This window comes from Paracoccus sp. (in: a-proteobacteria) (assembly GCF_030538495.1).
Classification (GTDB): Bacteria; Pseudomonadota; Alphaproteobacteria; order Rhodobacterales; family Rhodobacteraceae; genus Paracoccus.
The window spans coordinates 1-115,343 of sequence record NZ_JAUNTW010000005.1 but is presented as its reverse complement, the minus strand read 5'-3'; the positions used below and the strand labels follow the sequence as shown (position 1 = coordinate 115,343).

Annotated in this window: 100 protein-coding genes, 2 pseudogenes and 1 riboswitch (1 of these 103 running past the window's edge); of the genes and pseudogenes, 59 read left to right on the top strand and 43 right to left on the bottom strand. The window is 62.3% G+C overall.

What is annotated here, in order from left to right; genetic code table 11:
- Positions 1–565, top strand: the 3' portion of a protein-coding gene (locus tag Q4G20_RS06235) for a DEAD/DEAH box helicase family protein (RefSeq protein WP_303342550.1). It extends 2,822 nt beyond the left edge of the window; the window shows 565 of its 3,387 coding nt (coding positions 2,823–3,387); its start codon lies beyond the left edge, outside the window; its stop codon occupies positions 563–565.
- Here the strand turns inward: Q4G20_RS06235 and Q4G20_RS06230 are convergent.
- A complete protein-coding gene (locus Q4G20_RS06230) occupies positions 562–1,473 on the bottom strand; it encodes a LysR family transcriptional regulator (RefSeq protein WP_303342549.1) in 912 nt (303 codons plus the stop codon). The two genes, Q4G20_RS06235 and Q4G20_RS06230, sit on opposite strands and share 4 nt — an antisense overlap.
- A gap of 138 nt (positions 1,474–1,611) precedes the next feature.
- On the opposite strand from Q4G20_RS06230, the gene Q4G20_RS06225 reads away from it, so the two are divergent.
- From Q4G20_RS06225 to Q4G20_RS06180, 10 genes are all read left to right on the top strand, one after another.
- Positions 1,612–2,778, top strand: a complete 1,167-nt coding sequence (locus tag Q4G20_RS06225) for a muconate/chloromuconate family cycloisomerase (RefSeq protein WP_303342548.1) — start codon at positions 1,612–1,614, stop codon at positions 2,776–2,778.
- Positions 2,779–2,781: 3 nt separating this feature from the next.
- Positions 2,782–3,072 carry a muconolactone Delta-isomerase gene (catC, locus tag Q4G20_RS06220; RefSeq protein WP_303342547.1) on the top strand — a complete coding sequence of 97 codons (291 nt, stop codon included), beginning with the start codon at positions 2,782–2,784 and terminating at the stop codon, positions 3,070–3,072.
- Between the two features lie 60 nt (positions 3,073–3,132).
- Complete coding sequence (catA, locus tag Q4G20_RS06215; RefSeq protein ID WP_303342545.1) at positions 3,133–4,068, top strand: catechol 1,2-dioxygenase; 936 nt, start codon at positions 3,133–3,135, stop codon at positions 4,066–4,068.
- An 80-nt stretch (positions 4,069–4,148) separates the two neighbouring features.
- Positions 4,149–5,513 (top strand): Rieske 2Fe-2S domain-containing protein, encoded by a 1,365-nt coding sequence (locus tag Q4G20_RS06210; RefSeq protein WP_303342544.1) that lies wholly within the window; start codon positions 4,149–4,151, stop codon positions 5,511–5,513.
- Positions 5,510–5,998 carry a benzoate 1,2-dioxygenase small subunit gene (gene benB / locus Q4G20_RS06205; RefSeq protein ID WP_303342542.1) on the top strand — a complete coding sequence of 163 codons (489 nt, stop codon included), beginning with the start codon at positions 5,510–5,512 and terminating at the stop codon, positions 5,996–5,998. Before Q4G20_RS06210 ends, benB begins: the two co-directional genes overlap by 4 nt.
- Before the next feature lie 27 nt (positions 5,999–6,025).
- Entirely contained in the window at positions 6,026–7,048 is a 1,023-nt protein-coding gene (benC, locus tag Q4G20_RS06200; RefSeq protein ID WP_303342541.1) for a benzoate 1,2-dioxygenase electron transfer component BenC, read from the top strand.
- Positions 7,045–7,824 carry a benzoate diol dehydrogenase BenD gene (gene benD, locus Q4G20_RS06195; protein WP_303342540.1) on the top strand — a complete coding sequence of 260 codons (780 nt, stop codon included), beginning with the start codon at positions 7,045–7,047 and terminating at the stop codon, positions 7,822–7,824. The genes benC and benD overlap by 4 nt, the downstream gene beginning before the upstream one ends.
- A 39-nt stretch (positions 7,825–7,863) precedes the next feature.
- Complete coding sequence (locus Q4G20_RS06190) at positions 7,864–9,189, top strand: MFS transporter (RefSeq protein WP_303342538.1); 1,326 nt, start codon at positions 7,864–7,866, stop codon at positions 9,187–9,189.
- A 57-nt stretch (positions 9,190–9,246) separates the two neighbouring features.
- Positions 9,247–10,035, top strand: a complete 789-nt coding sequence (gene pcaD, locus Q4G20_RS06185; RefSeq protein ID WP_303342537.1) for a 3-oxoadipate enol-lactonase — start codon at positions 9,247–9,249, stop codon at positions 10,033–10,035.
- Positions 10,028–10,864 (top strand): 3-keto-5-aminohexanoate cleavage protein, encoded by an 837-nt coding sequence (locus Q4G20_RS06180; protein WP_303342536.1) that lies wholly within the window; start codon positions 10,028–10,030, stop codon positions 10,862–10,864. Before pcaD ends, Q4G20_RS06180 begins: the two co-directional genes overlap by 8 nt.
- Positions 10,865–10,893: 29 nt before the next feature.
- Here Q4G20_RS06180 and Q4G20_RS06175 read toward each other — a convergent pair whose 3' ends face one another.
- The 7 genes from Q4G20_RS06175 to Q4G20_RS06145 all read right to left on the bottom strand — a co-directional run bounded on the left by Q4G20_RS06175 (position 10,894) and on the right by Q4G20_RS06145 (position 18,124).
- Positions 10,894–11,781, bottom strand: coding sequence for a ParB/RepB/Spo0J family partition protein (locus Q4G20_RS06175; protein ID WP_303342535.1), 888 nt, complete (start codon positions 11,779–11,781; stop codon positions 10,894–10,896).
- Positions 11,781–12,566 (bottom strand): ParA family protein, encoded by a 786-nt coding sequence (locus Q4G20_RS06170; RefSeq protein ID WP_303342534.1) that lies wholly within the window; start codon positions 12,564–12,566, stop codon positions 11,781–11,783. The genes Q4G20_RS06175 and Q4G20_RS06170 overlap by 1 nt, the downstream gene beginning before the upstream one ends.
- Entirely contained in the window at positions 12,559–13,149 is a 591-nt protein-coding gene (rsmG, locus tag Q4G20_RS06165; protein ID WP_303342533.1) for a 16S rRNA (guanine(527)-N(7))-methyltransferase RsmG, read from the bottom strand. Before rsmG ends, Q4G20_RS06170 begins: the two co-directional genes overlap by 8 nt.
- Positions 13,149–15,011, bottom strand: coding sequence for a tRNA uridine-5-carboxymethylaminomethyl(34) synthesis enzyme MnmG (gene mnmG, locus Q4G20_RS06160; RefSeq protein WP_303342532.1), 1,863 nt, complete (start codon positions 15,009–15,011; stop codon positions 13,149–13,151). Before mnmG ends, rsmG begins: the two co-directional genes overlap by 1 nt.
- A gap of 12 nt (positions 15,012–15,023) precedes the next feature.
- Entirely contained in the window at positions 15,024–16,283 is a 1,260-nt protein-coding gene (mnmE, locus tag Q4G20_RS06155; protein WP_303342531.1) for a tRNA uridine-5-carboxymethylaminomethyl(34) synthesis GTPase MnmE, read from the bottom strand.
- Between the two features lie 11 nt (positions 16,284–16,294).
- Complete coding sequence (rho, locus tag Q4G20_RS06150) at positions 16,295–17,566, bottom strand: transcription termination factor Rho (protein WP_303342528.1); 1,272 nt, start codon at positions 17,564–17,566, stop codon at positions 16,295–16,297.
- Positions 17,567–17,680: 114 nt separating this feature from the next.
- Positions 17,681–18,124, bottom strand: a complete 444-nt coding sequence (locus tag Q4G20_RS06145) for a CopD family protein (protein ID WP_303342527.1) — start codon at positions 18,122–18,124, stop codon at positions 17,681–17,683.
- A 478-nt stretch (positions 18,125–18,602) separates the two neighbouring features.
- On the opposite strand from Q4G20_RS06145, the gene Q4G20_RS06140 reads away from it, so the two are divergent.
- The 4 genes from Q4G20_RS06140 to Q4G20_RS06125 are packed head-to-tail and all read left to right on the top strand — an operon-like array spanning position 18,603 to position 21,628.
- Positions 18,603–19,457: a shikimate dehydrogenase gene (locus tag Q4G20_RS06140; protein ID WP_303342671.1), complete on the top strand. Its 855-nt coding sequence runs from the start codon at positions 18,603–18,605 to the stop codon at positions 19,455–19,457.
- Positions 19,454–20,038, top strand: a complete 585-nt coding sequence (coaE, locus tag Q4G20_RS06135; RefSeq protein WP_303342526.1) for a dephospho-CoA kinase — start codon at positions 19,454–19,456, stop codon at positions 20,036–20,038. The genes Q4G20_RS06140 and coaE overlap by 4 nt, the downstream gene beginning before the upstream one ends.
- On the top strand, positions 20,031–20,729 hold the full coding sequence (gene dnaQ / locus Q4G20_RS06130; RefSeq protein ID WP_303342525.1) for a DNA polymerase III subunit epsilon: 699 nt from the start codon (positions 20,031–20,033) through the stop codon (positions 20,727–20,729). Before coaE ends, dnaQ begins: the two co-directional genes overlap by 8 nt.
- Positions 20,726–21,628 (top strand): YihY/virulence factor BrkB family protein, encoded by a 903-nt coding sequence (locus tag Q4G20_RS06125; RefSeq protein ID WP_303342524.1) that lies wholly within the window; start codon positions 20,726–20,728, stop codon positions 21,626–21,628. The genes dnaQ and Q4G20_RS06125 overlap by 4 nt, the downstream gene beginning before the upstream one ends.
- 16 nt (positions 21,629–21,644) lie before the next feature.
- Here Q4G20_RS06125 and Q4G20_RS06120 read toward each other — a convergent pair whose 3' ends face one another.
- On the bottom strand, positions 21,645–22,445 hold the full coding sequence (locus tag Q4G20_RS06120) for a response regulator (protein WP_303342522.1): 801 nt from the start codon (positions 22,443–22,445) through the stop codon (positions 21,645–21,647).
- A gap of 128 nt (positions 22,446–22,573) precedes the next feature.
- On the opposite strand from Q4G20_RS06120, the gene Q4G20_RS06115 reads away from it, so the two are divergent.
- The 8 genes from Q4G20_RS06115 to Q4G20_RS06080 are packed head-to-tail and all read left to right on the top strand — an operon-like array spanning position 22,574 to position 30,025.
- Positions 22,574–22,684: a NepR family anti-sigma factor gene (locus Q4G20_RS06115; protein WP_368660784.1), complete on the top strand. Its 111-nt coding sequence runs from the start codon at positions 22,574–22,576 to the stop codon at positions 22,682–22,684.
- Between the two features lie 51 nt (positions 22,685–22,735).
- Positions 22,736–23,299 (top strand): RNA polymerase sigma factor, encoded by a 564-nt coding sequence (locus Q4G20_RS06110; RefSeq protein WP_303342519.1) that lies wholly within the window; start codon positions 22,736–22,738, stop codon positions 23,297–23,299.
- 4 nt (positions 23,300–23,303) lie between these two features.
- On the top strand, positions 23,304–25,085 hold the full coding sequence (locus Q4G20_RS06105; protein WP_303342516.1) for a sensor histidine kinase: 1,782 nt from the start codon (positions 23,304–23,306) through the stop codon (positions 25,083–25,085).
- Positions 25,086–25,113: 28 nt separating this feature from the next.
- The gene (locus tag Q4G20_RS06100) at positions 25,114–25,776 is read left to right on the top strand and encodes a paraquat-inducible protein A (RefSeq protein WP_303342515.1); all 663 of its coding nucleotides are present in this window, start codon (positions 25,114–25,116) and stop codon (positions 25,774–25,776) included.
- Entirely contained in the window at positions 25,773–26,432 is a 660-nt protein-coding gene (locus Q4G20_RS06095; RefSeq protein ID WP_303342513.1) for a paraquat-inducible protein A, read from the top strand. The genes Q4G20_RS06100 and Q4G20_RS06095 overlap by 4 nt, the downstream gene beginning before the upstream one ends.
- A gap of 32 nt (positions 26,433–26,464) precedes the next feature.
- Entirely contained in the window at positions 26,465–28,522 is a 2,058-nt protein-coding gene (locus Q4G20_RS06090) for an intermembrane transport protein PqiB (protein WP_303342511.1), read from the top strand.
- Position 28,523: 1 nt separating this feature from the next.
- A complete protein-coding gene (locus tag Q4G20_RS06085) occupies positions 28,524–29,150 on the top strand; it encodes a membrane integrity-associated transporter subunit PqiC (RefSeq protein ID WP_303342509.1) in 627 nt (208 codons plus the stop codon).
- Between the two features lie 11 nt (positions 29,151–29,161).
- Entirely contained in the window at positions 29,162–30,025 is an 864-nt protein-coding gene (locus Q4G20_RS06080) for a hypothetical protein (RefSeq protein ID WP_303342508.1), read from the top strand.
- On the opposite strand, the gene Q4G20_RS06075 is transcribed toward Q4G20_RS06080, so the two are convergent.
- Both Q4G20_RS06075 and Q4G20_RS06070 read right to left on the bottom strand, forming a co-directional pair.
- Positions 29,991–32,186 carry a glycosyltransferase family 2 protein gene (locus Q4G20_RS06075; protein ID WP_303342507.1) on the bottom strand — a complete coding sequence of 732 codons (2,196 nt, stop codon included), beginning with the start codon at positions 32,184–32,186 and terminating at the stop codon, positions 29,991–29,993. The genes Q4G20_RS06080 and Q4G20_RS06075 overlap by 35 nt on opposite strands.
- Positions 32,187–32,199: 13 nt before the next feature.
- Positions 32,200–33,966, bottom strand: coding sequence for an FkbM family methyltransferase (locus Q4G20_RS06070; RefSeq protein ID WP_303342506.1), 1,767 nt, complete (start codon positions 33,964–33,966; stop codon positions 32,200–32,202).
- A 169-nt stretch (positions 33,967–34,135) separates the two neighbouring features.
- Here Q4G20_RS06070 and Q4G20_RS06065 point away from each other — a divergent pair, with 169 nt between their 5' ends.
- The 4 genes from Q4G20_RS06065 (at position 34,136) to Q4G20_RS06050 (ending at position 40,098) form a co-directional block, all read left to right on the top strand.
- On the top strand, positions 34,136–36,043 hold the full coding sequence (locus Q4G20_RS06065) for a nidogen-like domain-containing protein (protein WP_303342505.1): 1,908 nt from the start codon (positions 34,136–34,138) through the stop codon (positions 36,041–36,043).
- 89 nt (positions 36,044–36,132) lie between these two features.
- The gene (locus Q4G20_RS06060) at positions 36,133–38,307 is read left to right on the top strand and encodes a rhamnan synthesis F family protein (RefSeq protein ID WP_303342503.1); all 2,175 of its coding nucleotides are present in this window, start codon (positions 36,133–36,135) and stop codon (positions 38,305–38,307) included.
- Entirely contained in the window at positions 38,288–39,394 is a 1,107-nt protein-coding gene (locus Q4G20_RS06055) for a DegT/DnrJ/EryC1/StrS aminotransferase family protein (protein WP_303342501.1), read from the top strand. The genes Q4G20_RS06060 and Q4G20_RS06055 overlap by 20 nt, the downstream gene beginning before the upstream one ends.
- A complete protein-coding gene (locus tag Q4G20_RS06050) occupies positions 39,394–40,098 on the top strand; it encodes an acetyltransferase (protein ID WP_303342500.1) in 705 nt (234 codons plus the stop codon). Before Q4G20_RS06055 ends, Q4G20_RS06050 begins: the two co-directional genes overlap by 1 nt.
- Here Q4G20_RS06050 and Q4G20_RS06045 read toward each other — a convergent pair.
- Positions 40,061–41,590, bottom strand: coding sequence for a glycosyltransferase (locus Q4G20_RS06045; RefSeq protein WP_303342498.1), 1,530 nt, complete (start codon positions 41,588–41,590; stop codon positions 40,061–40,063). The genes Q4G20_RS06050 and Q4G20_RS06045 overlap by 38 nt on opposite strands.
- 189 nt (positions 41,591–41,779) lie before the next feature.
- Between Q4G20_RS06045 and Q4G20_RS06040 the strand changes: the two genes are divergently transcribed.
- Both Q4G20_RS06040 and Q4G20_RS06035 read left to right on the top strand, forming a co-directional pair.
- Entirely contained in the window at positions 41,780–47,071 is a 5,292-nt protein-coding gene (locus tag Q4G20_RS06040; RefSeq protein ID WP_303342497.1) for an ExeM/NucH family extracellular endonuclease, read from the top strand.
- 24 nt (positions 47,072–47,095) lie between these two features.
- A complete protein-coding gene (locus tag Q4G20_RS06035) occupies positions 47,096–47,671 on the top strand; it encodes a hypothetical protein (RefSeq protein ID WP_303342496.1) in 576 nt (191 codons plus the stop codon).
- A gap of 127 nt (positions 47,672–47,798) precedes the next feature.
- Here the strand turns inward: Q4G20_RS06035 and Q4G20_RS06030 are convergent, their stop codons facing one another.
- Both Q4G20_RS06030 and Q4G20_RS06025 read right to left on the bottom strand, forming a co-directional pair.
- On the bottom strand, positions 47,799–48,872 hold the full coding sequence (locus tag Q4G20_RS06030; protein ID WP_303342495.1) for a glycine betaine/L-proline ABC transporter ATP-binding protein: 1,074 nt from the start codon (positions 48,870–48,872) through the stop codon (positions 47,799–47,801).
- On the bottom strand, positions 48,865–49,725 hold the full coding sequence (locus tag Q4G20_RS06025; protein WP_303342670.1) for a proline/glycine betaine ABC transporter permease: 861 nt from the start codon (positions 49,723–49,725) through the stop codon (positions 48,865–48,867). Before Q4G20_RS06025 ends, Q4G20_RS06030 begins: the two co-directional genes overlap by 8 nt.
- Before the next feature lie 168 nt (positions 49,726–49,893).
- Here Q4G20_RS06025 and Q4G20_RS06020 point away from each other — a divergent pair.
- Positions 49,894–49,992 (top strand): annotated as a pseudogene (locus tag Q4G20_RS06020) (methionyl-tRNA formyltransferase); the annotation flags it as partial.
- Positions 49,993–50,003: 11 nt separating this feature from the next.
- On the opposite strand, the gene Q4G20_RS06015 reads toward Q4G20_RS06020, so the two are convergent.
- A complete protein-coding gene (locus tag Q4G20_RS06015; RefSeq protein ID WP_303342494.1) occupies positions 50,004–51,017 on the bottom strand; it encodes an ABC transporter substrate-binding protein in 1,014 nt (337 codons plus the stop codon).
- Positions 51,018–51,213: 196 nt separating this feature from the next.
- Between Q4G20_RS06015 and Q4G20_RS06010 the strand changes: the two genes are divergently transcribed.
- The 3 genes from Q4G20_RS06010 to Q4G20_RS06000 all read left to right on the top strand — a co-directional run bounded on the left by Q4G20_RS06010 (position 51,214) and on the right by Q4G20_RS06000 (position 54,260).
- Complete coding sequence (locus Q4G20_RS06010; RefSeq protein WP_303342492.1) at positions 51,214–52,224, top strand: TRAP transporter substrate-binding protein; 1,011 nt, start codon at positions 51,214–51,216, stop codon at positions 52,222–52,224.
- A gap of 87 nt (positions 52,225–52,311) precedes the next feature.
- Positions 52,312–52,938, top strand: coding sequence for a TRAP transporter small permease (locus tag Q4G20_RS06005; RefSeq protein ID WP_303342491.1), 627 nt, complete (start codon positions 52,312–52,314; stop codon positions 52,936–52,938).
- Positions 52,935–54,260: a TRAP transporter large permease gene (locus Q4G20_RS06000; RefSeq protein ID WP_303342490.1), complete on the top strand. Its 1,326-nt coding sequence runs from the start codon at positions 52,935–52,937 to the stop codon at positions 54,258–54,260. The genes Q4G20_RS06005 and Q4G20_RS06000 overlap by 4 nt, the downstream gene beginning before the upstream one ends.
- Before the next feature lie 244 nt (positions 54,261–54,504).
- Here the strand turns inward: Q4G20_RS06000 and mmsB are convergent, their stop codons facing one another.
- Genes mmsB through chvE form a run of 3 tightly spaced genes read right to left on the bottom strand, consistent with a single transcriptional unit; the run spans position 54,505 to position 58,352 of the window.
- Entirely contained in the window at positions 54,505–55,707 is a 1,203-nt protein-coding gene (gene mmsB / locus Q4G20_RS05995; RefSeq protein ID WP_303342489.1) for a multiple monosaccharide ABC transporter permease, read from the bottom strand.
- Positions 55,708–55,719: 12 nt separating this feature from the next.
- The gene (gene mmsA, locus Q4G20_RS05990; RefSeq protein WP_303342488.1) at positions 55,720–57,249 is read right to left on the bottom strand and encodes a multiple monosaccharide ABC transporter ATP-binding protein; all 1,530 of its coding nucleotides are present in this window, start codon (positions 57,247–57,249) and stop codon (positions 55,720–55,722) included.
- A 47-nt stretch (positions 57,250–57,296) separates the two neighbouring features.
- Positions 57,297–58,352 (bottom strand): multiple monosaccharide ABC transporter substrate-binding protein, encoded by a 1,056-nt coding sequence (gene chvE, locus Q4G20_RS05985; RefSeq protein ID WP_303342487.1) that lies wholly within the window; start codon positions 58,350–58,352, stop codon positions 57,297–57,299.
- Between the two features lie 105 nt (positions 58,353–58,457).
- Here chvE and Q4G20_RS05980 point away from each other — a divergent pair, with 105 nt between their 5' ends.
- A complete protein-coding gene (locus tag Q4G20_RS05980) occupies positions 58,458–59,402 on the top strand; it encodes a LysR family transcriptional regulator (protein ID WP_303342486.1) in 945 nt (314 codons plus the stop codon).
- Here Q4G20_RS05980 and Q4G20_RS05975 read toward each other — a convergent pair.
- Positions 59,395–61,449: a Hint domain-containing protein gene (locus Q4G20_RS05975; protein WP_303342485.1), complete on the bottom strand. Its 2,055-nt coding sequence runs from the start codon at positions 61,447–61,449 to the stop codon at positions 59,395–59,397. The two genes, Q4G20_RS05980 and Q4G20_RS05975, sit on opposite strands and share 8 nt — an antisense overlap.
- Before the next feature lie 321 nt (positions 61,450–61,770).
- On the opposite strand from Q4G20_RS05975, the gene Q4G20_RS05970 reads away from it, so the two are divergent.
- The 8 genes and pseudogenes from Q4G20_RS05970 to Q4G20_RS05935 form a co-directional block, all read left to right on the top strand.
- On the top strand, positions 61,771–63,222 hold the full coding sequence (locus Q4G20_RS05970; RefSeq protein WP_303342484.1) for a UbiA family prenyltransferase: 1,452 nt from the start codon (positions 61,771–61,773) through the stop codon (positions 63,220–63,222).
- Positions 63,219–64,427 (top strand): glycosyltransferase family 39 protein, encoded by a 1,209-nt coding sequence (locus tag Q4G20_RS05965; RefSeq protein ID WP_303342483.1) that lies wholly within the window; start codon positions 63,219–63,221, stop codon positions 64,425–64,427. The genes Q4G20_RS05970 and Q4G20_RS05965 overlap by 4 nt, the downstream gene beginning before the upstream one ends.
- Positions 64,424–64,777, top strand: a complete 354-nt coding sequence (locus Q4G20_RS05960) for a hypothetical protein (RefSeq protein ID WP_303342482.1) — start codon at positions 64,424–64,426, stop codon at positions 64,775–64,777. The genes Q4G20_RS05965 and Q4G20_RS05960 overlap by 4 nt, the downstream gene beginning before the upstream one ends.
- Before the next feature lie 199 nt (positions 64,778–64,976).
- Entirely contained in the window at positions 64,977–66,125 is a 1,149-nt protein-coding gene (locus Q4G20_RS05955) for a phosphoserine transaminase (protein WP_303342481.1), read from the top strand.
- 86 nt (positions 66,126–66,211) lie between these two features.
- Positions 66,212–67,801: a phosphoglycerate dehydrogenase gene (gene serA, locus Q4G20_RS05950; RefSeq protein WP_303342480.1), complete on the top strand. Its 1,590-nt coding sequence runs from the start codon at positions 66,212–66,214 to the stop codon at positions 67,799–67,801.
- A gap of 51 nt (positions 67,802–67,852) precedes the next feature.
- The gene (locus Q4G20_RS05945) at positions 67,853–68,593 is read left to right on the top strand and encodes a metallophosphoesterase (RefSeq protein WP_303342479.1); all 741 of its coding nucleotides are present in this window, start codon (positions 67,853–67,855) and stop codon (positions 68,591–68,593) included.
- 55 nt (positions 68,594–68,648) lie between these two features.
- Complete coding sequence (gene hspQ / locus Q4G20_RS05940; RefSeq protein ID WP_303342478.1) at positions 68,649–68,981, top strand: heat shock protein HspQ; 333 nt, start codon at positions 68,649–68,651, stop codon at positions 68,979–68,981.
- A gap of 171 nt (positions 68,982–69,152) precedes the next feature.
- Positions 69,153–69,278 (top strand): annotated as a pseudogene (locus tag Q4G20_RS05935) (DNA-binding protein); the annotation flags it as partial.
- 119 nt (positions 69,279–69,397) lie between these two features.
- Here the strand turns inward: Q4G20_RS05935 and Q4G20_RS05930 are convergent.
- The 3 genes from Q4G20_RS05930 to Q4G20_RS05920 all read right to left on the bottom strand — a co-directional run bounded on the left by Q4G20_RS05930 (position 69,398) and on the right by Q4G20_RS05920 (position 70,736).
- A complete protein-coding gene (locus Q4G20_RS05930) occupies positions 69,398–69,673 on the bottom strand; it encodes a hypothetical protein (protein ID WP_303342477.1) in 276 nt (91 codons plus the stop codon).
- A gap of 236 nt (positions 69,674–69,909) precedes the next feature.
- Entirely contained in the window at positions 69,910–70,413 is a 504-nt protein-coding gene (locus Q4G20_RS05925) for an ATP-binding protein (RefSeq protein ID WP_303342476.1), read from the bottom strand.
- The gene (locus tag Q4G20_RS05920; RefSeq protein WP_303342475.1) at positions 70,410–70,736 is read right to left on the bottom strand and encodes an STAS domain-containing protein; all 327 of its coding nucleotides are present in this window, start codon (positions 70,734–70,736) and stop codon (positions 70,410–70,412) included. The genes Q4G20_RS05925 and Q4G20_RS05920 overlap by 4 nt, the downstream gene beginning before the upstream one ends.
- An 84-nt stretch (positions 70,737–70,820) precedes the next feature.
- Here Q4G20_RS05920 and Q4G20_RS05915 point away from each other — a divergent pair, with 84 nt between their 5' ends.
- The 6 genes from Q4G20_RS05915 to Q4G20_RS05890 all read left to right on the top strand — a co-directional run bounded on the left by Q4G20_RS05915 (position 70,821) and on the right by Q4G20_RS05890 (position 76,630).
- Entirely contained in the window at positions 70,821–71,981 is a 1,161-nt protein-coding gene (locus Q4G20_RS05915) for an acetyl-CoA C-acyltransferase (RefSeq protein WP_303342474.1), read from the top strand.
- A gap of 155 nt (positions 71,982–72,136) precedes the next feature.
- Complete coding sequence (locus Q4G20_RS05910) at positions 72,137–73,528, top strand: circularly permuted type 2 ATP-grasp protein (protein WP_303342669.1); 1,392 nt, start codon at positions 72,137–72,139, stop codon at positions 73,526–73,528.
- 12 nt (positions 73,529–73,540) lie between these two features.
- On the top strand, positions 73,541–74,497 hold the full coding sequence (locus Q4G20_RS05905) for an alpha-E domain-containing protein (protein WP_303342473.1): 957 nt from the start codon (positions 73,541–73,543) through the stop codon (positions 74,495–74,497).
- Positions 74,498–74,499: 2 nt separating this feature from the next.
- A complete protein-coding gene (locus Q4G20_RS05900) occupies positions 74,500–75,303 on the top strand; it encodes a transglutaminase family protein (RefSeq protein ID WP_303342472.1) in 804 nt (267 codons plus the stop codon).
- Between the two features lie 113 nt (positions 75,304–75,416).
- Complete coding sequence (locus Q4G20_RS05895; protein WP_303342471.1) at positions 75,417–75,872, top strand: RidA family protein; 456 nt, start codon at positions 75,417–75,419, stop codon at positions 75,870–75,872.
- On the top strand, positions 75,872–76,630 hold the full coding sequence (locus Q4G20_RS05890) for a glycerophosphodiester phosphodiesterase family protein (RefSeq protein WP_303342469.1): 759 nt from the start codon (positions 75,872–75,874) through the stop codon (positions 76,628–76,630). Before Q4G20_RS05895 ends, Q4G20_RS05890 begins: the two co-directional genes overlap by 1 nt.
- Before the next feature lie 386 nt (positions 76,631–77,016).
- Here the strand turns inward: Q4G20_RS05890 and Q4G20_RS05885 are convergent, their stop codons facing one another.
- Positions 77,017–77,640, bottom strand: coding sequence for a histidine phosphotransferase family protein (locus Q4G20_RS05885; RefSeq protein WP_303342468.1), 624 nt, complete (start codon positions 77,638–77,640; stop codon positions 77,017–77,019).
- A 38-nt stretch (positions 77,641–77,678) separates the two neighbouring features.
- Here Q4G20_RS05885 and Q4G20_RS05880 point away from each other — a divergent pair, with 38 nt between their 5' ends.
- The 4 genes from Q4G20_RS05880 to Q4G20_RS05865 all read left to right on the top strand — a co-directional run bounded on the left by Q4G20_RS05880 (position 77,679) and on the right by Q4G20_RS05865 (position 81,957).
- Complete coding sequence (locus Q4G20_RS05880) at positions 77,679–77,858, top strand: DUF3553 domain-containing protein (RefSeq protein WP_303342467.1); 180 nt, start codon at positions 77,679–77,681, stop codon at positions 77,856–77,858.
- Between the two features lie 149 nt (positions 77,859–78,007).
- The gene (locus Q4G20_RS05875) at positions 78,008–78,787 is read left to right on the top strand and encodes a GNAT family N-acetyltransferase (protein ID WP_303342466.1); all 780 of its coding nucleotides are present in this window, start codon (positions 78,008–78,010) and stop codon (positions 78,785–78,787) included.
- A complete protein-coding gene (locus Q4G20_RS05870) occupies positions 78,784–79,626 on the top strand; it encodes a 1-acyl-sn-glycerol-3-phosphate acyltransferase (RefSeq protein WP_303342465.1) in 843 nt (280 codons plus the stop codon). Before Q4G20_RS05875 ends, Q4G20_RS05870 begins: the two co-directional genes overlap by 4 nt.
- Before the next feature lie 66 nt (positions 79,627–79,692).
- On the top strand, positions 79,693–81,957 hold the full coding sequence (locus Q4G20_RS05865; protein ID WP_303342464.1) for an adenosylcobalamin-dependent ribonucleoside-diphosphate reductase: 2,265 nt from the start codon (positions 79,693–79,695) through the stop codon (positions 81,955–81,957).
- 17 nt (positions 81,958–81,974) lie between these two features.
- On the opposite strand, the gene Q4G20_RS05860 is transcribed toward Q4G20_RS05865, so the two are convergent.
- From Q4G20_RS05860 to Q4G20_RS05775, 18 genes are all read right to left on the bottom strand, one after another.
- Positions 81,975–83,939 (bottom strand): 3'-5' exonuclease, encoded by a 1,965-nt coding sequence (locus tag Q4G20_RS05860; protein WP_303342463.1) that lies wholly within the window; start codon positions 83,937–83,939, stop codon positions 81,975–81,977.
- Positions 83,933–84,307, bottom strand: coding sequence for a response regulator transcription factor (locus Q4G20_RS05855; protein ID WP_303342462.1), 375 nt, complete (start codon positions 84,305–84,307; stop codon positions 83,933–83,935). The genes Q4G20_RS05860 and Q4G20_RS05855 overlap by 7 nt, the downstream gene beginning before the upstream one ends.
- Positions 84,279–84,806, bottom strand: a complete 528-nt coding sequence (locus Q4G20_RS05850) for a hypothetical protein (protein WP_303342461.1) — start codon at positions 84,804–84,806, stop codon at positions 84,279–84,281. Before Q4G20_RS05850 ends, Q4G20_RS05855 begins: the two co-directional genes overlap by 29 nt.
- On the bottom strand, positions 84,803–86,617 hold the full coding sequence (locus Q4G20_RS05845) for a DUF294 nucleotidyltransferase-like domain-containing protein (RefSeq protein ID WP_303342460.1): 1,815 nt from the start codon (positions 86,615–86,617) through the stop codon (positions 84,803–84,805). The genes Q4G20_RS05850 and Q4G20_RS05845 overlap by 4 nt, the downstream gene beginning before the upstream one ends.
- A 53-nt stretch (positions 86,618–86,670) precedes the next feature.
- On the bottom strand, positions 86,671–88,482 hold the full coding sequence (locus Q4G20_RS05840; protein WP_303342458.1) for a sodium:solute symporter family protein: 1,812 nt from the start codon (positions 88,480–88,482) through the stop codon (positions 86,671–86,673).
- Between the two features lie 2 nt (positions 88,483–88,484).
- On the bottom strand, positions 88,485–88,742 hold the full coding sequence (locus Q4G20_RS05835) for a DUF4212 domain-containing protein (RefSeq protein WP_303342457.1): 258 nt from the start codon (positions 88,740–88,742) through the stop codon (positions 88,485–88,487).
- 109 nt (positions 88,743–88,851) lie between these two features.
- A complete protein-coding gene (acs, locus tag Q4G20_RS05830) occupies positions 88,852–90,807 on the bottom strand; it encodes an acetate--CoA ligase (RefSeq protein WP_303342456.1) in 1,956 nt (651 codons plus the stop codon).
- A gap of 170 nt (positions 90,808–90,977) precedes the next feature.
- A complete protein-coding gene (locus Q4G20_RS05825; RefSeq protein WP_303342455.1) occupies positions 90,978–92,534 on the bottom strand; it encodes a SulP family inorganic anion transporter in 1,557 nt (518 codons plus the stop codon).
- Positions 92,535–92,592: 58 nt separating this feature from the next.
- Positions 92,593–94,887 carry a glycosyl hydrolase family 28-related protein gene (locus tag Q4G20_RS05820; RefSeq protein ID WP_303342454.1) on the bottom strand — a complete coding sequence of 765 codons (2,295 nt, stop codon included), beginning with the start codon at positions 94,885–94,887 and terminating at the stop codon, positions 92,593–92,595.
- 87 nt (positions 94,888–94,974) lie between these two features.
- Positions 94,975–95,409 (bottom strand): thioredoxin TrxC, encoded by a 435-nt coding sequence (trxC, locus tag Q4G20_RS05815; protein ID WP_303342452.1) that lies wholly within the window; start codon positions 95,407–95,409, stop codon positions 94,975–94,977.
- Positions 95,410–95,467: 58 nt separating this feature from the next.
- Positions 95,468–98,296: an aminomethyl-transferring glycine dehydrogenase gene (gene gcvP, locus Q4G20_RS05810; RefSeq protein ID WP_303342450.1), complete on the bottom strand. Its 2,829-nt coding sequence runs from the start codon at positions 98,294–98,296 to the stop codon at positions 95,468–95,470.
- Between the two features lie 174 nt (positions 98,297–98,470).
- On the bottom strand, positions 98,471–98,830 hold the full coding sequence (gcvH, locus tag Q4G20_RS05805; RefSeq protein WP_303342449.1) for a glycine cleavage system protein GcvH: 360 nt from the start codon (positions 98,828–98,830) through the stop codon (positions 98,471–98,473).
- Between the two features lie 10 nt (positions 98,831–98,840).
- Positions 98,841–99,965, bottom strand: a complete 1,125-nt coding sequence (gcvT, locus tag Q4G20_RS05800) for a glycine cleavage system aminomethyltransferase GcvT (protein WP_303342448.1) — start codon at positions 99,963–99,965, stop codon at positions 98,841–98,843.
- Positions 99,966–100,108: 143 nt separating this feature from the next.
- Positions 100,109–100,195, bottom strand: a riboswitch (glycine riboswitch).
- A gap of 150 nt (positions 100,196–100,345) precedes the next feature.
- Positions 100,346–101,425, bottom strand: coding sequence for an ABC transporter ATP-binding protein (locus tag Q4G20_RS05795; protein ID WP_303342447.1), 1,080 nt, complete (start codon positions 101,423–101,425; stop codon positions 100,346–100,348).
- 61 nt (positions 101,426–101,486) lie between these two features.
- Complete coding sequence (locus Q4G20_RS05790; RefSeq protein ID WP_303342446.1) at positions 101,487–102,266, bottom strand: SDR family oxidoreductase; 780 nt, start codon at positions 102,264–102,266, stop codon at positions 101,487–101,489.
- 2 nt (positions 102,267–102,268) lie between these two features.
- Complete coding sequence (gene rpe / locus Q4G20_RS05785; RefSeq protein WP_303342445.1) at positions 102,269–102,955, bottom strand: ribulose-phosphate 3-epimerase; 687 nt, start codon at positions 102,953–102,955, stop codon at positions 102,269–102,271.
- 51 nt (positions 102,956–103,006) lie between these two features.
- The gene (locus Q4G20_RS05780; protein ID WP_303342444.1) at positions 103,007–103,651 is read right to left on the bottom strand and encodes a flagellar hook capping FlgD N-terminal domain-containing protein; all 645 of its coding nucleotides are present in this window, start codon (positions 103,649–103,651) and stop codon (positions 103,007–103,009) included.
- Between the two features lie 12 nt (positions 103,652–103,663).
- Positions 103,664–105,445 (bottom strand): flagellar hook-length control protein FliK, encoded by a 1,782-nt coding sequence (locus Q4G20_RS05775; RefSeq protein ID WP_303342442.1) that lies wholly within the window; start codon positions 105,443–105,445, stop codon positions 103,664–103,666.
- Positions 105,446–105,550: 105 nt separating this feature from the next.
- Here Q4G20_RS05775 and Q4G20_RS05770 point away from each other — a divergent pair, with 105 nt between their 5' ends.
- The 7 genes from Q4G20_RS05770 to carB all read left to right on the top strand — a co-directional run bounded on the left by Q4G20_RS05770 (position 105,551) and on the right by carB (position 112,129).
- Positions 105,551–105,790 (top strand): chemotaxis protein chel, encoded by a 240-nt coding sequence (locus Q4G20_RS05770; protein WP_303342441.1) that lies wholly within the window; start codon positions 105,551–105,553, stop codon positions 105,788–105,790.
- Positions 105,791–105,795: 5 nt separating this feature from the next.
- A complete protein-coding gene (locus tag Q4G20_RS05765) occupies positions 105,796–106,101 on the top strand; it encodes a hypothetical protein (RefSeq protein ID WP_303342440.1) in 306 nt (101 codons plus the stop codon).
- Between the two features lie 167 nt (positions 106,102–106,268).
- A complete protein-coding gene (locus tag Q4G20_RS05760) occupies positions 106,269–107,102 on the top strand; it encodes a flagellin (RefSeq protein ID WP_303342439.1) in 834 nt (277 codons plus the stop codon).
- Between the two features lie 64 nt (positions 107,103–107,166).
- Positions 107,167–107,520, top strand: coding sequence for a flagellar biosynthesis regulator FlaF (flaF, locus tag Q4G20_RS05755; RefSeq protein ID WP_303342438.1), 354 nt, complete (start codon positions 107,167–107,169; stop codon positions 107,518–107,520).
- Complete coding sequence (flbT, locus tag Q4G20_RS05750) at positions 107,517–107,921, top strand: flagellar biosynthesis repressor FlbT (RefSeq protein ID WP_303342436.1); 405 nt, start codon at positions 107,517–107,519, stop codon at positions 107,919–107,921. Before flaF ends, flbT begins: the two co-directional genes overlap by 4 nt.
- A gap of 11 nt (positions 107,922–107,932) precedes the next feature.
- The gene (locus Q4G20_RS05745; protein WP_303342435.1) at positions 107,933–108,709 is read left to right on the top strand and encodes a DUF1217 domain-containing protein; all 777 of its coding nucleotides are present in this window, start codon (positions 107,933–107,935) and stop codon (positions 108,707–108,709) included.
- Positions 108,710–108,793: 84 nt separating this feature from the next.
- Entirely contained in the window at positions 108,794–112,129 is a 3,336-nt protein-coding gene (gene carB / locus Q4G20_RS05740; protein ID WP_303342434.1) for a carbamoyl-phosphate synthase large subunit, read from the top strand.
- A 1,289-nt stretch (positions 112,130–113,418) separates the two neighbouring features.
- Here the strand turns inward: carB and Q4G20_RS05735 are convergent.
- Both Q4G20_RS05735 and Q4G20_RS05730 read right to left on the bottom strand, forming a co-directional pair.
- A complete protein-coding gene (locus Q4G20_RS05735; RefSeq protein WP_303342668.1) occupies positions 113,419–114,201 on the bottom strand; it encodes a cytochrome c1 in 783 nt (260 codons plus the stop codon).
- 450 nt (positions 114,202–114,651) lie between these two features.
- Positions 114,652–115,343 (bottom strand): cytochrome bc complex cytochrome b subunit (locus Q4G20_RS05730; RefSeq protein WP_368660781.1); only part of this gene is annotated, 692 nt, incomplete at its 5' end.

Sequence of the window (115,343 nt, the reverse complement as noted above, 5' to 3'; positions counted from 1 at the left end):
CGAGCCCAAAACCCGGCAGATCGTCATCACCGATTTTGAGGACGACATCGGCACCGGTCAGGTGGTTGATATGCCCGAACTGGGTTCTGGTCTGGACCGCGCGCGGTTCAAAATGCAGGTTCGGCGGTTCATTGATGAACATCGCGATCATATCACGCTGTTGAAACTGCATCGGGGCGAACAGCTGACGGCGCAGGATGTGGCCGAACTGGAACGCATTTTATTGGAAAACGGGGTTGCTGACCCTGACATCATCGCCGCAACGCAGGCCGATGGCGGCATGGGGCGGTTTTTGCGGTCCCTGACCGGGCTGGACCGGCGGGCGGCGAAACGCGCCTTTGGTGATTTTCTGGCCTCGCGCGATCTGACCGCCGATCAGATTGAATTCATTGACCTTATTCTGGACAGTCTGACCGAGAACGGGCTGATTGACCCGAAATTGTTTTACGAAAGCCCCTTTACCGACATTGACGATATGGGCATCGCGGGCGTGTTCAGCACCGATGACGCGCAGCAGGTGATTTCGATCGTGCGCCATCTGAACAGCACCGCAAACGCCGCTTAATTCCTGCCAAGCCAGGCCGGCTTTTCGGCATAAATTTCGGTGATCATGTCGCGTATCTGGTTCAGGATCGGGGACGTGTCGCCGCTGCGTTGGGTCATGATGATGGGGGATGTGGCGGCCCGGTCGGATAGCGGGCGATAGGTAACGTCCGACCGCATTTGCCGCGCGGACAGGGGGACGATGCAGATGCCGGATTCCGCCGCGACCAGCCCGAGGGCGGTTTGGATTTCGCGGACCTCTTGGACCTCGACCGGGTCGATGTCGGCGTTGCGGATCAGGTTCAGGATGTAATCGGCGTAACTGGGGCGCGGCTCTTTGGGATAGATGATCAGTTTCTGCCCGGCCAGTTCCGACAGCGTCACAGGGCCGGTGTCACCCGCCAATTCGGCGCTGCGGGACAGGGCCACGGCCAGACGTTCCTGACGCAAGGTGGTGCTGGTCACGCCGGGGTCGCTGTGGCGCAGGCGTCCAAAGCCCACATCGATGCGCCCCTCTTTCAAGGCGGCGACCTGTTGGGTGGACAGCATTTCCAACAGGCGAATGTCCAGATCGGGCTGGCTGCTGCGCAGTTTGCGCACAAGCGCCGGCAGCCCGCCATACAGCGTTGACGCCACAAACCCGATCGACAGCACCCGGTTCTGATTGCGCCCCACGCGGCGGGTCGTGTCGATCATCTGATCCACGCGGCCCAAGACCTGCAACGCCTGTTCGTAAAACACCCGCCCCGCATCGGTCAGTTGCACCGGGCGCCCGCTGCGAATCAACAAAGTGACGCCCAGTTCGTCCTCCAGCAGTTGGATTTGCCGCGACAGGGGCGGCTGGGCGATGTGCAATTGTGCCGCCGCGCGGGTGAAGTTGCGTTCCCGCGCCACCGCAATGAAATAGCGCAACTGTCGTAAATCCATCATTTTCATCCGATCTGAAAGGTATCTGGCCTGTCATAAATCAGGATAACGCAAGGATTTATCCATTGCGATACCTTTTCGGTATTATACCAGACGCAAATGATGTTGGACGCGATACAAAACTGCGCGCAGGTTTAACCCATGAACACGCACATCACACACCCCCTGACCACGCACGACGCCCCCGTGATCGAACGGGTCGAAACGCTGCTGGTCGATCTGCCCACCATCCGCCCGCATAAGCTGTCGGTGGCCACCATGAACGGCCAGACGCTGATGCTGGTCCGGTTGCATTGCAGCGACGGGATCACCGGGATCGGCGAAGGCACAACCATCGGCGGGCTGGCCTATTGCGGCGAAAGCCCCGAAGGGATGAAGCTGGCGATTGACCGCTATGTCGCGCCCTTGATGATCGGGCAGGACGCCACGCGGATCGCGGCGCTCACAGATCGCATCGGCAAGATGGTCAAGGACAACCGCTTTGCCAAATCTGCGATTGAAACGGCGCTCTTGGATGCGCAGGGCAAACGGGTGGGCCTGCCGGTCAGCGAATTGCTGGGCGGTCGCCGCCGGGATCGGCTGCCGGTCGCGTGGACGCTGGCATCGGGCGACACCGCCCGCGACATTGACGAGGCCGAACAGATGCTGGCCGCGCGCCGTCACCGGATTTTCAAGCTGAAGATCGGCGCGCGCCCGGTGGCTGATGATGTGGCCCATGTCGCGGCGATCAAGCGCGCTTTGGGCGATCGCGGCGCGGTGCGGGTGGATGTCAACATGGCGTGGTCGGAAACCGATGCGGCCTTTGGCATGGCGGCTCTGGCCGATGCGGGGTGCGAATTGGTGGAACAGCCGGTCGCGCAGGCCGCGGGTCTGGGCCGGTTGGTGCGGCGGTTCCCGGTTGCGCTGATGGCCGATGAATCGCTGACCGGGCCGGATTCAGCCTTTCAGATCGCGCGGAACAGCGGCGCGGATGTGTTCGCGGTCAAATTGGAACAATCGGGCGGGGCCTTTGCGGCGCTGCGGGTGGCGGCGATTGCGGATGCGGCGGGGATCGGCCTTTACGGTGGCACGATGCTGGAAGGCGCGGTTGGCACGATCATTTCCGCCCACACCTTTGCGACATTCCCGCATCTGCAATGGGGGACCGAACTGTTCGGCCCGCTGCTGCTGACCGAGGACATTCTGAAAACCCCGCTGGATTACCGCGATTTTGAACTGACCGTGCCGGATGGTCCCGGTCTGGGGATTGATCTGGACGATGACCGCGTGGCGGCCTTCGCCCGCAACGGCTTTGACCGGAAAGGATAAGCGATGCTGTTTCATGTGCGCATGGAAGTGACCATCCCCCGCGATCTGCCCGCCGATCAGCTGGCCGATATTCTGGCCCGCGAAAAAGCCTATTCCCAGGAATTGCAGGCATCGGGCAAATGGCGCCACATTTGGCGCATTGCCGGCGAATACGCCAATATCAGCATTCTGGACGTTCAGGATAACACCGAATTGCATCAGATCCTGTCGGGTCTGCCGCTGTTTCCGTTCATGAAAATCACGGTCGCGCCGCTGCTGCGGCACCCGTCCGCGATCCGCGACGACGACCGTTGATCGCATCCGGCGCGGTAGAGGAGCCGCGCCACCCATAAGGTCATCCAAGGAGGAGATACCATGACCGCAAAGATCTTTGACCGCCCCGATGTGCAGGAATTTCTGCGCGAACTCAGCGGGTTGAACAGCGCATCCGGCAATGACCGGATGAAGGAAATCACCCACCGTCTGATGTCGGATCTGTTCCGGGCGATTGACGACCTGAACATCACCCCCGACGAATACTGGACCGGCGTTGCGTGGCTGAACGATCTGGGCGCGGCGGGTCAGGCCGGGCTGATTTCGCCGGGTCTGGGGGTGGACCACTTTATCGACGAACGGCTGGACGCGATCGACGCGGAACTGGGCATCGAAAACCCGACGCCGCGCACGATCGAAGGGCCGCTCTATGTCGCCGGTGCGCCGGAATCGGTGGGCTTTGCCCGTCTGGACGATGGCGCGGCCGAGGGTCAGACGCTGATCATGCACGGCGTGGTGCATGGCGCGGATGGCAAGCCTCTGCCCGGCGCCAAGGTCGAGGTGTGGCATTGCGACACGCGCGGGTTTTATTCGCATTTCGACCCGACCGGCCAACAGGCGGATTTCAACATGCGCCGCACGATCATTGCCGATGACAATGGGCGTTACAAATTCCAGTCGATCCTGCCGTCGGGTTATGGCGTGCCGCCGGGCAGCCCGACCGAAAAACTGCTGACAGCTTTGGGGCGTCACGGCCAGCGTCCGGCGCATATCCATTTCTTTGTCAGCGACGCGAACCACCGCAAACTGACCACCCAGATCAATATCGAAGGCGATCCGCTGATTGACGATGACTTTGCTTATGCCACCCGCGAAGGTCTGGTTCCGGCGGTCGTCGAATGCTCGGATGACGAAAGCATCCATGCCAATAATCTGAACGGTCCGTTCGCTGAAATCGAATTCGACATCTATCTGACCGCCTTGGTCGATGGTGTGGACAACCAGATCAACGAACAGCGTCGTCGCGCGGCCGCCTGACCGCCCCGCCCCACACCCGTCACCCGACAATCACCGACATCAGACAGGGGCGCAAGCCGCGACCCCTGCAAGGAGAAACCATGTCTGCGATCATCGACACATCCCGCGATTTGGGCCAGCTGCTGGCCAATGCGGTCGAGGACAACCCCGAAACCGGCACCTTCCGTTGCCGCCGCGATATCTTCACCAATCCCGACCTGTTCGAGATGGAGATGAAGCACATCTTTGAATCGAACTGGGTTTATCTGGCGCATGAAAGCCAGATCCCCAGCGTGAATGATTATTACACCACCTGGATCGGGCGTCAGCCCGTCGTCATCACCCGCGACAAAACCGGCACGCTGAACGCGGTCATCAATGCCTGCGCCCATCGCGGCGCGATGCTGTGCCGGCGCAAACATGGCAACAAAGGCAGCTTTACCTGCCCGTTCCATGGCTGGACTTTTTCCAACACCGGCAAGCTGTTAAAGGTCAAAGACGAACGGACCAGCAAATATCCCGATCAGTTCAACACCAACGGATCGCATGATCTGACGCGCGTGGCGAAATTTGAAAGCTATCGCGGATTTCTGTTCGGCAGCCTGAACCCCAATTCGCCGTCTCTGTCCGATTATCTGGGCGAAACCAAGGTCATCATCGACCAGATCGCCGATCAGGCCCCTGACGGGCTGGAGGTGCTGCGCGGCAATTCGTCCTATATCTATGACGGCAACTGGAAGTTGCAGATGGAAAATGGCTGCGACGGGTATCACGTCAGCTCGGTCCACTGGAACTATCAGGCGACGATGGGCCGCCGCAAAGAAGAAGGCACCAAGGCCGTTGACGCATCCGGCTGGTCGAAATCGGTCGCTGGCGTTTACGGGTTCGACCACGGCCATATCCTGCTGTGGACCAATGCGATGAACCCCGAGGTGCGCCCGGTCTGGTCGCAGCGCGACGAAATCGCCGCCCGTGTGGGCGCGGATCGTGCGGAATTCATCGTCGGTCAAACGCGGAATCTGGGTCTCTATCCCAACGTGTTCCTGATGGATCAGTTTTCCACGCAAATCCGTGTCATCCGCCCGATCAGCGTGGACCGGACCGAAGTCAGCATCTTCTGTTTCGCCCCCAAAGGCGAAAGCGCCGAAAACCGCGCCATGCGCATCCGTCAGTATGAGGATTTCTTTAACGTCTCCGGCATGGGGACGTCGGACGATCTGGAAGAATTCCGGTCCTGTCAGACGGCCTATATGGGGACCGCCGCGCTGTGGAACGATATGTCGCGCGGTGCGCCGCTGTGGATCGACGGCCCCGATGACAACGCCAAGCGCATGGGTCTGAACCCGCAACTGTCCGGCGAACGGTCCGAGGATGAAGGCCTGTTTGTCCGTCAGCACGCCTATTGGCAGCAGGTGATGCTGGCCGCACTGGATGACGAACGCAAGCCCAAGGAGGCCGCGGAATGAGCCTGTCTTATGAAACCATCTGCGCTTTCCTGTATCGCGAAGCGCGCCTGTTGGACGATCGCCAATGGCATGACTGGCTGGCCTGTTACGCCCCCGACGTGACCTATTGGATGCCCGCATGGGATGACAACGACGCCATCACCGAAGATCCGCAATCGGAAATTTCGCTGATGTATTACCCCAATCGCGACGGGCTTGAGGATCGCGTGTTCCGCATCGAAACCGAACGATCCGGCGCATCGACCCCCGAACCCCGCACCAGCCATTCCGTCACCAATGTCGAGGTGATCGAGGATCGCGGCGATCATGTGGATGTCCGTTACAATTTCCACACGATGAACCAGCGTTACAACACCACGGACCAGTTCTTTGGCACCATGTTTGTCACGCTGCGCCGGGATGGCGACGGGCTGCTGATTTCGTCGAAAAAGATCGTCCTGAAAAACGACTATATCCGGCAGGTCATCGACGTTTACCACGTCTGACCGCCGGACAACCCAAGGGAGGGGGCCATGTCCAGCTATAACATCGCGCTGAATTTCGAAGACGGGGTGACGCGCATCATCGACTGCAACGCCGGCGAAACGGTTCTGGATGCCGCATATCGTCACAAGATCAACCTGCCGATGGATTGTTCCGACGGCGTGTGCGGCACCTGCAAATGCCGCGCCGAAAGCGGGGTTTACGATCTGGGCGATGACTTTATCGAGGACGCGCTGACCGATGACGAAGCCGCGGAAGGTCAGGTTCTGACCTGCCAGATGCGGGTCAGCAGCGATTGCGTGCTGACGGTCCCCACCACATCGACCGCCTGCAAGACGGGGCAGCAACGCTTTGCTGCCACCGTCGCAGGGGTCGCGCCGCATGGCGATGCGGCCTTTGTTCTGGAATTGGATATGGGCGCCACGGCGCCCACCTTCCTGCCCGGCCAATATGTCAATATCGACGTGCCGGGCACAGGCGTCAGCCGCAGCTATTCCTTCAGCAACGCGCCGGGGGAAAACCGCATCAGCTTTCTGATCAAAACCATCCCCGGCGGCATCATGAGCCGGTGGCTGACCGGCGCATCGGTGGGCGAACCGCTGGGTCTGACCGGGCCTCTGGGCAGTTTTTATTTGCGCGATCCAAACCGTCCAGTGCTGATGCTGGCGGGCGGCACGGGGCTGGCGCCGTTCCTGTCGATGCTTGAGGTCATGGCCCGCGCCGGATCGACGCAAAAGGTGCATCTGATTTACGGCGTCACGCGCGATCTGGATCTGGTGCTGGTCGATCAGATCGACGCCTATACCGCGCGTTTGCCGGGCTTCACCTATGCCACCGTCGTGGCCGAGGACGCGTCCACCCATCCGCGCAAAGGCTGGGTCACGCAGCACATGCCGGATGATCTGGAACCGGACGGGTTCGATCTGTATCTGTGCGGCCCGCCCGCCATGGTGGACGCGGTGCGCGGTTATCTGGATCAGACCGGCGCTCAGCCCGCCAGCTTCCATTACGAAAAGTTCACGCCGAACGAACCGTTAAAGGCCAGCGCATGAGTGGCCGGGTGTTTGACGGACGCTTTGCCGGTAAGGTGCTGGTCGTTACCGGCGCAGCGCAGGGGATTGGCCTGAACGTCGCCACCCGCGCCGCCGCCGAAGGGGGCCGCGTGCTGTTCGTGGACCGCGCCGATTTCGTGACCGAGGTTGCGGCAGATGCGGGCGGCATAGGCTTCATCGCGGATCTGGAAACATGGGACGGGGCGGCGGCGGCCATGGCCCATGCCGCAGATCAGTTCGGCGGCATCGACATTTTGATTAACAATGTCGGTGGCGCGATCCGTATGCGGCCCTTTGATGCGTTTGAACCCGATCAGATCGACGCCGAGATCCGCCGGTCGCTGATGCCGACGCTGTATGGCTGTCACGCGGTTCTGCCGCATCTGTTTCAGCGCGGCGGCGGCACCATCGTGAACGTGTCATCCAATGCCACGCGCGGGATTCACCGCGTCCCCTATTCCGCGGCCAAGGGCGGCATCAACGCGATCACGCAATCGCTGGCCATGGAAATGGCGGGCCGCAATATCCGCGTCGTCGCGACCGCCCCCGGCGGGACCGAGGCCCCGCCCCGCCGCATCCCCCGCAACGCAGCGGGCGATACGGCCGAGGAACAGGCGTGGATGGCCGAGGCCGTTCAGCAGGTCAAGCAATCAGCCTTTATGCATCGTTACGGCACCATCGACGAACAGGTCGCCCCGATCCTGTTTCTGGCGTCGGACGAGGCGGGCTACATCACCGGCAGCATCCTGCCGGTGGCTGGGGGCGATCTGGGCTGACGCCCGGCCCCACTGATTTCAAGGGAGGAGGAACCCAAAATGCGAACAATAGATGTCAGCGAGGCGATCGACCGCAGCCCGTTCGGTCGCTTTCAATGGATGGTGGTGGCGCTGTGCGGCGTGCTGCTGATTGTGGATGGATATGATGTGTTTGTCGCCGGCACGGTGCTGCCGACGCTGATTTCCGAATGGGGCCTGACCAAGCCGCAGGCTGGTGCGTTGCAGGCCTGGGCGTTGTTCGGGATGATGTTCGGCGCGCTGATTTTCGGGTCGCTGGCCGATAAAATTGGCCGCAAAAAGGGCGTTGCGATCAGTTTTGCCCTGTTTACCACGGCGACGGTGATCACCGGATTCGCGCAAACCCCTGAACAGTTTAAGATTTTCCGCTTTCTGGCAGGTCTGGGATGCGGCGGGTTGATGCCGAATGCCGTGGCGCTGATGAACGAATACGCGCCCAAACGCCTGCGTGGCACGATGGTTGCGATCATGTTTTCGGGCTATTCCGTAGGCGGGATGGTCGCGGCGGGTCTGGGCATTGGCTTGATCCCCAGCTTTGGCTGGCAACCGATGTTCTGGATCGCTGCGCTGCCGCTGCTGCTGTTGCCGGTTGTGCTGATGCGTTTGCCGGAATCGCTGGGCTTTCTGATCCGGCAGGGCAAAACCGACGAAGCGCGCCGCATTTTCGCCAAGATCGACCCCAGCGTCCCGGCTGATGCGCAGCTGGTGTTCACCGAATCCAAGGGCAAATCCGCGTCGGTGGTCGAACTGTTCCGCCACAACCGCACCCTGCGCACGATGATGCTGTGGGTGTCGTTTTTCTGCTGTCTGCTGCTGGTTTACCTGCTGTCGTCCTGGCTGCCCAAAGTGCTGCAAGAAGCCGGATACGCCGAACGCGCCAGCCTGCTGAGCCTGTTCTCGCTGAACTTTGGCGGGATGCTGGGCGCGATTATGGGCGGTCGTCTGGGTGATCGGTTCGGGTTGCCGCGTGTGGTGGTTGCGTTCTTTGCCATCGCCACGCTGTCGATTGCGATGATCGGATTTGCGCCGAATGCCGGGCTGCTGTTCGCGCTGATCTTTGTCGCCGGGGCCACGACGATTGGGACGCAGATCCTGCTCTATGCCAGTGTCGCGCAGCTTTATGATCTGTCGGTGCGTGGCGCGGGTCTGGGCTGGGCGTCGGGCGTGGGGCGGATCGGGGCCATCGTCGGGCCGACCATGGGCGGGTTCCTGTTGGCGCAACAATTGCCGCTGCGCGAGAACTTTTTGATCTTTGCGATCCCGGCGGCGGTGTCGGCCGTGGCGATGATCGTGTTCGCCATGGCGAATACCCGCCAGACCCAGCAAGTCCCTGTTGCGGCTGAATAAAAATCCTATCCCCTGCGCAGAATGGCTGTGCAGGGGATCATCAGGAAAGGTTTCGCCATGCTTACCGTTGCATTGAATGGCACCGATCTGCACATCGCGGATCAGGGACCGCAGGACGCCCCGGCGCTGATTTTTTCCAATTCACTCGGCACGGATTTTCGGGTGTGGGACGCGTTGATCCCGCATCTGCCTGCGGGGCTGCGGTTGGTGCGTTATGACAAACGCGGCCATGGATTGTCGCGCGAAAACGACGGTCCCTATCGCATATCTACGCTGGCCGATGATGCCGCTGCGCTGATTGCGCATCTGCGGTTGACGCGTCCGGTCTTTGTCGGCTTGTCGATTGGCGGGCTGATCGGAATGGATCTGGCCGCGCGGTATCCGGGCCTGTTGGCGGGTTTGGTGGTTTCCAATTCGGCCGCAAAAATCGGTGAACCGCAGATGTGGCGGGACCGCATCGCCATGATCCGCGCCGAAGGGTTGGCCAGTATCGCGGTTCCGACGATGGACCGCTGGTTTTCGCCTGAATTTCGCCGTGCCGGGCGCGATGCGGCGTGGTCGCGGATGTTGGCCCGGCAGCCCAAGGGCGGATACATCGCCTGTTGCGAGGCGATTGCCGGTGCCGATCTGCGCGATGCGGCGGCGGGTCTGGCCCTGCCGGTGCAGTGCATCGCGGGCGCGCATGATGGCGCGACACCGCCGGAACTGGTCCGTGCGACCGCTGACCTGATCCCCGGTGCGCGTTTCGCGCTGATCCCGGATGCGGCGCATATCCCCTGCGTCGAAACGCCTGCGGCCCATGCCGCGATTATCACTGATTTTCTAAAGGAAACAGGTCATGTCTGACCCCTGCATTATCTGCGTTGCCATCACCGGATCGCTGCCGACCAAGGAAAACAACCCCGCCGTTCCGATCACCATTGCCGAGCAGATCGAATCGACGCATGAGGCATTCGAGGCTGGCGCCACAATCGCGCATTGCCATGTCCGCGATGATGATGGCCGCCCGACCAGCGATCCCGACCGTTTCGCCGCGTTGAAACAGGGGTTGGAAACGCACTGTCCCGGTATGATTGTGCAGCTGTCCACCGGCGGGCGGTCCGGTGCCGGTCAGGCGCGCGGCGGCATGTTGCCGCTGGCCCCGGATATGGCGTCGCTGTCGGTCGGGTCAAACAACTTTCCCAGCCGTGTTTACGAAAACCCGCCGGATTTGGTGGATTGGCTGGCGTCAGAAATGGTCAAATACGGCGTTAAGCCAGAGATCGAGGCGTTTGACCTGTCCCATATCCTGCAAGCGGCCAAGATGTGGCAGGATGGGCGTATTGCGGACAAACCCTATGTTCAGCTCGTGATGGGGGTGAAAAACGCCATGCCTGCGGATCGCGAGGTGTTTAATTATTATGTCAAAACCGTGCGGCGGTTGTTTGGTGAGGGCGCGCAGTGGTGTGCGGCGGGCATTGGGCCGCAGCAAATCGTTCTGAACGAATGGGCGATTTCGGCCGGCGGCCATGCCCGCACGGGGTTAGAAGACAACGTGCGTTTGGATCGCGATCATCTGGCCCCATCCAATGCGGCACTGGTGCGGCGCGCGGTTGAGCTGTGCGAAAAATACGAACGCCCCGTTGCCAGTTATCAGCAGGCGCGGGCGATGCTGGGGCTGCGTTCTGTTGCGTAAAATGGGGGCAGGCGTTGCGCCTGCCCTTTTTACCGATAGCCGCCAAGGATTTGGCAAATCTGATCCAGTTGATCCAAATCTTTGTAATGGATCGCAATTTGCCCGCCATCATGACCGGCATGATTAATCTGCACCCGCATTTTCAGATGGGCCGACAGGTCGGTTTCCAAGGCGCGGGTGTCGGCGTCTTTTTCAACGCGCGGGGATTTCGGCGCTGTCGCGGCGGGTTGGGATTGTTTGCGAACAAGATCTTCGGTGTCGCGGACGGACAGGCCCTTTTCCACGATTTTGCGTGCCAGTTGCGCCGCATTCGGTGCTGTGACCAAAGCGCGTGCGTGACCTGCGCTGAGTTTGCCATCTTTGACCATATCCTGAACGGCATCGGGCAGGTTCAAAAGGCGCAGCAGGTTCGCGATATGGCTGCGGGATTTGTTCAGTGCCTCGGCCAGTTTTTCCTGCGTATGGCCGAAACGGTCCATCAATTGGCGGAACGAGGCGGCTTCTTCGATCGCGTTCAGGTCTGCGCGTTGAATGTTTTCGATGATCGCGACTTCTAACACCTCGGTATCGGTAAAATCGCGAATGATGACCGGCAATTCATGCAGTTGCGCCATTTGCGCCGCGCGCCAACGGCGTTCGCCCGCGACGATCTGATACAGCCCCTGCCCGTCCGGGTGCGGCCGCACGATCAGCGGTTGCAAAACGCCGCGTTGACGCAGGGAATCGGCCAGTTCTTTCAGCGCCTCGGGGTCGAATTGGCGGCGGGGTTGGTCCGGGTTGGCGGTGATTTGTTCAATCGGAACACGGATCAGGGCGCGTTCGGGCGTCGATGCGTCCGGCGCAGTTACGCCAATATCGGACATCAGGGCCGACAGACCGCGGCCTAAGCCGCGTTTCGCGTGTTTGGGATCGGCCATCAGGCTACCTCGGGCGTTAATTTCAGACGTTCGGAAAATTCGGCGGCGAATTGGCGATAGGCGTGGCTGCCTTTGGATGCCGGATCGTAATGCAGCACGGGTTGGGCATAGGACGGGGCCTCGGACACGCGGACATTTCGGGGGATCACGGTGGGATAAACCAGATCGCCAAGGGTGGCGCGGGCGTCAGCCTCGACCTGTTGGGACAGGCGATTGCGGGAATCGGCCATGGTCAGCAGAATGCCGTTGATGCGCAGGTTCGGATTTCCGGCCTGACGCACCTGTTGGACGGTGCCAAGCAGTTGCGACAGCCCTTCGAGCGCGTAGAATTCCGCCTGAAGCGGGACCAGAACGCTGTGCGCGGCGACCATGGCGTTCACCGTCAGCAGCCCCAAGGCGGGCGGGCAGTCAATTAAAACGATGGTGTTTTGCGGGGCCTGTTTCAGGCGTTCGCGAAGAAGGCGGGTGCGTTCCGTCAGCTGCGACAGTTCAACATCGGCCGATGACAGATCCGGGGTGGATGGCACGACAAAAAGGCCGGGGATTTCGGTGTCTTGCAGGCTGTCGCGCAAGTCGGCATCGCCGGCCAAAAGATCATAGATTGTGCGTTCGCGGCGGTCCTGTTCGATGCCCAAACCGGTAGAGGCATTTCCCTGCGGATCAAGGTCGATCAGAATCACCTGATGCCCCTGTTCCGCCAAGGCCGCGCCCAGATTGATTGCCGTGGTTGTTTTGCCCACGCCGCCCTTTTGGTTGGCAACCGCAACAATCATCGGATCAGACATGGGACACCTTGGTTATCTTGAGGATCGCGGCGGATGGGTTGGTTTGGCTGGGAAATGACTGATGTCGGAAATGCCATTCTTGGGCGGCTTCGGCAAGCTCTGCTTGCCAATTTTCGCCCTTCATCAGCCATGCGTGACCATCGGGCGTCATATGGCGGTGCAGAAATGGCATCAGATTCGCCAGTGAAGCCAAGGCGCGGGCGCTGATGTGGTCTGCGTTTTGTGGGTCGGCCTGTTCGATACGCTGTGCGATGACCTGTGCGTTTTTCAGGCCAAGTTCGCGAATGACGGTCCGCAGGAAGGTGGATTTGCGCTGATCGCTTTCAATCAGGGTGAAGCGGATGTCATGTTCGGCATGGGCAATCGCCATCACTAATCCGGGCAGACCGCCGCCGCTACCGAGATCGACCCAGTGGCCTGAAACCGGGCCTGTGATGGTGGCGATTTGCAGCGAATCCGCAATATGGCGCGTTTCCAGATTGGTCAGCGTCGATGGCGCAACCAGATTGATGCGGGGATTCCATTTGCGGATCAGGGCAGCATATGCGGCGAGGCGCGCCTCTGTTTCACGTGAAACATTCATCACGACGCCCGTTGTTTTTCGCGCGATCGGCTGACGGCCACCAAGAGAGACAGGGCCGCGGGGGTCATGCCTTCGACTTTTGCCGCGGCGGCCAGAGTTGCGGGGCGCAGTTCTGACAGTTTCGTGGCCAATTCGCCGGACAGGCCGCCCAGCTGGCGATAGTTCAGATCGGGCGACAGGTGGATGTTTTCGTCAGCACGGATCGCCGCAGCATCACGATCCTGGCGAGTCAGATACTGGCTGTAAAGCGCGTCATTCGTCAGCTGTGTGATTGTATCGGATGGGTAATCCGCCAATTCTGGCACAAGTCGAACCAGATCATCAAACAAGATGCCCGTCATCCCAAGCAGGGTAAACAGGCTGCGTTTCTGCCCATCCTGACGCACCTGAAGGCCGGCTTTTTGCAGTTCGGTGGGGGTCAGATAGACCGATTCGAGATAGTTGCGGGCCTTGTTGTAGGTGGTTTGACGGTTGTTGAAATGATCAGTGCGTTCCGGACCCACACAGCCCATATCAATTCCAATCGGCGTCAGGCGTTGATCCGCATTATCCGCACGTAAGGACAAACGAAATTCCGCGCGCGAGGTGAACATGCGATAGGGTTCGGTAACGCCACGCGTGATCAAATCGTCAATCATCACGCCAATATAGCTGTCGGTCCGGCTAAAATGATAGGGTTTTCGACCCAAGGCCAGTGCGGCCGCGTTGATACCGGCAACGATCCCCTGTGCCGCTGCTTCCTCATACCCGGTTGTGCCGTTGATTTGGCCGGCTAGATACAGCCCCTGCATGTCACGAACGGCCAAACCCTGGTCCAGACTACGCGGATCTACATAATCATATTCGACCGCATAGCCCGGTTGCAGGATTACGGCGTGTTCCAATCCACGGATGGACCGCACATAATCCAGCTGCACATCGGCAGGCAGGGATGTTGAAATTCCGTTTGGATAAACGGTGGGATCGTCCAAACCTTCAGGTTCCAAGAAAATCTGGTGCGATGTTTTTTCTGCAAACCGCACAACTTTATCTTCGATGGACGGACAATAACGCGGACCGCGGCCAGAAATATGGCCGCCATACATCGCGGACCGGTGAATGTTATCGCGAATGATCTGATGGGTTTTTCCGTTGGTATGCGTGATGCCGCAGGAAATCTGACGCGCAGATGGTGCGCTGTTCAGATAGGAAAACACCACCGGATCATCGTCGCCCGGTTGCGTTTCCAACATATCCCAGTCAATCGTTCGACCATCAAGACGCGGCGGTGTTCCGGTTTTCAGCCGTCCCATAGGCAGACCCAGACCCAACAGAGACGCGGCCAAACCGTGGGCCGTCCCGTCACCCCACCGCCCCGCCGGTCGGCTGACATCACCAATGTGAATGGCGCCGTTCAAAAACGTGCCGGTCGTCACAATAACAGCCGATGCTGTGAATTCGCGTCCATCCGAATGGCGCACACCACGAATTTTCTGGCCGTCTTTGATCAGTCCTTCAACCTCACCATAGCACAGGCTTAACCCCGGATAGGCGTCAATGATCGTTTGCGCATGGTGCCGATACAGTGCGCGATCCATCTGCGCGCGCGGCCCTTGAACGGCTGGCCCTTTGCGCCGGTTCAACAACCGGAACTGAATCCCCGCCTGATCCGCGATCCGACCCATCACGCCATCTAATGCGTCAACCTCGCGAACCAAATGGCCTTTACCCAAACCACCAATGGCCGGGTTGCAGGACAGCGTGCCAATATCCTCGCGCCGCATGGTCATCAGCAGCGTGTCGGCCCCCATCCGCGCGGCTGCCGTTGCGGCCTCTAACCCGGCATGACCGGCACCGATCACAATGACGTCGTAATGTTTCACGTGAAACAATCCCTACTTCCCGATACAGAACGACGAAAAGATCACGTCCAGATAATCTTCCGCCCCAATCCGGCCAACTAACCGATCCAAAGACGACGCCGCCTGCCGCACGTTTTCCGCCAGCAACTCCACCGGCAAATCATCCAAATCACTCAACGCCGTGACGGCATCCGACAATTCCGCCCGCTGCCGCTCATGGCTGATGATTCCCGCGCCTGCCACACGATCCGCCAACCGATCATACACCATATCCAACATTCGGTCGATGCCATGCCCGCTCACGGATGACACAGACGCGTTATGAACCCCGCCATCATCCTGACTGACCAAAACCAGATCGCCATCACACCACAGATCATCCTGCCGCACACCTTCAGGATGCAGGTGAATCCGCAAATCAGCCGCCGCCGCCCGATCCTTGGCGCGCTGAACCCCGATGGCCTCGATATCGTCCCCAGTCACGCGCAACCCGGCCGTGTCCAAAAACGTCACCGCCAAGCCGCGAAGATCGGCCCGCAACTCGATCACATCCCGAGTCGTCCCGGCAATATCGGATACGATGGCCAGTTCCCGCCCCGCAATCCGGTTGATCAGCTGCGATTTCCCAGCATTGGGCGGCCCGACAACAGCAACCTCAAACCCCTGTCGAATCCGTTCCGCCGCAGAAAAACCCGCCAATTCGCGCGCCAAATCCCCGCGCAACGCGGCCAACTGCTCATAAACCTCGGGCGCCACATCATCCGGCACCTCTTCATCGGCAAAATCGACACTGACTTCGATCATCGCCCCGGCATGGATCAACGCCGCACGCCATTGATCCGCTTTCCGCGCCAAAGCCCCGCCAGCTGCACGCAGAGCCTGTTTCCGCTGCATCTCGGTTTCAGCCGCCAGCAAATCACCCAAGCCCTCAATCTCGGCCAGATCCATGCGACCATTCAGAAAGGCGCGCCGGGTGAAGTCCCCAGCCTCGGCATCCCGCGCACCGCACGAACGCAGCGCCGCGCCAACACGGCGCACGACCACAGGCGCTCCGTGCAGATGCAGCTCAACCACTTCTTCGCCGGTAAAACTCGCCCCTTCGGCAAACCACAGGACCAATGCCTGATCCAGTTCCTCGCCCCCATCCCGCAGCACACGGAAATAGGCGTGCCGCGCCACCGGCAGAGGCCCCGCCAACCGCTCAGCAATCGCCCGACAGCCGCGACCGCTCAGCCGAATAACGGAAACGCCCCCCCGACCCGGCGGGGAGGCTTCGGCGAAAATCACATCCATATCCGGCCCCGTCAGGCGTTCATTGAATCAAAGAATTCGGAATTCGTCTTGGTCTGCTTCAGCTTGGAAATCAGGAACTCGATCGCGTCGGTCGTCCCCATCGGATTCAGAATCCGCCGCAACAGATACGTCTTTTGCAGGTCTTTGGAATCAACCAGCAATTCTTCTTTCCGCGTGCCAGATTTCAGAATATCCATCGCCGGGAAGACGCGCTTATCCGCAACCTTCCGGTCCAGAACAATCTCACTGTTGCCGGTGCCTTTGAATTCTTCAAAGATCACCTCATCCATCCGGCTGCCCGTGTCGATCAGCGCGGTGGCAATGATGGTCAGCGACCCGCCTTCTTCGATATTGCGCGCCGCACCAAAGAACCGCTTGGGCCGCTGCAAGGCATTGGCATCCACACCGCCCGTCAGCACTTTACCCGATGACGGCACAACGGTGTTGAACGCCCGACCAAGTCTTGTGATCGAATCCAGTAGAATAACAACATCTCGTTTATGTTCGACCAGACGTTTGGCCTTTTCGATCACCATTTCGGACACAGCAACGTGCCGGCTGGCCGGTTCATCAAAGGTCGACGACACCACTTCCCCACGAACCGACCGCTGCATGTCGGTCACCTCTTCAGGGCGTTCGTCGATCAGCAACACGATCAGATAACATTCGGGATGATTTTTTTCGATCGAATGGGCGATATTCTGCAACAGCACCGTTTTCCCCGTCCGCGGAGGCGCAACGATCAGCGACCGCTGCCCCTTCCCAATCGGCGCGACCAGATCAATGATGCGGGCCGAACGGTCCTTGATCGTGGGATCTTCGATTTCCATTTTCAGGCGTTCATTCGGATACAGCGGCGTCAGGTTGTCAAACGCCACCTTGTGACGCGCCTTTTCCGGGTCTTCGAAATTGATCCGTTCCACTTTGGTCAGGGCAAAGTAACGCTCATTCTCGCCCGGCGCGCGAATCACGCCTTCCACCGTGTCGCCGGTGCGCAGCGAATACTGGCGGATCATATCGGGGCTGACATAAATATCGTCGGGACCGGGCAGATAGTTCGCCTCGGTCGACCGCAGGAACCCGAACCCGTCCTGAACCACCTCCAGCACGCCGTCGCCGCCGATTTCCCAGCCCTCTTCGGCATGTTCCTTCAGGATGGAATACATCATATCGCCCTTCCGCATGGTCGAGGCGTTTTCAATTTCCCATTCCTCAGCCAATGCCAGCAATTCAGCGGGGCTTTTGGCCTTCAGGTCGGACAGATTCAGGCGTTCTTCGGTCATTACATCACCAATCGCAGGCCCGAACCGGGCCATCAGCAGATCACATATCGGAAAATCCCCCGGCCGGATGGCGGGGCTTGGCCTTGACCTACGCCGGAACGGGCCTCGAGTCAATCAATACTGAATAATCACCGCCGTCACGATCCCCAGCATCAGCAGCGTCGGCACTTCGTTCATCATGCGGTAATAACGGCCAGTGCGGACCTGACCGGCCAGTAGCCGCCGCCGTTCGCCCGCGCACCACATATGAAACCAGGTCATGCCGATCACGCAACCCGCCTTGACCCAGGGCCACAGATGCGCCCAAATCCCCGGGCCCAGCGCGATCACCATCATCAGCCCGCTGATCCATGCCGCAATCATCGCGGGGTTCATAATCACCCGCAACAGCTTTTCTTCCATGATCACAAAACTGGCGACAGGTTCCACCCCGCCCCCACGTTCCGCGTGATACACGAACAACCGGGGCAAATAAAACAGCCCCGCCATCCACGATATTACCGCCATGACGTGAAACGCCTTCACATAGGGATAGATCACGAACAGTCCGTCGAACATCGCAGCACCTCTTTCCCTTTCACTTAAATAAGAAAAGAAAGAAAAGAAATGATGATGTAGTAGGCCCTGTGGATCAGTGGATCACGCCGTTATCCCGGCTCTTTTCCCCAGAATCAGCCCTGTGGGTAAGATTCCCGAAAATCACCAATAACGTTCGAAAATTTTGCAAAATCAACAATCTAATCTGTGGATAAATCTGCGGATAACCCGTGAAGATCACACTTACCCACAGACGCGGCCCATCGGCCCGTGCAGTTATCCCCCTGTGGATGATAACCCCGCGTTCCCGCCGCGTTCAGTGGGTAAAATCGCCCCCCTCCGCGATCCCCCCATCCATCACCAAGGCTTAACCCGATTCCCACCCAGACTTATCCACAGGCACCATCGCGCCACAGAGGCACGAAAACCCCCGCCCTGCCCTTCCCCCCGCCCGATTCCCCGCCTAATCTGTCCGAAAGGAACCGTTTCCGTTGGTATGATGTCCGAAGATCAGCCCCTGTCCCAGATCCGGCACGCCCCCCTTGCGGGTGTGATCGGGATGCCGATTGCCCATTCCCGTTCGCCGCGCCTGCATGGGCATTGGCTGGCGCGGTATGGCCTGCCCGGTCATTACGTCCCCATCCCCGTGCAGCCCGAACATCTGGCCGAGGTGCTGCGCATCCTGCCCCGCGCGGGCTTTGTCGGCGCGAACGTCACCATCCCGCACAAAGAGGCCGTTCTGACCCTTGCCGATACCGTCACGGATCGCGCGGCGCTGATCGGGGCGGCGAATACGCTGATTTTCCGGCCGGACGGCAAAATTCACGCTGATAATACCGATGGTTACGGATTTATCGCCAATCTGCGGCAATACGCGCCCGATTGGCAGCCTGATGCCGGACCGGCGGCGGTGATTGGCGCGGGCGGCGCGGCGCGGGCGGTTGTCGCGTCGCTCTTGGATGCGGGGGTCAAGGAATTGCGCATCACCAACCGCACCCGCCTGCGCGCCGAACAGATCAAGGCCGAATTTGGCGCGCGGCTGGTCGTCTATGACTGGGCGCAGGCGGGCAATATGCTGGACGGGGCCAGCACCGTGGTGAACGCCACATCGCTGGGGATGGAGGGTAAGGCCCCCCTGAGGGTGCCTCTGGATGCGCTGTCACCGGCGGCGGTCGTCACGGATCTGGTCTATACCCCGCTGATGACGCCGTTTCTGACGGACGCCGCCGCGCGCGGCTGTCAGATCGTGGACGGGCTGGGGATGCTGCTGCATCAGGCCGCGCCGGGCTTTGAACGCTGGTTCGGGCATCGCCCCGATGTGGACGAGGAAACCCGACAGGTGGTGCTGGGATGACCTTTATCCTTGGGCTGACGGGCGGCATTGGCATGGGGAAATCCACGACCGCGCAGATGTTCCGGGATGCGGGCTTTCCGGTCTGGGATGCGGACCGGGCGGTGCATCACCTCTATGCGCCCGGCGGTGCGGCGGTCGGGCCGGTTTCGGATGCGTTCCCGGCGGCGCTGCACAATGGCGGCATTGACCGCGCGGCGTTGCGGGCTGAACTGGCCGCCGATCCCGGCGCGCTGACCCGGTTGGAATCCATCGTGCATCCGCTGGTCGGCGCGGATCGCAGCGCCTTTATCGCCGCCCACAGCGATGCGGCGCTGATTGTCTTGGACATCCCGCTGCTGTTCGAAGGCGCGGGCCGTCTGGGGCTGGATGGCGTCGCCGTGGTCAGCGTGGACGCCGAAACGCAGCGCGCCCGCGTGATGGCGCGCCCCGGCATGACGGCGGAAACCTTTGACATGATCGTCGCGCGACAAATGGCCGATGCGGACAAACGCGCGCTTGCCGATTGGGTGATCCCCACCGATACTGTCGAATCCGCCCGTAGGGCGGTGGATCAGATTATCCGACAGGTGGCCCATGCGTGAAATTGTGTTCGATACCGAAACCACCGGCTTTGACCCGAAAGGCGGTGATCGCATCGTCGAAATCGGCGCGATGGAGCTGATCAACCACCTGCCCACGGGCCGCACCTTTCACGTCTATATCAACCCTGAACGGTCGATGCCGGACGATGCCTTTCAGGTTCACGGTCTGGGCGATGATTTTCTGCATGACAAACCGAAATTTGCCGAAATCGCCCAAGATTGGCTGGACTTTATCGGCCCGGATTCCAAACTGATCGCACATAACGCCAATTTCGACCGCGGTTTTCTGGATATGGAGCTGGGCCGTCTGGGCCATCCGCCACTGGACCCCGCGCGCGTGATCGACACGCTGGCGATTGCGAAACGCAAATTTCCCGGCGCGCCTGCGTCGCTGGATGCGCTGTGCCGCCGGTTCGGAGTGGACAATTCAGGCCGCGACCTGCACGGGGCGTTGATTGATACCGAATTGCTGGCCGGGGTGTATCTGGAACTGATCGGCGGTCGGCAACCGGATCTGGTGCTGGCCGGTCCCGAAACCACAACCACCACGCAGACACAGACCACCAAACCCCGCGCGCCGCGTCCCCGCCCCCTGCCCTCGCGTCTGACGGCGGACGAAGAACAGGCCCATGCCGATTTTATCGCGCGCATGGGGGATAAGGCGTATTGGATCACGCGCAGGATGCAATGATGCTGAACTGGTTCCGGGAAACCCGCACATTCTGGGGTGCCGTGATTGAACGGATGGACAAAACGCATATGTCGCTGATTGCGGCGGGGGTGGCGTTTTACGCCATGTTCGCGGTCTTTCCCGGCATCGGCGCCATCGTCGCGTTATGGAGCCTGTGGTTCGACCCCACAATCGTGCTGACCTATCTGGCGGTTGCGCATGAATTCATGCCCGAAGGCGCGCAGGAAATCGTCGATGATCAGGTGCTGTCGGTGACGTCACAGGGGCGCACGACGATGGGATGGACGTCGTTTGTGTCGTTCATGATCGCCACGATTGCCGCGCGCGCAGGCGTGGATGCGCTGATCCGAGGGCTGAACGCGGCCTATGGTGTGCGCGCCCATTCGACGATTTTCGGCTTTATTCTGGCCTATGTGCTGACGCTGGTGATTGTGGGCATTTCCATTGCCGGGCTGGCCACGATTGTCATTGTGCCGCTGGTCCTGAACTTTTTCGTCTTTGCGCCGGTGCGGTCGTGGCTCATCACCGCGCTGCCTTGGGCGGGGATGTTCGTTCTGGTGATTATCGTGATTGGGGTGCTGTATCGTTATGGTCCCAATGTCAAAACGCCACGGACGCGGATTTTCACATGGGGCGCGGTCTTTGCGGCGGTGCTGTGGTCGGCGGGGTCGATTGCGTTTTCGGCGTATTTGTCCAGTTTCAACAGCTATAACCGGATTTACGGGTCCATCGGCACGGTGGTGGCACTGCTGATGTGGTTTTATCTGGCGGGGTTTTCCGTGCTGCTGGGCGCGGTGATCAATGTCGAACTGGCCCGCAGCCGCCGCCTGCAACAAGCGCGCGAGGCCCGCAAAAACATCGCCGAATTGCGGGCCGAGGCCGCCGCCGCCAAAGATTAAGGCGGCGACCCATCCGTTACGCCAAACCTTCGGTCGAGGCAAAGAACATCGCCTGCGACACCGCCGAACGCACCTGTTCTTCGTTATAGGGTTTGGAAATCAGGAATGCCGGTTCCGGGCGCTCGCCGGTCAGCAGGCGTTCGGGGAAGGCGGTGATGAAAATCACCGGAATGTCGCCCATGCTGGCCAGCAATTCGTTGACCGCATCCACGCCCGACGACCCATCGGCCAGCTGAATATCGGCCAGAATCAGATCGGGGCGTTCTTTGCCGGCCAGTTCGATGGCGGCGCTGTGGGTGCGTGCCACGCCGGTGACGCTGTGGCCCATGGCCTGCACGATGCCCTTCAGGTCCATGGCGATGATCATTTCATCTTCGATCACCATGACCTTGCCACGCAGCGCGTTGCCCATTTCGGTCAGGGCGATCTGGATCAGTTCCTCGGCCTCGTCGGTCGAAATCTGCATGACGCGGGCGATCTGGTCGGGGCGCAATTCTTCGATGCTGCGCAGCAACAGGGCTTCGCGGGAATTGGGCGTCAGCCCGCGCAGGTGATCCTGTGCGGCACGTTCGCGGCTGGTCTGATCCGATTCCGCCACCGGCTGACCCGAGCTTTGCCAGATCACATGAAAGGTTTTGAACAGCGCGATGCGCACATCGTCTTCGCCGTCCATGACGGAACGGTCGGACAAAATCGCTTCAAGCGTGGCGGCAGCGTAATTGTCACCGGCGCTTTGGCTGCCTGTCAGGGCGCGTGCGTAACGCCGCAGAAAAGGCAGTTCGCGCCCGATGGATTGGGCCAGATCGGCAGCAGACATGGTTTATCCTTTTTTTCGCGTATTGCAGGGAACCAACTTCCCCCCCTAAAGGTTGCATCACGTGCGCACAAGATTTGTCGGGACAACACTAAATGACGCCTATCAAAAAGGACCGACGGAGGTCTGCCGTGGAACAGCAAATTGATGAAAACCTGAAACGTGTTTACGATCAGGATGTGAACGAACAGGTGCCTGATCGTTTTCTGGATCTGCTGCGGCAGTTGAAGGAACAGGATTGATCTGTCCTTCGCCCGTTTTTGCCCGCCACCCTTTTTTGACGGCTGCATGATATGACAAACACCCCCTCTGACCCGCGCGATCAGCTGGTTGACCACCTGCCCGCGCTGCGTGCTTTTGCGCTGTCGCTGACCCGCGAAGGCGCCTCGGCGGACGATCTGGTGCAGGACACCATCGTCAAGGCGTGGACGAATATCGACAAATTTCAGGCCGGCACCAATCTGCGGGCGTGGTTGTTCACCATTTTGCGCAACACTTTTTATTCCGCGCGCCGCAAAACCAAACGCGAAGTCAGCGACAGCGACGGCATCCACGCCGCACGTCAGGCCACGCGGCCCGAACATGACGGGCGACTGGCGATGCGTGATTTCCGCGCCGCGTTTGAAAAACTGCCTGACGAACAGCGTGAAGCCTTGGTTCTGGTCGGCGCATCGGGCTTTTCCTACGAAGAGGCCGCCGATATGACCGGCGTGGCCGTCGGCACCGTGAAATCGCGCGCCAATCGCGGGCGGCGCAAGCTGGCGGAATTGCTGCATCTGGATGATGCGCAGGAATTGGACATGACCGATCAGGCAACGCTGGCCGTGATGGCCGCGTCGCAGCCTGTGATGCGATAAACCCATGCTGACGGGTGTGTCTGACCGTCTGGATTTCACCCGCAAGCTGGGCTTTCGTCTGGGCGCGCTGTTATCGGTGGCGATCCTGCCCATCGGCCTGATTTCGCTGGTCCAGAACCTGAACCTGTCGCGCGAGGCGGAACGATCCGCCGAAATCGCTTTGCTGGGCCGCACCGCATCCGCCGCATCGGGCGAACGCGCGCTGTTGCAAAGCGCCTTGGGATCGGCCGATGCCATGGGTCCGGCGGTTTTGCGCACCCGCGACGACCCGGCGACCTGTTCGGATCTGATGGCGGAATTTGTCGAACGCAGCGCCACCTATGTGTCCGCGGCCTTTGTGTCGATTGAGGGTTACACCAATTGCAGCGCGGCCAGCCAGCAGGGGCAGTTGATCGACCTGCACGCATCGCCCGCCTGGAACAAATTCCTGAAAGACCCGACCACCACGGTGATGTCGCTGGATCAGGGGATCATCAGCGGGCGCGCGGTCGTGCAGCCGCTGTATGAAAACCGCGAATTGCTGGGCTATACCACGGTGTCGCTGACGCATGATCTGTTGCGGTCCACCCATGCGGCCTATTTCGGCACCGATGGCGCGCGGGTCATCACCTTTAACAATCTGGGCGAATTTCTGGCCACCGAATCCGAATCCCGCGATTACGTCGATATTCTGCCGGTGGGGGTCGATCTGTTGGCCGTGGCGCAGCAGGGCGAAACCACCTTTCGCGGCACGACCGAAAACGGGGAAAAGCGTATTTTCACAGTGGTTTCGGTGGTTCCGGGGCTGGTTTACGCCTTGGGCAGCTGGTCGCCCGCCGTGGTGGGTCTGGACGCGCTGACGGTGTCGCGCTTTGGCGCGATCCTGTTGCCGGTGGCGCTGTGGGCGGCGTCGCTGGCGGTCGCCTATTTCGCGGTGTTCCGGCTGGTTCTGCGCCATATCAGCGTGCTGCGTGGCCAGATGCGGCGCTTTGCGCTGGGCAGCCGGGACGCGCCGCCTCCGGTTCTGCGCGGCGCGCCGACCGAGATCACGGATATGAGCCAGACCTTTCACAACATGGCCCGCATCCTGATCCGCGACGAAGAGGAAATGGAACGCGCCGTTTCCGAAAAAACCGTGCTGCTGAAAGAGGTTCATCACCGCGTCAAAAACAACCTGCAACTGATCGCGTCGATCATCAATATGCAAAGCCGCCTGATTGACGATCCCGACGCGAAACGTGTGCTGCGATCGGTGCAGGATCGGGTTGCGGCTCTGGCCACGATTTACCGCAATCTGTATCAGGCCGAACAGCTGGATGCGGTCGATGCGGGGCGTCTGATTGGTGACATCGTGAACCAGATGGTCAACGCCACCACGCGCCCGGGGGAATCGCTGCGGGTGGATACGCAAATCCGGCCTCTGACGTTGTTGCCGGATCAGGCGGTGCCGTTAACCCTGCTGGCGACGGAATCGGTGACCAATGCGCTGAAATACGCATCCCCCGCGCCGGGGGAAACGGCGTCATGGGTGCGGGTGTCGCTGACCACCCCGGAACCGGGCGTTGCGGTGCTGTCGATTGCCAATTCCGTGGGCGATGCACGCAGCGACGCCGAAGGCACGGGTCTTGGCAGCCAGCTGATCGAGGCGTTTGCCATGCAACTGGACGGCACCGCGCAGCAAAACCAGACGCCCGGCACCTATGAATTGGAATTGCGGTTTAACATTGAAACGGTTGACCCCGCCCCGGCCCCCGATCCGCGTCAGGTGGTGCTGACATCGGCCGCGCGTCCGGGCGCACAGCATTAACGGGCTTGCGCCGGGATGGGGCTGATTTATGTATCACGGCATGGATAACGCCGCGCAGTATGATCTGAAAACGGGGGACGGGCTGATCGCCTGCCCGAAATGCGATGCGCTGCATGTGCAGGATGATCTGACCGCCGGGGAAACCGCGCGCTGCATCCGCTGCGGGCATGTGCTGGCGCGTCCGCGTCAGGGCGCGTTCGGGCAGCTGATCGCACTGGCCTTTACGTCGATGGTGCTGCTGATCGGCGCGGTGTTTTTTCCGTTCCTTGAGGTGTCGGCCCGTGGCTTCGGCAATGCCAGTTCGCTGTTCGATGTGGCGCTTGCCTTTTCCGATGGGGTGCTGCTGCCGCTGGTTCTGGCGGTCTTGGCGATGATCATTGGCCTGCCGATCCTGCGGGCGTTTTTGCTGGTCTATGTGCTGGTGCCGCTGGCGCAGGGGCGCGCGCCCTATGCCCATGCGGCGGCGGCGTTCCGGTGGTCGGAAATGCTGCGCCCGTGGTCGATGGCGGAAATTTTCGTGATCGGCACCGCCGTGGCACTGGTCAAGGTCGCGGGTCTGGCCAGCGTGCAGATGGGACCGGCCTTTTGGGCGTTCTGCGCGCTGATCTTCGTCAATATCGCGTCGCGCGCGTTCATGTGCCAGACATCCATCTGGGACGCGATAGAAGACGCAGGGATCCCCACCGAATGACCGCGCCCGACCACGACATCGCCCCGGTTCTGACCGCGCATCGTGCGGGGTTGATTGGCTGCCGGTCCTGTGGCCGGGTCTGGCCGCGCGACGATCACCAATGCGGGCGCTGCGGCGCGTCGCTGGTGCCGCCCGACCGGCGCGGGCTGTCGGCGGTCTGGGCGTGGCTGATTGCGGGGATCATCGCCTATATCCCCGCCAACGTCTTTCCGATGATGAAAACCCAGACCTTTGCCGGGCTTGCGGGCAATTCCGAGGCAACGATCATCGGCGGCGTGCTGGAACTGATCGCCTATGGCAGTTGGGACATCGCGATCATCGTGTTTGTGGCGTCCATCGTGGTGCCGATTGGCAAATTCATCGCGATCATCTGGCTGGCTTTGGCGGCTGGCAAACCCGCCACGGTCAGTCAGGCGCATACCCGGCTGAAGGTGTTTGAAATCGTCGAATTTATTGGCCGCTGGTCGATGATTGACGTTTTTGTCGTTGCGATTTTATCCGCGCTTGTGCAACTGGGCTTTGTGGCGTCCATCCATCCCGGCCCGGCGGCGGTGTCATTTGCGCTGTCGGTGGCCTTTACCATGCTGGCCGCGCAAAGTTTTGACGCCCGCCTGATCTGGCGCGGCCTGCCCTTGCGCAGCGCGCCCAACACCTGACCACATCCGCATCTGACCCAAAAGGAACCGCCATGACCGACACGCCTTCTCCGCTGAAACCCGCAAGGCCGGTGCGCAAAACAGCCGCCCGCGCGGCGCAGGCGGGGGTGAATATCGTCTGGCTGGTGCCAATTTTGGCCTTGGTGGTGACGCTGGCGATTGCGTGGACGTCGTTTCGCGACCGAGGGTCATTGATTGACATTGAATTTGCCGACGCAACCGGCGTGACGCCGGGGGAAACCACGCTGCGGTTTCGCGAAATCGTCGTCGGCCGGGTCGAGGCCGTGCGCTTTACCCACGACCTTGCCCGCGTCGTCGTGTCGGTGCGTGTGAACAAAGACATCGCGCCCTTTATCGACGATCAGGCGTCGTTCTGGATCGTGCGGCCTCAGGTATCCGCGCAAGGGGTGTCGCGGCTGGATACGGTGCTGACCGGTGCCTTTATCGAAGGCTATTGGGACGCTGATCCGACCGCGCCAGAGACGCGCTTTGTGGGCTTGGACCGTCCGCCGCTGACGCGCAACGACACGCCCGGCACATGGGTGGCGCTGTCGATGCAATCAGCCGAAAGCCTGTCCGAAGGCGCGCCGGTGCTGTTTCGGGGCTTGCAGGTCGGGCGGATCGAAAATCTGCGACTGGATGACGGCGCCGACCGCGTGATTGCGGATGCCTTCATCGAGGCCCCCCATGATCAGCGCCTGACCAGTGCCAGCATGTTCTGGGATATTTCGGGCTTTTCGGTGTCGCTGGGCGCGGCGGGGCTGTCGCTGAATGTCAGCTCGCTGTCGTCGCTGTTGCAGGGCGGCGTGGCCTTTGACACCATGATCAGCGGCGGGCAGCCGGTGGAACGCGGCCATATCTTTGCCGTGCAACCCGACGAAGATACCGCCCGCAACAACCTGTTCGCCGACCAGGAAGGCGCGCAACTGCGCCTGTCGATGCTGGTCGATGACAGCCTGCGCGGTCTGACGCGCGGCGCGGATGTGCAATTTCAGGGCCTGCGCGTGGGTCAGGTCACGGATCTGGCGGTCGCTGTGACGGATGCGCCCATCGGCAGCGACCTGCCCCGCGTGCAGCAGCGCGTCACCCTGTCGGTGTCGCCGTCGCTGATGGGGCTGGGGGCGGATGCAACCGCCGATGACGCATTGGAATTTCTGGATGTGGCGGTGCAGGACGGGCTGCGCGCGCGTGTGGCCAGCACCGGGTTTCTGGGAACCTCGCTGATGGTGGAACTGGTTCATCTGGACGATCCCGGTTCGGGGCGGCTGGACCGCAGCGCCGAACCCAACCCGATGATCCCGACCGCGCCGGGCAGTCTGGATGACTTTTCCGGCAGCGCGCAGGGTCTGATGGATCGCGTCAGCCGCCTGCCGATCGAGGATTTGATGGCATCCGCCACCCAAATGATGAACAGCATCACCGCGATTGCCAGTTCGAACGAAACCCGCGCTTTGCCCGGCGCGCTGCGCGACACCCTGAACGAAGGGCGCGACGCCTTGGCCAATATCGGCGAATTTGGCCGCGACCTGAACGACGCCGGCACCGCCCAATCCATTGCCCGCATGGTGGATGAAGCCGCCGTCGCCATGGAATCGGTGCGTGTGGCCACCGAAAACGCGCCGCAAATGGTCGCCACCATCAGCGAAACCGCGGAAAAAGTCCGCGACATTGATTTCGCCGCGATTGGCGCGCAGGCCGAAGGGATTCTGGCCGATCTGCGCGCCATGCTGGGCAGCGAAGACGCCGAACAACTGCCGCGCAACCTGTCCGACACTTTGCAGGCGATGACGGGGCTGTTGAATGATCTGCGCGACGGCGGCGCAGTGGGCAATCTGAACGCGGCGCTTGCCTCGGCCAGTGCGGCGGCGGATCAGGTCGCGGCATCCGTCCGGGAACTGCCTGCGCTTGTCACGCGCCTGCAATCCACGGCGGCGCGCACCGAACAGGTGATTGCGGGCTATGGCCCCCGGTCGCCCTTTAACAACGAAGCGATTGCGGCCATGCGCGAAATGCGCCGCGCGACCGAGGCGTTCGGCTCGCTCGCCCGTATGATCGAACGCAACCCCCGCGCCTTTATTCTGGGACGATGACATGATGAAACACCTGCTGCCTTTGTGTGCTGTTGCCGTCGTTGCGGCCTGTTCCAACCCCGAAAAAACCGGCGGCTGGCTGATTGATCCGCCGACCGCCGGGGTCCGGGTGCCGAACGCCTTGGGGACCGCCGAACTGAAGGACGTATCCCTGCCCGAATACGCGTCGGGGCAAGAGGTCGCGTTTCAGACCCCCGATGGCGCGGTGCGGTCAAACCCCGACAATATCTGGGCCGACAGCCCGGGCCGCGCCTTCACAAACGCCTTGGCGGGCGCGATTTCGGATATGTCGGGGGCGACGGTGATTGCCGAACCCTGGCCTTTGGCCGAACCGCCGCGCCGGGTCATTCAGGTGCGCGTGGATCGCGCCCTGACGCAGGCCGATGGGCATTATCGCCTGTCGGGGCGGTATTTCGTCGCCGATGACCGCGCGCAGGGGACCAATCATGTGCGCCGCTTTGACATTCGCGTGCCAGTGGCGGAGCCGGGCGCGGGCGGCACGGCGGGGGCGGCCAGTCAGGCCCTGTCGCAACTGGCGCAGCAAATCGCCACGCTGTCCGGTCCCGGCACCACGATTGCCACATCCGCCCCGGCGGACCCGTTCGCCAATCTGCCGCCGCTGTTCTGACGCGGCGGCCCATGTCCCGGCTGCCGGTTATCGCGACGCTGTGGATTGGCACGCGGCTGTCATGGCTGGAACAGCTATGCCTGAAATCATTCGTTGATGCCGGGCATGTGGTGTTTTTGTATTGCTATGACCTGATCGGGAATGCGCCTGCGGGCGTGACCCTGCGCGATGCGCGCGACATTTTCCCCGGCGATACGATCATCCGCCACGCCCGCACCGGCAGCCCCGCGATTCACGCCGATATCTGGCGGCTGCATCTGATGCAGCGGACCGACTATGTCTGGATGGATGCCGATATGCTGTGCATCCGCCCGGTGGATTTCGACATGCCGTTTGTGTTCGGGCTGGAAAAGCCGCATCAGGTCTGCAACGCGGCGCTGCGCCTGCCCGCGTCATCCGCGACCTTGGCGCGGCTGTTGGATTTCATCGCCGACCCCTATGCGATTGGGCCGTGGCTGAAACCCGACCAGCAGGCCCAACTGCGCGCCGCCGCCGACCGGGGCGAGCCGGTGCATTTTTCCCATCAGGATTGGGGCCTGACCGGCCCCGCCGCGCTGAGCCATTACCTGCGCGAAACCGGCGAATGGGACTATGCCCAGCCGCAGAGCGTGTTTTACCCGGTGTCGTTTCGCGACCGGAACAAAGTCATCCTGTCGCGCTTTGACATCGGCGCGGATTTTCTGACCGATCAGACGCGGACGCTGCATTTATGGGCGCGCCGTCTGAAACCGCGCCTGCACGAGGCCGAACAGAACCGCCCCCGTCGCGGCAGCTTTCTGGATCAGGCGCTGCGCCGCCACGGCATCACCCCCGAGGACGCGCCGATCCCTGCCCGCGTGGTCAATGCTGCGCATCCCCCGGATCATCCACGGTAAAGAAAAACGCATCATCCGGGTCGCGCGCCACCACGTCGTCGGGGATGCAGTGCGGCCCCTGCAAATACACCGCCGATCCGAAATGCCCGTGCAGCCGCGCCAGTTTCTGCATCCGGGGGCTGGTCAGTTCGTCGTAAAAATCGCGGTATTTGGGCATCTGTTTCAGATCATGGATGCGGGCGCGATGCGCGGCGACACAGGCGCGATGCGCGGCCGCGACGACCGGATCGGCCAGCAGGCGGTCATATTCGGCCGCGACCCGCGCCGCCATCCTCCGGGCGCGGGTGTCGGTGACGACATTGTGGTTCATGCGAAACCAGTAGGCTGCGCCTTGGTCGCGGTTGACATGGTTCACGCGGCCCCGGTCGCGTTTCACCAGAAAGCTGTCGGTTGACCGCACGGCGTAATGGTTCAGCGTCACCAGATCATAACCGACCGTGCCGCTGTGGGATCGCCACGCCGTGCGCCATTGATCGGGCGGCATCGGGTCGCCCGACCCGTTGACCCAACGAATACGGTCCACGGCGCCGGGTTGCAGCCCCTTGGGCCGATGCACACCCAATTTGCGAAACAGCCCGTCATTGCGAAACAGCGTTTTGAACCCCCAGGCCTGATGCGGTTTAGGGCTGCTGGCGCGCGCGCATTGGGTGAAGTGCTGCGTCACCATGGCGTCGGCGAAATCATCAATGCCGCCATTCCCGAACAGCCGCCATGTCATTGAAATCACATTCGCGTCCGGAACGGCGTCGAACAGAGCGGCCAGCGTGCCGTCGCCCGCATGGACCGCGATAAATTCGTCCACATCCATGCAGATCAGCCAATCGGCGCCGGTGACGCAGGGTTCGGTGTTGGCCTGCTCTAACGCGGCATGTTGGGGCTTCATCTGCAAGTCGCGCCACGGATTGTCGCGCCACTGGCACAGCCCGCGATCCTGCAACAGCCGCAGCAGGTCGTCGGTCCCGTCCGTGCAGTCATTGGTGTAAACCAACACATCGCGCACGCCGATGACGCGATGCCATGCCAGCCATTCCAGAATAAACGGCCCTTCGTTTTTCATCGTCGTGACAATGCAGACGCGGCGCTGATCGGGGGCGGTTGTGGCCGTGGCCGCGACCGGCACCGGAACGGGCCGAGCGCCCAGATCGCGGGCCAGATCGCTCAGCGTGGCGTCGGGGATCAGCGATGATTTCGGCACGATCTGGCTGATTTTCGCGCCCTGATGGCGCAGCGCCATACACCGCCAGAACGGCAGATGCCGACGGGGTGGGGCCGCGCCCACGATCCGGCGCACCAGCCAGACGGCGTCCGGCGGCAGAGCGGCGGGGACGGCGCACCACCGGCCTTCGCGCGCGTCGCTGTCAAAGCGGCGGCAAATATGATCGCCAAACCCCGCCCGGTCGCGCAGATCCCACGGATAGACCCGCTGCCCGACCAGCCCGATGATCCCCTCTGGCGCGGTTAGGGCCGCGTCAAAGACCGTGTTGCCGTTCACCCGCGCGATCAGGTCGTGGATTTCAGTATGGGCGACCGCCGCCGCATCGGCCAGAAACAGCGCCCGCATCAGGTCAAAGATCGGCCAAAACCCAAGGACCGAGGCCCACGGATCGGCAGCGGGCGGCGTCATGCGGTCTTTGCACGGCGCGTCGGGGGCGAAAAAGGGATGCGCTTGCGGCCCCATGCCGTCCACCCCCAAAGGCGCGGCGCAACTGACCACCACCACCCGCAGATCGCGCAGCCGGTCATCCGTGCGCAGCATCTGGCGCAGCCGGGCGGCCCGACGCCGCGCCAGACGGGGCGGCGCGCGGTCGATGATCAGTGCCCCATCCGCGCCGTGGCGGGTCTGGTGCCAGTCCAGCCAGTCGCGGATGATCGTGGGGTCTTCGCCATTGCAATGCCCCATCATCACCCGCCCCCCTGCCAACAGATCGGTGCGCGCAGGCGCAGGCGTCACCGGCGGCGGGTGGTCATGGTCCAGATCGACAATCGCCGCCCCCTGCGCGGCCCGCATCAGCCGGATGGTTGCGTCCTCTGCCCCCGTCAGGGCCGCTGTGTCAACCGCGCCGCGCAGATAAAACCGCGTGCCGCCCGGACGCGCCACAGCGGCGATGATCTGCGTGGATGTGGTGTGCCATTCGGGCGTCAGCAGGTGAAACTGAAACATCGCGCGCCCCGCGTCAGGTCGGGGTCGGCGCGGCATCGGGCCAGGCGTGCTGCAAAATCCAATCGCGCCGTTCCTGATAATCGGGCTGCGTGGTCAGTTCGCCAATCATATCGCGGTGCCAGTCACAGGCCGCGTCATGCAGCGCCATCAGGTCGGGGTCGGTCTGATGGTGGCGGGCGTGATAATCGCGCGCCGCCTGCATCACCGCCGGATGCGGGGCGGAGGTCGCCTGTTCCGACCGGTTGCGCATCCGCCAGTATCGCAGCGACACCTGCTTCCCCGGCACCACCACATCGCCGCGCTGCGTTTTCACCAAAAAGCTGCCCAAGGATCGCACGGCGTAATGGTCCAGCACCGCCAGATCGTAACAGCCGCGCGCATCGCTGCCGTTTTCCGACGGGTCATCATGAAACCACTGGGTCACGCGCCCCGACCCGTCCAGCCACATCGGAGGCACCGCGGCATCGCAGAAATCGGGGCGGTGATTGCGCAGCCGCATCAGCCGGTGCGACAGGCGGGTGATGGTTTTCACACCGCGCCGCGATTTGCGCAGGCCGGGGGTTTCGGATTCATGGCGCGGAAACTGATCCTGCACCCAGCCGGGGTGAAAATCGGTCTGCCCATTCGCGCCGTGATGCAGTTCCGACACCGACAGCGCGTCAAACGGCCCGGTCGCCGCGAACAGGTCAATCAGCCGCCCCTGCCCGACCCGGATGTTCAGAAACTCATCCACATCGGCCGAGATCACAAAATCGACTGCGGCGAATTGCGGCAGCATCTGGGTATAGGCCAAGGCCACGGGCTGAAACGCTCCGCTGCCCACGGCCTGCGCGGGGTTGGGCAGATGGGTCAGCGCGCCTTTCTGCGCCAGATGGGTCAGAATCCGGTCGGTGCCGTCGCGGCAATCATTGGTAAAGACGACAAAATCCGTGACTCCAATCGCGCGATGCCAGGCCAGCCATTCCAGAATAAAGGGGCCTTCGTCCTTCATGCAGGTGGTGATCAGAACGCGCGGCCGGGCTGCCGCCTGCGCCCACAGGCGGCAGGGGCGCACGGGCGTCAGGCTGCCCGGTGGCGGGACATGGGCCACATCCGCACGGCGTTCAAACAGCTGCACCGACCGCCCCGGCTGGTCGGGATGAACCGCGTAAAAACCCTGCGATTCCAGCACCATATTCAACGCCGCCGCCCCCTGAGGGCCATAAACGCGCGGGTGCAGTTCCAGCACGATATGACGCAAGCCCGACAGGTCGGCGCCGGTGAACAGGTCGCGTTCCGCGCCCTCGATATCGCAGATCAGGACGTTGGCCTGCGTCTGGGCCAGCAGGTCGTTCAGCCCCAGCACCGGCACCTGTTCCACGCGGTCAAAGGGGCGCGATTCGGGTTCGCCCGAACTGGCCCAGAAATCGGCGCGCAGATAAAAGGGCTGCGCCGGCCCGGTCTGCGCGGCGGCCAAGCCGTGACGCAGATCGACGCGGTCGCTGACGCCGTTCAGGCGGTGCGTTTCGCGGATCAGAGGCAGCAGGTCGGGGTTCGCCTCGACCGTGGTAACATGGGCGACGTCCGGGGTCAGGGCGGCAATGGCCGAACACAGGCCCAAGCCCGCGCCCAGCTCCAGCACCCGATCGCCGGACCGCAGCACCCGGCGCAACAGCGCGATTTCGCCCGCCTCGTATCGGTTGTTGCGCAAAGGGCGTTCGATTCGGGGGGTGATGATTCGCGGATCAAACGGGATGTGCACATCCTGCGATCGGATGGTTTCGCCGTATTGGGAATTCATGACACACCTTAACAACCTGAAATTGCACTATCCTTGTGGCGGCAGGCGCACAAGGCCAAGCCCAAAAAAAACGCTTGACAGTGAAAAGTGACGCGGCGGCAAGAAAACGCTTTGTTTTCACGAAAACGTGTTTACCATCGTTAAAGTATTTCCTGTGAAAGAGTATGCCATGCGTCAATTTCTGCTGCTTTCGGCCTGTCTGGCCCTGCCCCTGCTGACCCCTCAGGTGCAGGCAAAGCCGGTCGCGTTTGTGTTTTTTGAGGGGTTTGATAGTCTCGCTGAGCAGCGAGAGCCAAATGTCGAACCCCCAAGCGGTCTGGAAACCCTGAATAAAAAACTGCGCGACACGTTTCAGGGCATGAACTATTTCAGCCGTCTGTTTCAGTGGGATCAGGTCGAACAGGCAGTGAATTTCGTCAACAATCTGGGAGATGTGGCGATCTATACCGCCGGATTCAGCCGGGGCGGCTATGCTGCGGTGAGATTTGCTAATCAACTTAATGATCTGGGCGCGCGCGCGGTCGAACGGGCTTATCTGATTGATCCGGTGCGGTGCGGTGACGAGGATGAGACGAGTACCTGCTATTGGAATGCCGGTAAGTCCAGCGGTGACATTCACCTGACAGCAAACGTCAAATCAGCCGAAAGCGTTTATCAAGTCAGACGTCTCATGGACGTCTGGGACGATTTGAGAGGCGGAATAATTGCCGGCGAACGCAATGTGACGTGGGACGGCAGCGACGCCAATATCAACGTGAATGCCGAAACGCGGTATGAAGACGACCGGATCACGCACGTCAGCCTGCCACGCGACCCGCGCCTTCATGCCGATATGCTGGCCGATATGGCGGGCTATCTGGACAACAAAACCCTGTTCACAAATCTGGGCGGGGATACGGGTTTTGGCACGTTGGCGATGACGCGCAATGATGACGGATCGACGCAAGAAATCCAGTTGCCGTTCAAGGTGGATTTTGGCGGCCGCAAAACCGACCGGATTTTCATTAATAACAACGGCAACATCACCTTTGACCAGCCCTATGGCGCCTATACCCCCGAAGGGTTCGCGTCGCTGTCCACCCCCATGATCGCGCCGTTCTGGGCCGATGTGGATACGCGATGCGCGGAATGCGGCAATGTCTATGTCGCGGCGCCTGCGGCCGATACCTTTGTGGTGACGTGGAAGGATGTCGGGTTCTTTAGTCAAAATGCCAGCAAAACCAACACCTTCCAGCTGGTCTTGCGCGATCGTTACGACCTGACCGGCGATGCGTTTGACATTGAATTCCGCTATGACGATCTGAACTGGACCACCGGCGACGCCAGCGGCGGGGCCAACGGTCTGGGCGGAACGCCAGCCTATGCGGGCTTTACCGGCGATGATCGCACCGCGCCGCAGCAGCTGATCGGATCGGGGACGGCGGCGGTTCTGGACCTGCAAAACCGCAACAACCTGCCTTTGCATCTGTGGCCGGTGAACACCGGGCCGGTCCTGGAACAGGCGGGCCGTTTCGCCTTTGCCGTGCGGGGCGGAGAAACGCCGGGCGTGTCATCCGACAACCCTCTGATGCCGGATTCGCTCGATGGCGCATGGGTGTTCACCTATGCCACCACGCGGCTGGATCAGATCGTCTGGTCGGACCCGATTGTGACGGTCGGCTATGATTACGAAACGCAGGGCGACACGCGCTTCACCAGCTTTATTCTGCCGGAAAATATCGGCGGAGGTCTGTATGATCTGTGGCTGCGCGACGATGAGGGGTCGGTTCTGTCGATCGCTTTGGGCCTGATGGGCGGGATTCAGTATCAGTTCAGCCAATGGGGCCGCGATGCGGTTGATTTCTTTCGCATCACCGGAATTGATCCCGATGCGGGCGTGGACCCCAACGACACCCGCGCCTTTGTCACCGGCCTGACCTTTGCCCGGATCGGCGCGCAAAACTGGACGCAGACGCCTTTGACCATCGACACTGACCCGCCCGCGATTGCGCCGGTGCCGGTGCCTGCGCCGGTGGCGTTGATGCTGACGGGGCTGGCCGGGTTGGGGCTGATCCGCCGCCGGTCGCGCCACGCCTGACCCAAACGGACCCGCAGCGGCATCCGATCGCTGCGGGTTGCCCATGAACAGGGCTTGGATCACGTTCCAAACCGGGGTAGCACACCGGAATGGGCCGTTCTGTCGTTTTCCATATCAGCATCAGCGGTCGGCGCGCGCTTCGTCATGGATGGGGCGATACCGGATATGCGCAAGGCTTGGCGCGCGCGTTGCAGGCCCAAGGGGCTGAAACGCATCTGTTTTACCGCGACGAAGACCCCGTCGTCACCGGCCATAACGATGTGGTGCTGCGCATTGTCGGCCCGCATCTGGCCGAACCGGTCACGGGCCTGCCCAATCTGGTCTGGATCATCAGCCCGCCGAATTTCGCGTCGCTTGATTTGCTGCGCCGTTATCAGGGGGTGTTTTGCGCGTCCGAATGCCTGGCCCATCGTCTGCAATCGCAGCAGGTCCGCGCGCATGTGATGCAGCAGGCGACGGACCCCGCGCATTTCAACCCCGATCTGTGGCCGCAGGATGGCGGGCCTCTGCCGATTGCCTTTGTCGGCGCCTTGGACAAACGCGCGCCGCGTCCGCAGGTGATTGCGGCGGTGCGCGCGGGGCTGCCGGTGTCAGTCTGGGGGCCGGGATGGGAAGGCGCGATCCCGGCCGAATACTGGCGCGGCCCGCATCTGGATTACGACGGGTTGGCGCAGGTTTACGCGCGCGCCCAGATCATCCTGAACAGCCATATGCCCCGCATGGCCGAACTGGGCATGATGAGCAATCGCAGCTTTGACGCGCTTGCATCGGGGGCGGCTGTGGTGTCGGATCGGGTGCGCGGATTTGGCGATCCTGACCTGCCGGACCTGCATCAGGTGGATTCCTGCGACCAGATGATCGCCCGGCTGCGCGACCTGCTAAGCCAGCCCGCGCCCGGTCCCGACGAACGCCGCGCGCGCCATGACCGGGTATGCACGCGATACAACTTTGCCGCGCGCGCCGCCGATCTGATCGCCCATGCGCGGCAGGTGCTGGATCAGGGGCAGGTCGCGCGCCCGGCCTTTGGCGCGCCGCGCCCGGAGATAACCGCATCTGTGTCGGTGCCGATCGATGATGTGCAGGCGATGCAGACCAGTGCTGTTCAGATCGTGCGGGCGGCGGATGATCTGGCCGCCGGTCGGCGGGTATCGGTGCCTCCCCCATCCGATGCGGATGTGATCCACGCGCTGACGGCGGATCTGCGCCAGATCGTTCAGTTGGCCCCCGGTCCCGACGCCGCCACCGGGGCCGAGCCACTGCTTCAGCGCGCCCGCCTGCTGGTTGAGGCCGCAACCGACCGCCAATCCCCCTTTGCGCTGCCGCAGATTGCGGGGCAACAGGCGCGCATTCTGAATTTTGTCATGATGCAGCGCCCGCTATGGGACCATCAGCCGTCGCTGTTTTCACGCGACGCGCAAAAGGTCAGCCTGCGGTTGCAGCCTCGCGCCCGCAGTGTCACGATGGCGCGCCCTGTGGGGGTGTTTCTGCACCTTTATTATGCCGATCTGGCCCCGGTTTTCGCGGACCGGCTGAGTGTGATCGACGCGCCGGTGCGGGTCTATATCTCGACCGATGGCGACGATAAGGCCGCGCTGATCCGCGCCAGCTTTCCCGATGCCGATATCCGCGTCACGGAAAACCGGGGCCGCGATATTTACCCCAAACTGTTTGCCTTTTCTGATGCCTATGATGCGCATGATGTGGTGCTGCATCTGCATGGGAAAAAATCGCTGCATTCGGGGCGGTTGGATCAGTGGCTGGAACATATTCTGGATTGCCTGCTTCCGTCGCGTGACCAGACGAACCGGATTTTGTCGCTGTTTCAGACCATTCCCCGGCTGGGGCTGGTCATTCCGCTGACCTTTCGCGGCGTGTTAAAGGCCGCGCATTGGGGCGCGAATTACGATATCGGACGGGAATTGGCGTTTCGCATGGGGCTGACCGATCCTTTACCCGATGATAACATGCTGCGCTTTCCGGTGGGGTCGATGTTCTGGGGCCGGGTCAGCGCGCTGCGCCCGGTTCTGGATCTGAACCTGACACCGGCGCATTTCCCCCCCGAAAGCGGGCAGGTGGATGGCACGCTGGCCCATGCGATTGAACGCATGATCGGGGTGGGCTGCACGGGTTCGGGGCATCACATCCTGCCCGTTGCGGGCCGTGGCGTCAAAGCGCATAATCGCTTTCTGCGCAGCTATGGCCGCAATGCCGATCTGCGCAAGGCATTGGACACAGGGGCGTTTTATGACGACGCACAGGACTGATCGCGTCCTGTCGGTGGGCCAGCCGATTGTGCCGGACCCGGTGCGTCTGGCGGCGCTGATGGGGGAATCGCTGGCGGCGGGGTGGCTGACCAATGGCGGGCCGCTGCATCAACGGTTGGAACGCGCGATTGCGCCGCGACTGGGGGGCGGTTCCATCGGGTTGGTGTCGTCGGGGACCATGGCGCTGATGGTGGCTCTGCGCTTGGGCGATCTGCCACCGGGGGCCGAGATCATCACCCCCGCCATCAGTTTCGCCGCGACGGCGCAGGCGATTGCGTGGTGCGGGTTCCGGCCTGTCTTTGCGGATGTGGACCCCGACACGCTGACGCTGTGCCCAGATGCGGCGCGGGCGGCGATCACACCCCGGACGGCGGCGATTCTGCCGGTGCATTTTCTGGGCCATCCCTGCGATCTGGACGGGCTGGCGGCGGTCGCGCGTGATGCGGGGCTGTGGCTGGCCTATGACGCGGCGCACGCCTTTGGGTTAACCGTTCAGGGCCGCGCGATTTCCGAATGGGGCGATGCGTCCGCGTTTTCGTTCCACGCAACGAAACTGTTTCACACCGGCGAAGGTGGCGCGGTCGTTCTGCCCCCACCCGGCCAGACCCAGCGGATCGCCCGGCTGCGCAATTTCGGCCTGTCGAATGGCCGCATGGCCGGGCCGGGAATCAACGCGAAACTGCCCGAATCGGCGGCCGCCATGGGCTTGGCCGTGCTGCCCGAACTGGATGCGGAGATCGCGGCGCGGGGGCGTCTGCGCGCGGCCTATGACGCGGCGCTGCCGGGGATGGGGCAGCATCGCGCGCGCGCAGGCGTCAGCGACAGCCTGTTATATTACGCGCTGCGCCTGCCGCCTGCACGCCGCGCCTCTGCTGTGGCCGCACTGGCCGATGCACGGATTCTGGCGCGCGATACTTTCCCGCTGCTGTGCGGGCCGGGAACCTGCTTTCCCGATGCGCCCATCATCACGGCCCGCACGGAACCCACAGCCCCCACCGTCGCGCCGCAGGTCATGGCGCTGCCGTTTCACGGTGGCGTCACCGATACCGATGTGGCACGCATCGGCGCAATCTTACGGGGGCTGTGATGAGATCAACAACCGATTTCACCGATCTGGTGCTGTTTGGGGCGCGCGGCACGGCGCAGATGATCCTTGCCGGTCTGGAATCATTCTGGCAGGGGCGCGTCACCCTGCGCGCCGTCGTGGACGAGGTCGATCACGGCCACACCCATCCCTTGGGCGTGCCGGTGATTTCGCCCGATGACCGGGCGCGGCTTTATCCCGATGTGCCGGTGATGCTGGGCGCGGGGCGACCCGACATCCGCCAGCATATGGCCCGCCAGATCTGGGATCAGGGCGGCGTGCTGGCCACGGCTGTGGCGCCCGGCCAATATCACACCGATGCCGATGTGACCTATGGCGCGGGCTGCGTCTGCGTGCCGCATGTGCGCATCGGCCCCAATGTCCGCATCGGCACCGGCGCGCAGATATTGGGCGAATTGCTGGCCCATGATGTGACGGTGGGCGATTGGTCCACGGTCGGGATTGACGCCGCCGTTCTGGGCCATGTCACGATCGGGACCGGGGTCAACATCGCGCCGCGCGCCGTGATTGGCAATGGCACCGCCGACCGACCGCTGACCATCGGGGACGGCGCGATTATTGGCGTGGGGGCGGTCGTTGTTCGCGATGTGGCCCCCGGCGCGCGCATGGTTGGCAATCCGGCGATGACGGTGGATCGCTGGCGCGCGCTTAATCGTCTGTTGGATGGGGCCTCAGACGCGCCATAACGGCGCGGGCATAGGCGGCAAAGCTGGCCTCGGACGCGATGAACCGCCGGATCTGGCGGCGACGGCCCACCCCCGCCCCGACCGAGGCCACAGCCGCCGCGACAAAGCCCGCCTGATCGCCCGGCGCGATGAACTGGCCCACCGATTCCGCCTGACCGATCAACCCAATATCAGCGGCATAACCGACAAAGGGCGTGCCGACCTGCGCCGCCTGCATCGCTGTGGTCGGCCCCGCATCCTGGCGCGAGGTTAACAGATACACATCCGCCACCCGATACCACGCCGCCGCATCATCCACAAAACCGGGCAGGATCAGGTGCAGCCCCCGCTTCATGGCCTCATCCGCCAATCCTTGCGCCCAGCCGTCCCGCGCGCCCAGCCAAATGAACGCGGCATCCGGCAACGGATCCCGGATCGCCCATGCCGCCGCCAGAAACAGGTCAAACCCCTTGCGGTAATCGGCATGACCGGCGCTGATAAACACGGGCCGCCCCGCAAACCGCCGCCGCAGCGCCCGCACGCGCCCCCGGTCGATCACCGCCGGCGTCAATCCGGGCCGCAGCACCGGCAACGGCCCCAGATCCCCGGCATAGGCCGCCGCCATCCGCGGAAAGGACGCGATGATCTGCACCCCCTCCGCTTGGGCATCCCGCAACGGGTCCAAGAGCCCCTGCGCCACGGCGTAATCCCGCATTTCATGCAGGCACAGCACGCAAGCCCGCCCCCCCAGATGTTGCGCCAGATCGGCCACAACGGCGGTCCCCAACACCACTGGCACATCACCCGGCAGACGCGCAGCGATTGCGGCGATGTCCCAGCCCTCGGCCAGAACCGCGACGGGTCCGATGTCCTGAAAATGCGGGAACAGAGGCCCCGCGCGCTGCGTCATGAACAGGGGCCGCCACCCGTCCCGCGCCCATTCCCGCGCCAGATTCAGCGCCAGCATCGGCACCCCCGCCGCCTGCATATCGTGAATGGCAATGACCACGCGGTCCGGCGCGTTCAGCCCCAATGCGCCATAATCCCCCCGCGCACAGGGCCGAGGAACCCCCTGCCCCGTCACGACATAATGCCGAAACGGATGCGTCGTCCCCAACGGCAAATAACAGCGCGCATAAAACGCCGCATCAAAACCCGCCGAAGGACGACGCAATTCCTGATCGCCATGGCGAATGAAATGCAGCGCCGCCTGCGCGCCCAAATCCGCCAGATCGGGGTGATGGCCGACATAAAACCCCGGATCAATCAGCGGATGCGGCTGCCTTATCTGGCCCTGATCGGTGCGGATCAGAAAATCCTCGACCGCCGTGCGCGCGCCTTGGGCGGCCCAATTGGGGTAACGCGCCTTATAAAACGACGTGCTGAAATAGGGGCAGGGATCATGCCCCATCCGGTCCCCCCGCGCCACAAAATGCGCCAAAGCATCACCCTGCACGCCGTAACGGGCGGCGTAAAAATCGGCATCAAACAGATCATGATAATCAAGCGTCATGTCCGCATCTGGCACAACTTTGTCCCACCTGCCAACCAGCCCTTTCATCTTGGTAAAAATATCCCACGGGGGTCCGGGGGTGTGAAACCCCCGGCGCTCTCTCCTCAGCACCACCCTATCCCTGTAACGGAACCGTTACGAAACAGGGTTAACCACTGTAAAGACACCACCCTGTGCTGAGGCAAACACATGTCGAATTTGATGATTACCGGCGTCGTTGATGGTCCCCTGACCGGCGGAACCCCAAAAGCGATTGAATTTTATGCGTTAAACGACATTGCCGATTTGTCGGTCTATGGCGTGGGATCGGCCAATAACGGCACCGGATCGGACGGGATCGAATTTACCTTCCCGGCGGTGTCGGTCGCGCGGGGAACGCATCTGTATCTGGCCAGCGAAGCGCCGCGCTTTACCGAATTTTTCGGCTTTGCCCCTGATTTCGTCAGCGCGCGTGCGGCGGCGATCAATGGCGATGATGCGATTGAATTGTTTCTGAACGGCACGCTGGCCGACAAATTTGGTCAGGCGACCCATTCCGGCGCGATTGCGTGGAATTACATGGATGGCTGGGCTGCGCGCCATCCGGGCAGCCAGCCCAGCCCGGTGTTTGACATCAACGAATGGTCGTTTTCGGGCATCAACGCATTGGACAACACCACGTCGAACGCGACCGCGCCTGTGCCGTTTCCGCTGGCCGCCCATACCGCGCCGCAAGCTCTGCTGATTAACAAAGTGCTGGGGTCCACCGTTGGCCCGGACAGCGAATTTATCGAACTGATCGGCCAGCCGGGGCAGTCGCTGGATGGGTTCAGCATCATCATCACCGAATCGCGCAGCGGCGCGAATAACGGCCGGATTGACGGGCGTGTGGACCTGAGCGCCGACCATATCATCGGCGATAACGGGTTTTTCCTGATCGCCAATGCACTGGCCGAAACGACCTATGGCGTGATTGCGAACGCCTCGATCCCCGGCGATTTTATTAAAAACAGCAGCTACACCGTGGCTTTGGTGGAAACCGCGTCGCTGACCGGCAACCGCGTCACGGGGGCCGAGGTTGTGACCGACGCCATCGGCATTCGCGGCGGCGACAGCGGCCCGGTGTTCCAGTTCGGCGCGCCCGTGGTGGGGCCGGATGGCACCTTCCTGCCCGCCGGGGCGATCCGGGTTCAGGACGGCGTTTCGACGGGTCAGGCGTCCGATTTCATCATCGCGGATTTCAACAACAACGCCGAAATCAACAACCCGCGCGCGGGCACCTATGCTGTGGATGTGGACGCCTATCGCGCGGTGTTTATCCATGACGTGCAGGGCGAAACCAATCTGGCGGATGGCGAACTGGTCGGCGTGCCGGGGGCGGCCGACGAAAGCCCGCTGCTGAACGAACTGGTGCGCGTGCAGGCGGTTGTCACGCAACTGATGCCGGGCCTGAATGGGTTTTACATTCAGGAAGAGGACGCCGACGCCGACGACAACCCCTATACCTCCGAAGGTGTGTTTATCGCATCAACCGCCGATGTGCAGGTCGGTGATCTGGTCACGGTCAAGGGCCGCGTGGCCGAAGTCGGCGGCGAAACCCGCATAAATGCGGATGCCGTGACCGTGGATGCCGTGGATCAGGACCTGCCCTCGGCCACCGTCATTGAATTCCCGACCGCCACCGTGCTGCTGGATTCCAAAGGCGATTACGTCGCCAATCTGGAAATGTATGAAGGGATGCGCGTCACCATCCCGCAGGATATGACCGTCAGCGAATTGTTCCAACTGGACCGCTTCGGCACGATCCGCCTGACCTCGGACGGGCGTATTCCGACCTTTACCCAAACGAACGACCCCAGCGTCGAAGGCTGGGACCAATTCCGCAAAGACGTGGCGGCCCGGTCGCTGGTTCTGGATGACGGATCGAATGTGCAGAACCCCGCCGAATTGCAGGTGCCGTTTCTGGGCAATAGCGGCGTTCTGGCCGCGGGCAAACAGTTCCGCATGGGCGATGTGTATCGCGAACTGACCGGCGTTATGTCGTTTTCCCATGACAGCGCCGCATCCAGCGAACGCCCCGAATACCGCATCCATCAGCCGACCGACGGCCAGTTGATCCAGATGAACCCGCGCCCCGAAACCGCCCCCGAGGTCGGCGGCACGGTCAAGGTCGCGGCGTTCAACGTGCTGAATTACTTTACCACCTTGACCGGCACCACTGGCCCCGCAAACAACCTGTCGCCGCGTGGCGCGAACAATCTGGCCGAATTTGAACGGCAGGAAACCAAACTGGTCGCCGCAATCAACGCCATGGGCGTGGATGTGGTCGGCCTGCTGGAAATCGAAAACGACCCGTCGGGTTCGGCGTCGCTGATCGCGCTGACCTCGGCCCTGAATGCGGCGGGCGGCAATTGGGGCTATGTCGATGCTGGCCCGATGCTGAACGTGCAGAACGGCCCCATTGCGGGCGATGCGATCAAGAACGCGTTCATCTATAATCTGGACACCATCGAGCTGAAGGGCAACGTCGCTTACTTGGATGAATCGGTGGATGAACGGTTCCTGACCACCGGGATTCAGCGCCCGGCCATGGCGCAGACCTTTACCGAAAAAGCCAGCGGCGAAAGCTTTACCGCCGTGGTCAACCACCTGAAATCCAAAGGGTCGATCGCCTTGGGTGATCGCGATATGGGCGATGGTCAGGGCAACAACGCGAACATCCGCGCCAATGCCACGGCGGCACTGGTCGATTGGATCGGCACCGACCCGACCGGCACCGGCGAAGATAAGGTCGTCGTTCTGGGCGACCTGAATTCTTATTACAAAGAGGACGCGATCCAGAACCTGATCGCAGGCCCCGACGGCATCATCGGCACCGCCGACGATATGACCGATCTGGGAACGGCCTTTGAGCCGGGCGGCCACAGCTATGTGTTCGATGGCATGACCGGCACGCTGGATTACGCCATTGCGAACGCGGCGCTGATGCCATTCGTGACGGGCGCGGCGCATTTCGCGATCAACGCCGATGAACCCGATGCGTTTGATTACAATCTGGACTTTGGCCGCGACGGGTCGCTGATGACGGGCGATATTTACCGCGCGTCAGACCATGACCCGATCATCTTTGGTCTGGATTTCGGCGTGGCTCCGGTCACCTATACGCTGGAAATCCTGCATATGTCGGATCAAGAGGGCAACGGATCGTCGATCCGCTACGCTCCGAACGCATCCGCCGTCATGAACGCCTTGGAAATGCAGGCGGTCGCGGATTGGACTATCCGCCTGTCCTCGGGCGATGCGTTCATTCCGGGCGTGTTCTATGACGCATCGGCGGCGGTGTTCGGCTATGGCGGCATCGCGGATGTGCAGATCCAGAACGAATTGGGCTGGACCGCGATCACGCTGGGCAACCACGAATTTGACAAAGGCACCGCCGTTCTGGCCAATCTGATCAGCGGCAATGCCCCGGCCAATTTCAACGCCTTGGTCGGCAGCACGCTGGAAGGGCGCGACTTTACCGGCACCGATATGCCCTATCTGGCGGCCAATCTGGATGTGACCACCGACGCCAATCTGGCGCCCTTGGCCGTTGCAGGCGGTCAGGCCCCGATGGCGCGCAGCATCACCAGTTCCATCGTGGTTGAAAACGATGGCGAGATGCTGGGCATCGTGGGCGCAACCACGCCGACGCTGGCGCGGATTTCGTCGGCGGGCGGCGTGACCATTTCCCCGGTTTGGGAAGGAACGCGCCCCACGGATGCCGAACTGGACGCCCTGGCCGACATCATTCAGGCCGAGGTGAACAGCCTGCTGGACGCCAATCCCGGCCTGAACAAGATCATTGTTCAAACCCATATGCAGGTGCTGAGCATTGAGCTGGAACTGGCCTCGCGTCTGTCGGATGTGGATGTGATCATCGCGGGCGGGTCCAACACCCGTCTGATGGACGAAAACGACCGCCTGATTGACGGCGACGTGGCCCAAGGCACCTATCCGATCTTTGTCAGTGACAAAGACGGCCACACGACCGCCGTTGTGAACACGGATGGCAATTACAAATATGTTGGCCGTCTGGTTCTGGATTTCGATGAAAACGGCCGGATCATCGCCGACAGCTATGACGCGACTGTGTCGGGTGCCTATGCCACCGACGATCAGGGCGTTCTGGACCTGAACGCGGGCGACATGATCGACCCCGAGGTTCAGGCGATCGTCAACGCAATCGAGGCGCAGATCATCGCCACCGAAAGCAACGTGTTCGGTATTTCCAACGTCTATCTGAACGGCAACCGTGCGGGCGTGGCGGCGGATGGCAACCCTGACGGGGTGCGCACGCAGGAAACCAATCTGGGCAACCTGACGGCGGATGCGAATCTGGCCTATGCCCAAGGCTTTGACGAAACGGTCACCGTGTCGATCAAAAACGGCGGCGGTATCCGCGCATCCATCGGGGAAATCGTGGTTCCCGCTGGCGGCACCGATTATGAACGCCGTCCGAATGGCGAAATCCGCGACAGCGCGGGCAATATCGTGAAACCCGAAGGCGGCATCAGCCAGACCGATATTCAAACCGCCTTGGCGTTCAACAACGCGCTGTCGCTGTTGACGCTGACGCGGGCGGAGCTGGTCGCGGTGCTGGAACACGCCGTTGCCGCAGCCCCGGCGGCGGCGGGTCAGTTTGCCCAAGTCTTGGGCGTGCAGTTCAGCTTTGACCCGATGCGCGCGGCGGGGGATCGCATCGTCAGCGCCGCGATCACCGACGCCGACGGCACCGATCTGGATGTGCTGGTTGTGAACGGGTCGCTGGTGGGCGATGCCGCCGGGACGGTGCGGGTCGTGACGCTGGGCTTTATGGCCGATGGCGGCGACGGTTACCCCTTCCCGCAGGGGGCGGGCGTGAACCGCGTCGATCTGGCTGACGCCATGGCGGGCGAACGCGACGGCGCGGCGACCTTCGCCGATAACGGCACCGAACAGGATGCCTTTGCCGAATATCTGGCGGCGTTCTTTGCCACGCCGGAAACCGCTTATGATCAGGCCGATGGTGCCTATGGCAGCGACGACCGGATCCAGAACCTGCTCTATCGCGATGACACCGTGATCGACGCCCTGCCCGAGCCGGACCTGAACCTGATCATCGGCACCGCAGGCCGCGACAACCTGATCGGCACCGATGGCGACGATCTGATTGTGGGCGCGGGCGGCAATTTCGACATGCTGACCGGTGGCGCCGGGGCCGACACGTTCTATTTCGGGGACGAAGCCCTGAACGGCATCCGCGAACGGTCCACCATCATGGATTATGAGGTCGGCGTGGACAGCATCGCATTGGGTCACGGGGTTCAGGTCGCGTCGATCCAACAGGCCGGTGCGCAAGTGGTCGTGTATCTGAACGATCCGCTGGGCGCGCATGACGCCATCTATGTGCGCGGCGCGGGTGTGACGGTGGATAACCTGACCATCCTGACCGACTACGACAACCCGTTCGCCTTTGCCTAAGAACGCATTAACAAGGATACACCAATGTTTCGTTATCTTGCCGCTGCCCTGATTGCGCTGTTGCCGATGGGGATGTCCTCTGCCCAAGCCGCCACCGTTCCGGTGATCGACGCCCCGCTGGCGACCGCTGATTATGTCAGCTTTGCCGATGTCGGTGATGTCATGATCTGGGACGCGCCCAGCGTGGCCATGGATTTCGCTTATCAGGGCGATCTGACGACCGATCTGGCGTTTAATTTTGAACTGGCCGACCCGATGGGGACGGCCAGTGGCATCTTTGCGCTGTTCGACGGCACCGGCAATCTGGTGACGGCCGATCTGGTGTCGATCACGCAAGGAACCGATCTGCTGACGCTGGTCTTTGGCGGCATGACCGGCACGCGCGCCGCTGATTTCGGCACCGGAATCAAACTGACGTTGTTCTTCTTTGACGCCGTGGGCGACACGCCCCTGTCAGCCCTGCAAAGCGGCACCAGCTACGACGTGGCGCTGATGGCCGAAGGCATCCCCGCACTCGCCCCGGTCCCGCTGCCTGCCGGCGGCCTGTTGCTGCTGTCCGGTCTGGGCCTGATCGCGCTGCGCCGTCGCGCCCGCGCCTGACACCCCCAAAAACCAACAAAACCGGCGCACCCCCCGCGCCGGTTTTCCCATTCCGCCCGCCCCTTTCATCTTGGCCCAAATATCCCACGGGGGTCCGGGGGTGTGAAACCCCCGGGCAGCTATCCATTCAATCCTCGCTCTCGACTTCCGCCGGATTGACCATGGCGTCCAAAATCGTCGCCAGATCAATAATCCCGACCAATGCGCCATCACGGGTCACCACCCGCCCACGAGATACCCCCGCCCGCGTCATATTCCGCGCGACCAGATCCAGTTCATTGCGCGCGCGGACCACGAAATCGGGCATGTCCTGCCCGTCGGGCAGCGGATAGGCGACGGTTTCGGCGCGGATGATGCGGCCGCGGTTCACCTCGCGCACGAAACGGGCGACATAGTCATTGGCGGGGCGCAGAACGATGTCCTGACGGGTGCCGACCTGTTCCAGTGCGCCGTCACGCAGCACAGCGATTTTGTCGCCCAGACGCAGCGCCTCATCCAGATCATGGGTGATAAAGATGATGGTTTTGTGCAGTTCCTTTTGCAATTCCAGCAAAATTCCCTGCATATCCACGCGGATCAGCGGGTCGAGCGCCGAAAACGCCTCATCCATCATCAGGATTTCCGCGTCATTGGCCAAAGCGCGGGCCAGACCGACGCGCTGCTGCATCCCGCCGGACAATTGGCGGGGATAGCGATCTTCGAACCCCGACAGGCCCACACGGTCCAGCCAGTGACGCGCGGTGTCGCGGGCCTGCGCTTTGGCAACGCCCTGAATATCCAGCCCATAGGTGGCGTTTTCCAGCACCGTGCGATGCGGCAGCAGGGCGAATTTCTGAAACACCATGGCGGTTTTGCGGCGACGGAAGGCGCGCAATTCGGGCGCGGTCATCTGCGCGACGTCCTGGCCCTGAAACAGCACCTGCCCGGCGGTCGGCGCGATCAGCCCGTTGATGTGGCGGATCAGCGTAGACTTCCCCGACCCCGACAGGCCCATAATCACCGTGATCTGCCCCTGCGGAATGGTCAGGTTGATGTCATGCAGGCCCAGAACATGATTGAACCGGTCGTTCAGTTCGGTTTTCGACATGCCGTCGCGCACGGCCTGCACATGGCGTTCGCCATGGGGGCCGAAAATCTTATACAGATTGCGGATATGCAGATCGTGATCGGTGCTATCGGTCAGGATGGCGGGATCAGTCATGGCCGGCCTCTTGGTGTTTTTGCAGACGGCGGCCATAGGCTTGCGTGGCGCGGTCCATGATGATGGCAATGGCGACGATGGCCAGCCCGTTCATAATGCCCAGCGTGAAATATTGGTTGTTGATCGCTTGCAGCACCGGCTGACCCAGACCGCGCACCCCGATCATCGAGGCCACCACGACCATGGCCAGACTCATCATGATTGTTTGGTTCACGCCCGCCATGATGGTGGGCAGCGCCAGCGGCAATTGCACATCGCGCAGTTTCTGCCATGCGTTTGATCCGAACGCCTCGGACGCCTCTAACACATCGGCGGGGACCTGGCGGATGCCCAGATTGGTCAGCCGGATGATCGGCGGGATGGCATAGATCACCACCGCAATCACCCCCGGAATCCGCCCAAGGCCAAAGATCATCACCACCGGGATCAGGTAAACGAAGCTGGGCATGGTCTGCATCATGTCCAGAACCGGCGTCACGACCGCATTGGTGCGGTTCGACCGCGCCATGATGATGCCGATGGGGATGCCCACGACAATCGCCACCAGCGTGCAGACCACGACCATGGCAATGGTGCGCATGGTGTCATCCCACATCCCCAGATAACCAATCGCCATCATCGCCAGCACGCTGCCCAGAACGATGCGCCAATTGCGCGACATGCCCCAGATCATCGCAGCAAAGACCGCCAGAACCACGATCCACGGGCTGTTGATCAGCAGGTTTTCAATAAAAATCAGCAGCGATTGCAGCGGCTTGAACATCTGTTCCAGCGGTTCGCCCCAGACACGGGTGAAATCGCGGAACGCGCCGTCGATGGTCTGGCGCAAGGCGCGCAGATCGCCGCGGCTCATTTGTGGGAAGTCGTGGAAATCCAACGGGATTCTCCTGATGCGGGAATGGGCGACGGGGCCAGATGGCCCCGTCCGTTACGGTCATCGGCTAAGCTGGCTCGGCGGGGATAGGCCGGGGGCCAGCCCCCGGGCCCCCGGGATATTTATGCACAGAAGATCGAGGTTGCGATGCGCATTATATTCATGAGAACGCCTGATCTGTCTGTCCCGGCGCTGCGGGCAATTGCAGCGGTGCATCATCTGCTTTCGGTCTATTCCCAGCCGCCCTGTTGGGGGGATTACAGCGCGGCGCGGATGCGGTCCGCAACCTCGGGCGATACCCATTGCGTCCACAATTCCGGGTGGTTTTCCAGGAAATAATAGGCCCCGTCTTCGTTCGATGCCTGCCCTTGAACCATCCATGCCAGCATGTCGTTCACGGTGTCGTTGGTCCATTGTCGCGCGCGGACGTAATCCATGGCCACACCGGCCTTATCAGCAAATTCGGCGGTGACGGCGGTGTAAACATCCGATGTCGGCCATTCGGTCACCTGCGGGTCCAGACAATCGGCCTGCACCATGCAGTTGTCCCAGCGTTCGCGGTCATGTTCGGCCTGCAAATCCAGCCGCTTCATGTCGTAACGTCCCAAAATGGCCGTGGGCGCCCAGTAATAGCCCAGCCAGCCTTCGTCACGCGAAAAGGCCCGCGCGATCGCCCCGTCCAAGCCCGCCGACGAACCGGGGTCGATCAGGTCAAACCCGGCTTCATCCGCGCCTGCGCCCAGATATTGGTTGCGCGCGATGTGCTGACACGCCCAGCCGGACGGACAGCCGAAAAACGCGCCCCGGCTGGCGTCATCGGCGCCGGGGAACAGGTCGGGCCGCGCCAAAGCATCGGCCAGCGTCACGATGTTTTCCTGTTCCGCCAGCCATGTGGGGATCCAGATGCCTTCGACGCCGCCATCCGACAGCACCGGGGCAGCGATGATGATGCGGCCTTCGGCCACGGCGGCGTCCAGCGGTTCCTTGACCGCGTTCACCCATAATTCGGGGGCCATGTCGGGTTGGGCGCGTTCGTTCATCGACGTGAATGTCGGCATGGTGTCGCCGGTCACCAGTTCGACGTTGCAGCCATAGCCTTCTTCCAGGATAATCTTATCGACCCACGCCGCCAGCCCCGCCGACGCCCAGTTCATTTCGGCAATCGACACATCGCCGCAACGGTCGGCCGCCGCCGGGGCCGCCATGAATGGCAGCGTCAGCGCAAGGGCCGTCAGGGTGATTTTCGGGGTCAGGGGAAAGGTCTGCGTCATGGGGAATGTCCTTGCGATCGCGGTAAGTTACCCGCTAAAACGCTCTGCCGCCCAAGCAGTTCCCAAAAACGTGATATCGGGGCGGCCCGATGCCTTGTGTCACGTTTTTGTGACACTTGCGCGGGGGAATTTTGCGGCGCAATGATGGCGGCATAAATCATGTCCGCCCATGCGCCGGACCAACAGGAGGGAAACCATGTTCAATCTGAAGAAAGCCGCGAAATTCGCCGGTGCGGCGGCGATGATGGCGGTGTTGTCGGCGGTGCCGTCGCTGGCGCAAGATCCCATCGTGATCAAATTCAGCCATGTTGTCGCCCCCGACACGCCCAAAGGCAAAGGCGCGCAGCGGTTCAAGGAACTGGCCGAAGAATACACCAATGGCCGCGTCAGCATCGAGGTTTATCCCAACAGCCAGCTGTATAAAGACAAAGAAGAGCTGGAGGCCCTGCAACTGGGCGCGGTTCAGATGCTGGCCCCCAGTCTGGCGAAATTCGGCCCTCTGGGCGTGCCGGAATTCGAGGTGTTCGACCTGCCCTTTATCTTTGACGACTATGAATCGCTGCATCGCGTGACCAAAGGCCCCGCAGGCGAAGAATTGCTGGCCAAGCTGACCGATAAGGGCATCACCGGCCTTGCCTATTGGGATAACGGGTTCAAGGTCATGTCGGCCAACAGCCCGCTGCATACGGTTGACGACTTTCTGGGCCTGAAAATGCGCATCCAGTCGTCCAAAGTGCTGGAATCGCAGATGCGGGCCCTGGGCGCGCTGCCGCAGGTTCTGGCGTTTTCCGAAGTGTATCAGGCGCTGCAAACCGGCGTTGTGGACGGCACCGAAAACCCGCCCTCGAACATGTATACCCAGAAAATGAACGAGGTTCAGAAACACGCCACCGTGTCGAACCACGGTTATCTGGGCTATGCGGTGATCGTGAACAGCAAATTCTGGAACGACCTGCCCGACGATGTGCGCGCCGATCTGGACCGCGCCATGGATGACGCGACCGATTACGCCAACAGCATCGCCAAAGAGGAAAACGACAACCACCTGCAAGCGATGAAAGACGCCGGCACGACCGTGTTCTATGAATTGACCGCTGAGGAACGTCAGGAATGGGTCGATGAACTGATGCCGGTCTGGGCGGATTCGGCCAAACGCATTGGTCAGGCGACCATCGACACCGTGTCGGCGGCGGCGCGCGGTCAATAAAACACCCGCCGGACCGGCGCGCCCGGTCCGGCCACCCCATGGCGAAATGCCAGACGTATTTCATAAAAAATCAAGGGGGACTGGCGGATGCTCCGCATTCTCGACAGGATCGAAGAGATCCTGATTTCCGTGCTGATGGCCGCCGCGGTGCTGGTCATCTTTGTCGCGGTGACGCATCGCTTTACCGCCGGATGGTCGGCGGATCTGGTGCGCTATGCCCGCGCCAATGACATGCCGGAACTGATGGCCTATGCCCGCGATGTCTATCGCTGGCTCAGCGGGATCCGGCTGAACTGGGCGCAGGAATTGTGCATTTACCTGTTCGTGTGGATGGCGAAATTCGGCGCGGCTTACGGCGTGCGCATCGGCATCCATGTGGGCGTTGACGTTTTGTCGGAACGCCTGACGGGGCGGGCGCGCACGATCATGACGGCGATTGCCATGTCGGGCGGGATTATCTTCACCGCCATCATCACATGGATCGGCACGAAATTTGTCTGGCATGTGCGGCTGGGCGGGCAGGTGTCGCCCGATCTGGAATGGCCGATGTGGATCATCTATCTGGCGGTTCCCATCGGCTCGGCGCTGATGTGTTTCCGCTTTATTCAGGCGCTGCATCTGTTCCTGACCACCGGCGTCATCGTTCACCACGACCACGGTTCCGTGGACGGCATCGAAGACGAAGCCGAAATCGCGGCGGAGGGCAAATCGTGACCGCACTTATTATCTTTGCGATCCTGTCGGTTCTGCTGATCACCGGGATGCCGGTGTCGATTGCGCTGGGTCTGACGGTGTTCAGCTTTCTGTTCGCCTTTACCAATATCCCCATGGACAGCATCGCGCTGAAGCTGTTCACCGGCATCGAAAAGTTCGAAATCATGGCGATTCCGTTCTTTATTCTGGCGGGCAATTTCCTGACGCATGGCGGCGTGGCGAAACGGATGATCCGGTTTGCGACGTCTCTGGTCGGGCATTGGTATGGCGGTATGGGCATGGCGGCGGTTCTGGCCTGTGCGCTGTTTGCCGCGATTTCCGGGTCGTCGCCCGCCACCGTGATGGCCGTGGGGTCGATCCTGATTCCGGCCATGGTCAAACAGGGCTATCCGCCGCAATTCGGCGTGGGGTCGATTGCGACCGCCGGGGGTCTGGGCATCCTGATCCCGCCGTCGATTGTGATGGTGATGTATGCGGTTGCCACATCCGGGATGATGGCGTTCGGTCCCGATGGTCAGCCGGTCATGTCGGCATCCATCGGCACGCTGTTCATGGCGGGCGTGATTCCGGGGCTGATGCTGGCGTCGATGCTGGGGGCCACGACCTTCTGGCGGGCCTATAAGAACAACTATCCGCGGATGCCGCGCGCCAGTTTCCGCGAACGCTGGCAGGCGTTTCGCGAATCCGTCTGGGGGCTGATGCTGATCGTCATCATCATGGGCGGCATCTATGGCGGGATTTTCACCCCGACCGAGGCCGCCGCCGTCAGCGCCGTTTACGCCTTTGTGATTGCGGTCTGGGTCTATCGCGACATCAAGCTGCGCGATGTGCCGCGGGTGCTGCTGTCATCGGCCGCCATGTCGGCGATGCTGCTGTATATCATCACCAATGCCGTGATGTTTGCCTTCATCCTGACCAGCGAACAGATCCCGCAAGCCATGTCGGCTTGGATCGTTGATCTGGGTCTGGGCAAAATCGGGTTCCTGCTGATGGTGAACATCATCCTGCTGCTGATCGGCATGGTGATGGAGCCGTCCGCCATCGTTCTGATCATGGCCCCGATCCTGTTCCCGGTGGCCGTCCATCTGGGCGTGGATCCGGTGCATTTCGGCATCATGATGGTGGTGAATATGGAGATCGGGCTCTGCACGCCACCTGTGGGTCTGAACCTCTATGTCGGGTCCGCCATTTCGCGTCTGGGCCTGACCGAGGTCAGCAAAGCCGCCCTGCCCTGGCTGTTCACGGCGCTGATCTTCCTGGGGCTGATAACATACATACCCGACATATCGCTGTTCCTGCCGCGATTGCTGGGGATGATGTAAAGATGAAACCGGCGCCTATGTGGCGCCGGTTTTTTTGTGGCCGGGTTTTTTGGGGGGATGGCGCCGGGGGCCAGCCCCATGGGGGTGGGCGTTCGACGGGAAAGGCCGGGGGCCAGCCCCCGGACCCCCGGGATATTTGGGCCAAGATGAAAGAGGCGGGGTGTGTGATGTGGTTGGCGCATGAAAAAACCTGCCGCGCGTCGGCGTGGCAGGTTTGTGGTTTGGTGCGGTTGAGCCGAGGGGCTTAGCTGCCTTTGCTGCGGTTATACACGTCAAAGAACACGGCGGCCAACAGGACCATGCCTTTGATCATCTGTTGATAATCAATGCCGATCCCCAGAATGGACATGCCGTTATTCATCACGCCCATGATGAACGCGCCGACCACGGCTCCGATGATGCGGCCCGAGCCGCCGGACATGGACGCTCCGCCGATGAACACCGCCGCGATCACGTCCAGTTCCACGCCAAAGCCCGCTTTGGGCGTGGCCGTGTTCAGCCGCGCGGCAAAGATCAGGCCGGCAAGCGCCGCCAGAAAGCCCATATTCACAAAGGCCAGAAAGGTCAGCCGTTCGGTGCGGATGCCCGACAGTTTCGCGGCCTTTTCGTTGCCGCCGACCGCATAGATGCGCCGGCCAATCGTCGTGCGTTCCGTGATGAATGCATAGACCACCGTCAGCACCGCCATGGAAATCATCACATTCGGCAGGCCCCGGAACGACGACAATTTCCACGTCACAAACATCAGCGCCGCCGAGATAATCGCCGTGCGCGCCCAGAACAGGCCCAGCGGTTCGCCCTCGATCCCGTAACGGGCGTTGCGGGCGCGGCCTTTCAGCCCCATCCACACGATCAGGCAAGCCGCGATGACGCCCGCCGCCAAGGCCGTGCCATTGCCGCGATCCAGACCCAAAAGCGCCGGGATAAAGCCGAAGATATCCGGCACAAACCCCGTGGACAGCGCCTGAAAGCTGCCCGGAAACGGTCCGATCGACTGACCGGCCAGAAGCCACAGCGACGCGCCTCGGAACACCAGCATCCCCGCCAGCGTCACGATAAAGGATGGGATTTTCCAATAGGCGATGAAATAGCCCTGAACCGCGCCCACCGTCATGCCCATCAGCAGGCAGACCGGCACCGCGATCCCTACCGGCAGGCCCCAGCTGACGATCATCACCGCCGCAAAGGCCCCGATAAAGCCCATGACCGACCCCACCGACAGGTCGATATGGCCCGACACGATCACCAGCAGCATCCCCAAAGCCATGATGATGATATAGCTGTTTTGCAAAAACAGGTTGGTGATGTTGACCGGGCGCATCAGCGTGCCATTCGTCACGATCTGGAAAAAGATCATGATGGCGATCAGCGCAAACAACAGCCCGTATTCGCGGAGATGGCGGATCAGATAGCTGCCGATCCCTTCTTTTTGTGCGGCCTGAGCCATATGGCTGCCCCCTTATTCCGTCACGATCATCGACATGATGCGTTCCTGCGTCGCGTCCTGCGCCGCCAGTTCGCCCACAAAAGCACCTTCGTTCATCACATAGATCCGGTCGCACATGCCCAAGAGTTCGGGCAGTTCCGACGAGATCATCAGAACGCCTTTGCCCTGCGCCGATAGATCGTTGATAATGTTATAGATTTCGTATTTCGCGCCAATATCGATGCCGCGGGTGGGTTCGTCAAGGATCAGCACCTCGGGGGTGGTGAACAGCCATTTGGCCAGCACGACCTTTTGCTGATTGCCGCCCGACAGGTTGACGACGCGCTGCGTCACCGACGGCGTGCGGATGTTCAGCGCGCGGCGGTATCCTTCGGCGATTTCGGTTTCGCGGCCATCGTCGATCACGCCATGCGACGCCACGCCGCCCAGATTGGCCAGCGTGGTGTTGCGCAGGATGGGTTCGTCCAGCACAAGGCCCAGCGTTTTGCGATCTTCGGTCACATAGGCAAGGCCCGCAGAAATCGCGCGCGGCACGGTCGAGGTGTCCGCCGCCTGCCCGTGAATCCGCACCTGCCCCGAAATGTTGCGGCCATAGCTGCGCCCGAACACCGACATGGCCAGTTCCGTGCGCCCTGCCCCCATCAGCCCGGCGATGCCGACGACTTCGCCCGCGCGGATGGTCAGCGACACATCGCGGATCACCTGACGTTCGGCCTGTTCGGGATGCCAGACATTCCAGTTCTGCAGTTCAAACACCGTGTCGCCCGCGCGGCGCGGACGGTCGGGATAGCGGCTGGCCATGTCGCGGCCGACCATGGCGCGCACGATGGCGTCCTCGGTCACGGGTTCGGTGCGCGCGTCGATGGTGGTGATGGTCGCGCCGTCGCGAATGACGGTCACGCTGTCGGCCACGGCGCGCACTTCGTTCAGTTTGTGGCTGATGATGATGCAGGTGACGCCCTGCGCGCGCAGTTCCAGCAGCAGATCCAGCAAAGCGCGGCTGTCGGATTCCGACAGCGCCGCCGTGGGTTCGTCCAAAATCAGCAGGCGCACGTCTTTTGACAGCGCCTTTGCGATTTCGACCAGCTGTTGTTTGCCGACGCCCAGCTTATCGACCTGCGTTCCCGGCGTTTCCGACAGGCCGACCTTGCCGAGCAGGGTTTCGGTCTGGCGGAAGGTTTCGGTCCAGTCGATCACGCCGCCTTGCGCGCGTTCATTGCCCAGAAAGATGTTTTCGGCAATCGACAGAAGCGGCACCAAGGCCAGTTCCTGATGGATGATGATGATGCCCTGATCTTCGCTGTCGCGGATCGACTGAAATTGCGCGGTTTTCCCGTCATAGAGAATCTCGCCGTCATAGCTGCCATGGGGGTAAACGCCCGACAGCACCTTCATCAGCGTGGATTTTCCTGCGCCGTTTTCGCCACAAATGGCGTGGATTTCACCGGCGCGGACCCGCAGGTTCACACCGTCCAGCGCACGAACGCCGGGGAATGTTTTGATAATGTCCCGCATTTCCAGCAGGATGTCTGTGTCTGTCATGAACCGCCCCAAAGCGAGGGGGCCGCGCAGTGGCGGCCCCGGCCATCTTATTGCAGTTGGTCTTTGGTATAGTAGCCGGATTCGATCAGGATTTCTTCCCAGTTCGACCCGTCCACGGCCACCGGCTCCAGCAGGTAAGCGGGAATGACCTTGACGCCGTTGTCATAGGTTTCGGTGTCGTTGATTTCCGGCTCGCCGCCTTTCAGCATGGCGTCCACCATGCCGACGGTGACGCGGGCCAGTTCGCGGGTGTCTTTGAAGATGGTGGCGTATTGTTCGCCGGCCAGAATCGACTTCATCGACTGCACTTCGGCGTCCTGACCCGACACGATCGGCATCGGCAGATCGCCCGAACCGTAACCGACGCCTTTCAGCGACGACAGAATGCCGATCGACAGCCCGTCATAGGGCGACAGAACCGCGTTCACCTGTTTGTCGGTGTAATTCGCCGACAGGATGTTATCCATCCGTGCCTGCGCGGTCGCCGGGTCCCAACGCAGCGTGCCGACGCGGTCCATGCCCGTCTGGCCCGACTGCACGACAATGTCGCCCGCGTCGATCATCGGCTGCAACACCGACATCGCGCCGTCATAGAAGAAATAGGCGTTGTTGTCGTCCGGGCTGCCGCCGAACAGTTCGACATTCCACGGTTTCACATCCGGGAAGCGTTCGTTCAGACCCTGCACCAGCGTGTTGGCCTGCTGCACGCCGACCTGAAAATTGTCAAAGGTGGCGTAATAATCCACGTCGCCGGTGCCGCGGATCAGGCGGTCATAGGCGATGACTTTGATATCGGCGGCTTTGGCATTGGCCAAGGCGTTCGACAGCGTGGTGCCGTCGATGGCGGCGATGATCAGCACGTCCACGCCTTTGGTGATCATATTCTCGACCTGCGCCAGCTGGTTGGGAATATCGTCTTCGGCATATTGCAGATCGGTTTTGTAACCGGCGGCCTCGAATTGTTTGACCATGTTGTTGCCGTCGTCGATCCACCGGGCCGAGGATTTCGTCGGCATCGAGATCCCCACGGTTTCGGCCAGAACCGGAGTGGCCAGCAGGCTGACGCCCATCGTCAGGGCGGCCAGTGTCGTTTTGATTTTCATATTATCGCTCCCAGTTGTCGGCGCGAGCGCCGAATGTTTTTTGCTAGCAAGACCCGGCCATGTTGGTAAAATGCATTTTAGCGCAAACAGGATAACGGAATTGGTATGTCTCGGCCGCCTCTGATGAAACCCGCGCAGCTGCGCCTGCTGCGCGCCATCGGGCGGCATGGCCAATTGCAGCTGGCCGCCACCGATTGCGGCATCACCCAGCCCGCCGCATCGCGGATGCTGGCCGATATCGAACGCCAGATCGGCGCGCCCCTGTTTCTGCGCCATCCGCGCGGGTTGGAACCGACGCAGGCGGGTGCGCTTGCCCTGCGGCGCAGCGCGGTGATTTTGCACGAACTGGACCGGCTGAATGATGACGTGGTGGCGCTGCGTCAGGGGATGGGGGGCGTGGTGCGCATCGGTGCGGTCAGCGGCGCGGCCATCCGGTTTCTGGTCGCCGCCATCCGTCAGGTCAAAGCGCAATCCCCCGCCGCCGATATTCAGGTCGAGGTGCTGCCATCCGCCGATCTGCTGTCGCATCTGGTGTCGGGCAAGATTGACATTGCGATCAGCCGGTTGCTGCCGGGCTTTGACACGACCAATTTTGACATCACGCCGATGCAGGGGGAAACGCCCAGCTTTCTGGTCAGGGGCGGGCATCCTCTGGCCGGGCGCGGCGATCTGACGCTGGCGCAGGTGCGTGATTGCGAATGGATCTTGCAGCATCCCGGCGCCCCCATCCGCGAAACCACCCTGCACGCCTTTGCCGCTCATGGGTTGGCCGAACCGTCCAATATCGTTCATTCATCGTCGCTGGTGTTTACGATTGCCTATCTGGCGGCGACGGATGCGATTGCGCCGGTGTCGCAGGAAATGACCGATCTTCTGATTGTGCCGCCCATCGGCGCGGGGCTGGCCACGCTGACCATTCCCGGCGTGCCGCAGGTCGCGCCCTATTTCCTGTTATATATGCGCCGCCGCCCGCTGACGCCGCTGGCCGAACGGCTGCATCAGACCATCCGCGATGTGCAGGCCCAGATGGCTGACGCGCCGGTCAGGTGATCAGCATTTTGCCCCGGTCGGCATGACGCTGCGCCAGACGGCGGGCCAGGCGTCCGGGAACCAGCAGACGCGCGGGGGCTGGCCGAAACCCCGGCAGGCGCAAGTCGGGAAACAGCGCGAATAATTCATCCCGCGCCGCCGCACCGATCGACCGCAGCGCCTGCGGCCCGGTAAACAGCGATTCCGTATCGGCTCCGTTCGACCGGATGATCTGGTGCTGGTCAAACAGGATGTGGACATAAACGATGTGGGCCACGTCGGTGGCAATGTCGATCCCATCCACGGCCAGCAACTGCTTTGCCGCGACCAGAATTTCGGGGCTGGCACACATCCGCTGGGCGATTTTGGACCGCACCAGAACGCGATGCTGCGGCGAGACGACCAGATCCTGCGCCGGCATCCCCGGCCCCAAAGCCCCCGCGCGAATGCGGATGGGGCGGAATTGCGGCGCGTCGCGCAGCTGTCGCGCGGCCATGGGGCTGACGCCGACCCAGCGCACCGGTTGCAGGCCGTGATCGCGCGTGTGGACCAGATCGCCGGGGGTCAGATCCTCGACCGCGACGGGGCCGTGGGCGGTGTCGATCAGAGTGCCTGCGGCAAAGCAGACCGGCTCGATCCGGACCCAATCCACATTTTCATAGGTAATCCCGTTATAGACAAAGCGCTGATTTTCGCCGCGCGACCAGACGCCTTCGCCATGGGGGCTGGTGGCGCGCTGCGAAAAGCCTTGCGATATCAGGGCGTTGCGCAAAGGGGCCGCGCTGCCGCGATATTGCACGATCAGAATGTCTTCGTCCGGGTCGCCGATCCCGGTATTGACGCGATAATTGCCGTTCCCGGTCGCCACGATGGTGTCGCTGCCGCCCGAGGTAAAGACCTGCGCATCCGCCCCCACTGCACGCCCGCCAAAGGTCACGGCGTCGCCCAGTTCCACATAATCGCTGTCCCAGCCGGTATAGATATGGTCCCCGATATGGGTGCGGTCGCCGATGATGATGCGGTCGCGGTCAAATCCGGGGCGCAGGTCGATGCCGTCGCCCGATTCAATCCGCCCCAGAATCCGCACATCCGCGCCGATGGTGATGGTATCCCTGCCCAGCCGGGTGACGATGTCGCCCTCGACCCGCGATCCGTCGCCGATTTCGATCACATCCTGCCCATTATAGGTTCGGATGCTGCCCGATGTGACGCGCGCGCCCAGGATAATGCGGTCATGGCCGCCGGTCGAGTTGTTGTCGCCGGTGCCGATATCCCCCACGGTCGAGCCGTCGCCAATCGTGATCTGGCTGGCCGAGTTCAGCGCGGTTTGGGCCGCGCGGATATTGCCAAGCGTCGCGTTTTCGCCCGTGGTCAGGGTCAGCCGCGCATCGACCACGCCGGTGACGAATGCGATATTGCCGGTTGTGGCGCCGTCGGCCAGATCGACCGATAATTCGCGGCCAGAGGCGCCGATCCGGCCCGCCCTTGCGCCCGGCCCTGCGGTATAGGTGGCAACGCCGCTCAGCCCTCCGCCCATATCAACATCGCCGATGGTGCCGTTGTTGATGATCCGGTCGGTGCCGCTGTTCAGGTTGATGTTGCGCGCCGTGGCTCCGGTGCCGATGGTGACCTGATCATTGCCATTGCCGCCCGAGATGTTGCCAATCGCCGTGCCGTCGTCCAGCGTGACCGTCAGGCTGTTCATCCGCCCGTCGCCGCCGATAGTCACATTCGGTGCGGTGCCGGTCACATCGACCTGCAAATTGGGGCGGGTAAAGTTCAGCTGCGATGCGGTGCCGACATCCACCTTAAAGCTGTTGGCGTTGTCCAGAATCGTGACATTCAGGCGAAACCCGGTCGTGGTCCCGCCCGCCGGGTTCAGCCACAGGTTTTCACGCACCGATCCATCGACGACGACATGATCGCCCGCCGCCACACGCTGCCCGCCCGCCCAGGTATAGGCCTGATTCATCTGCGTGACGGTGCGAATCGTGTAACCCTGATACGGGGTGCCGAACAGGTTCGGCGCAGGCGTCCCGGTCTGGATAACGTAATAATTCGCGGCCATAGAAAATCGCGTTCTTAATCTTACAAAAATCAGCGCGCCCCGGCATCAAAAGGACGGCCGACCGGTCCGCGCGCACAAGGCCCGTCTGTCTTTGGACGCTGTCTAGCGTATAACACGCATAGGTTGAACATTAATTAATCACTACAACCATGATTTTTATGCGCTTTGTGGTCTGAAATCCCGCGAACGGCCCGATTGTGACAGTTCTGCACGTCGCGCGGCGGGCTGGGATGTTTTCGTTGCAGGACTGAGGGCATCGCGGTATGTCTGCGCGCAAGTTGCGATCAGGCCTGTTGTTTTTTGTTATCTTCGTGAGGTGTTATGGCTGTCGAATTGCTGCCTGACCGTGATATTCCCTTGATCGTGGATCTGGACGGCACGCTGTGCCGCACCGACACCCTGCACGAAGGGGTGCTGGGGCTGGCCGCCGCCCGGCCTGCGGACCTGCTGCGTCTGCCGGGATGGCTGGGCGCGGGCAAAGCCGCGTTCAAACGCGAAATCGCGGATCGTCATGTGCTGGACCCGGCGCTGTTGCCCTATGACGATGCGGTGATTGCGATGATCGAACAGGCGCGGGCCGATGGGCGCGTGGTGGGGCTGGTGTCCGCGGCGGATGATCGTCAGGTGCAGGCCGTGGCCGCGCATCTGGGGCTGTTTGATCTGGCCGTTGGCACGGGCCACGCGGATGCGCCCCAGAACCTGCGCGGGCAGGCCAAGGCGGATTTTCTGACCGCCCGTTTCGGCGCGCGGGGCTTTGATTACATCGGCGACAGCGCCACCGATCTGCCGGTCTGGGCCGCGGCGCGGCGGGGCTATGGCGTGCGGCTGAACGCGGCCACGCGCAAAGCGGCTGACGGTCTGAACCTGACCGAGATCACCACCGACGCCCCCGGCCCTCTGCGCGCATTGGTCAAGGCCGCGCGCCCGCATCAATGGGTCAAGAACCTATTGATTTTGCTGCCGGTTCTGACGGCGCAAAACCTGTCGGCGCTGCCGGTCGCGTTGCTGGCGATGCTGTGCTTTTCGCTGGCGGCGTCGTCGGTTTACATCCTGAACGATCTGGTCGATCTGCCATCCGATCGCGCCCATCCGCGCAAATGCCGCCGCCCCTTTGCGGCGGGGTCCGCCAATGCGGTGCAGGGGCTGACGGCGGCGGCGGGACTGCTGGGGGTGTCGCTGCTGCTGGCGCTGCTGTTGCCCGCCACGTTTCTGGGCGTGCTGCTGATGTATCTGGTCGCGACCTCGGCCTATTCCTTCTGGCTGAAGCGTAAGATGATGGTGGACATCATCAGTCTGGCGACGCTTTACACCCTGCGGATTGTGGCGGGGGGCGCGGCCACGGGGATCGTTCTGTCGCCCTGGCTGTTGGTGTTTTCGATGTTTTTGTTCTTTGCCCTGGCCGCGATCAAGCGTCAGGCAGAACTGGAGGATCTGGCCCGGCGCGGCGGTGACAAACCGGCGGGGCGCAATATGCTGGTCAGCGATCTGCCGGTGTTGCAAGCCATGTCGGTCGGCGCGTCGCAATTGGCGGTGCTGGTTTTCGCGCTGTATTCGCAGGACAAAGAGGTTCAGACCCATTTCGGCCGCCCCGATCTGTTGCTGCTGGTCTGTCCGGTGCTGTTTTTGTGGCTGGGCCGGATGCAGCTGATGACGCGGCGCGGTTATATGACCGATGACCCCATCGTGTTTACGTTCAAAGACCGGGCCAGCGTGCTGTGCGCGCTGATGATGTTTGGCCTGTTTGTTCTTTCGGCAATCGGGGGCCAGCCATGACGGATCGGCAGAAAACCTATTGGGTGATTTTGGCCGCAGGCATGGCGCTGCGTATTCTCTGGGGGCTGCTGGTCCCGGTCGAGCCGGTCTCGGACAGTTGGGCTTATCACCAGTTTGCGCGCACCATCGTGGATCACGGCGTCTATGGCTGGACGGCGGATAAGCCATCGGCCTATTGGGCGGTCGGCACATCGGGGCTGGCGGCGCTGACCTATCTGGTGACGGATGGCTTTGCGGGTATCGTGGTGCTGAACCTGATTGCGGGGCTGATGATCCTGACCCTGACGCATCATCTGGCGGCACGGTGGTTCGGGGACCGGGTGGCGATCTGGGCCTTGGCCTTGGTCGCGTTCTGGCCGAACCTGATTATCTTTACCAGCATCCTGTCCAGCGAGCTGTTCTTTATCGCGCTGACCTTAGGCGGCTTGTTTTTCTGGCAGCGTCCGCGCGGTCATCACATGGTCAACCTGCTGCTGGCGGGGCTGGTCTGGGGGGCGGCGGCCTATATCCGGCCAGTGATTTTGCTGGTGCCGGTGACGCTGGCCTTGGTCGATCTGGCGCGGGGGCTGCGCCCCTTTGGCATCACGGCGTTGCAGGCGGCGATTGCCGTGCTGGTCATCCTGCTGGTCGCGATGCCGTGGACGATGCGCAATGACCGCGTGATGGGCGCGCCGGTGATGATGTCCACGAATTTCGGGCCGAATTTCTGGATGGGCAACCATGCGGGCAGCCATGGCGGTTATACCTCCCTGCCGCCCGAGGTCGCGACGATGACCGAAATCGAACGCGCCGATTACCTCAAGGCGCAGGCGCTGAGCTATATCCGGGAAAATCCGGGCGATGCGCTGCGTCTGTTGGGGCGGAAAATGGTGCAGCTGCACAATCGCGAAACCATTGGCGTGGTCTGGAACCCGGCGCTGCCCCGCATGATCGGCGACACCGGCGTTCAGGCGGCCAAGGCCGTGGCCACGGGATACTGGTTTTTGATGTTGGCAGGCGGGCTGGCCGGGATCGTGGTTCTGGCGCGGCGGCGGGGGATTATCGCCGCGCTGTTCAATCCGCCCGTGGCGCTGTGGGGTTATTTCACCGCGATTCACGTCATTGTCGTGGCCGAAGACCGGTATCACATGCCCAGTTCCGCCCTGATCGCGGTGATGGCGGCGGTGACGCTGGCCGCCCTGACATCGAAGGAACGCGAGTTATGAACCACTGGCTGTTGATCGTGATTGCGGCATCGTCCAATGTCGCGCTGAACCTGTTTTTGAAAAAGGCAGGGCAGGGGCTGGACACATCGGGCGCGCGGGCGTTGATCTGGTCGATCGTGACCTCGGGCTGGATGTGGCTGGCGGTGATCAGCGCGGTTGCGCTGCTGTCGGCCTTTGTCGCGGCGATCCGGGTGTATTCGCTCAGTTTGACCTATACGGCGGTGACGGCGCTTGCCATGGTGACGCTGACCATCATCGGCGCTTTGTTCCAGCACGAAGCGATCAGCCTTGCCCGCATGGCCGGGCTGGGCCTGATTGTGGCGGGGCTGCTGGTGACGGCGGTGTTGTGATCACAAAGCCGGACGGGCGCGTGGTGCATTCGTGCCGGACGCGATCGATTCATGACATTTTCTGTCCATTTCCACGACAGGGCGTGCTGAATCGGTCGCCGCGCGTCGAACCGCCCTTGCGATTTTTCCGGTGGTTGCGTATCCACCGAATCGGGACACCCTTCCCCAACGAAGGGCCATATAGCTGGAAGGCTAGTTTATGACCGATTTGACGACTCCGGCAGCGCGCCCGGCTAATCCGCGCTTTTCCTCTGGCCCCTGTGCCAAAATTCCCGGTTACAATTTGGATATGCTTGCCGACGCCCCCTTGGGCCGGTCGCATCGTGCCGCCGTGGGCAAATCCAAGCTGGCGCAGGCCATCGACCTGACGCGTGATGTGTTGGGCGTCCCCGCCGATTACCGCATCGGCATTGTTCCGGGGTCCGACACCGGCGCCGTCGAAATGGCGATGTGGTCGCTGCTGGGCGCGCGCGGCGTGGATATGCTGGCATGGGAATCCTTTGGCGAAGGCTGGGTGACCGATGTGGTCAAACAGTTGAAACTGGACGCCACCGTGCGCAAGGCCGATTACGGCCATATCGTTGATTTCGTGGACGTTAATTTTGACAATGACGTGGTGTTCACATGGAACGGCACCACCAGCGGCGTGCGTGTGCCGAATGGTGACGCGATCCCGGCGGATCGCGCGGGCCTGACCCTTTGCGACGCCACCAGTGCCGCTTTTGCCATGGACCTGCCATGGGACAAACTGGATGTGGTGACCTTTAGCTGGCAAAAAGTGCTGGGCGGCGAAGGCGCGCATGGCATTTTGATCCTGTCGCCTCGTGCGGTCGAACGGCTTGAAACCTATACCCCCGCATGGCCCTTGCCCAAGATTTTCCGCATGACCAAAGGCGGCAAGCTGATCGAAGGTATTTTCAAGGGCGAAACGATCAACACCCCGTCTATGCTGGCGGTCGAAGATTATCTGGTCGCGCTGAATTGGGCGCAATCGGTCGGCGGGCTGAAGGGGCTGATCGCGCGCGCGGATGCCAATGCGGCGGCGGTGCGGGATTTCATCGCGGATCGGGACTGGATCGCGGATCTGGCCGTGGACCCGGCAACGGCATCGACGACCAGCGTGTGTCTGAAATTCACCGACCCGGCGATTGCCGATGGCGCGGCATTCGCCAAGGCCGTGGCGAAACGGCTGGAAAAAGAAGGCGTTGCACTGGACGCCGGCGCCTATCGCGATGCGCCCCCGGGGCTGCGGATTTGGTGCGGATCGACGGTGGAAACCGCCGATGTCGTGGCGCTGATGCCGTGGATCGAATGGGCCTATCGCACTGAGCTGGCCGCTCAGAACTGACCTGACGGACCGGGGGCCAGCCCCCGGACCCCCGGGATATTTATGCACAGAAGATAGGGCCGGAGCGCCCATATGAGGATTTCGCAATGCCTAAGGTTCTTGTGTCCGATAAGCTGTCGGAAACCGCCGTTCAGATTTTCCGTGATCGCGGCGTGGACGTGGATTACCTGCCCGATCTGGGCAAAGACAAAGACAAGCTGGCCGAGGTCATCGGTCAGTATGACGGTCTGGCCATTCGGTCCGCCAGCAAGGTGACCGAAAAGCTGCTGGAGCAGGCCACGAATTTGAAGGTCATCGGTCGCGCAGGCATTGGCGTGGATAACGTCGATATTCCGGCCGCGTCGAAAAAAGGCGTGATCGTGATGAACACGCCGTTCGGCAACAGCGTGACGACCGCCGAACATGCCATTGCGATGATGTTCGCCGTCGCCCGCCAACTGCCCGAGGCATCCGTCAGCACCCATGCCGGGAAGTGGGAAAAGAACCGCTTTATGGGCGTGGAATTGTTCAACAAAACGCTGGGCGTGATTGGTGCGGGCAATATCGGATCCATCGTGATTAACCGCGCTTTGGGTCTGCATATGAAGGTGGTGGCGTTCGATCCGTTCCTGTCGGAAGAACGCGCGGTCGAACTGGGCGTGACCAAGGTCGAGCTGGACGAATTGCTGGCGCGGGCGGATTTTATTACGCTGCATGTTCCTCTGACCGACAAGACCCGCAACATCCTGTCGCGCGACAACATCGCCAAGCTGAAACCGGGCGTTCGGATCATCAACTGCGCGCGTGGCGGTCTGGTGGACGAAGACGCCCTGGCCGATGCGCTGAAATCGGGGCATGTCGCGGGTGCGGCCTTTGACGTGTTCGCCGAGGAACCGGCGACCGCCAGCCCTTTATTCAACCTGCCGAATGTCGTTGTGACCCCGCATCTGGGCGCCGCCACGACCGAGGCGCAGGAAAACGTCGCCCTGCAAGTCGCGGAACAGATGTCGGATTATCTGCTGACCGGCGCGGTTCAGAACGCGCTGAACATGCCATCCGTTACCGCCGAAGAGGCCGCCGTCATGGGGCCGTGGATCAAGCTGGCTGAACATCTGGGGACCTTTGTCGGTCAGATGACCGATGAACCGATCAAGGCGATCAATGTGCTGTATGACGGCGCGGTGTCCAGCATGAACCTGAACGCGCTGAACGCCGCCGTGATTGCGGGCGTGATGCAGGCCACCAATCCCGATGTGAACATGGTGTCGGCCCCGGTCATCGCCAAGGAACGCGGGATTCAGGTCTCGACCACGCGTCAGGATAAGGCCGGCGTGTTCGAAGGCTATATCAAGCTGTCGATCGTCACCGAAACCCGCGAACGGTCGATTGCTGGCACCGTGTTCAGCGACGGCAAGCCGCGCTTTATCCAGATCCGCGGCATCAATGTGGATGTCGAAATTGGCGAACATATGCTGTATACCCGCAACAAAGACGTGCCGGGCGTGATCGGTGCTTTGGGTATGACGCTGGGCGATCTGGGCGTGAACATTGCGAACTTTACGCTGGGCCGGTCGGCGGCGGGCGATGACGCCATTGCCATCTTGTATCTGGATGAGGCTGTGCGCCCCGATGTTCTGGACGCGCTGAACGACACCGGCAAATTCCTGCTGGTGCGTCCGCTGCGGTTCAAGGTCTGACCTTATGGGCGCGCCGGGTGTCTGGCGCGCCCTGACCCTGTGGGGGATGTCATGCGGCTTTATGTGATTGGCGATGTTCACGGGCATCTGGATGCGTTGCGTGCGGCGCATGACCGGGTGTGGTCCGATGGCGGGCGTGATGCGGTGATTGCGCATGTCGGTGATCTGGTGGACCGAGGCCCTGATTCGCGCGGCGTCGTCGATTACCTGATGCGGGGGCAGCGGGACGGGCGGCCTTGGGTCGTGCTGCGCGGCAATCATGACCGGTTCCTGCCCCGGTTTCTGGATGACCGCGATTGGATTGATCCGGGGCTGAGTTCGGGCGCGCATTGGGTCGATCATCCGGCTTTGGGCGCGGCGGCGACGCTGGCATCCTGGGGGATTGACCCCGATCAGCCGCGCGACGCGCTGCACCGGGCGGTGCGTGATCAGGTGCCGCGCGATCATATGGATTTTCTGCGCGGGCTGCCGCTGTGGTATCTGCATCCGCGCGCTTTGGTCGTTCATGCGGGGCTGCGTCCCGGTGTGGCGCTGCACGCGCAGGCGGAACAGGATCTGGTCTGGATCCGCAAACCGTTTCTGGATCATCCGGGGTCCTTCGGGCCGCTGGTCGTGCATGGCCATTCCGCGATTGACACGGCCACCCATTACGGGAACCGGCTGAATGTGGATGGCGGCGCGGGGCATGGGCGGGCGCTGTGCGCGGTTGTGATTGAACCGGGTGGCGCGGCCCTGTTGACGGATGGGGGGCGGGTGCCTCTGACGGTGGACAGCGCGGGGCAGGCGGGGTAAAAGCCCGCCTTGGTTCAGGGGCGCGCGGCCCCGAGGGGTGACGGAAATGTCGGTTATGCTGGAACAGTCCCGCAGTGCAAAATTCAGCTTGGGTCAGGTGGTGCGCCACCGGGATCGCCCGTTTCGCGGGGTGATTTTTGACGTGGACCCGGAATTTGCCAATACCGAAGAATGGTATGAATCCATCCCCGAAGAGATTCGCCCCGCCAAGGATCAGCCCTTTTACCACCTGTTTGCCGAAACCGAGGCGACCTATTACGTCGCTTATGTGTCGGAACAGAACCTGATTCTGGACCGGTCGGGCGAGCCTGTGGACCATCCCGAACTGGCCGATATGTTTGGCGAGTTTGAGGATGGGCGTTATCCGCTGGCGCATTCGTTGAATTAAGGGGGCGGTTTGGGGGAAGCGGGTGTTAATCATTAACGCTCTGATTTGAGATGGTAAAAAACCGCCTCTGTGGCGTTCGGGTTAGGCTGCGGACCACGGCGCGTCATCCGGTTCCATATTCAGCGGCAGGTAACACCCCGACCCGCGATTGTTTCCCTTCTCCACAACCCCGCTAATGTCCCGGAACAGAACCTGACGCTGGACCGGTCGGGTGAGCCTGTGGATCATCCTGAACTGGCCGATATGTTTGGCGAGTTTGAGGATGGGCGTTATCCGCTGGCGAATTCGTTGAATTAAGGGGGCGGTTTGGCGGCGGGTTGCGCTTTGCCGGAAGCGGGCGTTAATCATTAATGCGTTGATGTTAGACAGCAAAACCTGATTCTGTGCCCGCCGGGTAAGTCTGCGGACCATCCGAACTAAGGCACGTCCCCCGCGGTCAGCACACGCTGCGCGCTGACCCGCGATTTCGTCAGCCATTCCATCACAACCCCGCTAATGTCCCGGAACAGAACCTGACGCTGGGCCGCGTGGGTGAAGCTGTGGCTCATCCCGAACTGGCCGATATGTTTGGCGAGTTTGAGGATGGGCGTTATCCGCTGGCGAATTCGTTGAATTAAGGGGGCGGTTTGGCGGCGGGTTGCGCTTTGCCGGAAGCGGGCGTTAATCATTAATGCGTTGATGTTAGACAGCAAAACCTGATTCTGTGCCCGCCGGGTAAGTCTGCGGACCATCCGAACTAAGGCACGTCCCCCGCGGTCAGCACACGCTGCGCGCTGACCCGCGATTTCGTCAGCCATTCCATCACAACCCCGCTAATGTCCCGGAACAGAACCTGACGCTGGGCCGCCTGGGTGAAGCTGTGGATCATCCTGAACTCGTAGATGTGCTTGGGGGGAAATGGATGCTGTCCTTTGGCCCATTCGTTGAATTAATCGCCGTCCAGCGGCACGTTGAAGGCCAGCACATTGCGTTGCGCTTCGCGGTAATAGACCAGCGATTGCGTCAGGTCTTGGATCAGGAACCAGCCGAAACCGCCTTCGGGCAGGCCGGTGGCCGTCGTGCCGGGCAGGCTGCGGGGCAGCAGGCAATCCTGCGGCAGGGTTTTGCCGTCATCGGTGATCGCGCAGGCCATGCCGCCGGGATGGCACACAATCGACAGATGGATCATGGCCAGCCCCACCGTGTCGGGGTCGCTGAACATGCCATCCACGCTGCCGCCGTGGCGGGCGATGTTGTTCATCACCTCGGCCAGGACCAGTTCCAGCCGGCCCAGCGTGTCATCGCTGACCTGCCCGCGAAACCGGTCGCGCAATTGGTTCAGCGTGTCGCGGACCGTGGACGGATGCGCGGCAAAGCTGCGGTGAAACATGGCATGGCTTTGCGGGGCGGGCGTCGGTCCGGTTCCGGCATTCTGCCGTTGCGTCGATGTCATGCGACCGCCGCCCCGCCCACCGGGTGGATGGTAAACACGCTGTCCATGCGGGTCAGGCGGAACACCCGTTCCACATTCGGCGTCACCTGATCCAGCACCATGACCAGATCGTCGCGCAGAGCCTTGCGCAGCGCAATCACCGCGCCCAGACCCGAACTGTCCATAAACATCACCTGTTCCAGCCGCAAATGCACCGGGCCGCTGGCCTCGGTCATGATGGGGCGCAACGTATCCTTGAACAAAACCGCAATCGCGGCGTCGATTCGCGTTTCGTGAATGTCGATGACGATGTGGTCGTCGGCCTGTGTTACCTGATATTTCATCTGCGCACCTGTTATCCTGTCTGTGACTTGGATTAGACTCAAAAGGTTAGGATTCGGTAACCAGAGACCGAAAAAGGGGGACATATGACCGAAATTTACATCACTGGCGCGGCGCGCACGCCGATGGGGGGCTTGCAGGGGGCCTTTGCCGGGCTGACGGCGGCGGAATTGGGCGGCGTAGCGATCCGCGCGGCACTGGACCGGTCCGGGCGCGCGCCCGAACAGGTGCAGGCGCTGTATATGGGCTGCGTTTTGCCCGCCGGTCAGGGGCAGGCCCCGGCGCGTCAGGCGGGTTTTGCCGCCGGGTTGCCGCAATCGGTTCCGGCCACGACGCTGAACAAAATGTGCGGATCGGGGATGCAGACCGTGATGATGGCCGCCGACGCCATTCGCGCGGGCAGCGCCGACCTGATCGTCGCCGGCGGGATGGAGAGCATGACGAACGCCCCGTATCTGCTGCCAAAAATGCGCGGCGGCGCGCGGCTGGGTCATGGTCAGGTGATCGACCATATGTTTCTGGACGGGCTGGAAGACGCCTATGACAAAGGCCGCCTGATGGGCACATTTGCCGAAGATTGCGCCGGTGATTTCAGCTTTACCCGTCAGGCGCAGGATGATTACGCGCTTGCCAGTCTGGACCGCGCGAATCAGGCGATCAACAGCGGGGCTTTTGCCCGGGAAATCGCGCCGGTGACGGTGCCGGGGCGGGGCGGTGACCGGGTTGTGGATACCGACGAACAGCCCGGCAATGCGCGGCCCGACAAAATCCCGCATCTGAAACCGGCATTCCGCAAAGACGGAACGGTGACGGCGGCCAATTCGTCCAGCATTTCCGACGGCGCGGCGGCTTTGGTCATCAGCCGCGATTCGACCGGCGCGATTGCCCGCATCGTGGGCCATGCCAGCCACGCACAGGAACCGTCGCAATTCCCGACCGCTCCGGTCCCCGCCGCGCAGGCTCTGCTGGATCGCATTGGTTGGAGCAAAGACGACGTGGACCTGTGGGAAGTGAACGAAGCCTTTGCCGTTGTCCCCATGGCCTTTATGGCGCGCATGGACATTCCGCATGACCGCGTGAACGTGAATGGCGGGGCCTGCGCCTTGGGCCATCCCATCGGCGCATCGGGGGCGCGCATCATCGTGACGCTGATCCATGCCTTGCAGGCGCGGGGGGGCAAACGCGGGGTTGCGGCCATCTGTATCGGCGGCGGCGAAGGCACGGCAATCGCCATCGAACTGGTCTGATTTTGCTGAAAAAACGGGCAGACGGCGCGGCGGTCTGCCCAAAAAGCGGGAACTTTCACGGGATGCACCCGTTGCCCTGTGGACATCGACACACAGGGTCGTGACCCTGACACCCAAAGCCAGACCAGCGGGGGGCAATGGAATATTATAACGAAATGTATGAGGGCGACCGCGTTCGCGAACCCTATGCGCGGCTGCGCGATTGGGTGGACACGATGCCCGACGATTTCCGCCAGATGAAACAGGCCGAGGCCGAGGCGCTGTTTCGCCGCATCGGCATCACCTTCGCAGTCTATGGCGAAGGCGGCGATCCCGACCGGCTGATTCCCTTCGACATGATGCCGCGCGTGTTTGAACCGGGCGAATGGCGCAAATTGGAACGCGGCATCAAACAACGCGCCCGCGCGCTGAATGCGTTTCTGCGCGATGTGTATGGGCGCGGCGAAATCGTGCGCGCGGGACGCATCCCGGCGCGGCTGGTGTATCAGAACGACGCCTATGAAAAGGCGGTTGTCGGCATCGTGCCGCCGCGCGGGGTTTACAGCCACATCATCGGCATTGATCTGGTCCGCACCGGCAAAGACGAATTTTATGTGCTGGAAGACAACTGCCGCACGCCGTCCGGCGTCAGTTATATGCTGGAAAACCGCGAAATCATGATGCGGATGTTCCCGCAGCTGTTCCGGGGCAATCGGATCGAACCGGTTGATAACTATCCCGAATTGCTGCGCCGCACGCTGGAATCGGTGGCGCCTGCGAAATGCAACGACCGGCCGACCTGTGTTATCCTGACGCCGGGGCATTTCAACAGCGCCTATTACGAACATTCCTTTCTGGCCAACCTGATGGGCGTCGAACTGGTCGAGGGGCAGGATCTGTTCGTTGATGGCGAATTTGTCTATATGCGCACGACGCAGGGGCCGAAACGGGTCGATGTGATCTATCGCCGGATTGATGACCCCTATCTGGACCCGCTGTGTTTCCGCCCCGATTCCATGCTGGGCATTCCCGGACTGATGGATGTGTATCGGTCGGGCGGGGTCAGCATCTGTTCGGCCCCCGGCGCGGGCGTGGCCGATGATAAGGCGATCTATACCTTTGTGCCGGATATGGTGCGCTTTTATCTGGGCGAAGAACCCATTCTGAACAATGTCCAGACATGGACCCTGTGGAAAGACGACGATTACAAACATGTCATGGCGAACCTGCCCGATCTGGTCGTGAAAGAGGTTCACGGTTCCGGCGGTTACGGCATGTTGGTTGGCCCCAAAGCAACCAAGGACGAAATCGACTTTTTCCGCAAGAAAATCGAAAAGAATCCGGGCAATTACATCGCGCAGCCGACGCTGGCTTTGTCCACCTGTCCAACCTTTGTGGACGAAGGCATCGCGCCGCGTCACGTCGATCTGCGCCCGTTCTGCCTGTGCGGCGAACGCATCGAACTGGTGCCGGGCGGTCTGACGCGGGTGGCGCTGCGCGAAGGCAGTCTGGTGGTGAACTCATCTCAGGGCGGCGGTGTCAAAGACACCTGGGTTCTGTCGGAATAAGGGGGACTGGATATGCTAAGCCGGACCGCATCAAACCTGTTCTGGATGGGCCGTCATCTGGAACGCGCCGAAACGGGCGCGCGCCTGCTGGACGTGGGGCAACGCATCACGCTGATGCCCAACACGGACGCAGGTTATCAAAACGAATGGAAATCGCTGCTGCACGCGACGGGCAATTCGGGCCTGTTCAACCAGCTCTATGACGACGTATCGCAGGAAAACATCGAGGAATTCATTTTCTTCGACCGCCGCAATCCGTCTTCGGTCGTCTGCTGCATCGAAAACGCCCGCGAATCGGGGCGGATCGTGCGCACGGCGCTGACGTCTCAGGTCTGGGACGCGCTGAATATGTGTTATCAGGAATTGCGCAATATCGAACGCAAACCGCGTCATCTGATTGACCCGGCGACGCTGACCGATTTCATCACCGGCCACACCGCCACCGTGCGCGGCGCGATCAACGCCACGCAGTTGCGCAATGATGGCTGGCATTTCATGAATCTGGGCTATGGTCTGGAACGCGCGGATGCCACGGCGCGGCTGTTGGACGTGAAATATTTCGTCCTGCTGCCGCGGATCGAATTTGTGGGGTCGGAACTGGACAGCTACCAATGGCAGGTGATCCTGCGCGCGCTGTCGGCGCATCGGGCGTTTCATTGGGCCTATGGCGGGGATGTGACTGCGGGTCGTGTCGCGGATTTCCTGATCCTGAACGGCGAAAGCCCGCGTTCGCTGATCACCTCGCTTTATGAATCGGTCTGGCATCTGGAAGGCTTGGCCCGCCGTTACGGCGACGGCGTTCCGGCACATGCCCGCGACAAAGCGCGTCAGGTGCTGGAGCGGCTGCAAAAACACGACATCGACACGATTTTCGACGATGGCCTGCATGAATTTCTGACGTGGTTTATTGGCGAAATCGCCACGGTGTCCACGCTGGTGCATCAGGATTATCTGCAAGGGGGGGCGTAGCGATGAAACTGCGCGTGACGCATGAAACGACCTATCGCTATGACCGTCCGGTGCGCAATCTGGTGCAAAGCCTGCGGCTGACGCCCTCGCTGTTCGAAGGGCAGCGGGTGCATGACTGGCTGATCGACATTCCCGGCGGGCAGCGCGGCCCCGGTTTCCGCGACGGAGCGGGGGATTGGGTCGAAGGCTGGACCCTGCGCGGTCCCGCCGCTGAAATCCGGGTGCAGGTGACGGGCCATGTGGACACCACCGACACCGCCGGCGTGCTGCGCGGCCATCGTGAGATGATCAACCCGCTGGCCTATCTGCGCCACACCACGCCGACGCAACCGGGCGACGGTCTGCGCGATCTGGCCGCGTCCGTCAAAGATGCCGCCGACCCGTTGGATCTGGCGCATCGGCTGTCCTCGGCTGTGGCGGACGCGATCCGCTATCAACCCGGCGTGACCGAGGCGCACACAACCGCGTCCGAAGCCTTGGAGCTGGGCGAAGGCGTCTGTCAGGATCACAGCCACGCCCTGATCGCCGTGGCGCGGCTGCGCGACATTCCGGCGCGCTATGTGTCGGGCTATCTGCATGCCACGATTGACGGCGAACCCCATGACGCGGCCCATGCCTGGGCGGAACTGCATATTCAGGGGCTGGGCTGGGTCGGCTTTGATGCGGCCAATCGGTGCTGCCCGGATGATCGCTATGTCCGGCTGGGGTCCGGGCTGGACGCCACCGACGCGGCCCCCATTCGCGGCGTGGCCATGGGCGGCGGCGCGGAAACCATGGCCGTAACGGTCAAGGTCGAAGAATTGTGATCACAGGGGGCGCGCCCCCCTTTGTCACGCCTCTGTCATGGACCCGCCGTTAGGCCATGACATCCCTCCCGGAACCGCCTAACATAGCGCAGATTTTGAACAGGAGCTGTCCCATGTCCATCACCGCCCGCCTGAGCGAACTGAACATCACCCTGCCGGACGCGCCCGCACCTGCGGCGAACTATGTGTCATATGTTCAAAGCGGCAATCTGGTTTTCGTGTCGGGCCAGATCAGCGCCGATGAAAACGGTCTGATCAAGGGCAAGCTGGGCGATGATACCAGCGTGGAACAGGGCGCTCATGCCGCGCGCCGCTGTGGTCTGGCGCTGATCGCGCAATTGCAGGCCGCCATCGGCGATCTGGACCGCGTGGTTCGGGTGGTGAAACTGACGGGCTTTGTGAACTCGACCCCCGATTTCACGGACCAGCCCAAGGTCATCAACGGCTGTTCCGACCTGATGGTCGACGTGTTCGGCGACAAGGGCGCCCATGCCCGCGCCGCTGTGTCCGCGCCCGCTTTGCCGCTGGGCGTCGCCGTTGAAATCGAAGCGATTTTCGAGGTCGCCTGATGCCCCCGCTGCCGCAGGTCTTTGTGACGACTCCGATTGCACATCGTGGCCTGCACGGCCCCGACGCGCCGGAAAACAGCCTTGCGGCAGCCGATGCGGCCATTGCGGCGGGTTACGGGATTGAACTGGACATCCAGCCCGCCGCCTGCGGCACGCCGATGGTGTTTCACGACTATGATCTGGCGCGGCTGACCGGGCAACCGGGCTTTATCGCGACATCGGGGCTGGATGACATCGCCGGGTTCCGCCTGCTGGGAACGGATCAGGGCGTGCCGACACTGGCGCAGTTTCTGGATCGCGTGGCGGGCCGTGTGCCGCTGCTGATCGAGATTAAGGATCAGGACGGCGCCTGTGGCCCCAACACCGGCGATCTGTCGGCGGCCGTGGCGCGGGTGCTGGCGGGTTATGCCGGGCCGGTGGCGGTGATGTCATTCAACCCGCATATGGTCGCGGCGTTCCGTGACGTGGCCCCGGATACGCCGGTGGGTCTGACGACCTGTGACTTTGGCGCGGATGACTGGCCAAACGTCCCCGACGCCCGCCGCGAAGAACTGGCGCAGATCGCGGATTTCGACGCTGTAGGCGCGTCGTTCATGTCGCACGACCATACCGACCTGACGCGCCCCCGCGTGGCGGACCTGCGCGCCGCCGGTCACCCGGTCTTGTGCTGGACGATCCGCAACGCCGAATCCGAACGCGCCGCCCGCCGCCACGCCGACAACATCACATTCGAAGACTACACCCCCGCCGCGTCCTGACGCCGCGACGTGAACGCAGCACCGGGCGGAACGCAGGACCGTGATGCGGACGCACCGCCGAATGGAACGCAGCACTGGCCTGCCAACGGGTCCATTTACACGCGGAAACCGCGCCGCACCCGAACCCGCCGGGAATGGGCTGGCACCATCCGCGCCTGCCCACGGACGCCTGTTTTTCCTGCTAAACCCTTGCCACGTCTGAATTTTCCGGGACACGGACGCTCGCACCACCCCGCAGCACGCACGGATCACCAGCCCCCGCCGCCATAGGGCGCAGTCCCCGACCCTCGCACCCTCACCGGCCCCAAACCCCGCCCTTTCATCTTGGCGAAAATATCCCGGGGGTCCGGGGGCTGGCCCCCGGCGCTATCCCGACAAAACCCCGCTTAAAACCGAATCTCCGCGCCCGTCTCGTCCAGTTCCCATTCCATCACGCGCCCCGCCTGACGGGCGGCCTCGGCCAGCAGGGGGAAATGCACTTCGGACGCCACCGGGCTGCGGGCGTTCTCGCCCCCCAGCCACGCCCATAATGCAGGATCGGGGCGGGTGCGGGTCGCCTCGGCCACCAGACGCCAGCCGGGGGCGGTGTGCAGAATAATCACCCGACCGCCCCAAGGCAGGCCGGTTTCCAGACACATCACCGCCAGAATCAGCATCCGCACATCGGGGCGTGCAAAATCGCCCGAGGCGTTCAGCTCCAACCGCAGCCGCCCCTGCGCGGATAGACCGGCCAGCAATTGCGACAGTTCGGCCCCGCCCACGCGCTGATCGGGGGCGGCGCTGCCAAAGGCCATGCGGAACGCCTGAATCCGGGCGCGGGCGGCGGCAATGGATTCCGCGATCAGGGCCATTTCCGGGGCGGCGGACAGGCCCGGAAAATCGGGCGACATCTCCAGCAATTCAACCCCGTTTCCAATCGCGCCCAAAGGCGACACAAGATCATGGCACAGCCGCGATCCGACCAAGGCCGCCAAATCGCCACCCGTGATCCGCGTTGTTTCTGTCGTCATCTGAGAATACCTTTGTGAAAATGGGTCAGGGGGTCTGCGTGAACGAAATTCTGGAACCCGGCATGATCGTGCGTCATCCCGCCGCGCCCGAATGGGGGCCGGGACAGGTGCAGTCGCGCATGGGGCATTTGATTACGGTGAATTTTGCCGATGCCGGCAAGCGCGTGATTGACGGCCGGTATGTCATGCTGGAACTGGTTCGGGCGGACTGGGTATAAAGCGCAGACATGACGATGTTCTGCACGTCAAAATTGCTTAAATCAATTGTGACACACGCAAAGGTTGTAGGGTGTTGCAGTTTGGTTGCAAACCCGGCGCGGCCTTTCTAGGATCATCCTTTGTTACGTCACAGCCGGACAGCTCCGCGATGAAATCAAATCCCGCCTTTTATCAGGTCCGACTTGCGGCGGATGAACAGGACTTATTGGCCGCGCAGCGCCTGCGCTATCGCGTATTTGTGCAGGAATTGCACGGAGATGGGCCTCTGGTCGATCACGCCGCGATGCTGGAACGCGACGAATTCGACCCGGTGGTCGATCACCTGTGCCTGATCGACACGCGCCGCGACCCGGCGGATTTGGATCATGTGGTCGGGGTGTATCGCCTGCTGCCGGGGGACCGGGCGGCGGAATTCGGGCGGTTTTACTGCGACAGCGAATATGATCTGGACCCTCTGCGCCATTGCGGGCGTCCGGTGCTGGAACTGGGGCGGTCCTGCGTCGATGCCGAACATCGCGGCGGCACGGGGATGTTTTTGCTGTGGAACGCGCTTGCCGATTATGTGCTGGATCGCGGGATCGAGATCATGTTCGGCGTCGCCAGCTTTCACGGCACCGACCCGATGGAGCTGGCCCCGGCGCTGTCATGGCTGCACCACAACCATCTGGCCCCGCCCGATCTGCGCCCGTGCGCGCGGGACGCGGGGTTTCACCGCATGGACCTGATCGCGCCGGGTGATCTGGACCGCCGCGCGGCCATGGTCGCGATGCCTGCGCTGATCAAGGCTTATCTGCGGCTGGGCGGTCAGGTGGGTGAGGGGGCCTTTATCGACCGTGCCTTTAACACCACCGACGTGTTTTTGCTGATGGATACGGCGGCGATGTCGGCCAAGCATCGCCAGTTTTACGAAAACCGCAGGCCCGCATGACCAACCCCGCCACATGGCGCGAAGGGGTTCCCCCCGACCTGCCCGGACCGCAAGGTGCTGCGGGCTGGTGGCGCGTGCTGCGCCGGGGCGCGCCTGCGGTCGCTGTGCTGCTGGTGGGGGTGCTGCTGATTTTGCCGCTGCGCGCGGTTGAATGGCTGATCTTTCGCGCGCGCCGCCCGTGGACGGGGCCGTTCGTGCAAGGCGTGTGCCGTTTGGTCGTGGCCTGCATCGGCATCCGCTGGACACGCCGGGGCCAACCCATGCGCGGGCCGGGGGCCGTGGTGGCGAATCACTCCAGCTGGCTGGACATTCTGGTGATGAACGCCGCCGCCCCGGTGTTTTTCGTCAGCAAATCCGAGGTCGCGACCTGGCCCGGCATCAACATCCTGACCCGCGTCACCAACACGCATTTTGTGACGCGCGACCCGAAACTGGCGCGGGCGCAGGCCGATGAATTCGCCGCCCGTATCCGCGCCGGGCATCGGTTGTTGTTTTTCCCCGAAGGCACATCGACCGATGGCCGCCGGGTGCTGCCGTTCAAGCCGACCTTGTTTCAGGGTTTTCTGGACCCCGATCTGCCGGATGGTCTGGCGATTCAGCCGATGACGGCGGTGTATCGCGCGCCCGATGGGGCGGATGCGCGGTTTTACGGCTGGTGGTCGGATATGGCACTGGGGCCGCATCTGCTGACCGTGCTATCAGCCCCGCGTCAGGGATCGGTGACGGTCATGCTGCACCCCCCCGTGCCGGTCGGCGGACAGACGCGGAAAACATTGGCCGCCGCCACGGAAACCGCTGTGCGCGCGGGACTGGATGGTGCTAAGTTGCGCGAAATCTGACTTGATTCGCGTTGACGACCACTATATTTGGTGGTGTCTGCCCGTATTGCCACTAAGGAACGCATAATGACCCGCTTTGCCGCGCCGATTGCTGAACAAATCTGGGATATGAAATACCGGATGAAGGATGCCAGCGGGCAGGCCATTGATGCCACGGTCGAAGACAGCTGGCGCCGCGTCGCCCGCGATCTGGCCAGCGTCGAAAAAGACCCCGCCGCGTGGGAAGCCAAGTTTTTCACCGCGTTAGAGGATTTCAAATTCCTGCCCGCCGGTCGTATTCTGGCCGGGGCCGGCACGGGCCGCGCGGTGACGCTGTTCAACTGTTTCGTCATGGGGACCATCCCCGACAGCATGGCCGGCATTTTCGACATGCTGAAAGAGGCCGCCCTGACCATGCAGCAAGGCGGCGGCATCGGCTATGATTTCAGCACCATCCGCCCGCGGGGGGCCGAGGTCAAAGGCGTGGCCGCCGACGCGTCGGGGCCGCTGTCCTTCATGGATGTGTGGGATGCGATGTGCCGCACCATCATGTCGGCGGGGTCGCGCCGGGGCGCGATGATGGCGACCATGCGCTGCGATCACCCGGATATTGAACAATTTATTCAGGCCAAACAGGACAGCGCGCGGCTGCGCATGTTCAACCTGTCGGTGCTGGTGACCGATGATTTCATGCAGGCGGTCAAGGCCGATGGGTCATGGGATCTGACATTCGGTGGCCGGATTTACCACACCGTGCAGGCGCGCGATCTGTGGAACAAAATCATGCGCGCGACCTATGACTTTGCCGAACCGGGCGTGATTTTCATTGACCGGATCAACACCGCGAACAACCTGAACTATGTCGAAACGATTGCGGCGACGAATCCCTGCGGGGAACAACCCTTGCCGCCTTATGGCGCGTGTTTGCTGGGCTCGATCAACCTGGCGCGTCTGGTGCAGGCCCCGTTTACGGACGCCGCGCAGCTGAACGCGGATGCCTTGGACGATCTGGTGCGCACCGCCGTTCGGATGATGGATAACGTCGTCGATGCCAGCCGTTTCCCTCTGCCCGCGCAAGAGGCCGAGGCGCAGGCCAAGCGCCGCATCGGTCTGGGCGTCACCGGGCTGGCCGATGCGCTGCTGATGCTGGGGCTGCGTTACGGCGCGGCGGATGCGGTGCAGCAAACGCGCGACTGGATGCGGGCGATTGCGCGGTCGGCCTATCTGGCGTCCGTCGATCTGGCGCGGGAAAAGGGCGCGTTCCCGTTGTTTGATGCCGATGAATATCTGAAATCGGGCTTTATGTCGAAAATGGATGACGATGTGCGCGCGGCGATTGCCGAACACGGCATCCGCAACGCGCTGTTGACCAGCATTGCGCCGACCGGCACGATCAGCCTCTATGCCGGGAATGTGTCGTCGGGGATCGAACCCGTGTTCGCCTATGCCTATACCCGCAAGGTGCTGCAAAAAGACGGTTCCCGGACCGAAGAAGAGGTCGTCGATTACGCCGTCCAGATGTGGCGCGATCTGAAAGGCGACGCGCCCCTGCCGGATTATTTCGTGAACGCGCAGACGCTGGCGCCCAAAGATCACGTCGCCATGCAGGCCGCCGCGCAGGAATGGGTCGATTCGTCGATTTCCAAAACCATCAACTGCCCCGAAGACATTTCCTTTGACGATTTTCAGGATGTGTATCTGTCGGCATGGGATCTGGGGTGCAAAGGCTGCACCACCTATCGCCCCAATGACGTGACGGGCAGCGTCTTGTCGGTCAGCGAAGACACCGAAAAAACCCCCGAGGCCGATACCGGTGCCGAAGTCGTCTATCTGACCGACCCGCTGGACCGCCCCGCCGCGCTTGAGGGCGCGACCTATAAGCTGAAATGGGCGGGGTCGGAACATGCAATTTACATCACGATCAACGACATTCTGCATGGCGGGCATCGCCGCCCGTTTGAAATCTTCATCAATTCCAAGAACATGGAACATTACGCCTGGACCGTGGCGCTGACGCGGATGATTTCGGCGGTGTTCCGGCGCGGCGGCGACGTGTCCTTCGTGGTCGAGGAATTGAAGGCCGTCTTTGATCCGCGCGGCGGGGCGTGGATGCAGGGGCGCTATGTCCCGTCGATTCTGGCCGCGATTGGCGGCGTGATCGAACGCCATCTGATCGAAACCGGGTTCCTTGCGGGTGAAGGCATGGGCCTGAAATCCGACCCGCAGGCCGAAGTGATGGCCGTGGGCGAACGCCCCCGCGGCCCGGCCTGCCCGTCCTGCGGCCAATACGGAATGCGCATGGTCGAAGGCTGCATGACCTGCCCATCCTGCGGCCATTCCAAATGCGGCTGATGTAACGGACCGGTCCCCTAGGGGGCCGGTTTTTCATTCGCCGGATAGGCGTCGGGGCGGATATTGGCGTCCTGAATCAAGCGGCTGTATTTCTTGCCTTCCTGCACCGCCTGTTCAAAGCGGCCGAAACCCTTGGCCTCAAGCGCGGGGATCAGGTTCAGGAACGCCTGCGCGGTTGCGATTGTGTCGCCCATGGCGGTGTGACGATCTTCGGGTGGGATGGTGATGCCCAGCCGTTCGGTCAGCGCGTCCAGCGAATGAACTTCGGCCTGACCCCAGATGATCGCGGACAGCAGCACCGTATCCAGCACGCGGTTGTCGAAATGCGCCCCGGTTTCCGCCGCCGCATGACGCAACAGCCCCATATCAAAGGGCGCGTTATGGGCGATCATCACCGTGTCTTCGGTAAAGTGCTGAAACGCGGTCAGGGCCGTGGTCAGGTCGGGCGCGTTTTTCACCATATCGTCGGTGATGCCGTGGATTTTCGTCGAAGCGGGCGGGATGGGGCGGCCCGGATTGACCAGCGTATCGAACCGTTCCCCGGTCAGCCGCCCGCGCGCAATCCGCACCCCGGCGATTTGCACGATGCGGTCGCGGGTCGGGTCCAGCCCGGTGGTTTCGGTGTCAAACACCACACAGGTCAGATCGGCCAGCCGCGATGACGCCGCCCCCCGCTGCGCCAGTGCGAAATCATAGGTCACGCCCGCATGGCCCGCCTGATCCTGCGCAATGGGCAGGGGCAGCACGATCCGCGCGTGATCGCCCGCGCGTTCGGGCCATGCGCCGGTGCCGTGGGTGGCCAGAATATCCGCGCCGGTCTGATCGGGCTGGCCGGGATCGGGGGCGGTGTTGAGCCAGCCTTCCAGCCGGTCGATGGGGACCGGCGCGCCGGGCCATTCCAGAATCAGATGCGCCTCAGCGGGATCGTCGGTGGTGACATGCAGAACCGGCGCATGGCCATCGGCGCGCAACTGCTGATCCAACAGCCGCAACAGCGCGTTCAGTGGTCCGGCATCCGCCCGCAGCGCGATGCGCGGCAGATCGTCGGTGGTCAGCCCCGCCGCCAATTCGTTCAGCCCGGCGAAAGTGCCGGGCGCGTCGCTGGCCATCGTGTCGGACAGGGCGCGCGTGGCGGCGGCCAGCCCGTGACCTTCGGACCGGATCGCCTGCGCCAATGCGGGCGGGATCGGCCCGTCCAAGGCGTCCAGCATGGGAACCAAGGTCGCGGCATGGCGGCGCAGCGATTCCAGCGTGGCGCGCGGGGCCGGGCGTTCCATGGCGCGGTCGCGCAGGATCAACAGCGTGCCGTCATCAATCCGGCGCATCCGCCCGGACAGTTGCTGGCCTTCGGTCGTCAGGACGCGCAGATCGGTGGCCTCGGCCCCCGCGGCGATGCGGGCGGCGGCGGCGTCCAAGGCTCCGCGCCCCAAATGGCGATCCAGCGGACGATCCAGAGCCAGCCCCGGCAACAGCCGCGCGGCAGATGCGTTGTAAAACACCACGCGCCCCTGCGGATCGGTCATCACCGCGCCCGCGCCGAAATCCGACAGGATGGATTCCAGCGTCGATTTTTCGCGCGCCAGTTCCGCAGCATGTTCGCGGATGGCATCAGCCAAAGCCTCGGCCGATTGGGCGCGCGCGACCGCCGCGTCACGGGCGGCGGGGCCAAGATCGGCCAGATAGCGCGCCTGTTCGGCATCGGGGGCGCGGCCCGTGCGCAGACCTCCGGCCAGGCTTTCAATGGGTTTGGCGACGTTCAGATCAAACAGATACCACACGGCGGTCAGCACCGCGATCAGGCCCAGACCGGCCAACAGCCCCCCCTGCATCAGCGCGTCCAGCATGGCGCCGGTTTCGATCCCGCGCGCGGCCAGTCCGCGCGACGCCACCCACAGCGCCGTCGCCATCAGCGCCAAGGCCACCCCCGCCAACCCCGCGAAAATCAACAGGATCCGCAGCCGCAGCGACAGCCCCATCAGCATGGCGAACCGTCCAGCAATCGCGCCATTTCCGCGCGCAGTTCCGATAATTCAAACGGTTTGGCGATGAACCCGTCCGCGCCCAAGGCCATGCCCTTGCGCCGTTCGACCTGTGATCCGCGCGCGGTCATCATCAGCACGCGCACATCCGACAGCCCGTCATCGGCGCGCACGTCCTGGACGATCTGGTATCCCGACACCTCGGGCAGCATGACATCCAGCAGCACCAGATCGGGATGCAATTCGCGGATTTTGTCCACGGCCCCCGCGCCGGTGGCGATGCGTTCGTGGCTGTGGCCTTCGCGCGTCAGCAGAAAATCCAATGCGACGGCGATGTTATCTTCATCCTCGATCACCAGTATGTTGGCCATGGCTCCCCCCTTGATGGCACACGGCAAGCAGTGCGGGATCATCGCCCGGCACTTGCGCCCAGTCGCCACGCGCGGGTTTGACCCGCGCTGCGGCACAGTCGAATTGTTGCGGCACGATGATGGTCTGACCGCGCCGTTCCACCAGCGTGATCTGCGCCATCCGGGTGCCGTCGGGCTGATCGGTGATGCTGGCCGGATCAATCGCCGCGACCCGCACCCCCACCGGCAGAACAAAGGTCCACGGCGCCCAAGGCTGAGCCGTCCGCCCCACAGCCAGCACCGCCGCGTCCGATGGCAGGCGGGCAATCGCACGGCCCGCCCAAGCGTAGTCATTCCAGACCGAATACACGACCATGGCCAGACCGATGCCCGCCGGGATTGCCCATTTGGGCGGCGTCAGCCCGGCCTTGCGCGCGGCATGAACCGCGGCATACATCAGCGCGGCCATCCCCACGCCGACCGCGATGACACCCAACACATCCGCGCCAACACCCGTCATCCCAGAATACCTTTCCCTTGGCCCACAGCCGATTGCATATTGCGCACGACGACAAAGGCGTCGCGCAGGTGGCTGCGTTCAAAATCGGGCAGGTCCGACGGCGCCAGATAATTGTCAGGCCGCCGCCCCGCCTTGACCAGTTGCGCCTGATTGTCCAGCCGCATCGTCTGGATCAGGTCATAGGCCGCAATCAGATCGCGCCCGCCGCTGGCCGAGATCACGCCATGCGCCTCGGCATCCTCAAGCCGCGCGCGGGTGTTCACCGACGGCAGCCGCCCCTTCAGCGCATAGACGCGGCCCAGATCGGTGACGGGAACCACGCCGTTCATCTTCATGTCGATCTGGTTGCGATGTTCGCCCGACCGCATGGTGGCAAAGCCGCCGATCAGCCCCAAAGGCGGGCGGTGTTTCAGCGAATTGCCAACCATATGCGCAACAAAGATCGAATTTTTCGCCGCCATATCCAGCGTTTCGCGTTGCAGATCATCCAGCATCAGCATGTCGCCGCCAATCGCGCGCAGATCGAACATGACGCTGGCCAGCATCTGCGCTTCGGGCGAAGGGGTGGCAATCCAGCCGCGGAAATAATCGCGCCAGACCCGGCGCGGCTGACGCCAGCGGGGATTGGTCGCCATCATATCGCCGGGGCAATAGACATAGCCACATTCGTTCAGCCCGTCACAGACAAACCGCGCCAGTTCCGCGAAATAGGGATCATCGGCGGGCGTGTCGTCCGACAGGATCAGGCAATTGTCCTGATCCGACACGCCGGTCTGTTCCTGCCGCCCCTGCGATCCGCAGGCCGCCCACAGATAGGGCGCGGGCGGCGGTCCCAGCCGCTGTTCCGCCAGTGCCAACAGCCGCCGCGTCACCGCATCGGCAATGTCGGTGATCATGCGGGTGATGACTTCGTGCCGGTGATGGGCCTGCACCAGACTGACCAGCAATTCGGGGATGCGGCCCGTGACGCGCACCATCTGCGCCGCGCTGCCCGCATCCGATATTTCGCGGATCAGCACGGATGAGGACACCGCCTGAACCCGCATCAGATCGGTTTGCGTGACCATGCCGACGAAATTGCCATCCTCGACCACCGGCAAATGCCCGATGCGACGTTCCAGCATCAGGTTCAGCACGTCATAGCCCAGCGATTGCGGGGTCAGAGTGATGGGGTTTTCGGTCATGATCGTGCGGACGGGACGGGTCAGGTCCATGCCCTCGGCCACGACACGGCTGGACATATCGCGGATCGTCACCAGACCCAGCAACCGCCCGTTTTCGGTGATGCCGATGCTGCTGACGCGGGCGTCGCGCATCAGGCGGGCGGCGGTGATGATCGGCGTGTCGGGCGCGCAGGCCAGCGGTTTGCCGCGCGATTGCAAAATCTCGGCCACCTTCAGCATGGCGATCGGAGCGGCCCGTTCGGGCGTCCCCCGTCCCCGGTCGAAAAACCGCGCAACCGCCCGGTTTTCGGCAATCAGGCGGCGCAGATCGGGGGCGGGCAACAGCAAGATCACGCTGTCGGTGACCGCCGTGGCGGATGTCACCGCCACGCCGTCGCGCAACAGCCCGCGTTCGCCGAATGAATTGCGCGGCCCCAGTTCGGATACCGAATCGCCGTTGCGGTCGGTCACGGCGATCTTGCCGCTTTCGATCAGATAAAGCCCCGCCAGCTTGTCGTCGATCTGGTAAACCGGGGCGCCTGCTGGCACCTGTCTGCGGCTGAAGGAACCGGCGACGCGCGCCAGTTCGTCCTGCGACAGACCGTCATAGGGATGGACCTTGGAAATAAAGCGGATGATCTGTTCCATATCAGGCCCCATTGGGTTGATGCCGCGCCCCGGTTCGGGACGCGGCCATGGTGTCAGTGATCGACCGCCGCACCCGCGCCGCGCGGAATACGGATGGATTCGACCAGATCCTGCACATCCGCCGGCGGTTCCTGCGTCATTTGCGACACGATGAAGGCGGTGATGAAGTTCAGGCCAGCACCGACCACCCCGAACGAGGCGGGCGCAACACCCAGCATCCAATAGGCGGGCTCATCCGGCAGCATATTCGTGCCTGCGATGAAGAACCACCCTTTGTAAACAAAGATGTAGACAACGGTTGCGACCAGACCGACCAGCATCCCGGCAATTGCACCTTCTTTGTTGATGCGTTTGCTAAAGATACCCATCATCAGCACCGGGAAGATCGTCGCCGCCGCCAGACCAAAGGCCAAGGCCACGGTTTGCGCGGCAAAGCCCGGCGGGTTCAGACCCAGAAGGGTGGCGACCGCAATCGACAGCGCCATCGAAATACGCGCCGCGTTCAGTTCGCCTTTTTCGCTGATATTGGGGTTGATCGCGCCCTTGATCAGGTCATGCGACACCGCCGACGAAATCGCCAGCAGCAGACCCGCCGCCGTGGACAGCGCCGCAGCCAAGGCACCGGCGGCCACGATGGCAATCACCCAGCCCGGCAGGTTGGCGATTTCCGGGTTGGCCAGAACCATGATGTCCTGACTGATGGTGGTCAGTTCGTTGCCAGCCCAGCCCTGTTCAGCGGCCATTTGCTGAATGGCCGACCCTTCGGGCGCGCGGTCGTTGTAGTATTGGATCAGACCGTCGCCGTTCTTATCCTCCCACCCCAACAGGCCGGTTTGTTCCCAGGTCCGCATCCAGTTCAGGTCCGGGCGTGTCTGGATGTCGGCCAGCGACACCGCATCCTGCGAAAAGGTCTGGCCAGCCTCGGCACCCGGCCACATGGTCGTGGTCAGGTTCAGACGGGCCATGGCCCCAACCGCCGGCGCAACCGTGTAAAGCAGCGCGATGAACACCAAGGCCCAACCGGCAGATGCGCGGGCGTCCGACACCTTCGGCACGGTAAAGAACCGGATGATGACATGCGGCAGGCCCGCGGTCCCGATCATCAGCGCCAGCGTGAACAGCAGCATGTTCGCCGTGGACCCGTGATGGCCGGTATAGCTGTGAAAGCCCAGATCGGTGACGACCTGATCCAGTTTCACCAGCAGATGCATCCCCGATGCGTCATGCGTGCCAAACAGGCCCAGCTGCGGCAGGAAATTCCCGGTCAGTTGCAGCGAAATGAACACCGCCGGAATGGTGTAGGCGATGATCAGAACGACATATTGCGCCACCTGCGTATAGGTCACGCCCTTCATGCCGCCCAACACGGCATAGGCAAACACCACGACCGAGCCGATCAGCAGCCCCGAGGTTTTCGAGATCTCCAGATAGCGGCTGAAGGTGATGCCCACGCCCTCCATCTGGCCGATCACATAGGTGATGGAAATGGTCAGCAGACAGATCACGCCGATAATCCGCGCCGTTTGCGAATAGAAACGGTCGCCGATAAACTCTGGCACGGTGAATTTGCCGAATTTCCGCAGATACGGGGCCAGAAGCAGCGCCAGCAGCACATAACCGCCCGTCCACCCCATCAGGAAGGTGGAATTGTCGTAACCCGTGAACGAAATCAGGCCCGCCATCGAAATGAACGACGCCGCCGACATCCAGTCAGCGCCCGTGGCCATCCCGTTCATGACCGGGTGAACGCCCCGGTTTGCGGCATAAAATTCCGCCGTCGATCCGGCGCGCGCCCAGATGGCGATGCCGAAATACAGCGCGAATGTCAGGCCGACGATAATCAGGTTCAGCGTAAATTGTGTCATGATTATTCATCCACGCCATGTTCGCGGTCCAGACGGTTCATCCGTGCCGCATACCAGAAAATCAGCACCAGAAAGACCAGAATGGCCCCCTGTTGCGCGAACCAGAACCCCAGATCGGTGCCACCAATCGGGATCCCCGCCAGCATCGGGCGCAGCACAATGCCAAAGCCATATGATGCCAAAGCCCAGATCCCCAGACAGATGTAAATGATCCGCAGGTTCGCCTGCCAATAGGCGTTGCTTGATTGTTTATCGCTCATGTCCCTTCGGTTCCTCCCCTTGCGACATACCCCTTGATCCCGCCTGTGATGCGCGCCCGGCGGCGGGGACCGGGCGCAAGGGTGGGCGCGTCCGACGCGCCGACCGGTGTTATTCGCGGTTCATCCGGTTTTCGATCAGATCGTCCACGACTTCGGGTTCGGCCAGGGTCGAAATATCGCCCAGGCTGCCGTAATCATTTTCAGCGATCTTGCGCAGGATGCGGCGCATGATTTTGCCCGACCGCGTTTTCGGCATACCGGGCGCCCATTGGATCAGATCCGGGCTGGCGATCGGGCCGATTTCCGCGCGCACCCATTTGACCAGTTCGGCGCGCAGGTCCTCGGACGGTTCGATCCCGTTCATCAAGGTGACATAGGCGTAGATGCCCTGACCTTTCAGCGAATGGGGATAACCGACGACGGCGGCCTCGGCGACCTTGGCGTGGGCGACAAGGGCCGATTCGACCTCGGCCGTGCCCATGCGGTGACCGCTGACATTGATCACGTCATCGACGCGGCCGGTGATCCAGTAATACCCGTCCTGATCGCGGCGGCAGCCGTCGCCGGTGAAGTAATAGCCGGGATATTGCTGGAAATAGGCTTCTTCGAACCGTTCGTGATCGCCCCAGAGCGTGCGCATCTGACCGGGCCAGCTGTCCGAAATGCACAGCACGCCTTCGACATCGTTCCCTTCGACGACCTGCGCGGTTTGCGCGTCCAGAACGGCGGGCTTGACGCCAAAGAAGGGCAGCGTGGCCGATCCCGGTTTCGTTTCAATCGCGCCGGGCAGGGCGGTGATCATGTGACCGCCGGTTTCCGTCTGCCAGAACGTGTCCACGATGGGGCAATTTCCTTTGCCCACATGGTCGTTATACCACCGCCATGCTTCGGGGTTGATGGGTTCGCCCACCGATCCCAGCACGCGCAGCGACGACAGATCGTGCTTTTCGACCCATTCCGGCCCCTTGCCCATCAGCGACCGAATCGCGGTCGGCGCGGTGTAGAACTGGGTGACTTTGTGTTTCGCGCAGACCTCCCAGAACCGCCCGGCATCGGGAAAGGTCGGCACGCCTTCGAACATGATGGTCGTCGCGCCGTTGGCCAGCGGGCCATAGACGATATAGCTGTGGCCCGTGACCCAGCCCACATCGGCGGTGCACCAGTAAACATCGCCTTCCTGATAATCAAACACATATTGATGCGTCATCGAGGCATAGACCAGATAACCGCCGGTGGTATGCACCACGCCTTTGGGTTTGCCGGTCGATCCGCTGGTATAGAGAATGAACAGAGGATCCTCGGCCCCCATCGGGCGGGGCGGGCAGTCGGGGCTGGCGGTTTCCATCAGCGCCTTCACATCGACATCGCGGCCCTGAACCCAGGTCGTCTGATCGCCGGTGTGTTTCACCACCAGACAGCGCACCCGGTCCGAACAATGCAGCAGCGCGGCGTCGGTGTTGGATTTCAGCGCCGTGCGCCGCCCGCCACGCGGGGCGGTGTCGGCGGTGATGACGATTTTTGCGCCCGAATCGTTGATGCGGTTGGCCAAAGCGTCCGGCGAAAAGCCCGCAAACACGATCGAATGAACCGCGCCGATCCGCGCACAGGCCAGCATGGCATAGGCGGCTTCGGGGATCATCGGCAGGTAAATCACCACCCGGTCGCCGCGCATCACGCCCTGCGACAGCAGCACATTCGCCATGCGGTTCACGTTTTCCGCCAACTGGTTATAGGTGATGTGCTGCGACCCGCTGGCCGGATCATCGGGTTCAAAGATGATCGCGGTCTGGTCGCCTTTGGTCGCCAGATGGCGGTCAATGCAGTTGACGGATGCGTTCAGAATCCCGTCCTCGAACCATTTGATGCTGACCTGACCCAGCGTGAAATCGGTGTTTTTCACCACGGAATAGGGGTGAATCCAGTCCAGCCGCTGCCCTTCGCGGCCCCAGAACGCGTCCGGGTCCTGCACCGATTCGGCATACATCCGTTGGTAATCATCCGGCCCGATATGGGCGCCCTTCATATTGGGCGGAATCGCGTGTTTGTCAGTGTTTTCAGTGGTCATGACGTCCCCTCCCTGCGGTCATGCGGGGGTCTTGGGATATGTCGCAACAGCATTATCCAAAGACCCGTTCCGCAAAGTTAATCACAGAGCGGGACTTTTGTTAAGCTGTTTTTTTTGTTGGATAATTTTGTAAATTTCTTGACGGAAATGAACGGGTGTTTGTAAATTATTCACAGTTCCGTCATGGCGCGGGCCTGATCGGCCGTGGCGGCGCGGGCGACATTGCCGGGGATTTGCGCGCGCAAACCCGGCGTGCCGCCGATCACCACCACCTGCGTTCCGTGCCGCGCCATCCGCACCGCCAGATCACCGATCATCTGCGCACCCGTCGCGTCCAGCAGTGGCACCGCCGTCATGTCCAGCATCAGCAGGCGCGGGCGTAACTGCACCCGTGCAAACACATTTTCCAGCCGCGCGACCGACCCGAAGAACACCGGCCCGCGCAGGCAGATGGTCATTTCGTCGTCGCGGTCGGGGCTGTCATCGGCGCTGTCGGGCAACACGCCGCAATCGCGCGCCATCCGTGCGATGAACAAAATCCCGGCCAAGGCCATGCCAATCACGATCCCATCGGTCAGATCGCGCAGCACCACGGCCAAGAACGTCACGGCCATCACCCCCGCCTCGGCCCGGTCCAGCCGGATCAGCGACCGGATCGCGTGCCATTCGATCATTTTCCACGCGACCAGCATCAGCAGCCCCGCCAGCCCGGCCAGCGGAATCGCCCCGACCAAGGGTGCGGCGACCATCAAAAACACCAGCAATATCGCGGCATGGATCATGCCTGAACCGGGGCCGTGGCTGCCTGCCTTGACGTTCGTGGCGGTGCGGGCAATCGTGCCGGTGGTGCAGAACCCGCCAAACAGCCCGACCGCGATATTGGCGATGCCCTGCCCGATCAGTTCGTCATCCGGGCGCATCCGCGTTCCCGCCATCTGATCCGCAACCATGGCCGACAGCAGCGATTCAATCGCGCCCAGCAGCGTGAACCCCACGGCAAAGGGCAGCGCCGCCATCATCAGCCCCGCATCCAACACCGGCAGTTCGGGCATGGGCAGGCTGCGCGGCAGGTCTCCGAACCGGTCAAAGACCGTCGGCGCGGGCAAAATCAGCGCGGCCAGAGTGGCCACGATAATGCCGATCAGCAGCGACGGCAGGCGCGGCGCGAACCTCTGACAGCCCAGAATCGTGGTCACCGTCAACGCGGCGACCGTCACCGACGCGCCGCTGACCGTATCGCGCGCGGCCCACAACACCGGCAATTTGTGCAGAAATTCGGCGGGTTCGGGTTCGCTCAGCGTCAGGCCCAGCAGGTCGCGCAACTGGCTGGCGGCGATGATGACGCCGATGCCCGCCGTGAACCCGATCACCACCGGATAGGGGACAAACCGGATCGTGCCGCCCAGACGCAGCGCGCCCAAAATCGCCAGCATGATGCCCGACATGACGGTGGCCAAAATCAGCCCCGGCACGCCAATCTGGGCGACACAGGCCGCGACCAACACGATAAAGGCCCCCGCAGGCCCGCCGATCTGATGCCGCGTGCCGCCCGCCGCGCTGACCAGAAAGCCGCCGATGATGGCGGTGACCAGCCCTTTGTCCGGCGACAGGCCGCTGGCAATCGCAATCGCCAGCGACAAAGGCAGCGCAACAATGGCGACGGTCAGGCCCGCCACCAAATCTTTGCGGTTGAATGAAAAATCCAGAATGGCGGGGCGGTATGACATGGGCGTTTCCTTGGCTGTCGCGACCATTGACAGCCAAGGAACAGATGTCAACCGGGCGCTATTGCGGGCGGTCCATCCGAGCGTAAACGGCCACCCGCCCGCGCACCGGCTGCGCCCATGACAGGCGAATCTGCCGTTTCGCTGTGCCGATTTCGGTGGCGACGGCGGGCGCGCCATCCACGCGGCGACCCGACCCATCCATCAGCGCGGATTCGTTCACGACCGATTGCACCGATTTCGCCCAACCCTGAAACGGCAGGCCGGTCAGCGCGGGCAAGGTCCATGTCGCGGTGGCCGTGCTTTGATTATGCTGCACCATCAAGGGGTTGGCGACATAGGTGTTGATGCCGTTGAAGGTGTTCGCCTCGAACTGCACATTGCGCATCCGGTTGTAATCCAGATCCGCAATCGACGTATCCACCCGGTCGATGCGGTCCACATTGCCATAGAGCGCCTTGAACACATTGCCCACGACATTCAGCCCGTGGATGAAATGCCCCCGGCCATAGGGTTTGACCGTCAGCCATGTAAACCACGACGCCGTATTCGAACACAGGAAGGTATTGCCGGTGATTGTCAGCCCGCCAAAGCTGAACTCATTCCCCGTAAAGTCGGGATAGGCGCTGTGTTCGTTCGTCCATTCAATCGACGCATTATCGACATAGTTTCCGGTGATCGTGGTCTGGTTGTTGGTCAGCGTCATCACCAACCCGGCATAGCGCAGACCCTGACCCGATCCGTCCCCCTGAAACCAGTGATTGCCGGAAATGATATGCCCGCCGCCATTGGCGACCATGAAATGCGCAAACCGGACAAAGCGGTTGTTGCGGATTTTCACGTCATTGGCGTTGACGTTGATCGCCACGGTGGTGCGTTGCTGCGCGGGCAGGTGCATTTCGCTGGACAGGAACTGGCAGCGGTCGATCAGCATATCCTGACAGCCGCGCCCGATGGATGTGATGCCGCGATCCTTGGGGCGGGTGATATAACAATCACGCACGGCGATCATGTCGCCCTTGATCGGCAACAGAATCGCGCTCGCGATGCTTTCACAGGCAAAGTCGAGATCGTCGAAATTCAGCCGATCCACCTGCGGAACGCCGGAAAAATCAAACAGATAGCGGTATCGTTCAAAGTCAAAGCTGCGTGTCATCGCACCGCCATACAGCGGCTGGGACAGGGTCAGGCGACGGCGGGCCACGTCTTTGCCGTTGACATACACCTCGCGCCCGACGCCTTGGCCGCTGACGCGGCTGCCAATTTCGATCGCGGCGACATTGGCGACATTGGTCAGCATCAACGGGCTGCGCGGGTCATAACTGGCGGTGCTGGTCCATTTGCCGGTCTCCCATGCCGGGCCGGGGCGGGCCATGATGCTGCCGTTGCGGATCACGCGGCGGTTGGAATAGCCGGTCAGCGCGGGCGCGACATCCGACAGGATCAGCGGTTCGGTCAGGTCCACGCGCCGTCCTTTCAGGTCCAGTGCGACGTGGTCGGTATAGCCCAGCAGCGCCTGCAACGCTTTTTTCATGCCTTGGGTTTCGTCCTTGAACGCGTCGGCATAGGTCGGGAAATCAAAGCTTTGCATGAACGCAATGCGCGCGGTGTCAGGGCAGGTCAGCTTGCCCTGAAACCGGATGGGGCTGTTGATCGACAAGTCGGACCCGATCAAAAACGTGCCATCCGACACCAGCACCGACCGCCCCCGCGCCGCGTTATCGGCGGCCAGAAACGCCTCGCGGTCATCGGTGCGCCCGTCGCCCACCGCGCCAAAATCGCGCACATCCACCCAATCCAGCAGAGACGGGACAAAGGCCGATGTGATGTCGTCAATACGGATGGATTCGATGCGGATCGCGCCGCCATTCGGCCCGATCAGATCCAGCCCGAAATGCCCGAATACCGGTCGCGTTCCCCAAGGCATATCCACGCCCGCGCGGTTGCCCACGCCGATAATGGCGCTGATTTCGACGACCTCGCCATGATTGCGCAGGGCGGTGATGGGACCGGTGGTGGTCAGGCCCGTGACCGCGCGGCGGCTGCCGTCGCCCGCCCATCCGGCAATCTGCACGCTGCATAGCGGCCCGGCGACCGCCTTAACCCGCGCCGACACGCGCAGATAAACCCCCGGAATCATGGGGGTTTCACCCATAAACCGCAGGCGGGTGGTGGTGGCCTGTTTCTGAATCTCCAGACAGGCGCCAAAATCCTGATCGGCGGGGACCAGGGCGGCATTGCTGGCCGAGGCCCATGTCGCCGTGCCGGATTGGCCCGTGCTGCGCGACCAACTGGACAGCCCGGCGCGGAAGGCGGGCGGCATCAGCAGCAAACCGTTAGTGATGGCGATATTCATTGGCAAACCCCTTTGGCGCGTGATTCCCGTGACCCTGTGGGCCACGGCTGACGCGCCGCAGTAAGGTTTACCGGCGTTAACGCGGCCTTAACGCACCGCGCGTTGCGCAAATTCGATGATCGCCGAGGCCGGGCGCGCGCCTGCGGCCCGGTCGATTTCGCGGCCCCGCGCAAACAAAATCAGCGCCGGAATCCCGCGAATGGCCCAGCGTTTGCTGGCCTCGGGCGCCTGTTCGGTGTCGATCTTCGCCAACCGCACCTGACCACGCAACGCCCCCGCCGCACGGTCAAATTCGGGTGCCATCGACCGGCACGGCCCGCACCACGGCGCCCAGAAATCCACCAGCAAGGGCAGATCATCGTTGCGCGCGGCCTTAACCAAGGTGGCGTAATCCACAGCCACCGGTTTGCCTGCAATCAACCCCGCGCCACAGGTGCCACATTTCGCCGCCGCCACCCGGTCAGACGGCACCCGGTTCACCTGCGCACAGGCCAGACAGGTCAGTTTCAATGATTCAGTCATCGGTTACGTCTTTGCACAGAAATCGAAAAAGGCGGCCCCGCAAGGCCGCCTTTCTGGTTTATTCGTAATCGGCCAGCGGCGGGCAGGTGCAGATCAGGTTGCGGTCGCCGTGGACGTTATCGACGCGCCCCACGGGCGGCCAGTATTTGTCCACCCGGAACGCGCCCGGCGGGAAACAGCCCTGTTCGCGCGAATATTCGCGGGTCCAGTCGGCGACCAGATCCTCGACCGTGTGGGGGGCGTGGCGCAGAGGGCTGGCCTCGGGCGCGATGCGGCCCTCGGCCACGTCGGTGATTTCATCGCGGATCGCCAGCAGAGCGGTGATAAAGCGGTCGATTTCCGCCTTGGTTTCCGATTCCGTCGGTTCGACCATCAGGGTGCCAGCGACCGGCCAGCTCATCGTTGGGGCATGGAAACCGTTGTCGATCAGGCGCTTGGCAATGTCATCCACCGTCACGCCATGTTCGGCAAAGGGCCGGGTGTCCAGAATACATTCATGCGCCACGCGGCCCCGGTTGCCCATGAACAGGATCGGATAGGCCCCGGCCAAACGGCTGGCGATATAGTTGGCGTTCAAAATCGCGACCCGAGTCGCCTGCGTCAGCCCGGCCCCGCCCATCATCAGGCAATAGGCCCATGAAATCAACAGGATCGACGCCGACCCAAACGGCGCTGCCGACACCGCGCCGCTGTCCGCATCGCGCGGATCACCCGGCAGATGCGGCGCCAGATGCGCCTTGACCCCGATCGGCCCCATGCCCGGACCGCCGCCGCCATGCGGGATGGCAAAGGTTTTATGCAGGTTCAGGTGGCTGACATCGCCGCCAATCTCACCCGGTTTCACCAGCCCGACCAAGGCGTTCATATTCGCGCCGTCGATATAGACCTGCCCGCCATGGTCATGCGTGATGCGGCAAACATCGCGGACGGTATCTTCGAACACGCCATGCGTGCTGGGATAGGTGATCATCACCGCCGCCAGCTTGTCGCCCGCCTTGGCGGCTTTGTCGGTGAAATCCTCCAGATCAATATCGCCGTTCGGGGCGGATTTGACGACCACAACCTTCATCCCGCACATCTGCGCCGATGCGGGATTCGTGCCATGCGCCGACACCGGGATCAGGCAGATGTCGCGCTGATCGTCGCCATTGGCGCGGTGATAGGCCTGAATCGTCAACAGCCCCGCATATTCGCCCTGCGCGCCGCTGTTGGGCTGCATCGAAAACGCGTCATAGCCGGTAATCTGGCACAGTTTGTCCTGCAAATCGCCAATCGCCTCGGCATAGCCCGCGGCCTGATCGGCGGGCGCAAAGGGATGCAGCGCGCCAAATTCGGGCCAGGTGATCGGCATCATTTCGGCCGCCGCGTTCAGCTTCATCGTGCAAGACCCCAGCGGGATCATCGCGCGGTCCAGTGCCAGATCGCGATCCGACAGCCGCCGCATATAACGCATCATCTCGGATTCCGCCCGGTTCATATGGAACACCGGATGGGTCAGATAATCGCTGTCGCGCAGCAGATCGGCGGGGATGGCGGGTTCGGTCGCCATGGCGGGCGCGTCGGTGATGCCGAACGCATCCAGCAGCCGCGCAATCACGCCCGCATCGGTGGTTTCATCCACGCTGATGCCCACGCGGTCGGTGCCAACCCGGCGCAGGTTGATGCCGCGATGTCGGGCGGCGGCCATGATGCCCTGTTGCCCCACGCCGACGCGCACGGTGATGGTGTCGAAAAACGCATCCGGCGCGACCTCGGCCCCCGCCGCACGCAGGGCGTTTGCGATGGTCACCGCGTTCAGATGCACCCGCTGCGCAATCGCGCGCAGCCCCACCGGCCCATGAAACACGGCATAGAACGACGCCATCACCGCCAGCAAAGCCTGCGCGGTGCAGACATTCGACGTGGCCTTTTCGCGGCGGATATGCTGTTCGCGCGTTTGCAGCGCCAGACGATAGGCTTTACGCCCCGCTGCATCAATCGACACGCCGACGATGCGGCCCGGCATGGTGCGCTTCAATTCATCGCGGCAGGCCATGAACGCGGCATGCGGCCCGCCATAGCCCATCGGCACGCCAAACCGCTGCGCCGAACCCACGGCAATATCGGCCCCCATGGCCCCCGGTTCGCGCAACAGACACAGCGCCAACAGATCGGTCGCCACAATCGCCAAGGCCCCCGCGCCATGCAGCGCGTCAATATCGGCGGTCAGATCGCGGACATGGCCATAGGTGCCGGGATATTGGAAAATCGCGCCAAAGACGGTGGCAGGGTCCAGATCGCCCGCCGCGCCCTCGATCACCTCAACGCCCAGCGGCAGCGCGCGGGTGCGCAGCACCGCAATCGTCTGCGGGTGCAGGTTGCGGTCGGCAAAGAACGCGCGCGCTTTGGATTTCGACTGACGCAGCGCCATGGCCATGGCTTCGGCCGCCGCCGTCGCCTCGTCCAGCAGAGACGCATTGGCGACGGGCAAGCCGGTCAGATCGGCCACCATGGTCTGATAATTCAGCAACGCCTCAAGCCGCCCTTGCGCGATTTCGGGCTGATACGGGGTATAGGCCGTATACCAGGCTGGATTTTCCAGAATATTGCGCTGAATCGCGGGCGGCGTGACGGTGCCGTAATAGCCCTGCCCGATCAGGCTGGTCATAACCCGGTTTTTCGCCGCCACCTGCTTCATGCGCGCCAGCAGCGCGGCCTCGGACAGAGGTTCCCAATCCAGCGGCTGATCCTGACGAATCGCGGCGGGAACGGTCTGTTCAATCAGCGCATCCAGACTGTCGGCACCGACGGCGCGCAGCATGTCGTCCATCTCGGCGGGGCTGGGGCCGATATGGCGGCGATTGGCGAAATCATCGGGGTTATAGTCGGTGGGATTCCAACCGCTCATGCGCTTACTCCTGAACACCCGGCTGACGATGCGGCGGGTCCGTATATCTTCTGTGCGGAAATATCCGCGGGGGTGAGACGGGTTAGAAAAAGGTCCAGTGGACCTTTTTCCCGGCGAACGCCCGCCCCCGTGGGGCGGGCTGGGGGGGGGCAGACGGCCCCCCGGCCTGTCGGATTAACCGATCATCTCGTTATAGGCGGCTTCATCCATGAACCCGTCCAGATCAACGCCGCCCGCGGGCTTGATGCGGAAAAACCATGCGGTCATCGGGTCGGCGTTCACATCGCCCGGCGCATCGGCCAGGGCCGAGTTGACGGCGGTGATGACGCCCGCGACCGGAGCCACAATGTCGGATGCGGCCTTAACCGATTCGATCACGACGATTTCTTCGCCAGCTTCGACGTCGCGGCCTTCTTCGGGCAGTTCGATGAACACGACATCGCCCAATTGTTCGCTGGCATGTTGGGTAATGCCGACGATCAGGTCATCCCCTTCGGCGCGCAGCCATTCGTGATCTTCGGTGTATTTCAGCATGGGTCGCTCCTCAGCGTTTATAGGAAGGCTGGACAAAGGGCAGGGCGGTGACGGTCACGGGGATACGCTTGCCGCGCAGCTCCGCCCACAGACGCGCGCCATCGGGCAGTGCGGCGTCAATCACGGCCATGGCGACGGGACCGCCGACCGACGGGCCAAACCCGCCCGAGGTGACGACCGCCACAGCATCGCCGCCCTGTTCATCGGCAAATATTTCAACACCTTCGCGGATCGGGGCGCGGCCTTCGGGGCGCAGGCCCCGGCGTGTTTTCGCAGCCCCCGCCGCCAATTCGGCCAGCACCGCATCCGCGCCCGGAAAACCACCCGCGCGGTCGCCGCCGGTGCGACGGACCTTTTGGATGGACCAGCCCAAGGCTGCGGCGGCAGGCGACACCGTGGCGTCCATGTCGTGACCATAAAGCGGCATCCCCGCCTCCAGCCGCAGGCTGTCGCGGGCGCCCAGACCAATCGGCGCGACTTCGGGCTGATCCAGCAGGGCGCGGGCGAAATCAACCAGTTGCGCGTTCGGAACCGAGATTTCAAACCCATCTTCGCCGGTATAGCCCGACCGCGAAATCCACAATTCCGCCCCGTTCCAGTCGTGAATCTGGCTGTCCATGAACCGCATATCCGCAACCGCCGGGACCAGACGCGCCAGCACATCGGCGGCCATCGGCCCCTGCAACGCCAACAGCCCGCGATCGGTTACGGGTTCGACCGTCACATCGGCCAGCGTCTTCAGATGCGCAATGTCCTGATCGGCGCAGGCGGCGTTGACGACCAGCAAATAATGATCGCCGCGATTGGCAAACATCAGATCGTCCAGAATCCCGCCCGCTTCGTTGGTAAAGATCCCGTAACGCTGCCGCCCCTCGGCCAGCCCCAGCACATCGGCCGGGATCAGCGTTTCCAAGGCGCGCGCGGCGGTTTCCAGCGTGCCGTCATGGGCGCGGATCAGAACCTGCCCCATATGGCTGACGTCGAAAAGCCCTGCCTTTTCACGGGTATGCAGATGTTCGCCCATGACGCCCATCGGATATTGCACGGGCATGTCCCAGCCCGCAAACGGCACCATGCGCGCGCCCAATTCGATATGCAGATCATAAAGCTCGGTGCGGCGGTTGTCGTCGGCCATCTTGGCCCCCCTGATATTTGGCCGGACAGCCGGCATCGGTTGATCGGACACATGCCCGTTTCGATGCCCCCCCTGTCCTTGCCCAAATGGGCGCCTGAGATCGTTATCCCTTCGGCGGGCCGGTCGGCCACTCTCCAGAGTTTATGGGGAAAACGGTTCATGTGCCTGAGAGTTTGCCGGGGCGGCTGCTCCTTCGGCCCTGGGTCGCCAGCGTCTCCCGAGTTCCGGGTTCACTGTTAACCCTGCCGCGCGGTTCAGGCAATCCTTTTGTCGCGGGTTGTGTGTGTCGGATAGGTTGGGAGCGTTAGGAGAGGCTGGGGGCCAGCCCCCAGACCCCCGGGATATTTGGGCCAAGATGAAAGGTTCGGTTCGGGGAATGGTCAGGTGCGGGGGAACACGAACACCCGGTCGCGGCGCAGCATCAGCCACATGGGCGTGCCTGCGGGGGGTAGAAACACGCCCGGCACCGTTGCGTTCAGCGTGATGCCGCCATCTGCGGTTGCGAATTCGACCAGCGATTCGCGGCCCAGATAGCGCGCCCGCACCACCCGCGCCAAGGCCGCCGTGCCGTTTTGCGGCGTGGGTGCCGGGCCAATGCCGCCGCGGTCAAAGTCGATTTTCAGATGCTGCGGGCGGATCACAATGTCCACCTGTGTGCCGTCCGGGACGCCCGGTGTCAGGAATTGCCCGAATGGCGTGTCGGTCAGCGCGCCCTGCACCTGTCCGGTCAACACATTGATGTCGCTGAAAAATGCCGCTGCCTGACGGTCCACCGGTGCGTTATACAGATTATAGGGCGCGCCCTGCTGCACGATTTTGCCGTTGCGCATCAGCAGGATCTGGTCGGCCATGCGCATCGCTTCATGCGGTTCATGGGTGACCAGAAGGACAGCGGTTCCTTCGTCTTTCAGCAGGGCCAGCGTGTCGTCGCGGATGCCGTCGCGCAGGCGTTCGTCCAGCCCGCTGAAGGGTTCATCCATCAGCAGCACCCGCGGGCGCGGCGCCAAGGCCCGTGCCAATGCCACCCGCTGTTGTTCGCCCCCCGATAATTCATGCGGATAGCTGTCGATATGGCGCAGCATCTGCACCCGGTCCAGCAGCTCGGCCACCCTATCACGATTGGCGCGATACCCTCCGCGCAGGCCAAAGGCGACATTTTCGCTGACCGGCAGATGCGGGAACAGGGCAAAGTCCTGAAACATCAGCCCGATGGCGCGCCGTTCGGGTGGCACGCGAAACACGGTGTCGCAGATCAGTTCGCCGTCCACCAGAATCCGGCCGCTGTCCTGCATATCCACGCCCGCGACAATCCGCAGCGTGGTCGATTTGCCGCAGCCCGATGGCCCCAGCAGGCAGGCCACCTGCCCCGGTTCGACCTGAAACGACACGTCATCCACCACGGGCCGGTCGTCAAAGGCGCGGATCAGGTGTTCGACCTGCAATCGGGGGGGGGTGGGCAACGGTTTAGTCTTTCTGTCGGGTTTTGGTTTGCCTAACAAAGCGGGCCATGAACCGCAACCGTCAGATCGTCACATTCACCGCGCCGCCATCCAGCAGGATGTTCTGCCCCACGATAAACCGCGCCTGCTGGCTGCACAAAAACGCGCAGGTCGCGCCGAAATCCGCCGCCGTGCCATAGGTGCCGGTCGGGATCGTCGCCTGCCGGTTGGCGCGGGCCTGATCAACGCTGATGCCTTGTTGATCGGCGACGCCTTGGTCCAGACTGTCGGCGCGGTCGGTGGCGTGGATCCCCGGCAGCAGATTGTTGACGCAGACCCCGCGCCCCGCCACCTGCCGCGACATCCCGGCGACAAATCCGGTCAGACCGGCGCGCGCGCTGTTTGACAGCCCCAAAACCGCGATGGGTGAGCGCACCGATTGCGACGTGATATTGACCACCCGCCCCCAGCCGCGTTCCATCATCCCCGGCACCAAAGCTTGCATCAGCGCGACCGCCGACAGCATATTCGCGTCCAAAGCGCGGATGAAATCGTCGCGGTTCCAGTCGGTCCATTGCCCCGGCGGCGGCCCGCCCGCATTGGTGACCAGAATATCGGCGTGGCCCGTGGCGGCCAGAACCTCGGCCCGGCCTGATTCGGCGGTGATGTCGGCGGCGACGGGCGTCACCTGCACCCCGTATTCATCGGCAATTTCGGATGCGGTGCGGGTGATGTCGTCATGGGTCCGGCTGTTGATGACCAGATCGACACCGGCCTGCGCCAAAGCCTCGGCGCAGCCACGGCCCAGACCGCGCGATGCGGCGCAGACCAGTGCGCGTTTTCCTCTGATGCCCAAATCCATGGTTACGCCCCCTGAATCGCGGCGCGAATCGCGCGCATATTGTCGCCATAGATCTGAGCCTGATCGACCGATCCGCCCTTGAACACCGCAGACCCCGCGACCAGCACATCGGCCCCGGCCTTGGCGACCAGCGGCGCGGTTTTGGGGTCAACGCCGCCATCGACCTGAATGTGAATCGGGCGATCCCCGATCATGCCACGCAGGCGGGCGATTTTATCGACCTGTGAATGGATGAATTTTTGCCCGCCAAATCCGGGGTTTACCGTCATGACCAGCACCATATCGCACAGGTCCAGCAGGTATTCGACCGCCTCAACCGGGGTGCCGGGGTTCAGCGCGATGCCCGCCTTTTTCCCCGTCGCCCGGATGGCCTGCAAGGTGCGGTGCGGGTGGGGGCCAGCCTCGACATGGGCGGTGATCATATCGGCGCCGGCATCGGCATAGGCGTCAATATAGGCGTCCACCGGCGCGATCATCAGATGCACATCCATGAACGTCTTTACATGCCGCCGGAACGCCGCAACCGCGGGCGGGCCAAAGGTCAGGTTCGGCACAAAATGCCCATCCATCACATCGACATGCACCCAATCTGCGCCCTGCGATTCGATCGCCTGAATCTCGCGCCCGAAATCGGCAAAATCGGCGGACAGGATCGACGGCGCGATCTTGATGCTGCGGTCAAATGTCATGGCGGTTCCCCTTGTCTGATCCCCTTGGCCTGCACGGTTGCGCGCGCGGCGTCAAGAACCACGCAGCGCCGTGATTTCGTCAGCGGGGGCCGTCGCGCCGCCGTCAAAGACCAGCACCGTGCCTTTGTCGGTAAATTCGGCCCCCGTCACGCGGGCATAGGCCCCGACAGCGGTTTCGGAAATCACCTCACCCGCGCGGATGTTCTGGATGGCAAAGCTGTATCGTCCATCGGCCAGTTTCGCCCCCGATGCGTCGCGCCCGAACCAGTCAATCTGACCCGCGCCGGGGCCGATTTGTTCGCGCGACACGGTGTTGCCCATGGCGTTTTTCGTGATCAGAATCACGTCATCGGCGCGCAGATCGGGCGCGATGTCCAGTGTCAGCGCCTGCTGGCCGAACCAGACGGGGGCGGTGGTCCGCGCCTCTTTGCCGATCCAGCTGGCGATGTTGGTGCCGCCCGACTGCCCGACCATCTGGCCCAGCAATTTATTGGTCAGGGCCTGCTGTTCGACGCCGGAAAACGTCGCCAGTTGCACCGCGAAATCGGTGCTTTCCATCGGGTTCAGCGGATCCTGATTTTTCAGCTGCGTGGTCAGCATTTTCAGAAAGGTTTCAAAATCGCCGCCGGTTTTGGTCGCGGCAGAATCGAAGGTCGGGGCGGCGGGCGCGGTGCCAGAGGTGACGGCGGTGATCATGATGGTGGTTCCTTACAGTCGGATATCAATGCGTTTGTCAGAGGCTGCGGGTCGGGATGCCGGTGCCGTGTCGATTCGGTCGGTCGGTTGGTCCAGCCGGCTGGCTTGGGCAGAACGCCGCGGCGAATCGCCCGAACGCCCCTGCTGAAAGCTGAGATCGGCCAGATTCAGCCCGCTGTCGTTCAGCATTTTCTGCAACAGGTCGGCGTGGCGGCGCATCAGGTCCAGCGCCTCGGCCCGTTCGGCGGTGACCACGACGTGCGGCGTGGCTGCGTCCTGCACTATCTGGACGCGCACCCGGCCCAGTTCCGCCGGGGCGAGGGTGATGTCGATGGTGTTGTCATCTTGGGACAGAATCGCGGTTGCAACCTGCTGAATGGCGGGGGGGACGGATGTTGTGGAGGGTGCAGTCGTCTGCGGCGCGGCGACCGGATGCAGGGGTGCGGTCGCGGTCCACCGCAGGTCCGGCATTATGGGCGTATCCAGCCCGGTGTCGGCCACTGGCAAAGCCGCGCCCCGGTCAAAGGGAGCGGGCGTGTCGATGATTCGAGTCGCCGTCACGGAGGCGGTCTGGTCGAGGCTGGTGTGCATCGGACGAGCCTCTGGCGGTGCGATGTCGGGTGCCGCCCCGATGGGTGCCGCAACCATGCGCAGAGCTGGCGCGGGACTGAGTTCGGCTTTGGGCGTGGTGACGGGCGCCGGCGGGTGCTCGGGGTTGGTTGGCGTCATGCGACCCTCTGGCAGGGGGGTGTCGGCTTCTGGCAGCGCGTCCCAGATGGGGGCAGCGGCTCCGCGCGTGGTTTGGGGTTCGGCCTTGGGCGCGGTGACGGGTGCGGGTTGGTGGCTGGGGCTGGCTGGCATCGCGCGACCCTCTGGCGGCGTGGCGACGGGTTCTGACGTCGCCACCCAGATAGGCCACGACGCCGCGCGTGGGGTTTGATGTTCGGTCGCGGGCGTGGTGACGGGCGCCGGCGGGTGGTCGGGGTTGGTTGGCATCATGCGACCCTCTGGCAGGGGGGTGTCGGCTTCTGGCATCGTGTCCCAGATGGGGGCAGCGGCCCCGCGCGTGGTTTGGGGTTCGGCCTTGAGCGCGGTGACGGGCGCCATCGGTTGATCTGGGCTGGTTGGCATCATGCGACCCTCTGGCGGGATGGTGCCGGGTTCGGGCAGCGCGGCCCAGACAGGCCCACCGGCGACGCGCAGAGTTGGCGCAGGGCTGTGTTCCGCTGCGGGCGCTTGCTGATCATCCTGGGGCGGCATGACGGCCATATCCGCCGCCTGGGCCGAATCACGCGGGCCGGTTTCCGGCACCAAGGGCCGCGGTGCGGCGGTCGGAGTCGCCCCGGTTTGATCACCCGTCGGACGCGGCCAGATGATTCGCCCATCCGACGCCGCTAGTGCGTTATCCAAGTCAGCGCGGTCCCGAATCATCGGGGGGGTGTCGGTCGCCATGCTGCCTGTCCGATCAGGGGGGGCGTCTGCAACGCGCGGATCATCAAACAGCGCCGAATCAGGGTCCGCGCCGCGCTGATTCGCATTCGACAGAACACCGTGATCGACCGCCTGCGGCAGCATCGCGCATAGCCCCGATTGCGCGCCCAGCCAGTCCGACAGCGGGTCATCCCCGACCTTCGGCCCAGCCACAGGCGCGGCGGGCGTTTCTGCGTCATCCCATGACGGCAAGGTCAGAAACACGTTGAACAGACCTGTCGCGGCCCCATCCTTAACGGCATCCACCGAACGCAGATCGGGCGCGGCGGCGGTGTCTTTGATAACGAATGCGGAAATATCCATAACTGCGATCCTGACTGATTCCCCGCCGTTATATCGTCAATATCCTAACCAATTATTTACCCGTTTGCGTTTATACCGAAAAAAACCACAACACGGGATCAGGTTATGAAAGTCGAATCACTTACCCCCACAATCACCCCGAATCGGTCGCCCGCGCAGCAGCTGGAACAGGTCTTTCTGGAAGAAATGCTGAAATATGCGGGTCCGAAACCTCTGTCGGGGGCGTTTTCGGGCGGCGCGGCCGAAGATCATTTTGGCACCTTTTTGACGCGCGAATATGCGGCGATTCTGTCGCAGCGTCTGGATTTGGGACTGGGCGCGCGCATTGTGGGGGGGCAGGAATGAACCGGATGACAAAATACCTGCACGACGCACGCGCGGCGATGATTTCGGGCGATTCGGCGGCGGCTTTGGCGCTGATCGAACGTTTTTCACTGGCGGCGCAGGATGAGGATTTGTCTGGTCCTGATCGCGATTTTGCCCAGAAAATGCTGGCCGAATTGCGCGATCTGGCGCAGGCGGCGCAGCGTGGCGCGGAACGGGCGATGGATGATGTGCGTGCCATTATTCAGGCCGCGCAATCGCTGTGCCATTATGATCGTCTGGGCCGGCGCTATGTCAGCCAGACGGTTGCCGCGGCACCGCGTCGATTTTGATTAAAATGCAATCTATTGTTTTCTTTGAAAAGGGGGCGGAATTTATTATTTAGTAATCACCCGAGGATAAAACGGGTTTGTGCAGAAGACGCACCGGGCAGTCACCCGCAGGTCAGAAGATCTTATGTCAATCCGCGCAAAAGCGCACTTTTTTATAGGAGGACAATATGTCCAGCATTCTGACCAACAACAGCGCCATCGTTGCTTTGCAAACGCTGAAATCGATCAACTCGAATCTGGCAAAAACCCAGTCCGAGATTTCGACCGGCAAATCGGTTGCGACGGCAAAAGACAACGCCGCAATCTGGGCGACCGCCAAGATCATGGAAGGCCAGCAAGGCGGCTACAAAGTCGTGCAAAGCCAACTGAACGTGGCCGAGGCGACCGTCGCCACCGCACGTCAGGGCGCCGAGCGCGTCACCGAACTGCTGATCGAGATTGAAAAGCTGGTTATTGGCGCGACCAACGAATCGGCGGATCACGCGAAAATCGGCACCGATGTGGCGGAAAAGTTCAAGCAGATCAAAAACATCATCGACTCGACTTCGATGAATGGGGTGAACCTGCTGGATGGCGAAGGCACGTTCTCGGTTCTGGTGTCTCTGACCAAAACCGAAGACGACACTGCGGATATGTTTGCGGTCGCAAACGTCAACCTGGCCGAACACCTGGGTGATGATACCGCGCCGTTCACGATCACTGACGCCGCCAGTGCGCGCACCGCGCTGCATGAAGACGACACCGGCATCAAGGCCCTGATCAACACCGCAGCGCAGGCAGCGGCGGATCTGGGTTCGGCTGGCAAGCGCATCAGCGATCAGGCGAATTTTGTCAGCCAGCTGGCCGACTCGCTGCAAATCGGTGTCGGCTCTTTGGTTGATGCCGACATGGAAGAGGCCTCGGCCCGTCTGCAGGCCCTGCAAACGCAGCAACAGCTGGGCATCCAGTCGCTGTCGATTGCCAACCAGGCACCGCAGGCGATCCTGTCGCTGTTCCGCTAATAAAAATGCGGGGCGCCCAATCCGGGCGCCCCGACCCTGACCACACCAATTCAGGAATACCGCATTGAACGCGATCACTCCCCTGCATCACGCGGGCTATAAGGCCAATATTGTTCAGACGCCCCGCGATACCGAATATGACGTGTTTTCCAAAGTGACGCGATTGCTGCGTCAGGCCGATGGCCCCAATGCCATTCAGGCCGTTCATAAAAACAACGAATTATGGACGCTGCTGGCCACCGATCTGGCCACCCCCGGCAACGCGCTGCCCGATGATGTTAAGGCAGGCCTTTTGTCGCTGGCCGGTTTTGCGATCCGCCACGGCCACGCCGTTCTGCGCGGCGAAGCCCCCGTCGATCCGCTGATCGACATCAACCTGACTGTCATGAAGGGTCTGCGCGGCGAGGTGGCTGCATGAGCGGTCTTGTCCTGAAACTGGCCCCGAATGAACGGGTTCTGATCAACGGCGCCGTGATTGAAAACGGCGATCGCCGGTCGAAAATCGCCATCAAAACCCCGAATGTGAATGTTTTGCGCCTGAAAGACGCCATTCACCCCGATCAGGCCAAAACCCCGGTCTCGCGCGCCTGCTACATCGCGCAGCTGATGCTGTCGGGCGATGTGGACCCCGGCCGCGCCAAGGGGCAGTTGATCTTTGCCATCGAACAATTGTCGCAGGTGTTTGACGACCGCGACAGCCGTAACCTTCTGGCCGATGCAACCGGCCATGTCGTGAACGGCGCGCCCTATCAGGCGCTGCGGTCGCTGCGCGAATTGCTGCCCCGCGAATCGCGCCTGTTCGCCGCCCGCCCGCAATAAGGATTGGTCCCATGTCCATCACGATCGGCGCAACGGGTCTGGCAGGCTGGACCATCATCCAGCGGACCGAGGCAAAACAACTGGACCTGATCGCCCAAAGCCGTTCGGTCCAGCAGGCGACCGCCTATTTCCGCGAAAAAATCACGCAGATTCAAAACCCGGAATCGCTGGTCAAGGATTACCGCCTGCTGAACGTCGCCCTGTCTTCCCACGGGCTAGAGGATGACCTGCAAAACCGCGCGCTGATCCAAAAAGTGCTGGAATCGGACCTGTCCGACGATAAATCGCTGGCCAATCGCATGGCGGATAAACGCTATCTGCGGCTGGCGCAGGCCTTTGCGTTCAACAGCCCCGAAGGCCCGGCCGCTGATTTGGTCGATCAGATCAGCGCGGCCTTTGTTCAGCGCGAATTTGAACGCCGCGTGGGCGAAAGCGATGAAAACATGCGCCTTGCCCTGAATCTGCGGCGTGAAATGGACCATCTGGCGGGCCGCGATTCATCCGACCGCACCCTGTGGTATGAGGTGATGGGCAACAAACCCCTGCGCAAAGTGTTCGAGGGCGCCTTTGGCTTTGGCCCCCATTACGGCAAACTGCCCGTCGAACGGCAACTGACCGAATTTATGAAGGCATCACAACGGGTTTTGGGCAGTTCGTCCTTTGCTGAAATTACCAAGCCGGAAGCCGTGGAAAAAATCGTCAAGAATTTTCTGGCCCGGTCACAGATCGCGGAATCGCAGGCCAGCAACCGATATTCGGCGGCGCTGACGCTGTTACAGGGGGGCTAAGGGCAGATCGACCTTGCGCCGCGCCGGGGCTTGGCTATAAACCCGGACGATTTGCGCTTTCCACATCCGCCACGGGGGTCGACCATGCCGAAAAGAACTGACATCAAGTCCATTCTGATTATCGGCGCCGGTCCAATCGTGATCGGGCAAGCCTGCGAATTTGATTATTCCGGCGCGCAGGCGTGCAAAGCCCTGCGGGAAGAAGGGTATCGGGTCATTTTGGTGAACTCGAACCCGGCGACGATCATGACTGACCCGGAAATGGCCGATGCGACCTATATCGAACCGATCACGCCGGAAATGGTTGAAAAAATCATCGCCAAGGAACGGCCCGACGCGCTGTTGCCGACGATGGGCGGGCAAACCGGCCTGAACACCGCGCTGGCACTGGCCGACAATGGTGTGCTGAATCGTTACGGGGTCGAATTGATCGGCGCGCAGCGGGCGGCGATTGAAATGGCCGAAGACCGCAAACTGTTCCGCGAAGCGATGGACCGCATCGGTCTGGAAAACCCCCGCGCCACGATCATCAGCGCGCCAAAAGCCGCCAGCGGCAAATACGACGTGTCGGCTGGTGTAGCACAGGCCATGGACGCGCTTGAAGACATCGGCCTGCCCGCGATTATTCGCCCGGCCTTTACGCTGGGCGGGACGGGGGGCGGCGTCGCCTATAACCGCGATGATTACGAACGCATTGTGCGGTCGGGCCTGGATGCCAGCCCGGTGGCGCAGGTGCTGATCGACGAATCGCTGCTGGGCTGGAAAGAATACGAAATGGAGGTCGTGCGCGACCGCAACGACAACGCCATTATCGTGTGTTCCATCGAAAACGTCGATCCGATGGGCGTGCATACTGGCGATTCGATCACGGTTGCGCCCGCGCTGACTCTGACCGACCGCGAATATCAGATCATGCGCAACGGCAGCATCGCGGTTTTGCGTGAAATCGGCGTCGAAACCGGCGGCTCGAACGTGCAATGGGCGATCAACCCCGCCGATGGCCGCATGGTGGTGATCGAAATGAATCCGCGCGTCAGCCGGTCATCGGCGCTCGCGTCCAAGGCGACGGGGTTCCCGATTGCGAAAATCGCGGCGAAGCTGGCGGTTGGTTACACGCTGGACGAACTGGACAACGACATTACCAAGGTGACGCCGGCCAGTTTCGAACCCTCGATCGACTATGTTGTGACGAAAATTCCGCGCTTTGCGTTCGAAAAATTCCCCGGCAGCAAGCCTGAACTGACCACCGCGATGAAATCCGTGGGTGAAGTGATGGCAATCGGCCGCAGCTTCCATGAAAGCCTGCAAAAGGCGCTGACCAGCATGGAAAACGGCCTGACGGGCTTGGACGAAATCGCGATCGAGGGCGCGGCCGAACATGGTAAACCGGCCGTCATCGCGGCGCTGTCGAAACAAACCCCCGACCGCCTGCGCGTGATTGCCGAGGCGATGCGCTTTGGCCTGTCGGATGATGAAATTCAGCGGATCACGCATTTCGACCCGTGGTTCCTGTCGCGTCTGCGCGAAATCGTCGATGCGGAACAGGGCGTTCGCGATAATGGCCTGCCCGATGCCGATGGGCTGCGGGCGCTGAAAATGATGGGCTTTACCGATGCGCGGCTGGCGCATTTGTCGGGCAAATCGGAAACCGACATCCGCCACGCCCGCCGCGACGCGAAAATTCGCCCTGTTTTCAAACGCATCGACACCTGCGCGGCGGAATTTGAGGCCCAGACACCCTATATGTATTCCACCTATGAAGCCGTGGCGATGGGCGATGTGGAATGTGAATCGCGGCCCAGCGACGCGAAAAAGGTGGTGATTCTGGGCGGCGGTCCGAACCGGATCGGGCAGGGGATCGAATTCGATTACTGCTGTTGCCACGCCTGTTTTGCGCTGACGGATGTGGGTTACGAAACCATCATGGTGAACTGCAACCCCGAAACCGTCAGCACAGATTACGACACCAGCGACCGGCTGTATTTCGAACCTCTGACGCTGGAACATGTGCTGGAAATTCTGCGGGTCGAACAGGAAAACGGCACTTTGCACGGCGTGATTGTGCAATTCGGCGGCCAAACGCCGCTGAAACTGGCCAATGCGCTTGAGGCGGAAGGCATCCCGATCCTGGGAACCACGCCCGACGCGATTGACCTGGCCGAAGACCGCGAACGGTTCCAGCAATTGCTGAACGACCTGAACCTGAAACAGCCGATCAATGGCATTGCGCATAGCGACGAACAGGCCATTGAAATCGCTGAACGAATTGGGTTCCCGCTGGTCATTCGTCCGTCCTATGTTTTGGGCGGGCGGGCGATGGAAATTGTCCGCGATATGGACCATCTGCGCCGCTACATCACCGAAGCGGTCAGCGTCAGCGGCAAAAACCCGGTGCTGCTGGACAGCTATCTGGCCGGCGCGATCGAGGTGGATGTGGACGCGCTGTGCGACGGCGAAACCGTGCATGTCGCGGGAATCATGGAACATATCGAAGAGGCGGGCGTCCATTCCGGCGACAGCGCCTGTTCCTTGCCGCCGCATACGCTGGACGCCGATACCATTGCGGAACTGAAACGCCAGACCACCGACATGGCGCGCGCGTTGCGGGTGCGCGGGTTGATGAATGTGCAATTCGCGCTGAAAGATGGCGCGATTTATGTGCTTGAGGTGAACCCCCGCGCGTCGCGCACCGTGCCGTTTGTGGCCAAGGCGACCGACAGCGCGATTGCCTCGATTGCCGCGCGGCTGATGGCGGGCGAACCAATGGCGAATTTCCCTGCTCGCGCGCCTTATCCTGCCGGTGTCGGTCCCGAAGATGACCTGCCCTTTGCCGATCCGATGACGCTGGCCGATCCGATCACCCCGTGGTTCAGCGTGAAAGAGGCGGTCCTGCCTTTCGCCCGCTTCCCCGGTGTTGACACGCTGCTGGGGCCGGAAATGCGCTCGACCGGTGAAGTGATGGGCTGGGATCGCAACTTCCCCCGCGCGTTTCTTAAGGCGCAGGTGGGGGCTGGCACGGTTCTGCCCCATTCGGGCCGGGTGTTCCTGTCGATTAAGGACGCCGACAAAACGCCCGCCATGGCGAATGCGGCGCGGGATCTGGTCGGCATGGGCTTTGAACTGGTCGCGACGCATGGGACGGCGGATTTTCTGGATGCTTCGGGCGTGGTGTCGCAGCGCGTGAATAAGGTGTATGAAGGCCGCCCGAATGTCGTGGACCGGATGAAAGACGGCGACATCGCCATGGTTCTGAACACGACCGAAGGCGCGCAGGCGATTGCCGACAGCCGCGAAATTCGCGCGGTCGCGCTGTATGACAAAATCCCGTATTTCACGACCGCCGCCGGCAGCATCGCCGCCGTCGCCGCGATCAAATCACGGGAAGAGGGCGAGGTCGGCGTCCGGTCTTTGCAGGCGTAACGCAGGTGACGGCGCGTGGTCCTGTGCGCGCCGTGTTTTCGGTTGGATGTGCCGGGCTGTTTCGCGTGATCCGGTGATGATGCCGGGCGCAAAAAGAGCAAGATCATCGCGCGGATCGCGCATTGTATCGGCCTGACGTCTGAATGACGATCGTGTTGCATTGCCGCACGAACTGCCCAAGCGACCGGAACATGATTGGGTTCGTGCAGGCCGACGAAGCGCCTGATCGTCTCGGTCGTTCGACTTGGCTACGCCGCACTCACGTTATCCTAACGCGAAAACCACCTTGGCGACCGTTGTTTGTCGTCGGTGGGCGTGGTCGCCGGGCATGTTCGGCGACGCTACGGCCCCTCGGGTCAGTTTAGATGCGGCGCAGATTGCGCCCTGTGGCAGCCGGGTTCGGCAAGGTCGTATGCTGGTCGCGCAGACTGTGTTTGGTTATGTCATGTCGGGAAAAGGGCATAAATCGAAATTCGTCTTAGCGTAGATTGCGGGTGGAAGGGGGTGCGACAATGATGGGCGCGCCCGATGCGCTTAGCTGCGGCCTGTGCGAAACGCCAAAAGGACCATAACGGAATTCGCATATGTGCGGCGACATAAAGTGCCATGGCAGCCGCGCGGCCTGAACGTTAAAGGCAGGGTCTTCAATGTGGCATGGCCCGTTCGAAAATGTTGGGTCTGCTTGCTGCCGTTCGCCTCTTTTGGACGACAACCAACCACGCTTCGGTCATATGATTTGCGTCCGTGCAGTGCTGATAACGTGGCTTGATTATCGGGTGGGTTATGTTCGGCTATGACAGCGAGGGCCGAAAATGAGGTTTTACATCTTTGGGCGGGTGGTATGTCTTGCTGTGCAACGCCTTGGCTGAGCGCCCATTAGAAACACCAGCCGAGGCAGCAACAAAAAGCGTTGAGTTCGCGCAAGGCGCGCTATCGTTTTGTTTTCTTCTTTGGCTAGGCTGTGCGGGGCGAAGGCTTGGGTTCGATTTTTGCGCGGGTTTGCCCTTGCGGCAGGTGTTGGTGGAGCCGGGACCGTCTGGTGACTTCGGGATCGTTGCGACCTGCTGCCCGGTGGTGAGGCAGGGTGTTTGATGTGTCGTGTTGGGTGTTGCCGCGGGGCTTGGCGGGGGTGCGTCCGACCGGCACGCTCCACCCTCGCGAATGCCATGTGATTTGGGTTTGTGCTGGGCGATACGGCGGGGGGCCCTGTATCCCTGCGATCTGTCGCTATCGCCCAGGCATAAAAAAACGCGCCCCGAAAGGCGCGTTTTGTGTTTCAGCACAAGAGCTTAGTGTTTACCTTTGTGCGGCGCCCACAGGCGTTTGTTGGTCAGATACAGAAGCACCGTCAGCAGGATCAGGAACAGCACCGACACCAGACCCACATGTTTGCGGTCCATCATTTTCGGTTCTGCCGTCCACATCAGGAACGCCGACACATCCATGGCCATCTGGTCAACGGTCGCTGGTGTGCCGTCTTCATAGGTCACGCGATCGGGCGACAGGGGGGGCGCCATGCTGATCCAGCCACCGGGGAATGCGGTGTTGTGATACAGCAGCGTGCCGGCCTGTTCCTGTTCTTCGCCGTCATAGCCGGTCAGGATGGCGTGGATGTATTCCGGGCCACCGATGCCGCGCAGCAGCTGGTTGATGCCGGTGCCTGCGGGGCCGTGGAAGCCAGCGCGTGCCTTGGCCATCAGCGACAGGTCCGGCCCCATGCCGTCACCCGACACCGTCGGGAACGGATCGGTCGGAACGCGGGGGCGTTCTTCGCCGTCATGTTTATCGACGATGGGCAGCAGGTCGGCGGCATAGGCGCGGACCTGATCCTCGGGCAGGCCGGGGCCGCCTTTGTCGGACAGGGTGCGGATCGGGACATAACGCAGGCCGTGGCAGCCGGCGCACACCTCGGTATAGACTTGCAGGCCGCGTTGCAGTTGGAACTGGTCGAAGGTGCCGAACGGCCCTTCAAAGCTGAAGGACACATCTTCGACATGGCCAGCCCCGTGGCCGCCGCCCGAATCTGCCGGGGCCGCCGCATCGGCGGGCGCTGCCGCGTCTGCGGCAGGCACGGTTTCCGCGGCAACTTCGGTCGTTACTTCGGCGGGAACGGCGGCTTCGCCACCTTCCGTCACGGCGACCGCGTCCGGCGTTTCCGCAACGGGAGCCGCCTCAGCCGGGGTTGCCTCTGCCGGAGCCTCTGCCGGGGTTTCCGCAGGCGACACAGCGGCCGGAACCTCGGCCGCGGGGACCAGGGCTTCGGTGGTCGCGGCGTCGGTTGCCGGTGCCTCGGCGGCGGGTGCTGCCGGGGCCGGGGTTTCCACCGTCACCGCCGCGGGGGCGTCAACGGGCTGGATCGGCACGGTGCGGGTCACGCCACCCGTGGCGGGCGTCGCGTCCGGTGCGGTGACCGGCACGGTTTGCGTCGTCGCAGGGGCCTGCGCCAGTGCAAAGCCCGCCGAGATGGTCAGGGCCGCAACAGCCGTGAGCGTCTTGGTTCTCAGGGTCATTGATGCCTCTCCTTACTCGGCCGGGTGGGCTTTGGCGCCATAATGCGCGTTAAAGTCGTCTTCGATGGTTTCGGGCATCGGCAGCGGTTTTTCAATCACGCCCAACAGCGGCATGATGATCAGGAAATACGCGAACCAATAGGCCGAGGCCACCAATGCGATATAGGGATAGATCCCTTCGGCCGGCATGGCGCCCACCCACATCAGGATCATAAAGTCCACGGCCAGGAACCAGAACCACCATTTGAATTGCGGACGGTAACGGCCCGAACGCACGCGCGAGGTGTCCAGCCACGGCACCAGTGCCATCACCAGAATCGCCCCGAACATCGCCAGAACGCCAAAGAATTTCGCATCCACAATGCCAAAGGTCACAAATTGCACCAGCTGCACCAGCCAGACATCGCCGTCAAAGGCGCGCAGGATCGCGTAGAAGGGCAGGAAATACCATTCCGGCACGATATGCGCAGGCGTGACCAAGGCGTTCGCCTCGATATAGTTGTCGGGGTGGCCCAGATAGTTCGGCATAAAGCCCACGACCGCAAAGAACACGACCAGAATCAGCGCCAAGGCGAACAGATCCTTGATCACAAAATACGGCCAGAAGGGCAGGGTGTCTTTTTCCGCAACCTCTTTCGATTCGCGGCGCACCTCGATCCCGGTGGGGTTGTTGTTGCCGGTGGTGTGGAAGGCCCAGATATGGA

What these genes read in the sequence shown, in the direction of transcription:
- benC (WP_303342541.1), top strand. Translation starts at nt 6,026, where the DNA reads ATGTCCAGCTATAACATCGCGCTGAATTTCGAAGACGGGGTGACGCGC.
- Q4G20_RS06055 (WP_303342501.1), top strand. Translation starts at nt 38,288, where the DNA reads ATGACGACGCACAGGACTGATCGCGTCCTGTCGGTGGGCCAGCCGATT.
- hspQ (WP_303342478.1), top strand. Translation starts at nt 68,649, where the DNA reads ATGCTGGAACAGTCCCGCAGTGCAAAATTCAGCTTGGGTCAGGTGGTG.
- Q4G20_RS05965 (WP_303342483.1), top strand. Translation starts at nt 63,219, where the DNA reads ATGACGGATCGGCAGAAAACCTATTGGGTGATTTTGGCCGCAGGCATG.
- gcvH (WP_303342449.1), bottom strand. Translation starts at nt 98,830, where the DNA reads ATGCTGAAATACACCGAAGATCACGAATGGCTGCGCGCCGAAGGGGAT.
- Q4G20_RS06145 (WP_303342527.1), bottom strand. Translation starts at nt 18,124, where the DNA reads ATGTTCGACGGACTGTTCGTGATCTATCCCTATGTGAAGGCGTTTCAC.
- Q4G20_RS06065 (WP_303342505.1), top strand. Translation starts at nt 34,136, where the DNA reads ATGCGTCAATTTCTGCTGCTTTCGGCCTGTCTGGCCCTGCCCCTGCTG.
- Q4G20_RS05820 (WP_303342454.1), bottom strand. Translation starts at nt 94,887, where the DNA reads ATGAATATCGCCATCACTAACGGTTTGCTGCTGATGCCGCCCGCCTTC.
- Q4G20_RS05890 (WP_303342469.1), top strand. Translation starts at nt 75,872, where the DNA reads ATGCCCCCGCTGCCGCAGGTCTTTGTGACGACTCCGATTGCACATCGT.
- Q4G20_RS06005 (WP_303342491.1), top strand. Translation starts at nt 52,312, where the DNA reads ATGCTCCGCATTCTCGACAGGATCGAAGAGATCCTGATTTCCGTGCTG.
- Q4G20_RS06170 (WP_303342534.1), bottom strand. Translation starts at nt 12,566, where the DNA reads ATGTCTGATCCGATGATTGTTGCGGTTGCCAACCAAAAGGGCGGCGTG.
- Q4G20_RS06105 (WP_303342516.1), top strand. Translation starts at nt 23,304, where the DNA reads ATGCTGACGGGTGTGTCTGACCGTCTGGATTTCACCCGCAAGCTGGGC.
- Q4G20_RS05845 (WP_303342460.1), bottom strand. Translation starts at nt 86,617, where the DNA reads ATGGAACAGATCATCCGCTTTATTTCCAAGGTCCATCCCTATGACGGT.
- Q4G20_RS06040 (WP_303342497.1), top strand. Translation starts at nt 41,780, where the DNA reads ATGTCGAATTTGATGATTACCGGCGTCGTTGATGGTCCCCTGACCGGC.
- Q4G20_RS06180 (WP_303342536.1), top strand. Translation starts at nt 10,028, where the DNA reads ATGTCTGACCCCTGCATTATCTGCGTTGCCATCACCGGATCGCTGCCG.
- Q4G20_RS06125 (WP_303342524.1), top strand. Translation starts at nt 20,726, where the DNA reads ATGATGCTGAACTGGTTCCGGGAAACCCGCACATTCTGGGGTGCCGTG.
- Q4G20_RS06035 (WP_303342496.1), top strand. Translation starts at nt 47,096, where the DNA reads ATGTTTCGTTATCTTGCCGCTGCCCTGATTGCGCTGTTGCCGATGGGG.
- Q4G20_RS05745 (WP_303342435.1), top strand. Translation starts at nt 107,933, where the DNA reads ATGTCCATCACGATCGGCGCAACGGGTCTGGCAGGCTGGACCATCATC.
- trxC (WP_303342452.1), bottom strand. Translation starts at nt 95,409, where the DNA reads ATGACTGAATCATTGAAACTGACCTGTCTGGCCTGTGCGCAGGTGAAC.
- Q4G20_RS06120 (WP_303342522.1), bottom strand. Translation starts at nt 22,445, where the DNA reads ATGTCTGCTGCCGATCTGGCCCAATCCATCGGGCGCGAACTGCCTTTT.
- carB (WP_303342434.1), top strand. Translation starts at nt 108,794, where the DNA reads ATGCCGAAAAGAACTGACATCAAGTCCATTCTGATTATCGGCGCCGGT.
- Q4G20_RS05960 (WP_303342482.1), top strand. Translation starts at nt 64,424, where the DNA reads ATGAACCACTGGCTGTTGATCGTGATTGCGGCATCGTCCAATGTCGCG.
- Q4G20_RS05905 (WP_303342473.1), top strand. Translation starts at nt 73,541, where the DNA reads ATGCTAAGCCGGACCGCATCAAACCTGTTCTGGATGGGCCGTCATCTG.
- chvE (WP_303342487.1), bottom strand. Translation starts at nt 58,352, where the DNA reads ATGAAAATCAAAACGACACTGGCCGCCCTGACGATGGGCGTCAGCCTG.
- Q4G20_RS06090 (WP_303342511.1), top strand. Translation starts at nt 26,465, where the DNA reads ATGACCGACACGCCTTCTCCGCTGAAACCCGCAAGGCCGGTGCGCAAA.
- mmsB (WP_303342489.1), bottom strand. Translation starts at nt 55,707, where the DNA reads ATGGCTCAGGCCGCACAAAAAGAAGGGATCGGCAGCTATCTGATCCGC.
- catA (WP_303342545.1), top strand. Translation starts at nt 3,133, where the DNA reads ATGACCGCAAAGATCTTTGACCGCCCCGATGTGCAGGAATTTCTGCGC.
- Q4G20_RS05855 (WP_303342462.1), bottom strand. Translation starts at nt 84,307, where the DNA reads ATGGCCAACATACTGGTGATCGAGGATGAAGATAACATCGCCGTCGCA.
- serA (WP_303342480.1), top strand. Translation starts at nt 66,212, where the DNA reads ATGCCTAAGGTTCTTGTGTCCGATAAGCTGTCGGAAACCGCCGTTCAG.
- Q4G20_RS05860 (WP_303342463.1), bottom strand. Translation starts at nt 83,939, where the DNA reads ATGCTGATGGGGCTGTCGCTGCGGCTGCGGATCCTGTTGATTTTCGCG.
- Q4G20_RS05775 (WP_303342442.1), bottom strand. Translation starts at nt 105,445, where the DNA reads ATGGATATTTCCGCATTCGTTATCAAAGACACCGCCGCCGCGCCCGAT.
- dnaQ (WP_303342525.1), top strand. Translation starts at nt 20,031, where the DNA reads ATGCGTGAAATTGTGTTCGATACCGAAACCACCGGCTTTGACCCGAAA.
- coaE (WP_303342526.1), top strand. Translation starts at nt 19,454, where the DNA reads ATGACCTTTATCCTTGGGCTGACGGGCGGCATTGGCATGGGGAAATCC.
- Q4G20_RS05850 (WP_303342461.1), bottom strand. Translation starts at nt 84,806, where the DNA reads ATGACGGGTGTTGGCGCGGATGTGTTGGGTGTCATCGCGGTCGGCGTG.
- benD (WP_303342540.1), top strand. Translation starts at nt 7,045, where the DNA reads ATGAGTGGCCGGGTGTTTGACGGACGCTTTGCCGGTAAGGTGCTGGTC.
- Q4G20_RS05760 (WP_303342439.1), top strand. Translation starts at nt 106,269, where the DNA reads ATGTCCAGCATTCTGACCAACAACAGCGCCATCGTTGCTTTGCAAACG.
- Q4G20_RS05825 (WP_303342455.1), bottom strand. Translation starts at nt 92,534, where the DNA reads ATGTCATACCGCCCCGCCATTCTGGATTTTTCATTCAACCGCAAAGAT.
- Q4G20_RS06175 (WP_303342535.1), bottom strand. Translation starts at nt 11,781, where the DNA reads ATGGCCGATCCCAAACACGCGAAACGCGGCTTAGGCCGCGGTCTGTCG.
- Q4G20_RS05865 (WP_303342464.1), top strand. Translation starts at nt 79,693, where the DNA reads ATGACCCGCTTTGCCGCGCCGATTGCTGAACAAATCTGGGATATGAAA.
- Q4G20_RS05870 (WP_303342465.1), top strand. Translation starts at nt 78,784, where the DNA reads ATGACCAACCCCGCCACATGGCGCGAAGGGGTTCCCCCCGACCTGCCC.
- Q4G20_RS05840 (WP_303342458.1), bottom strand. Translation starts at nt 88,482, where the DNA reads ATGACACAATTTACGCTGAACCTGATTATCGTCGGCCTGACATTCGCG.
- Q4G20_RS06110 (WP_303342519.1), top strand. Translation starts at nt 22,736, where the DNA reads ATGACAAACACCCCCTCTGACCCGCGCGATCAGCTGGTTGACCACCTG.
- rpe (WP_303342445.1), bottom strand. Translation starts at nt 102,955, where the DNA reads ATGACATTTGACCGCAGCATCAAGATCGCGCCGTCGATCCTGTCCGCC.
- Q4G20_RS06210 (WP_303342544.1), top strand. Translation starts at nt 4,149, where the DNA reads ATGTCTGCGATCATCGACACATCCCGCGATTTGGGCCAGCTGCTGGCC.
- Q4G20_RS05765 (WP_303342440.1), top strand. Translation starts at nt 105,796, where the DNA reads ATGACAAAATACCTGCACGACGCACGCGCGGCGATGATTTCGGGCGAT.
- Q4G20_RS06085 (WP_303342509.1), top strand. Translation starts at nt 28,524, where the DNA reads ATGATGAAACACCTGCTGCCTTTGTGTGCTGTTGCCGTCGTTGCGGCC.
- benB (WP_303342542.1), top strand. Translation starts at nt 5,510, where the DNA reads ATGAGCCTGTCTTATGAAACCATCTGCGCTTTCCTGTATCGCGAAGCG.
- gcvT (WP_303342448.1), bottom strand. Translation starts at nt 99,965, where the DNA reads ATGGCCGACGACAACCGCCGCACCGAGCTTTATGATCTGCATATCGAA.
- catC (WP_303342547.1), top strand. Translation starts at nt 2,782, where the DNA reads ATGCTGTTTCATGTGCGCATGGAAGTGACCATCCCCCGCGATCTGCCC.
- Q4G20_RS05875 (WP_303342466.1), top strand. Translation starts at nt 78,008, where the DNA reads ATGAAATCAAATCCCGCCTTTTATCAGGTCCGACTTGCGGCGGATGAA.
- Q4G20_RS06045 (WP_303342498.1), bottom strand. Translation starts at nt 41,590, where the DNA reads ATGACGCTTGATTATCATGATCTGTTTGATGCCGATTTTTACGCCGCC.
- Q4G20_RS06140 (WP_303342671.1), top strand. Translation starts at nt 18,603, where the DNA reads ATGTCCGAAGATCAGCCCCTGTCCCAGATCCGGCACGCCCCCCTTGCG.
- Q4G20_RS05780 (WP_303342444.1), bottom strand. Translation starts at nt 103,651, where the DNA reads ATGATCACCGCCGTCACCTCTGGCACCGCGCCCGCCGCCCCGACCTTC.
- Q4G20_RS05970 (WP_303342484.1), top strand. Translation starts at nt 61,771, where the DNA reads ATGGCTGTCGAATTGCTGCCTGACCGTGATATTCCCTTGATCGTGGAT.
- Q4G20_RS06060 (WP_303342503.1), top strand. Translation starts at nt 36,133, where the DNA reads ATGGGCCGTTCTGTCGTTTTCCATATCAGCATCAGCGGTCGGCGCGCG.
- Q4G20_RS05790 (WP_303342446.1), bottom strand. Translation starts at nt 102,266, where the DNA reads ATGGATTTGGGCATCAGAGGAAAACGCGCACTGGTCTGCGCCGCATCG.
- Q4G20_RS06190 (WP_303342538.1), top strand. Translation starts at nt 7,864, where the DNA reads ATGCGAACAATAGATGTCAGCGAGGCGATCGACCGCAGCCCGTTCGGT.
- acs (WP_303342456.1), bottom strand. Translation starts at nt 90,807, where the DNA reads ATGACCACTGAAAACACTGACAAACACGCGATTCCGCCCAATATGAAG.
- Q4G20_RS05955 (WP_303342481.1), top strand. Translation starts at nt 64,977, where the DNA reads ATGACCGATTTGACGACTCCGGCAGCGCGCCCGGCTAATCCGCGCTTT.
- rho (WP_303342528.1), bottom strand. Translation starts at nt 17,566, where the DNA reads ATGACCGAAGAACGCCTGAATCTGTCCGACCTGAAGGCCAAAAGCCCC.
- Q4G20_RS06225 (WP_303342548.1), top strand. Translation starts at nt 1,612, where the DNA reads ATGAACACGCACATCACACACCCCCTGACCACGCACGACGCCCCCGTG.
- Q4G20_RS05945 (WP_303342479.1), top strand. Translation starts at nt 67,853, where the DNA reads ATGCGGCTTTATGTGATTGGCGATGTTCACGGGCATCTGGATGCGTTG.
- Q4G20_RS05885 (WP_303342468.1), bottom strand. Translation starts at nt 77,640, where the DNA reads ATGACGACAGAAACAACGCGGATCACGGGTGGCGATTTGGCGGCCTTG.
- Q4G20_RS05770 (WP_303342441.1), top strand. Translation starts at nt 105,551, where the DNA reads ATGAAAGTCGAATCACTTACCCCCACAATCACCCCGAATCGGTCGCCC.
- rsmG (WP_303342533.1), bottom strand. Translation starts at nt 13,149, where the DNA reads ATGAATGTTTCACGTGAAACAGAGGCGCGCCTCGCCGCATATGCTGCC.
- Q4G20_RS05835 (WP_303342457.1), bottom strand. Translation starts at nt 88,742, where the DNA reads ATGAGCGATAAACAATCAAGCAACGCCTATTGGCAGGCGAACCTGCGG.
- Q4G20_RS06050 (WP_303342500.1), top strand. Translation starts at nt 39,394, where the DNA reads ATGAGATCAACAACCGATTTCACCGATCTGGTGCTGTTTGGGGCGCGC.
- Q4G20_RS06015 (WP_303342494.1), bottom strand. Translation starts at nt 51,017, where the DNA reads ATGACGCAGACCTTTCCCCTGACCCCGAAAATCACCCTGACGGCCCTT.
- Q4G20_RS06075 (WP_303342507.1), bottom strand. Translation starts at nt 32,186, where the DNA reads ATGTTTCAGTTTCACCTGCTGACGCCCGAATGGCACACCACATCCACG.
- Q4G20_RS06030 (WP_303342495.1), bottom strand. Translation starts at nt 48,872, where the DNA reads ATGACTGATCCCGCCATCCTGACCGATAGCACCGATCACGATCTGCAT.
- gcvP (WP_303342450.1), bottom strand. Translation starts at nt 98,296, where the DNA reads ATGAGCGGTTGGAATCCCACCGACTATAACCCCGATGATTTCGCCAAT.
- mmsA (WP_303342488.1), bottom strand. Translation starts at nt 57,249, where the DNA reads ATGACAGACACAGACATCCTGCTGGAAATGCGGGACATTATCAAAACA.
- Q4G20_RS05980 (WP_303342486.1), top strand. Translation starts at nt 58,458, where the DNA reads ATGTCTCGGCCGCCTCTGATGAAACCCGCGCAGCTGCGCCTGCTGCGC.
- Q4G20_RS06080 (WP_303342508.1), top strand. Translation starts at nt 29,162, where the DNA reads ATGTCCCGGCTGCCGGTTATCGCGACGCTGTGGATTGGCACGCGGCTG.
- Q4G20_RS06010 (WP_303342492.1), top strand. Translation starts at nt 51,214, where the DNA reads ATGTTCAATCTGAAGAAAGCCGCGAAATTCGCCGGTGCGGCGGCGATG.
- Q4G20_RS06230 (WP_303342549.1), bottom strand. Translation starts at nt 1,473, where the DNA reads ATGATGGATTTACGACAGTTGCGCTATTTCATTGCGGTGGCGCGGGAA.
- Q4G20_RS05895 (WP_303342471.1), top strand. Translation starts at nt 75,417, where the DNA reads ATGTCCATCACCGCCCGCCTGAGCGAACTGAACATCACCCTGCCGGAC.
- Q4G20_RS06095 (WP_303342513.1), top strand. Translation starts at nt 25,773, where the DNA reads ATGACCGCGCCCGACCACGACATCGCCCCGGTTCTGACCGCGCATCGT.
- Q4G20_RS06070 (WP_303342506.1), bottom strand. Translation starts at nt 33,966, where the DNA reads ATGAATTCCCAATACGGCGAAACCATCCGATCGCAGGATGTGCACATC.
- Q4G20_RS05900 (WP_303342472.1), top strand. Translation starts at nt 74,500, where the DNA reads ATGAAACTGCGCGTGACGCATGAAACGACCTATCGCTATGACCGTCCG.
- Q4G20_RS05920 (WP_303342475.1), bottom strand. Translation starts at nt 70,736, where the DNA reads ATGAAATATCAGGTAACACAGGCCGACGACCACATCGTCATCGACATT.
- Q4G20_RS05915 (WP_303342474.1), top strand. Translation starts at nt 70,821, where the DNA reads ATGACCGAAATTTACATCACTGGCGCGGCGCGCACGCCGATGGGGGGC.
- Q4G20_RS05975 (WP_303342485.1), bottom strand. Translation starts at nt 61,449, where the DNA reads ATGGCCGCGAATTATTACGTTATCCAGACCGGGACGCCTGCGCCGAAC.
- mnmE (WP_303342531.1), bottom strand. Translation starts at nt 16,283, where the DNA reads ATGGATGTGATTTTCGCCGAAGCCTCCCCGCCGGGTCGGGGGGGCGTT.
- Q4G20_RS05925 (WP_303342476.1), bottom strand. Translation starts at nt 70,413, where the DNA reads ATGACATCGACGCAACGGCAGAATGCCGGAACCGGACCGACGCCCGCC.
- Q4G20_RS06025 (WP_303342670.1), bottom strand. Translation starts at nt 49,725, where the DNA reads ATGAGCCGCGGCGATCTGCGCGCCTTGCGCCAGACCATCGACGGCGCG.
- flbT (WP_303342436.1), top strand. Translation starts at nt 107,517, where the DNA reads ATGAGCGGTCTTGTCCTGAAACTGGCCCCGAATGAACGGGTTCTGATC.
- Q4G20_RS05910 (WP_303342669.1), top strand. Translation starts at nt 72,137, where the DNA reads ATGTATGAGGGCGACCGCGTTCGCGAACCCTATGCGCGGCTGCGCGAT.
- Q4G20_RS06100 (WP_303342515.1), top strand. Translation starts at nt 25,114, where the DNA reads ATGTATCACGGCATGGATAACGCCGCGCAGTATGATCTGAAAACGGGG.
- pcaD (WP_303342537.1), top strand. Translation starts at nt 9,247, where the DNA reads ATGCTTACCGTTGCATTGAATGGCACCGATCTGCACATCGCGGATCAG.